This is a genomic window from Bacillus sp. AK25, assembly GCF_048270685.1.
In the GTDB taxonomy this organism is placed as follows: domain Bacteria; phylum Bacillota; class Bacilli; order Bacillales; family Bacillaceae; genus Bacillus; species Bacillus altitudinis.
In genome coordinates, this window is the sequence record NZ_JBLUWC010000001.1 from 1,426,231 (window position 1) to 1,541,573 (window position 115,343).

Here is a 115,343-nt window from a genome sequence, read left to right on the forward strand (position 1 = left end):
TTAGAATAGCCCTCGGGGCCCCAGATTTATATGGAAGTTTCTTGGCAGTGGGTATCATCTCAATGGTTGCCATTCAAGTAATGATTAATATCGCAGTTGTCACTGGTCTCATCCCTGTGACGGGCATCACACTCCCATTCTTAAGTTATGGCGGTTCATCACTGACATTAATGCTGATGGCAATTGGCGTACTTTTGAATGTAAGCAGGTATGCTAGATATTAATGTGCTGATAGTTCATGAAACCATATAGACTTTTATTTTGCAAAAGTATGAAAAAATGATTTGAAGAGTGAAAATGGCAGTTTCTGTTTCGAAAACATGATGATCGACTCTTCTTTACAGGTTTTGACGGAGCCCTGTTGTTTAAAACAGGGTTTATACTTTGTTCAGAGCAGAAAAAAATTGAGGGGAAATGGTATAATGCGTATAGTTATTAGTGGAGGCGGAACAGGCGGGCATATTTATCCTGCTCTAGCTTTTATTAAAGAAGTGAAAAGACTGCATCCTGATGTGGAATTTTTATATATTGGCACTGAGAATGGGCTTGAAAAGAAAATTGTAGAAAGAGAAAATATCCCTTTTAAATCAATTGAAATTTCAGGTTTTAAAAGAAAGCTATCCTTTGATAATGTAAAAACAGTGATGAGGTTTCTAAAGGGCGTCCAAAAAAGTAAATCTTATTTAAAAGAATTTAAGCCGGATGCTGTTATTGGAACAGGTGGTTATGTGTGTGGTCCTGTTGTTTATGCTGCGTCTAAGCTAAAAATCCCGACGATCATTCACGAACAAAATAGCCTGCCAGGTATCACAAATAAGTTTCTGGCACGATATGTGAATAAAGTAGCCATCTGTTTTGAAGAAGCAAAGGAACACTTTCCTTCAGAAAAGGTTGTTTTTACGGGAAACCCAAGAGCCTCTGAAGTCGTCTCTATTAAAGAGGGAAAATCTCTTAAAGAGTTTGGGCTGGATGAGAAGAAAAAAACGGTTCTCATTTTTGGCGGGAGCAGAGGTGCAGCTCCAATCAATCGAGCAGTGATTGACATGCAAGATGAATTAAAGGCAAAGAACTATCAGCTTTTATATATTACAGGTGAGGTTCATTATGAAAAAGTGCTGAACGAATTAAAAGAAAAAGGTGAAGCACCGAATATGATCACAAAGCCTTTCTTGCATCAAATGCCGGAGTATTTAAAATCAATTGATGTCATTGTTGCAAGAGCGGGAGCCACAACGATTGCTGAAGTGACGGCACTTGGAATTCCGACAATCTTCATTCCAAGTCCATACGTGACCGCAAATCATCAAGAAATTAACGCTAGATCACTTGAAAAACATGATGCTGCGATCGTTTTAAGAGAATCAGAGCTTTCTGGAGATCGCTTGCTTCATGCAATTGATGAAATTGCTGGTAATGACGAGAAACTACATCAAATGAGCCGTTTAACAAAAGAACTCGGAGTACCAGATGCGGCCACACGTTTATATAATGTGTTAAAAGAAATTACGACTTCATGATGAATGATATGAGGTAAGGCGGAGGGTAATATGGAGAACTTGAAGAATGAATTATTAGAAGCGCAAGTTGGTAAAGTACTTGAAAATGAACCGCTTGCAAATCATACGACAATGAAAATAGGCGGACCGGCCGATCTATTAGTCATCCCTAAAGATGTCGATGCTGTCAAAACAATTATGGATCAGGTGAAAAAACATGATACTCAATGGACGGTCATTGGGAGAGGATCCAATTTACTTGTCCTTGATAAAGGAATTCGCGGGGTCGTTTTAAAGCTGGGCGCTGGGCTTGATCACTTAACTGTCAATGATGAAGAGATTACAGTTGGCGGAGGCTATTCAGTTGTAAGACTCGCTACGTCTCTTAGTAAGCAGGGGCTGTCAGGATTGGAATTCGCAGCTGGTATTCCAGGTTCTATTGGTGGCGCTGTTTATATGAACGCAGGGGCACATGGATCTGACATCAGCAAGATTCTTGTGAAAGCGAGAGTCTTATTTGAAGATGGAACGATCGAGTGGTTAACTAATGAGCAAATGAACTTTAGCTATCGAACTTCTGTGCTTCAAAAGGAACGCCCTGGAATTGTTCTCGAAGCAGTGTTCAAGCTTAAACAGGACGAACGTGAGAAAATCACAAAGAAAATGCAGCAAAATAAAGATTACCGCAAGGAAACACAACCGTATAATAAACCATGCGCCGGCAGTATTTTCCGAAATCCATTACCTGAATATGCAGGACAGCTTGTAGAAAAGGCGAATTTAAAAGGATATCAGATTGGCGGGGCTAGAATTTCTGATATGCACGGAAACTTTATTGTCAATGCTGGTGGGGCGAAGGCTCAAGATGTGCTCGACTTAATTCAGTACATTCAAAAGAAAATCAAAGATGACTACAATGTAGAGATGCATACAGAAGTAGAAATTATTGGTGAAGCAAATTAAAGGCTACTACTTATGAATGATGGTATCACAGGAAAACAAACGGCATTTTTTCATGCCGTTTGTTTTCTAATCAATATGAGATAAAGAATGATCCAAAGGTGCGGACAAGCAGCTTTGAATGAGGTGAAGAGTATATATGCGGCCTGATCATGAAAATGAAAAGATCGTCAATATAGAAGAGCGAATCCCTAAAATTAAAGAACAAAGGAAGCAGAAAGCGAATCGGAGATTAATCTCTTTTATTTTGCTGTTTTTTATCATGGTTTTAATTATTGTCTATTTGCAAACACCAATCAGTAAAATTTCTTCTTTAACCATTACCGGTAATGAACATGTACCAACAAAACAGCTCGTTAAACTTTCGCAAATTAAAGAAGGCGAGACAGAGTTTTGGAATTTAAATAAAGATATGACAGCAGACCATATAAAGCAAAATAAATTGATTAAAAGTGTCAGTATCAAAAAACATTTCCCTAATAAGGTCAGTATTGCTGTCAAAGAATATGCAAATATTGCGTATCTGCAAAAGGGACATTTTTATTATGAGCTTCTTGAAAACGGGACGGCTTTGCCAGATGAAGTAACGCCAAGTCACGCAGGACCTATTTTTGTCGATTGGGACAATAAAGAGAAATTGAAGCAAACAGTGAGAGCTCTGAATCAACTGCCGGCTTCTATTCAGGAACTAATCTCAGAAGTATATTACGTACCGACTAGCTCCAACCAGTGGCTCGTTAAATTTTATATGAATGATGGAAACACCGTTATTGCATCAATTAAAACATTCGCAGATAAAATGACGACGTACCCTGCCATTGTCAAAGAGCTTTCGTCCTCTGAGAAAGGTACGATTCATATGGAAGTAGCTACGTATTTTGAAGCTTTTAAATCTAAGAAAAAGGAAGATGAACGTTGAGAGGCAAAACCGTCATATTCTCAATTGTAATGCTTGTTCTTGGATTTCTGATTTCTTTTTCATACCAATATACGAAGCAGCATCGAGCAGATGTCAATCGAACAGAACAATGGAAAAAAGAATATTCTTTGAAAAGTCAGCTAACAAAGCAAGAAAAGGCGAATCAAAAACTTGAAAAAGAACTTTATCGTCTTCAATCAAAAGTCCAAGAAACAGAGTTTGGTTTGAAAAATGAAAAAGAGCAGTATTTTAATGTTTTGGAAGATGTTGAGAAATACAGAATGTTTACAGGAGAAATAGGTGTAAAAGGGAAAGGGGTAAAAGTATCTCTTGAAGATGCATCTTATATCCCGAGTGGACAAAATGTCAATAATTACATTGTGCATGAGAGCCACATTTTCCATGTGATAAACGAACTATTTATATCAGGGGCATCTGCTGTAGCTATAAACGGACAAAGAATCACACACCAATCATACATACATTGTAACGGTCCAGTCGTCACGGTTGATGGTGTTCAACATCCAGCACCATTTGTCATTTCTGCTATTGGAGATCCAGCTGTTTTAATTCCTGCATTAAACATTGCAGGCGGGGTGGTTGATCAGCTGACAAGTGATCATATTTCCATGACGATTGAAAAGAAGGAAATTCGTATGAATCCTCTTCTAAGAAACAAAGATTAAATGTGAAAAGGTGAGTGGTGTTGAGGAAAAAGAAGCCATTACTTAGTTTGACAGTCCTGATGGTCATATTTGGCATCATGGTCTCCATCCAGTTTAACTCTCTACAAAAGCCTAAAGTTCGCGATACTCGAGACGTTTGGGAATTAAGAGAGGATTTATCTGCATCTAAAAGTAAAGAACTGGATTTATTAAAAGAAATTGATAAATATGATGAAATGCTAAAAAAGTATGGCAACCAAGAAGATCAATCAAAAGAAGCACAATTAACAAAAACGTTGAAGGATTTGAAAGAAAAGGCTGGTTTTACAGAGGTAACGGGTGAAGGAGTTGAAATAGAAATTACTCAGCTTTTTTCTAAGGAACTTACCGGAGAAGAAGTCAAAAATATACCACCTGACCTACTGAAAAAATTAATCAACGAAGCCAATATGTTTGGGGCAAAACATATTTCCATTAATGAACACCGGGTGATTAACACCAGTGTTATCCGAGATATTAATGGTACGACGAAAATGGATGGTTACAGCATAGATGGTGATACAGTCACGATTAAGATGGTCAGTGAGCAGGCCGATAAATTATACAGCCGTTTAAATGTATCAGATATTGGCGATTTGTTTGCTCAGGAAAATTTCAGTTTGAGTATTAGACCGCCGAAGAAAAAAATTCATTTAAAAGCATTTGACGGTACAATTCAATTAAATGAATTGAAGCCTCTTGACGATGTAAAGGAGGGAAAATCTTAATGTGGCTTCCTGTACTTGGTTTAATCATAGGAGTTGCGATCGGTTTCTTAACGAATTTTACGATACCGAATGAGTATTCTAACTATCTTTCCCTCGCTGTACTTGCTGCGCTTGATACATTGATTGGTGGAATCAGAGCACATCTGCAAGGGGCATACGATGAACTAGTGTTTGTATCAGGTTTCTTCTTTAATATTATACTCGCAATAAGTTTAGCTTTTCTGGGCGTCCATCTTGGTGTAGACTTGTATTTAGTCGGAATGTTTGCATTCGGTGTTAGATTGTTTCAAAATATCGCCGTTATTCGAAGAATTCTACTAACAAAATGGACAATTTCTAGAGAAAAAAAGAAAAAAAGTGTGTCATAAAAAAGGATATACATATGATGTAACGAATATTTTCAGTAATCCTAATAAAAAATGTTGATTTTTTAAGTTTTGTTACACACTTGTAAAAACACATTCATTGTATTGTTGTTCAGCAAATAATAGAATAGAAAGTATTGATATGTGAGGAGGTGCCATAGAATGAACAACAATGAAATTTACGTCAGCCTTGACATCGGTACATCCAATATAAAAGTCATCGTCGGAGAAATGGCGGATGATTCGCTTAACATTATAGGTGTTGGAAATGTCCCTTCAGAGGGGTTAAAAAAAGGATCGATTGTTGATATAGATGAAACAGTTCATTCTATTAGACAAGCATTTGAACAGGCTGAGAGAATGGTAGGTTTTCCTTTACAAAAGGCGATAGTCGGAATTAACGGAAACCACATTCATATTCAGAATACGAGCGGCGTTGTCGCAGTGTCTAGTGAAAATAAAGAAATACATGCTGAAGATGTGAGACGTGTCTTGGATGCTGCACAGGTAGTATCTATTCCGCAAGAACATCTCGTAGTAGACGTCATTCCGAGACAATTTATCGTCGACGGAAGAGATGAGATCACAGATCCGAAAAAAATGCTAGGTGTACGGCTAGAAGTGGATGGATCGTTAATCACAGGTTCTAAAACGATTCTACATAACTGGCTCCGATGTGTAGAGCGGGCTGGTATTGAAATTATGGATATTTGCTTGCAGCCACTCGCATCGGGTTCAGCAGCGTTATCGAAAGATGAAAAAAATCTAGGGGTAGCTCTTGTCGATATTGGCGGCGGCTCTACTACGATATCCGTATTTGAAAACGGGCATCTCTATTCTACTCACAGTATCCCATTGGGCGGAGAGAACATTACAAAAGATTTGTCTATAGGACTTAGAACTTCCACTGAAGAAGCTGAACGAATCAAAAAGCAATTTGGGCATGCATTCTATGATGAGGCATCGTCTGAGGAGACATTTGAAGTTTCCGTCATCGGTACGGACCAAAAACAGACGTATACACAACTTGAAGCAGCCAATATCATCGAAGCGCGATTGGAAGAGATTCTGCTTTTTGTTGCAGAGGAATTACGCAATATGGGTGTCCATGATTTGCCTGGCGGATTCGTTCTAACAGGTGGACAGGCAGCTATACCAGGTATCCTTTCTCTGGCACAAACGGTCCTACAAAATAATGTAAGAATCGCAAGTCCTAATTATATTGGGGTCAGGGAACCTCAATATATGACAGGAGTGGGCTTGATCCATTTTGCTTATCGCAATGCAAAGATTCAGGGCAGACAGGTTGGATTCCAAATGCCAGATGAAGCATTTCATGAAGTAGGCGCGTCCATGGAGCCGGTTTCTTCTACACCACAAGTAAAAGAAGCTCAGCCAAGACCGAAAGTGAAACAAAAAGCGCAACAAGAGACAAATAAAAAACCGGGCAAAATGAAAAAACTATTTAATATGTTCTGGGAATAGAACTAGATTTTCGACGGATTAGGAGGATTCAGCATGTTGGAGTTTGAAACAAATATAGACGGCCTAGCATCAATTAAAGTAATCGGTGTAGGTGGCGGCGGAAATAATGCTGTCAACCGAATGATTGAAAATGACGTACAGGGTGTCGATTTTATTGCAGTGAATACAGATGCACAGGCGTTAAACTTATCAAAAGCAGAAACAAAAATGCAAATCGGTGCTAAGCTGACAAGAGGGCTTGGAGCAGGTGCGAATCCTGAAGTCGGTAAAAAAGCTGCTGAAGAAAGCAAAGAACAAATTGAAGAAGTCCTAAAAGGCGCTGACATGGTCTTTGTGACAGCCGGTATGGGCGGTGGAACTGGTACGGGTGCTGCACCTGTCATTGCGAAAATCGCAAAAGATTCTGGAGCCTTGACAGTTGGAGTTGTGACTCGTCCTTTCACATTTGAAGGAAGAAAGCGTCAGCTTCAAGCAGTTGAAGGGATTGCTTCTATGAAAGAAGCAGTTGATACGTTAATCGTGATTCCAAACGATCGCCTGCTTGAAATTGTCGATAAAAACACGCCAATGCTTGAAGCATTCCGTGCAGCAGATAACGTGTTAAGACAAGGTGTTCAAGGGATCTCAGATCTCATTGCAACACCAGGTTTAATTAACCTTGACTTTGCTGACGTGAAAACGATCATGTCTAACAAAGGTTCAGCTCTTATGGGAATTGGTGTCGCAACAGGCGAAAACCGTGCTGCTGAAGCAGCGAAAAAAGCCATTTCTTCACCACTTCTTGAAACAGCGATTGATGGAGCACAAGGTGTTATCATGAATATTACTGGTGGTACGAACCTTAGTCTTTATGAGGTACAAGAAGCAGCGGATATTGTTGCATCAGCCTCTGATGAAGATGTCAACATGATCTTTGGATCTGTCATTAATGATAACTTGAAGGATGAAATTGTGGTCACAGTCATCGCAACCGGTTTTATTGAGCAAGAGCCGGAAGTGACAAAACCTCAAAGAAATCCATTAGGACAAGGATTAAAGCAAAATCAATCCATTCCACAAAAGCGTGAAGTAAAACGTGAGGAACATCAGCAAACATCATCACAACCAAGACAAAATACACAGTCAAGTGATGATACATTGGATATCCCAACGTTCTTACGTAACCGCAACAAACGATAAGCAAACACGATTCAACCCCTTCCTTTGGAAGGGGTTTTTTTATGTCGTCATGGTGAGAAGATCCTGCGTCTGATTGATATAAAAGTCTTGTTTTCGCGTGTTATTTGGAACTATTGTATGTGTTTTGGCTTGAGTCTTTTAAGTCAAAAGAATCATTTTTAATTCCCTTTACAAAAAACGACAAAATGTTGAACTTTATTTGACTACATTAATGAGAACACCATGAATCTTGTCATGATCAAAAAGAAGGGGGAGGGGCAGGATACACACTGTTTGACCATTTGAGGAGGAGGGATTTTATTGAAAGTGAAGTTTCGTAAAACCGCCGTCTATCGTTTCATGAGTCTTTTGGTGATTGGTATTTTAACGATGACAAGCTTTGGGATGGTTCAAGCAAAATCGACTTCTACCTCATATCAGGAGGAAGCTGTTTCCTCTAAGACAACAAAAGCCAAGATTTCTTCGAGATTAAAGAAGCAGTTTCAAAAGGAAGATAAGGTGACCTTCTTAGTCAAAATGAAGGAACAAACGAATGTACAAAAAGTAGCAAAAGAAGCTGTATCAAAAGCAAAAAAACAAAAATTAACTGCGGCTAAAACGCAGTACACAAAAAGATCAGCCGTTGTATCTGAGCTGAGAGCAACATCTGATGAAACGCAGCAAGCGCTCCTAGCGTATTTACAAAAGGAAAAAAAGAATAAGCAAGTGAAAGATATTCATTCCTACTATATTGTGAATGGTCTAGCTGTGACGGCAACAAAAGAAGTGATGGAAAAGGTTGCTTCTTTTCCAGAAGTAGCTCAAGTGCTGCCGAATGAAACACGTCAACTTCATCGTCCTGTTGATTTGAAGCATGCTAAGCCAAACAAACAAATCAAAGCAGTAGATGGAGTCGAATGGAATATTGCTCAGGTGCATGCACCTGAAGCGTGGGATTTAGGCTATGACGGGACCGGAACCGTTGTGGCAAGTATTGATACAGGTGTCGAATGGGATCATCCTGCGCTAAAAGAAAAATACCGCGGGTTTGATCCTGCTCGTCCGAACGAACCATCTCATGAACTGAATTGGTATGATGCCACGACAGGCTCTGAAGTCCCTTATGATGACTTGGAGCACGGGACCCATGTGACAGGCACAATGGTTGGTTCGGAGCCAGATGGAAAGAATCAAATTGGGGTCGCACCGGGAGCAGAATGGATTGCAGTGAAAGCTTTTTCAGAAGATGGCGGTACAGATGCTGATCTGTTAGATGCCGGTGAGTGGGTTTTAGCACCGAAAGATCAAAACGGAAATCCTCACCCAGAAAAGGCACCCGATGTTGTGAATAATTCGTGGGGCGGTGGGCCAGGTCTTGATGATTGGTATAAAGATGTAGTGAATGCTTGGAGAGCAGCAGACATCTTTCCAGAATTTTCAGCTGGTAATACCGATTTATTCAATCCAGGCGGCGCGGGTTCGATTGCAAATCCCGCTAACTATCAAGAAGCCTTTGCTACAGGCGCAACAGACCAGGACAACAAGTTAGGGTCTTTCTCCCTTCAGGGTCCTTCTCCATATGGCGTCATGAAACCAGATATTGCTGCTCCGGGAGTAAACATTCGTTCTTCGATCCCGGGAAAAGGATATGAGGATGGATGGAATGGTACATCGATGGCAGGTCCGCATGTCTCAGCTGTTGTTCTTCTTCTTCGCCAAGTGCAATCAGACCTTTCTGTTGATGAAATTCAGCAAATTCTCATTGAGACAGCGAAACCACTGACAGATCAGCAATTTCCTGAATCCCCTAACAACGGCTATGGGGCAGGGTTAGTTGATGCAAGAGAGGCGATTACGGCTTTAACCAATGGCATCGGTACGATTGAAGGTCAGGTGACAAAAGAGGGAGAAGATACAGAACCACCTGTTTTTTCACATAAAGGTCCGAATGAAATTTTTGCTGCAACGCCGACCCCATTGACCATCACTGCAGAAGATGGGATAGCAGTGACAAATGTTTCTTTGACTTACCGAGTAGATCAAGGTGAATGGGAGACGCTGAAAGCCAACCGCACGGATGGGAATCATTTAAAAGGAACCTATACGGTGCAGCTCCCTGAACTTGAGGGGGAAAACGTGACGTACCGATGGATTGTGAAAGATTTTGGAGAAAATGAAGCGGCATCAGATTCTTATACACTTCCAATTAAAACATCCATCACCATTGGCTACTCACAAGATTTTGAAGCATGGCCAAGTGGATGGTTCAGTGGTGGAACAAAAGATCCGTGGCAGTGGGGAAAACCGTCCACAGGTCCAAAACAAGCATTTAGCGGGGAACATGTCTATGCCACCAATTTAGACAGTCCTTATGAAAATAAAACGGACGCCAATTTGTCTATGCCGCTCATTGCTGTACCAGATTCAGGTTCTTCCTACCTGCAATATCAATACTGGCATGATCTCGAAGCCAATTATGATTATGTACATGTCTATGTACAGCCAGAGGGTGAAGACGCTGTTCAAGCGACAGCTTATACGGGGAAAACAAATGCGTGGACAGCAGGCGAAGTTGATTTATCTGCTTATAAAGGTCAAAAAGTGAGAGTCCTGTTTCAGATAAGAACAGATGGCAGTGTCACAAAAGATGGCTTTTATTTAGATCATGTGAAAATCACAGATGAGGCTTTGTCTCAACAAGCCAAGAACCAGCTAGGTGTAATCAAAAAAGAAAAATCCACAAGCCAGAATAAGAAATCAGTTGATCCAAAAAAGGCAAAGCCTGCTAAAGTAAAAAATAAACATGTACACATTCAAAAGCAAAACAGTCATGATGCTCCGTCTATTCAAGCTCTTCCAATGAGAGCGCAAATCAGTGTTCTAGAAAGCGGAAAATCAACTTCCACCGATGAAGCGACAGGGAAATATCAGCTGTCTCAAGGAGCAGGAGAATGGACAGTGAAAGCGGAAGCTTACGGCTTTGAATCACGGTCCCAAAAAGTCAAAGTGGCATCAAAAGAAACAGCAGAAGCGAATTTCTCCTTACAGCCGCTAGAGAAACGAACGATCTCCGGCACGGTCGTCAATGAAACAACTGGTGAAAAGGTGAAGAATGCAACTGTTTATCTTGTGGAGGACGCAAAAATTGAGCCGGTGAAAACAGATGAATCCGGTGAATTTTCTCTAGAGGCATTAAGTGGTGTCTATACAGTCAAAATTTTTGCAAAGGGGTTTAAAGGCTATACGTTTACAGCGGATGTGACGGAAAAGCCACTTGAAAAGTCAGTGAAACTTGAGCCTTTTATCGGTTTTCCGGGAGAGATTGGCTACGATGATGGAACGGCTGAAAATGCACGTGCTTTCTACGATCCTGGCAATGGCTGGGCTGTGAAGTTTTCATTAGAAAAAGGAAAGAAACAAGCACAAGTCACAGGTGGTCTTTTCCGGTTTTGGACATCAGAATGGCCAGCGCCTGGAGGCGATGAATTTGCTGTAGAAGTATATGATGCTTCTGGGAAGGGTGGCGCACCAGGTGAGAAAATCGCAGGACCTTTAAAAGCAAATGCGCTGCGTAATGGTGAATGGACAAAAGTAGATTTAGAAGATCAAGCCATTACAGTGGATGGCGATTTCTATCTTGTTTATATTCAAACAAAAAAGAATACCGAATCTCCGGGACTTGCCACAGATGAAGATGGCCCTAATGCTGAAAGAAGCTGGCAGCTGACGAGCGGTGCTTTTTCTCCTTCTCCGAAAGAAGAGGGGAATTATATGATTCGTGCGCTCGTAAACTATGAAGCAGATGTACCAGAAATCACTTCTCCAAAGGCTGGAACCATTACAAATCAAGGTGAATTGACGATTGAAGGCACGGCCTCTCCGGGTCTCGATGTGGCCATTTATCAGAATGATGAAGAGGTGGCCAACGTCAAATCAGATGAGTCGGGTACTTTCAAAGAAAATGTATCTGTTCCAAGTGGAGAGCATGTCTTCACGGCGGCGACTGTAACGGATAAAGGCACAACAAAACATTCCAAGCCAGTCAAGGTGATCATCGATCAAACAGCACCGACATTGACCATTGATACACCGAAAAAAGGCGACAAGTCTAATAGAGAATCACTCACGGTAGAAGGGAAAGTAGCGGATGATTATCTAGATCAAGTCACAGTTAATGGAAAAAAAGCGACCGTAAAGGATGGGGCATATTCTGCAAGGGTGCTGCTTGAGAACGGGAAAAATATAATCAAAGTGACAGCAAAAGATGCGGCTGGAAACAAAACGACTAAAAAGGTCGACATCGATGTACAATATGATGCACCTGTCATTTCTGAATTAACGCCAAAAGACAATATGAATCTATCATCAGGTGAATCGGTTAAGATTTCATTTAAAAGCAGGGAAAAGCTAGATGCCACCTTTGTTCTTCATATGCCGCTGACAAATGCTAGATCAAAACTTCAAAACACAACCGAACTGCCGATTCGTGAAGTAGCACCGGGAACGTATGAAGGCTACTGGACGGCGACATCTATTGCAAAAGCAAAAGGTGCAGTGATTGAAGTCATTGTCAAAGATGATTATGGAAATGTCACAAGACAGAAGGCAGAAGGAACACTCACCATCAATGAGAAAGAATGATAGCGAAAAAGACACGACTCTTCGGAGCGTGTCTTTTTTTGTGCAATTGATAGAGGAGACACTTGTCCAACAAATCATTCTGATGTTCTTTCTGTTTCATACGTCGACAAAAACGATAACAATCCACCAAAAGTTCTCTATCATCCCCTACAAGAATTGACAGACTTCCATCCGATGACTGTTTTATACTGGTACAAACAAGTGCAAGTACTGCTTTTGATTCTTTGTTTCAGATGAAAGGAGCAGAAGGTGGTCATTTATTTAGATGTCATTTGGCTGTTAAACTTTTGTTTTGATCTATTGCTGCTCTTACTCACGGCATTTATTCTCAAACGACAAGTGAAAAAAAGGCGATATATGTTAGGAGCTCTCATTGGATCGAGCATTGTTCTCTTGCTCTTTACGCCATTTGCAATGATTGTGTCGCACCCTTTAGGCAAACTGCTTTTTTCTGTCTTGATCGTGCTTGGAACCTTTGGCTTTCAAAGATTTCGTTCCTTTTTTCAAAACCTGTTTGCTTTTTACTTTGTCACATTTTTGATGGGAGGGGGCATGATCGGGGTTCATTCGTTTTTGCAGACAAATACAGTCATTCAAGATGGACTGCTTATTTCACAAAATGATGGATTTGGTGATCCCATTAGCTGGCTTTTTGTTCTCACTGGCTTTCCGGCCATTTGGCTGTTTTCAAAGAAACGATTAGGAGAGGTTGGTGCGAAAAAAAGACAATATGACGAACAAGTACTTGTGGAGATACACATTCAAGGAGAAACGATCCGCTTAAATGGTCTGGTCGATTCTGGAAATCAGCTGTATGATCCATTGACGAAAACACCTGTCATGATCGTCCAGCTCGATCAGCTCACATCTATTTTCGGAGAGCCATTTATAGAAAAAATGAAACAGTTTCATCCTGTTGAAGTGATGCAAAAGCTCGATGACCATTTTCCGCTGCTTGATCGTTTAAGACTCGTTCCGTATCGCGCAGTCGGTCATGATCACGGGTTTCTACTATGCTTTAAACCAGATACGGTCGTTCTTTATACAAAAACGCATATGATCCAGCCAGCGAAGTGTTTTGTTGGGATGAGTCTAAGTGGATTATCAGCAGATCAGGAATTTCAATCCATCATTCATCCAGAGATGTTAGACGGAAAAATGATACAAGGGGTGTCGTAGTTTTTTTGTGATGTCTTTTATCTTACGAAGTCAACTGGACATTTAGAAGGGAGAAGAAGATGAAAAAATTAAAATTTAAACTCACTTACTACTGGTATAAACTCCTCATGAAGCTAGGGCTAAAGAGTGATGAGATTTATTATATTGGTGGAAGTGAGGCACTGCCTCCGCCATTATCAAAGGATGAAGAACAAGAATTGCTCGTTAAATTACCAAAAGGGGATCAAACAGCAAGAGCCATTTTGATCGAAAGAAACTTGCGATTGGTCGTTTATATCGCAAGAAAATTTGAAAACACAGGCATTAACATTGAGGATTTGATTAGTATCGGAACGATAGGCCTCATCAAGGCAGTAAATACGTTTAATCCAGAAAAAAAGATCAAACTGGCCACATACGCGTCTAGGTGTATTGAAAATGAGATTTTGATGTATTTGCGCCGAAATAATAAAATCCGTTCAGAAGTATCGTTTGATGAGCCGCTTAACATCGACTGGGACGGCAATGAATTGCTTTTATCAGATGTACTTGGGACAGATGATGATATTATCACCCGCGATATTGAAGCAAATGTCGATAAAAAATTACTGAAAAAAGCGTTAGAACAATTAAACGATCGTGAAAAACAGATCATGGAACTGAGATTCGGTTTAGTTGGTGGTGAAGAAAAGACACAAAAAGATGTTGCCGACATGCTTGGTATTTCTCAGTCCTATATTTCAAGGCTCGAAAAAAGAATTATTAAACGATTGCAAAAAGAATTTAATAAGATGGTCTAAAAAAAATTTTTTGAAAGCTTTATCCCTGTACTGTCAAAGGGATCACCATTTTTTCACATCATTCTCGTCATAGACCGTGCATATTTTTCCATCCCACGGAGATACTGAACTTTGTACAACAGCTCCTGTAGGGAGGGAAAAAAGTGTCCAGAAATAAAGTGGAAATCTGCGGAGTCGACACCTCCAAACTGCCTGTTCTGAAAAACGACGAGATGAGAAAATTATTCAGACAGTTGCAAGATGAAGGTGACGATACAGCAAGAGAAAAGCTAGTCAATGGCAATTTGCGGTTGGTTTTAAGTGTGATTCAGCGTTTTAACAACAGAGGCGAGTATGTTGATGATCTCTTCCAAGTAGGCTGTATCGGATTAATGAAATCAATTGATAATTTTGATTTAAGCCACAATGTCAGATTTTCAACTTATGCGGTCCCTATGATCATAGGAGAAATCCGTCGATACTTGCGCGATAACAACCCCATACGGGTGTCTCGTTCACTAAGAGATATTGCCTATAAGGCGCTTCAAGTCCGTGAGAGACTGATTAGTGAGACAAGCAAGGAACCAACGGCAGAAGACATTGCCAAAGTGTTAGAAGTCCCTCATGAGGAAATTGTTTTTGCCCTAGATGCCATTCAAGATCCTGTTTCTTTGTTTGAACCGATTTATAATGACGGAGGAGATCCGATTTATGTGATGGATCAAATTAGTGATGAACGGAACAAAGATACACAATGGGTAGAAGAATTGGCCTTAAAAGAGGGAATGCGCAGATTGAATGATCGAGAAAAAATGATCCTTCGCAAACGCTTCTTCCAAGGCAAAACACAAATGGAAGTGGCAGAAGAAATCGGCATTTCTCAAGCACAAGTATCAAGGCTTGAAAAAGCAGCAATCAAACAAATGAATAAAAATATTTTTTAAAGCCGCCGCTGATGTGCGGCTTTTTTCATTCTTTTTAGAGAACCCATCTGTAGTATTGACTCTGTTATTTTTTTCATTTAATCTGTTTTTAACAAATGTTATTTGAAATATCATTTGTGAGGGAATAGAGAAGCGGAAAGAAGGGTTATTATGACATTCCATGATGAAAGAAGGCTGCTCATTAAGGTTGCGCATATGTACTATGAAGAAGGCGCCACTCAATCTAAAATTGCAGAAGCTGTTGGGGTTAGCCGTTCGCTCATATCGAAATATTTGGCAAAAGCACGTGAAGCAGGAATCGTGGAAATCATTATTCATGATGAAGTGAATCAACAATATGGTTCGTTAGAAAGAAAAATAGAGCGAAAATACGGGCTGCGAGAAGTCGTGTGTGTGGAATCTCTCAGTCAAGAAACAACAAAAAGTCGAATAGGAGCTGCGGCTGCGGGCTTTTTATTAAAAGTCATGAAGGATGGACAAGTCATCGGTTTTTCATCAGGGACAACCTTGCATGAAATGACGAAAGCGCTTACGTCTGTTCAGCATTTTCCGTCTGTGACATTTGTTCCGCTAGTCGGAGGCGTCGGAAATGAAGATGTTGATATTCATGCCAACTATATTATTGGAAGATGCTCAGAAGCACTCAAATCCAAATGTGAGTTTTTACATGTGCCTGTCATGCTTGATACGAAAGAAGCGAAAGATGTACTCATTAGACAGCCGTCGATCAAAAAAGTCATTGAATTAGGAGAATCATCAAATATCGCGGTCGTAGGAATAGGCGGTGTTCCGCAACATTCAACGATGGTGAAATCCTATATGACAAGTGGTGAGGAAGATATCCTGCAAGCGAAAGATGTCGCGGGTGACATTTGTTATAACTTTATTGATCATACAGGTGAAGTGTATCCGCATCCGTGGAACGACCGGGTGATGGGGATCAGTCCTCAAAAACTGAAAGAGATCCCGCTTGTAATTGGTGTCGCTGGAGGAGAAGAAAAAATTGAAGCGATCAGGGCGGCGTTAGAAGGTGGATTAATTCATGTGTTAATTACTGATGAACAAACCGGAGATGCCCTATTAAAGTAACTACCTAAGCCGATTAGGTAGTTTTTTTGAGTCTTTAGACTCAAAAAGATTGAAAATTTTATCGATTTTATCTTGACACAAAGTTGACACATCATATAAACTAAGTTCATAACAAATGATAAATAAAATAACAAATGTTACAAGAAACAGATTTTTGTTAATTTTTATAACATTTGTTAAAAGTTTCAGATTATTTTTCTAGCAATCTATTGTGAAGCAAGAAAACCTGAAAGGATGATTTAGATGTCAATTTATCAACAATTGTTAGCACGAGAACGCAGCGGAGATCCAATCAAAGTTGGGATTATCGGGGCAGGCCAAATGGGCTTTGGACTCATTTCACAAATTTCTAAAATTCCAGGTATGATTGTCGCAGGTGTTTGTGATATTCATCTTAGTGCAGCTGAGAAAGCAGCGAATTTTTACAAGCAACATGCGAAACCACATCAAATGGTCGTCACAAATGATTACAGAGAAGTGATTCAATCAGATTCTGTGGAAGTCGTTGTGGATGCAACAGGTGTTCCAGAGGTCGGAGCAAACATTTCTTTGGAAGCGCTTAATTCAAAAAAACATCTCGTTCTTTTAAATGTAGAAGTCGATATTACGATCGGCTTGGTCATGCATAAATTATTCACGAATGCAGGACTTGTTTACTCTGGATCAGCTGGAGATGAACCAGCAGCAACGCTAGAACTATATGAATTTGCAAAAACAATGGGGCTTGAAGTATTGGTTGCTGGGAAAGGTAAGAACAACCCATTCTTCCCAGAAGCAAACCCAGATACGTGTAAAGCTGAAGCAGATAGTAAACATATGAGTGCCCACATGCTGGCAGCATTCCAAGACGGAACAAAAACGATGGCAGAAATGAACCTATTAAGTAACGCAACAGGACTTTTGCCTGATAAAGTCGGCATGCATGGAGTAGAAGCGAATTTAGAAAATGTAGCAGATAAATTAAATCAAAAACAGCAAGGCGGCGTACTGGATAACTTCGGAGTCGTTGAATATGTAAACGGACTGGCACCAGGTGTCTTTGTCATCGTCAAGAGTGATCTTGAGCCAGTAGATGAAGAACTTCGCTACTTAAAAGTTGGAAAAGGTCCTCACTACACACTGTATCGTCCTTTCCACTTAGCAAGTCTTGAAACACCAGTGACGATCGCAAAAGCAGTCTTACAACATGATTCTTCAATCCATCCAATTGGTGTACCAGTATCAGAAACTGTCGCTGTGGCGAAAAGAGATATTAAAGCAGGAGAAACACTTGATGGTATTGGCGGATACTCCGTAAGAGGTGTACTTGAAACACATCAAGACATGAAATCGAACGGCCACATCCCAATTGGCTTAATCAGCGGAAAAGTGGTAGCGAAAAAAGATATCAAATTGGGGCAATTCCTATCTCATGATGATGTAGAACTTGATGCAAGCACAACGGTCTGGAAGCTACGTTCATTACAAGATCACTTATTTCAATCATAAGGACGTGAGGCTATGGAAAAATTAGCAATCGTACTTTGTATCATTCTGATTGTGCAGTATGGTTTATCGTTTATTCAAATCAAGTACTACCGCAAGAGCATGGATTCACTGATTGACGACTATAAAGGGAAACAAGGCTATCACTTGTTTTCAGGAATGGAGCGGCGCAAATTTGGTCCTGGAGCCATTGCGCTCATCATTGTCGATGAATCATACATCATTCAAAAGTGTCATGTGCTGGGCGGCGTCTCGATTTTGTCTAAATTTAAGGAACTGCCTTCCTATGAAGGGAAACATGTGGGGGCTGTGCTTGATGAGCATCACATGATGAAACAAACATTGAAAAAGCGCAAAAGGGGACCAGCTGTCATGCAAGCACTCTCCATGGCAGCGGAGCAGGCGCTTGTCTCAATTTCTAAAAAAAATATAACAAATGTGAACTAAGAAAGGGGAGATGAAACATGGAATGGATTCAATGGTTTGGAGAGCACTTTATCGGGATGTTTGAAGCCGGCGGAAAGCAGTTCATGGGTCTTGTTACAGGTATCGTTCCAACGCTTGTTGTGTTACTTACTTTCACTTATGCTGTCATGAAGTTTATTGGAGAAGAGCGAGTGAATAGAGCGATTCAGTTTGCAGCGAAATATACCATTTTGCGTTATACGTTAATGCCGATCTTATCCGTTCTTATTTTGACAAACCCAATGGCTTATACGTTTGGCCGCTTCTTACCTGAAAAACAAAAACCAGCATTCTATGATTCAGCTGTTTCATTTGTTCATCCGGTAACATCACTGTTCCCGTATGCCAACGCAGGAGAACTGTTTGTCTACTTAGGAATTGCGAACGGGATTAAAGAAGCTGGATACTCTATGTCAGAGCTGGCTGTTCGTTACTTCTTAGTCGGGATCGTTGTCATTTTACTTCGCGGAATCATTACGGAATGGATCACAAAGTACTTAGCAGGAAAAATGAAAGCGAATTCACAATAGGGGAGGGTTAGACATGACAAACCACAAAGTATTTGTTGCAAAAGGTGCTGGCGGATGGGGAAAAGGATTAGAGCTTGAACCAACCGGTAAAAGAAGAAAGGTCGTTTCCATTACAGGAGGAGGCATTCACCCAGTTGCACGTAAAATTGCAGAAATGACAGGGACAGAAGCATGTGATGGCTTTAAAAATTCTATACCAGAAGATGAAATGATGTGTGTTGTCATTGACTGCGGAGGAACAGCGCGAATTGGGCTTTATCCAATGAAACGCATTCCAACTGTCGATGTGCTGGCATCCTCTCCTTCTGGACCGCTTGCAAAACACATTACAGAGGATATCTTCGTATCAGGTGTCACAGAAAAAGATATTTCCTTTGCGGAAGCATCTGATAGTGAAGGAAATGTAGAAGGTCAAGAAAGCAGCGGCCCAATTGACAAAGAGAATTTCAAAGAAACCTATTCAAAATTGAAAGAGGAAAATATCGAACGTCAAGAAAAAGGGAATTTCCTCATGAGATTCTCAAGAGGAATCGGAAAAGTAACCGGCACATTCTATCAAGCTGGTCGTGATTCTGTTGATATGCTCCTTAAAAACATTATTCCATTCATGGCCTTTGTCAGTATGTTAATTGGAATTATCAATTATACAAAAATCGGTGATCTGATTGCCCATTTCCTTTCACCTTTGGCAGGATCTTTATGGGGGCTCTTACTGCTCGTTGTTGTCTGTACCTTACCGTTCCTATCGCCTGTCTTAGGACCTGGGGCAGTCATCGCACAAGTCATCGGTGTACTGATTGGTAGTCAAATTGCACTAGGAAACATTCCGCCTCAATTTGCTCTTCCAGCACTGTTTGCGATCAACGGTCAAGTAGGGTGTGACTTTATCCCGGTTGGGCTATCACTTGGTGAAGCGAAGCCGGAAACGGTACAATATGGGGTACCAGCTGTTTTGTATAGCCGTCTCATTACAGGCGTTCTATCTGTTGTGATCGCATACGTTGCCAGCTTCGGTATGTATTAAACGTATTAAAGGAGGAATCGAGATACATGGTAACACAATCTGTCGTAAAAGAAATTGGGATCTTAGTCCCGCAGTTTAAAGAAGATAAGCTGATTGTTTTATTTGGACCAGCAGCGCCGCAGGAATTAAGAGATATGTCTGTCATTCATGAGTTTGAACACTTAGAAGAAGAGCCGCTGAAATTAGGCGGAACGATTCAAGTGGGCGACCAAACGTATACCATTACTGCTTTAGGCAATAAAGCAAATGACAACTTTAAGGAACTCGGCCATATTTCGATCTACTTCCAAGAGCCGTTTGATGATGTATTACCGGGAGCTGTCTTTGCATCCCCGCATACGTTTCCTGATATTAAAGAAGGCGTGCGAATTGAAATTTCGTAACCATGCAAAAAAGCTGTTCCTTTTAGGGAGCAGCTTTTTTGCGTTAGGTTTACTGATTGAAACATTTGCGATATGCTGTAGACGTTATTATTTGTATATTCAGAATTTTTATTCAGGGGGAAAAGATCGTGTCGCTTGACTTGAAGGATGTTTCTTTAAAACGAAATGGAAAATGGCTGCTTCGTTCTATTGACTGGCAGGTGAAAGACCAGGAACACTGGGTGCTTTATGGTTTAAATGGTGCTGGGAAAACGGCTTTATTAAATATGCTTTGCTCATATTATTTTCCAACGTCAGGTGAGATGACGGTGTTAGGCCATGTGTTTGGCAAGGAAGCGCTTGGTGAAAAACTAAGGAAGAAAATTGGTCTCATCTCTGCTGGTCTTGAAAAGAAGCTGCACAGAGATGACAATGCATTTGAAATTGTTTTGAGCGGGGCATTTGCTTCCATCGGACTTTATGAAACACCCACAGATGAGATAAGAGAGAAGGCAATTGATTTATTAAAAACATTTGGCTCATTTCAATATGCCAATCGCACGTATGAAACCCTCTCGCAAGGGGAGAAACAAAAAGTGCTGATCGCAAGAGCTTTAATGAATGATCCGAAGCTTCTAATATTAGATGAACCTGTGACAGGTCTTGATTTTTTAGCAAGAGAACAAGTTCTGGAGACGATCTCATTGATTGCATCAAAACCAGATGCGCCCACATTGCTCTATACGACCCACCATGCAGAAGAGATTCTCCCGATTTTTCAGCACACCTTATTATTAAAAGAAGGTACTGTTTTTCATAAAGGGGAGACAAAGCAGATGATGACAAGTGACTTGCTTTCTTCCTTTTTTGAATGTCCAGTCGAAGTCATGTGGCAAAACGGCCGCCCTCACTTAAGTAAATTGTAGATAAGAGAAACTATTGGTCTGCTTCCCTGCTTTTCCATCATACATATTATAGTAGAAAATGAAAGGCGGGGAAGGACAGATGATCAGTATTTCTGAATTCCAAATCAAAGATGTTGTCGATGTGTCGAGCGGAAAAAAATTAGGTACCATTGGAGACATCGATATCAATGTCACGAGCGGTAAAATACAAGCGATTATCATTGGCGGTACAGGTAAAATGATGGGATTTTTCGGAAAAGAAGAGGAAATGATTGTCCCGTGGCGAAATATAGTAAAAATTGGCGAAGATGTGATACTTGTCCGATTGTCTTCTTAAAATTCGTATAACTCCTCAATGAATCATTCAATGATCCTTAACATAAGCTCTCCATTCTCAGCAATCAATGTCTTTTTCGGGTAAAAAGATTACGTTTTCATATCAATTTGAAAAAAAACCTGTAGAAAGGGCACATTTGAGTGTAATATTTAATGAATCCCACTAACTGTCTTAGCAGGTCTTGTGGTAAAATAGGAGCGATATAAAGAGAGATGAATGAAAGGTGGGAGGCAGCTTTGATAGACAAATATGACCCCTTTCAGCAGAAATCACCTTATGCAATGCTGATCCATGATTGGACGAACATGACATGTTCTGGAAAAGAGATATTGGCCGGTTTTACGACAAAAAATGGAGGCTTTAGTCTTTCTCCATATCAATCAATGAACACTGGACTCCATGTAGGAGATGATGCTTCTAGTGTCCAAATGAATCGTCAAGTCATTGCAGATGCTACTGCTGTGCCGCTCTCTAATTGGGTGTTTGCTGACCAAACACACGAGGATCGCATCATGAAAGTCACAAAGGAACAAAAGGGAAGAGGAAGTCTTCAGTATGATGAGGCGCTCTCTAGAACAGATGGTTTATACACCTCTGAACCAAACATCATGCTCGCTCTTTGTTTCGCTGACTGTGTTCCGCTTTATTTTCTAGCGCCGCAATCTGGGCTGATTGGAACGGCTCATGCCGGCTGGAAAGGAACCGTCAAACAAATTGGCGCCAACATGGTTAATGCATGGGTTCGCCAAGAAGGCGCTGATGCCGATCATATACAAGTCGTCATTGGACCATCCATTGGCAGCTGCTGCTACATAGTAGATGATGTTGTCATAGATCAAGTGAAACAGCTTCCTTTTTCAACAGAGGATGTGTATTCCGAGATGTCACAAGGACAATACAAAATTGACTTAAAAACACTAAACAAAAACGTATTACTTCATGCAGGATTAAAAGAAGAAAACATACATGTCAGTTCGATGTGCACAAGTTGCAATGAGCAGCATTTCTTCTCACATCGGCGTGATCAAGGGAAAACAGGACGTATGATGTCTTTTGTCGGGTTTAAGGAGGCATAACTGCAATTGAATGTACGAGAGAATCTCAGACAAATAAATGAACAAATCAACGAAGCATGTAAAAGAGCAGGTAGACATCCAGACGATGTATCGGTTGTCGCTGTCACAAAATATGTCTCGATTGAACGAGCATTAGAAGCAAAGGATGCCGGAATTTTGCACTTTGGTGAAAATCGTGACCAAGGGTTACTTGAAAAACAGGCAGCCATAACCGATGAAAACATTAGCTGGCACTTCATCGGCAGTTTACAGACGCGAAAAGTGAAATCTGTCATTCAGACCATTGATTACTTACATTCGCTCGACAGAATGTCCCTTGCGAATGAAATTGAAAAAAGAGCGGATCACACGGTTCGCTGTTTTGTACAGGTGAACACATCACTTGAGGAGTCAAAACACGGCTTACAAAGCGAAGACGTGATTCCATTTGTCAAACAGCTGGCTGATTTCAAACATATTGAAATTGCTGGACTCATGACGATGGCTCCATTTACAGATGATCATACTGTGATACGAAACTGTTTTAAAACATTAAAAAGCCTTCAACAAGAGGTAAAACAACTGAACCAAGTAAATGCACCTTGTCAGCATTTATCGATGGGTATGTCAAACGATTTTGAAATCGCAATTGAAGAAGGTGCGACATTTGTTCGGATTGGCTCTTCACTTGTTGGAAATGAAACAGGAGGTGCGTGACATGAGCATAAAAAATAAGTTTAAAAGCTTCTTCACACTCGATGATGAAGAGTATGAGTACGAATATATTGATGAAGAAAGAGAACCAGCACAAGAAGAAAAACACACAAAAGATAAAGCGGCATTTCAAGAGCGTCCTCAGGCAGGAAAACAAAATGTCGTCAGCTTGCAAAGCGTGCAAAAATCCTCTAAAGTGGTGTTAAGTGAGCCGCGTGTTTATGCAGAGGCTCAGGAGATTGCAGACCATATTAAAAATCGGCGTGCAGTCGTCGTCAATTTGCAGCGCATTCAGCACGATCAAGCAAAGCGAATCATCGACTTCTTAAGCGGAACGGTTTATGCAATCGGTGGAGACATTCAGCGTATTGGCTCGAATATATTCCTCTGCACTCCTGATAATGTGGATGTATCTGGCACAATATCAGAGCTATTGACAGAGGAAGAACCTCAGAGGTGGTAAATCATAGTTATTCTAAATTTCATTTTTAATATTTTGGGTACGGTCTTAACGATTTACTCATTCGCGATCATTATTTACATCTTTATGTCATGGGTGCCATCTGCAAGAGAAACATCGATTGGCCGCTTCTTGACAAACATTTGCGAACCGTATTTAGAACCATTCCGTAAAATTATTCCGCCAATTGGCATGATTGACATCTCGCCGATTGTGGCATTGCTTGTGATTCGTTTCGCATCATCGTATGGACTACATGGTCTTTATAATATGATTGTACGATTCATGTAAACAGGCTGCCGGGCTTGGCATCTGCCAGGCTCTTTTACATAAAAGGGGAACAAAATGAGCGATATTTATCAACATTTTAGAAAAGACGAACAGCCATTTGTCGACCGAGTATTAGGCTGGAAAAACATCGCGCTCGATCAATATCGAATGAAATTAACAGACTTTCTTGATCCGCGTGAGCAGTTTATTACCCAGTCCGTGATTCAGCATTCTGATGAACTGGGTCTCATGTTTTTTGGCGGGTATGAGGAAGCAGAGCGGAAAAGAGCTTTGATCTATCCTGACTATTTAGCACCGACCATACAGGATTTTGAACTGACTTATTTTCAGGTGAACTATGCGAAAAAGTTTATTTCTATAGAACACCCCAACCTTCTCGGTTCGCTCATTGGGACAGGCCTGAAGCGTCAAAAATTCGGTGATTTGTTGTTTTCAGAGGACAACGTGCAATTTATTTGTACAAGCGATGTTGCCGATTTTGTTCGGGCTCAGCTGACGCATGTCGGCAGAGCATCTGTTTCATTAGAGGAAATTAGCAAGGCAGATCTTCAGCCAGTCATCAGCAAAACCGATATCAAAGAAGATACGATTTCTTCACTGCGGCTTGACGCTGTATGTGCTGCTGTCAGCCGTCAGTCTCGGCAAAAAGCACAGCTTTTGGTCAAAAATGGTCTTGTCAAAGTCAACTGGAAAGTCACTGAAGACCCTTCCTTTACAATTGGTGAAGGTGATCAGATCTCTGTCAGGGGATTTGGCCGCTTTAGCTTAAAAACAATTGATGGGAAGACGAAAAAAGATAAATTCAAAGTAACATTTGAGCTTCTGACATAACGAATTTGAATCTGGAGGTGGCAAGATTGCCATTAACACCTAATGATATTCATAATAAAACGTTCACAAAAAGTTTTCGCGGCTATGACGAAGATGAAGTAAATGAGTTTTTAAGCCAAGTGCGTAAAGATTACGAGATCGTACTTCGCAAAAAGAATGAGCTTGAAGACAAAGTCAACGAGCTTGATGAAAGACTAGGCCATTTTGCAACAATTGAAGAAACATTAAACAAATCCATTCTTGTGGCGCAAGAAGCAGCAGAAGACGTGAAGCGTCATTCTGATAAAGAAGCGAAATTGATCATTCGTGAAGCTGAGAAAAATGCAGACCGTATTATCAACGAAGCGTTATCAAAATCAAGAAAGATTGCAATGGAAATCGAAGAGCTCAAGAAACAGTCGAAAGTCTTTAGAACTCGTTTCCAAATGCTCATCGAAGCTCAGCTTGATCTACTGAAAAATGATGATTGGGATCATTTGCTGGAATATGAAGTTGACGCTGTCTTTGACGAAAAAGAATAAGCGCATCACCTTGACATGACGTGCTCATGTTGCATATAATACCATCATAAATTAACAAGAGATAAACGTTTGAAAGGGACACTCGCAGCGGTTACATGCGTAATAAAGCGAATCAGGGATGGTGGAAGCCTGACATTACGAAACGCTGCAATGAGATCACCCCTTTAGTTCCTTTTCTGAAATGAATGAGTAAGAAAAGGCGTCAGATCACGTTACGATTTTAGAGTGGATAAGCGGCAATTTCAAAGCGCTTGTCTAAAAGGGTGGTACCGCGAGACAAGCCTTCTCGTCCCTTATGGGATGAGAGGGCTTTTTTTATTGTTTTTTAATACGAATTTGCATGTGGAGGAATAGGTATGAACTACAAAGACACCTTATTAATGCCAAAAACAGAATTCCCGATGAGAGGGAACTTGCCGAACAAAGAGCCTGAAATCCAAGAGGAGTGGGCAGAAAAAGACATCTATCAAATGGTTTTAGAGCGGACAAAAGGACGCCCGACCTTTATTTTGCATGATGGACCTCCATATGCGAATGGTGACATTCATATGGGGCACGCACTCAATAAAATCCTCAAAGATTTTATTGTCCGTTTTAAATCAATGAATGGATTCCATGCACCGTACGTACCGGGCTGGGATACACATGGCTTACCGATTGAAACAGCCCTTACGAAAAATAAAAAAGTCAAACGCAAAGAAATGTCGACAGCAGAATTCCGTAAACTATGTGAGGAGTATGCTTGGAAACAAATCGAAGGTCAGCGCAATCAGTTTAAACGTTTGGGCGTAAGAGCAGACTGGGACAATCCATATGTGACGTTGAAGCCCGAATATGAAGCGCAGCAAATTCTTGTCTTTGGTGAAATGGCGAAAAGAGGCTATATTTACAAAGGTCTTAAGCCTGTTAACTGGTCTCCATCAAGTGAATCAGCACTTGCTGAAGCAGAAATTGAATACAAGGACAAACGTTCACCATCGATTTACGTATCATTTAAAGTGAAAGATGGCAAAGGCGTACTTGAAAACGGCGAGCAGTTCATCATCTGGACAACAACACCTTGGACACTTCCTGCAAACCTTGGCATTTGTGTACATCCAAACCTAGAGTACAGTGTGCTTCAAGTGGGTGCTGAGCGATATGTCATCGCATCTGAGCTAGTTGAACAAGTGGCAAAAACACTTGGATTTGAAGAGTACGAAGTTGTGAAAACCTTAAAAGGTAAAGAATTAGATAAGGTCGTTGCAGCACATCCAATTTACGATAGAGATTCTCTTGTGATGCTTGGCGATCACGTCACAACAGATGCAGGAACAGGCTGTGTTCACACAGCGCCAGGTCACGGGGAAGATGACTTTATCGTAAGTATGAAGTACGGTCTTGATGTGTTATGTCCAGTAGATGAAAAAGGTGTGATGACAGAAGAAGCACCTGGTTTTGAAGGGCTATTCTACGAGGATGCCAATAAAGCCATCACAGAACAGCTTGAAGCAAAAGGCGCATTGAAAAAGCTCGACTTTATCACGCACTCCTATCCGCATGACTGGAGAACGAAAAAACCAACAATTTATCGTGCAACTGCTCAGTGGTTTGCTTCCATTAAAGATTTCAGAGAAGCACTATTAGATAATATTAAAGAAACGAAATGGGTTCCAGCTTGGGGCGAAACGCGCCTGTTCAATATGGTGCGTGACAGAGGTGACTGGTGCATTTCAAGACAGCGTGTATGGGGCGTTCCAATCCCAGTCTTCTATGCTGAAAATGGTGAGCCAATCATCACAGATGAAACGATTCAGCACGTCTCTCAATTATTTAGAGAACATGGCTCGAATATTTGGTTTGAAAAAGAAGCAAAAGAATTATTGCCTGAAGGCTTTACACATCCAGGCAGCCCGAACGGTGAATTTACAAAAGAGCAAGATATCATGGATGTATGGTTTGATTCTGGTTCTTCTCACCAAGCGGTATTAGAAGAACGAGATGACCTGGTTCGTCCGGCAGACCTTTACCTTGAAGGTTCTGATCAATATCGCGGCTGGTTTAACTCATCTTTATCTACAGCAGTTGCTGTCACTGGAAAAGCGCCATATAAAGGTGTTCTCAGCCATGGCTTTACGCTTGATAAAGAAGGACGCAAGATGAGTAAATCATTAGGCAATACGATCGATCCGACGAAAGTGGCGAAGCAGCTTGGTGCGGAGATTCTTAGACTTTGGGTATCTTCTGTCAACTATCAAGCCGATCATCCTGTGTCTGATGACATTTTAAAACAAGTCGCAGAAGTTTATCGTAAAATCCGTAACACGTTCCGCTTCTTGCATGGTAACCTGTTTGACTTTGATCCAGCAGTCAATGCAGTACCGGTCGAAGAGCTTCGCGAAGTGGATCAATATATCTTAATCAAATTAAACAAATTGATTGATAAAGTGAAAAAAGCTTATGATGATTACGAATTTGCGGTTGTCTATCATGCCATCCACAACTTCTGTACGATTGAGCTTAGCTCTTTCTATCTCGATTTTGCAAAAGATGTGGTATACATTGAGCATGCGGATCATCCAGACCGCCGCAGCATGCAAACGGTTTTCTATGAAACATTAATGGCGTTAGTGAAGCTGACAGCACCAATTCTTCCGCATACAGCAGATGAATTGTGGAGCCACTTAAGCTTTGTTGAAGAGCCAAGTGTTCAGTTAACAGATATGCCAGAAGGTGTAGCTGTTCCTCAAGCAGAAGCGACAGAAGTGAAGTTTGACCGCTTTATGGAAGTACGTGACGATGTGCTAAAAGCACTGGAAATTGCGCGTAATGAGAAAGTCATCGGCCGTTCACTTGAAGCAAGTGTGATCCTTTATGCAACAGAGGAAGTGAAAAATCTTCTTGCATCCATTAAAGAAGATGTGAAGCAGCTCTTTATCATTTCTGAATTAACAGTAGAAGATGAGAAGCATGCAGACGCATCAGCGCCTGAATACACATCAGGACGAATTGTTGTTCAAAAAGCAGAAGGAGAACTGTGCGAACGTTCCCGCATTATTTCAAAAGATGTTGGCGCAAATCCAAAATACCCAACATTGTCGCTTAAAAATGCTGAAATCGTGGAGAAATATTACCAGAATTAACAGCGCGATATCACCAACTAGCGCCCCGCATAAAGCGGGGCGTTTTTGATATAGAGAAAATGACAGCGTTTAGAACGAAAGGAAAAATCTTATGGCTTTAAAGTGAACAGGCGGGGCAACAATATGATTATCACGACAGGGCAGGAGTTGAAACAGCGACATGAATGGCGATCTAGAGACGATTTACATGGAACTCCTTCAAATGAGAGAAGAACTGCAATCGAAACTGTTTGAATATGCATCATTGTGTTCACCCGCTGAACATGTCACTTTCGATCAAGCAAAAACGACCACGCTTCTTTATCACATCAAAGAAGAACTGCAAGATGTTTCGCTCGCGATTGCAAAAATTGAACAAGGAACTTATGGCATATGTGAGGCGACAGGGCATACAATGCCCATTGAACAAATGAGTATTCTTCCGACAGCTCGTACGACTGACGACTTTTTATATCATAAGCAATACGAGAAAAAAGCATTCACCCCTTATCCTCACGAATCAAATGATTCTCATTTTGAAGCCTTCCACATGTAGGGAGGTTTTTGTCTGTCAACTAAAGTTTCTTTACTCCATCCTGTTTTCTTGATAAAATGCTTAAAGACCAAAGTATGAAGATGGAGGAACGTGTGTGTTCTATTACATAATCGCATTCGTGATAATTTGTTTAGATCAATTAACAAAATGGCTCATTGTCAAACATATGATGCTCGGTGATTCTATTCCTGTGATTGATGGCTTCTTTTACATCACATCCCACCGAAATTCAGGAGCCGCATGGGGGATTCTCCAAGGACAAATGTGGTTTTTCTATGTGATCACACTCGTTGTTATTGCAGGAATTGTTTATTATTTGCAAAAACATGGACAAAAGGACAAGCTACTTGGTGTAGCGCTTGCCTTAATGCTTGGCGGAGCGATTGGAAACTTTATTGACCGTATTTTCCGTCAAGAAGTGGTTGATTTTGCTCATTTCGTATTTGGGGATTATCATTATCCAATCTTTAATATCGCAGATTCCTCTCTATGTGTGGGGGTCATTCTGCTCTTTATTCAAATGCTGTTAGATGGAAAGAAAAATAAGGAGTCAACTACATGAATCAAGTAAACATTGCCGTTTCAGAAGAACAAACAAGTGAACGGCTTGATAAATTTTTAAGCACAACTGAACCAGAATGGTCAAGAACCCAAGTCCAGCAGTGGGTGAAAGATGGGCTCATCGAAGTAAATGGAAAACAAGTGAAGGCCAATTATAAAGTACAAGCTGGAGATCAAATCAAAGTAGAGATTCCAGATCCAGAAGCACTAGATGTAGAAGCGGAATCAATGGATCTTGATATTTATTATGAGGATGAAGATGTACTAGTGGTCAATAAGCCAAGAGGAATGGTCGTTCATCCAGCACCAGGACATGTGACAGGTACTCTTGTCAATGGCCTCATGGCTCATTGCAATGATTTGTCAGGCATTAATGGTGTCATGCGCCCTGGAATTGTCCACCGAATTGATAAAGATACGTCAGGGCTTTTAATGGTCGCAAAAAATGATATGGCGCATGAATCACTCGTCAATCAGCTGGTGGCGAAAACGGTCACTAGAAAATACACAGCCGTTGTTCATGGCATCATTCAGCATGATACTGGAACGATTGATGCACCAATTGGTCGAGACAAAAAAGATCGCCAAAGTATGACGGTCACAAAAGAAAATGCAAAGCAGGCAGTCACTCATTTTGATGTGATGGAGCGCTTTAAAGACTTTACCGTTGTAGAATGCCGCCTTGAAACAGGAAGAACCCACCAAATTCGTGTTCATATGAAATACATTGGCTATCCGCTTGCCGGAGATCCAAAATATGGCCCGAGAAAAACTGTTGATTTCAATGGACAACTGCTGCATGCAGGCGTGTTAGGATTTGATCACCCTAGAACAGGAGAATATATGGAGTTTACAGCTCCAATTCCAGCTGATATGCGAGGCTTTATCGATTCATTAAGAAATAACGATTGACAGGCCGTTCTTTTTTTGAAATAATAAACGAAGAAATTGAGATTCTTTAAAACAGTCCAGAGAGGCTGAGAAGGATAACGGATCAATTTGTGCACGAGTATGCACAAATGAGCGCCCCTCTCTGCCCTTTGCAGAAGGGGCTTTTTATTTGTCAAAAAGAGGTGTAAAAGATGGAACAAAAAGCAGTCATTCTTGATGAACAAGCGATAAGACGAGCGCTTACCCGTATTGCACATGAAATGATTGAGCGCAACAAAGGGATGAAGGATGTCATCCTGGCCGGGATCAAGACAAGAGGCATTCATCTTGCAAAGCGCCTTGCAGAGCGCATCGAACAAATTGAAGGAAACCCAGTGACGGTGGGTGAACTGGATATTACGCTATACCGTGATGACCTGACAAAAAAGACAGAGAACCAAGACCCGCTTGTCAAGGGTGCAGACATCCCAGCTGACATTAATGACAAAACACTGATTGTCGTAGATGATGTTTTGTTCACAGGTAGAACCGTGAGAGCGGCTATGGATGCGCTTGTGGATGTAGGAAGACCATCTTCCATTCAGCTAGCTGTTCTAGTCGACCGGGGACACCGGGAGCTGCCGATTCGAGCGGATTATATCGGGAAAAACATCCCGACATCAAAAGCAGAGACAGTCATGGTTCAGCTCAATGAAGTAGATCAAAACGACCTTGTCGCTATATATGAAAAATAACCTTTTTAAATGCATTCCAGAGAGTTTGCAAAGAGGGCATTAACAAGAGACACCGAGCACACGGCTAAAGTGACGTGTACGGTTTTTCTAGGCCTCTTTGCGCATACTCGCAAAGAGGCTTTTTTAATGAAAAAGGACACATCTAGGAGGAAAATCATGAGTCAGCAAAAAGCCAATTTAGGCATTCGAGATATCCCAAAACCGTTCACATGGCTGTCACTCAGCCTGCAGCACTTGTTTGCCATGTTTGGTGCAACCATTCTTGTACCAAAGATCATTGAGATGAGCCCAGCCGTCGCGCTCATCTCAAGCGGGGTTGGAACCATTGTGTACTTAATCATCACAAGAGGGCAGATTCCGGCGTATCTTGGATCGTCCTTTGCCTTTATCGCCCCTATCTTGAATGTAAAAGCCACTGGCGGTCCTGGAGCTGCAATGGTAGGTGCCTTTATGGCGGGTGTGGCTTATGCACTCATCGCATTATTTATCAAATGGCTCGGCACAGGCTGGCTAATGAAGCTTCTGCCTTCTGTCGTTGTAGGACCCGTCATTATGGTTATCGGACTCGGACTCGCTGGAACAGCTGTTAACATGGCGATGTACGTGGATCCGAATGCAAAGGAGCTTGTCTACAGCCTTAAGCACTTAATGGTTGCAGGCTTCACGCTCGCAGTCACCATTATCAGTATGATCTTCCTAAGAGGATTCCTTAGCTTGATTCCAGTCTTAATCGGCATTATCAGCGGCTACCTCTTTGCCTTAACACAAGGCATTGTGAACTTCCAGCCGGTCATTGATGCAAAATGGTTTGCTGTTCCAGACTTTGTTGTACCATTTGTCGACTATACACCTGCTGTGACTTTAAGCATTCTCACAGTGATGGTGCCGGTTGCCTTTGTGACCATGTCTGAGCACATCGGCCATCAAGTCGTGTTAAGTAAGGTGGTCGGGCAGGATTTTATTAAAAAACCAGGTCTTCACCGCTCCATTTTAGGAGACAGTGCGGCGACAATCTTCGCTTCACTCATCGGCGGACCTCCAACAACGACTTATGGAGAGAACATTGGTGTCCTTGCCATCACAAGAGTGTTCAGTATCTTCGTCATCGGCGGAGCAGCGGTGTTTGCGATCTGCTTCGGCTTTGTTGGGAAAATTTCAGCATTAATCAGTACAGTACCATCCGCGGTTATGGGGGGCGTTTCGTTCCTGCTCTTTGGAATCATAGCCTCAAGCGGACTGCGAATCCTGATTGATCATAAAGTGAATTTTGAAGAAAAGCGCAATCTCATTATCGCATCAGTCATCTTAGTCATTGGTATTGGCGGGGCATTCATTGAGGTGAAACAAATCAATCTGACGCTGTCAGGAATGGCACTCGCTGCTATTACTGGCGTCCTGCTAAACCTGATTCTGCCGCATCAAAAGGCAGAAGATGATGAGTCAAATGAATCGAATACCGAAAACCTTTTAAAAGAAGTCCAGTGAGGCTGACAAGGGTTCTAAACGGAGCAGAACGTGCGAAAGCACCCCTGCTTCTTTTGGAGAACCCTAAGCTGCCGAGGCTTAGGGTTTTTTTGAACCTGAAAGTGATGAAAAACTAGAGGGGGCAGAAAAAATGAATGATTTATCGACAATGAGCAGCTTGTCAAAGGAAGAAATTTTACAGCTGATTGAAGAAGCATGTGCATTGAAAAAAGGGAAACAGGAACATGGTTTAGCAGGTGAATTTGTAGCGAACCTCTTCTTTGAACCAAGTACAAGAACGCGTTTTAGCTTTGAGGTGGCAGAGAAAAAACTTGGAATGAATGTGCTGAACCTAGACGCAGCAAGTACCTCTGTTCAAAAGGGAGAGACCCTTTACGATACAGTGAAAACACTTGAATCCATCGGAGTAAAGGCATGTGTCATCAGAGACAGTACAGACGAATATTACAAAGAGCTGATTGGGAAGGTCGGGATTCCAATCATTAATGCGGGAGATGGCTGCGGACAGCACCCTACACAATCATTGCTGGATTTGATGACGATCTTTGAAGAGTTTGGCGGTTTTGAAGGCTTAACGATCTCGATTCATGGTGATATCAAACATAGCAGGGTGGCAAGGTCCAATGCTGAAGTCCTCGCAAGACTAGGAGCGACAGTGCTCTTTTCAGGACCAGCTTCCTTCCAAGATGAACAAAATCCTCATGGAACGTATGTCGAGGTGGACGAAGCCATGAAGCGGTCTGACGTGGTGATGCTGCTGAGAATTCAGCATGAAAGACACTCAGAAAAGATGGGCAACGAGGGTTACTTATCGACTTATGGATTAACAGTAGACAGGGCAAGCAAAATGAAAGAAAGAGCGATTATTATGCATCCAGCACCAGTAAATAGAGGTGTTGAAATAGATGATTCATTAGTAGAGTCAAAGCAGTCAAGGATTTTTAAACAAATGGAAAATGGTGTGTATATCCGAATGGCTGTGTTAAAAAGAGCTTTTCAAAATAGCAGACTACATCAAAAAGGGAGAGATTCTGTCTATGTCATATCTCATTAAAAACGGTTTTATCTTAACAAGCACAGGGGAAAGAGTGCAGCAGGATATTAGGGTAGAAGGAAAAGTGATTCAAGCAATGGGTCATTTAGAAAGAGAAGACGGAGAAGAAGTCATTGATGCAGCAGGGCTATTTGTATCACCAGGTTTGATTGATCTGCATGTGCATTTAAGAGAGCCAGGCGGCGAGAAAAAAGAAACCATTGAAACAGGTTCTAAGGCAGCAGCAAGAGGCGGGTATACGACCATTGCAGCGATGCCGAATACACGGCCAGTTCCAGATACAAAAGAACAAATGGAATGGCTGATGAATCGAATCAAAGAGACCTCATCTGTAAGAGTACTGCCATACGCTTCGATCACGACGAGACAAATTGGCGAAGAGATGACAGACTTTGCAGCGTTAAAAGAAGCGGGCGCATTTGCCTTTACGGATGACGGTGTTGGTATTCAAACCGCAGGCATGATGTACGAAGCAATGAAAAAGGCAGCAAGCCTTGATCAAGCCATAGTGGCGCACTGTGAAGATAACTCACTCATTTATGGAGGATGCGTTCATGAAGGAGACTTTTCAAAAGCAAATGGGTTAAACGGGATACCGTCAATTTGTGAATCGGTGCATATTGCAAGAGATGTCCTCTTAGCAGAAGCAGCGAATTGTCATTATCATGTATGTCATATCAGTACAAAGGAATCCGTCCGAGTGGTACGCGATGCAAAAAAAGCAGGCATTCGTGTGACAGCTGAGGTCTCGCCACATCACCTTCTCTTGTGTGATGCAGACATTCCAGGTCTTGACACAAACTATAAAATGAATCCGCCGCTCAGAGGAGCAGAAGATCGCGAGGCGCTGATCGAGGGGCTTTTAGATGGCACGATTGATTTTATCGCCACAGACCATGCACCGCATACAGAAGAAGAAAAGAACGAAACGATGCAGAGGGCACCTTTTGGGATTGTCGGACTTGAAACAGCGTTCCCGCTTCTGTACACACGTTTTGTGAAAACAGGGGAATGGACATTAAAAGAACTTGTTGATTATATGACCATCAAACCAGCAGAAGCCTTTGCTCTTCCATACGGAAAGCTGGAAGAAGGTCAAATTGCTGATATCACACTGATTGATTTAAACAAAGAAATGGCAATTGACAAAAAAAGCTTCTTATCTAAAGGACAAAATACACCGTTTGACAAATTGACTGTATCAGGATGGCCGGTCATGACACTTGCATCTGGGAAAGTCGTTTATGAAGAGGGGAGACTAGTAAAATGAAGAGACGCTTAGTGCTAGAAAACGGAACAGTATTCGAAGGAACAGGCTTTGGCAGCTTAGAACCGTCAGTCGGAGAAGTCGTCTTTAACACAGGGATGACAGGCTATCAAGAAATTTTGTCTGACCCGTCGTACTGCGGACAAATTGTCACACTCACTTACCCGCTGATCGGCAACTACGGCATTAACCGTGATGATTTTGAATCGATCACACCGTTTGTGAAAGGGCTGATCGTGAAAGAGCTTTGTGAAAAGCCTTCAAACTGGCGCTCTTCATACTCACTTGATGAGTATTTAAAAATGAAAAATATCCCGGGTCTTAGCGGCATTGATACACGCAAGCTCACGCGCATGATTCGAAGTGCAGGTACATTAAGAGGAGCTTTTGCAGGACCGGATGAACAAGTAGAAGACGTTGTAAGCCGTCTTCAAACAATGCAGCTACCAACAGATCAAGTAAGCCAAGTATCTGTGAAAAATGCGTATCCAAGTCCAGGAAGAGGCAAAAGAATTGTGCTTGTCGATTTCGGCATGAAGCATGGCATTTTGCGCGAACTCAATAAGCGAGATTGTGATGTCATTGTGGTGCCATACAATATCACGGCAGATGAAGTATTACAGTTAAAACCAGACGGCATCATGCTTTCAAACGGGCCTGGGGATCCAGTCGATGTGCCAGAAGCGGTTGAAATGATTCAGCAGTTGATTGGAAAGGTACCACTCTTTGGTATCTGCCTAGGACACCAATTATTCGCGCTTGCGTGCGGCGCAAGTACAGAAAAAATGAAATTTGGGCATAGAGGGTCCAATCATCCAGTCAAAGAACTAGCAACTGGCAAGGTAACTCTGACGTCTCAAAACCACGGTTACACGGTTAGCGCCATTAATGAAGACGTGCTTGAAGTCACACATATTGCGCTAAATGACAACACCATTGAAGGATTAAAACATAAAGAAGCACCAGCATTCACTGTCCAGTATCACCCAGAAGCATCACCGGGTCCAGAAGATGCGAACTACTTATTTGACGAGTTCATGGACATGATTCATACAACTGAGAAAGAAGGGGAAGAAGTATGCCAAAACGCGTAGATATCAAAAAGATTTTAGTGATCGGTTCAGGTCCAATCATCATCGGTCAGGCAGCGGAGTTTGACTATGCAGGCACACAGGCTTGCTTAGCGCTAAAAGAAGAGGGCTATGAAGTCGTTCTTGTGAACTCTAACCCTGCGACGATCATGACGGATACAGAAATGGCCGATAAGGTATACATCGAACCACTGACACCAGAATTTTTAACACGAATCATTCGAAAAGAACGTCCTGATGCGATTCTGCCAACACTTGGCGGACAAACTGGATTGAATCTTGCTGTTGAATTATCAGATCTTGGTGTACTCGCTGAATGCGGTGTTGAAGTACTAGGCACAAAGCTGTCAGCTATTCAAAAAGCAGAGGACAGAGATTTATTCCGTAATCTAATGAATGAATTAAATGAACCTGTACCAGAAAGTGAAATTATCCATAACCTTGAAGAAGCGATGGCATTCACAGATCAAATCGGTTTCCCGGTCATTGTTAGACCAGCCTATACACTAGGCGGCACAGGCGGCGGAATTTGTACAAATGAGCAAGAATTAAAAGAAATCGTCGAGAATGGACTGAAATTAAGTCCGGTGACACAATGTTTGCTTGAAAAAAGTATCGCAGGTTTTAAAGAAATTGAATATGAGGTCATGCGTGACAGCGGAGATCATGCCATTGTGGTTTGTAACATGGAAAACTTTGATCCTGTTGGCATCCACACAGGTGACAGTATCGTTGTGGCACCAAGTCAAACGCTAAGTGATCGTGAATATCAGCTGCTTCGTAATGTGTCACTCAAGTTGATTCGTGCACTTGGCATTGAAGGCGGATGTAACGTACAGCTGGCGATTGATCCAGACAGCTTCCAATACTATATTATCGAAGTAAACCCGCGCGTGAGCCGTTCTTCTGCTCTTGCGTCTAAAGCAACTGGATATCCAATTGCAAAACTTGCAGCGAAAATCGCAGTTGGCCTAACACTTGATGAAATGATGAACCCAGTCACAGGTAAAACATATGCAGCGTTCGAGCCAGCACTCGACTATATCGTTTCAAAAATCCCGCGCTGGCCGTTTGATAAGTTTGAATCTGCCAACAGACGACTTGGAACACAAATGAAAGCAACGGGTGAAGTCATGGCGATTGGCCGCACATTAGAAGAGTCTCTTTTAAAGGCTGTTCGTTCACTTGAAGCGGATGTGCATCACATTGAATTAAAAGACGAAGCGGACATTACAAACGAAGTGCTTGAAAAGCGGATTATCAAAGCAGGAGATGAGCGTCTGTTTTATATCGCTGAGGCGCTAAGAAGAGGCTATACCGTCGAACAGATTCATGAATTCTCGAAAATTGATTACTTCTTCCTTCATAAGCTGGAAGGCATCATCGCATTTGAAAAGACACTAAAAGAAAACAAAGGCAATGTAGACGTTTTAAAAGAAGCAAAAGAAAAAGGTTTCTCAGATATTTATATTAGCCGCGAATGGAATATGAATGAGGCAGATGTCTATAACCTAAGAACAGAAGCAGGCATCGTTCCTGTGTATAAGATGGTGGACACATGTGCGGCAGAATTTGAATCAGAAACACCATATTTCTACAGCACATATGAAGATGAAAATGAATCCGAACGAACAGATAAGAAAAGTGTCATCGTGCTAGGCTCAGGTCCAATCAGAATCGGACAAGGAGTAGAATTCGATTATGCGACCGTTCATTCAGTGTGGGCAATCAAACAAGCAGGCTATGAAGCCATTATTATTAACAACAACCCTGAAACCGTCTCAACAGACTTTAGTATTTCAGATAAGCTCTACTTTGAACCACTCACTGTAGAAGATGTGATGCACATCATCGACCTTGAACAACCAGAAGGTGTCGTCGTTCAGTTTGGCGGACAAACAGCGATTAACTTAGCAGATGAATTATCAAATAGAGGGGTTCAGATACTTGGAACATCGCTTGAAGACCTTGACCGTGCGGAAAACCGTGACAAGTTTGAACAAACATTAGAAACTCTCGGCGTGCCGCAGCCAAAAGGTAAGACAGCAACGTCTGTGCCAGAGGCGGTAGCGATTGCGAATCAAATCGGTTACCCCGTGCTTGTCCGTCCTTCCTATGTATTAGGCGGCCGTGCAATGGAAATTGTGTATCAAGAAGCTGAGCTCCTTCACTACATGGAGAATGCGGTGAAAGTCAATCCGCAGCACCCAGTGCTCATTGACAAGTATTTGACAGGAAAAGAAATTGAAGTAGATGCTGTGTCTGACGGAGAAACGGTTGTCATACCAGGCATTATGGAACACATTGAAAGAGCCGGCGTTCACTCTGGAGACTCGATTGCGGTCTACCCGCCGCAAACTTTGTCTGAGGACATCAAAGCGAAAATCGCAGAATACACGATTAAACTCGCAAAAGGCCTTAACATCATTGGGCTTTTGAACATTCAATTTGTGCTATCAAAAGGTGAAGTGTATGTACTTGAAGTGAATCCGCGCTCAAGCCGGACTGTCCCATTCTTAAGTAAAATTACAGGCATTCCAATGGCGAACTTAGCTACAAAGGTTATTTTAGGAGAAAAACTGAAAAACTATGGCTACCAAGAAGGGCTTCATGTTGAGCAAGAAGGCGTATATGTGAAAGTTCCAGTCTTCTCTTTTGCAAAACTAAGAAGAGTAGATATTACACTAGGGCCTGAAATGAAATCAACAGGTGAAGTCATGGGGAAAGATGTCACAATCGAAAAAGCCCTCTACAAAGGATTGATTGCATCAGGCATTCAAATTCCAAAAGACGGAACGGTTCTCCTGACAGTGGCTGATAAAGATAAAGAAGAAGGACTTGAAATTGCAAGAAGATTCCATTCCATCGGCTATCATATTTTAGCAACAGAAGGAACAGCGAATTACTTAAAACAAGCCTCCATTCCATCAAGTGTTGTCGGCAAAATAGGAGAAGAAGGAAAGAATTTGCTGGATGTCATTCGAAATGGTGAAGCCCAATTTGTCATCAACACCTTAACAAAAGGAAAACAGCCGGCAAGAGACGGCTTTAGAATTAGACGTGAATCTGTTGAAAATGGTGTCGCTTGCTTAACGTCACTAGATACAGCAGAAGCGATTTTAAGAGTGCTAGAGAGCATGACATTTAGAGCAGATGAAATGCCAGAAGTGAAAACGAATGCTGAGGTGACAGTAACGATATGAAAAAAGCATACTTGACGGTCGTCTCAAACCGAGAGATCGCTGATCATATTTACGAAATGACATTAAAGGGTGATCTTGTTAAATCCTTTCAAACAGCTGGACAGTTTCTTCATATAAAGGTCAGTGAATCCATGACACCGCTGCTGAGAAGACCGATCAGTATTGCCAACATTCATGCCGAAAAGCAAGAGGCAACCATCATTTACCGCGCAGAGGGAGAGGGCACAAAGCTCCTTTCCCAAAAGCGTGCGGGAGAGGCAGTCGATGTGTTAGGACCGCTTGGAAACGGCTATGACCCTTCAGTCGTTCAGGCCGGACAGACCGCATTATTAGTCGGTGGAGGAATCGGTGTGCCTCCGCTATATGAACTGTCTAAGCGGTTAACGAAAAAAGGCGTCATCGTAAAACATGTTCTCGGTTTTCAATCGAAAAAGGATGTATTTTATGAGGAGAAGTTTCAAGCACTCGGAGATACGTTTATCGCAACCGTTGATGGGACATATGGTTCGAAAGGTTTCGTGACAAATGTCATTGAAGAGAATGAGCTGGACTTTGATGTCTTGCTTTCCTGTGGACCGACACCTATGTTAAAAGCACTAAAAGACTCTTATCCCGATAAGCCTGTCTATATTTCAATGGAAGAACGAATGGGCTGCGGAATCGGTGCATGCTTTGCTTGTGTCTGTCATACCGATCAGCACGAGAAACCGTACGTTAAAGTTTGTCTGGATGGACCTGTTTTTAAAGCGGAGGAGGTGGCGCTATCATGCTAAACATCGAATTACCCGGCTTATCTTTAAAAAATCCAATCATTCCTGCATCAGGCTGTTTTGGATTTGGAAAAGAATTCGCGTCATTATATGACCTTTCCTTGCTGGGCGGCATCATGATTAAAGCCACGACCCTTGAACCGAGATTTGGCAACCCGACACCGAGGGTAGCTGAGACAGGAGCCGGTATGCTGAATGCGATTGGTCTCCAAAATCCAGGTCTAAAAGGCGTGCTTGAACATGAATTACCTTGGCTTGAGCAGTTCGATACCCCTATTATTGCCAATGTTGCTGGATCACAAGTTGATGATTATGTTGAAGTAGCAAAGCAAATTAGTCAAGCAAGTAATGTTCACGCCCTTGAACTGAATATCTCGTGTCCGAATGTGAAAACAGGCGGAATTGCCTTTGGGACCGATCCAGAAATGGCGGCCACATTGACAAAAGCCGTTAAGGAAGTTTCCTCCGTTCCTGTTTATGTGAAACTGTCACCTAATGTAGCCAATATCGTTGAGATTGCTAAAGCGATTGAATCGGCTGGAGCGGATGGACTCACCATGATCAATACCTTGATTGGGATGCGTTTAGATTTAAAAACAGGCAAACCCATTCTTGCCAATAAAACAGGCGGATTATCAGGTCCTGCTGTAAAACCTGTTGCCATCCGAATGGTGCATGAGGTCAGTCAGGCCGTTTCTATTCCGATTATTGGGATGGGCGGGGTGCAAAGCGCTGAAGATGTACTTGAATTTTTACTAGCTGGCGCAAGTGCGGTAGCTGTTGGGACAGCCAATTTTGTGAACCCATTTATTTGCCCGGAAATCATTGATGAACTGCCGAATGTGTTAGCGGCTTATGGGTATTCATCTGTAGAGGAATGCATCGGAAGGAGCTGGAAACATGAAGCACTTGCCCATCATCGCGCTTGATTTTCCATCAGGACAGGAGGCGCACGCCTTTATAGATCGTTTTGAAGGCACTCCATTATTCGTAAAGGTCGGCATGGAGCTGTTTTACCAAGAAGGTCCTGCCATTATTGATGAACTGAAAGAAAAAAATTGCCGTATTTTCCTTGATCTGAAGCTTCATGACATTCCAACAACTGTGCAAAAAGCGATGAACAGGCTTGCTGCACTTGGTGTTGATTTGGTGAATGTGCATGCAGCCGGCGGGAAGAGAATGATGCAGGCGGCCGTAGAGGGGCTTGAAAGCGGAACCCCTGCCGGGCAAAATCGCCCAGGCATTATTGCAGTGACCCAGCTGACAAGCACGTCAGAAGATATGATGAAAAAAGAATTACTAATTGACCGCCCATTGCAAGAGGCTGTGCTTCATTATGGACAATTGGCATATGAAAGTGGACTTGATGGTGTGGTGTGCTCTGTTCATGAATCAAAACAGCTTCATGAACAAATCTCTCCTTCCTTTCTCACTGTGACACCAGGAATTCGCTTACCAAATGATCAAACGGATGACCAAAAGCGTGTGGCGACACCTGCCTTTGCCAAAGAGCAGGGTGTTTCACAGATTGTTGTGGGAAGATCGATCACAAAAGCCACAAACCCAGTGGAAGCTTATCAACAAATTTTGAAAGAGTGGGAGTGACTGCCGGATGAAAACGAAAATCGCGAAGCATTTATTACAAATCAAAGCTGTCTCTTTAAAACCAGACGAACCATTTACATGGGCGAGCGGTATCAAATCACCGATTTACTGTGACAATCGCCTCACCTTGTCTTATCCTGAGGTCAGAGTGGACATTGCGGAAGGTTTAAAAGACTTGATTCTCACTCATTTTGAAGGAGCGGAAGTTGTCGCAGGTACAGCTACAGCTGGCATTCCTCATGCGGCATTAGCAGCTGATCGTCTGAACGTACCGATGTGTTATGTAAGAAGTAAACCAAAAGCACACGGAAAAGGAAATCAAATTGAAGGAGCCGTATCACCTGGACAAAAGGTGGTTGTCGTAGAAGACCTCATCTCAACTGGAGGCAGCGTTCTTGAAGTTGTAGCTGCGCTAGAAGAAGAAGGCTGTGACGTACTCGGAGTTGTTGCGATCTTCACTTATGGACTGCCAAAAGCAGCTGCGGCTTTTCAAGAGAAAAACATTCCCTATGTCACGCTGACAGACTATGACACACTGACAGAAGTGGCACTTGAGCTAAAAGCAATTGAGCCTTCTGCTATGAATAAACTAAAACGCTGGAGACAGGATCCTTCGTCTGAATCTTGGATGGAAGAAACGGTCTAAAAAGCTTGTCTTGTTTAAAAAAGCTGTGCTGCGTGCGTTGCACAGTTTTTTTATTTGGTTAAAAATAGTAAAATAGACTCAAATTTAAATAAAAACTAATCCTATCAATAAAGTCGGGTTGACTTTTGTTTGAATTGTGTTAATATTTAATACAAATTAAAACTCTTATCCAGAGAGGTGGAGGGACTGGCCCGATGAAGCCCGGCAACCTGCGATTTGCAAGGTGCTACTTCCTGCAAAATGATTCTATTTTGAAAGATAAGGAAATCGTGAGCTTCCTCATCTTTCTTTCGGACTGAAAGAAAGTTTTTTTATTTTAACGGTGAGGAGGAAGAGGAGATGGAACTGAAACAAAACCAGGATGAGGACTTAGTGATGCATATGCAAGAGCTGATTGGGGATATGAAATTCGGTTCAATTACGTTGATCGTTCAGGACGGTCAAGTGATTCAAGTGGAAAAAAATGAAAAAATCAGATTAAAGTAGTGCGGAGAATAGCAATAGAAGCAGTACTCCGGAAGGGGAGAAACAATGTTAACTTATGAAAATTGGCAAGAGCCGTCCATTACATTTCAAGAGGACGATTTGTATAAAGGGGCCCTATCTGTGCTGAAATGGGCGTACGGACACTATGGTGATCAGCTCGTTTATGCATGCAGTTTTGGCATTGAGGGCATTGTCCTGATCGATCTTATTGCGAAAGTAAAAAAAGATGCAAGAATTGTCTTTTTAGATACAGGGCTGCATTTCAAGGAAACATACGACACCATTGATGCAGTGAAGGAAAGATATCCCGGGTTAGACATCGTGCTGAAAACACCTGAGCTGACGGTGGAAGAGCAGAATGAGCAGCATGGTGATAAATTATGGGAAACGAATCCTCAAAGCTGCTGCCATATGAGAAAGGTCATTCCATTGCAAGAGGCACTATCTGGCTATCCGGCATGGCTGTCTGGTTTAAGAAGAGAGCAGTCGCCTAAACGAGCAGGTACGAACTTTTTAAATAAGGATGAAAAATTCCAATCAGTCAAAGTATGTCCGCTCATCCACTGGACGTGGAAGGACATATGGAGATATGCGTCTAGAGAGGATCTTACTTATAATCCGCTGCATGACCAAGGATATCCAAGCATCGGGTGTGCACCTTGTACACAGCCGGCATTTACTGCTGATGATTTGCGTTCTGGAAGATGGTCAGGGACAGCAAAGACTGAGTGCGGATTACATGAGTAAGGGAGCATAATGTATGGAAATCGCCGCAATTTTATTTAGCTTATTCTTTGCTTTAAATATTGGCGCAAGCGGAGCAGCCGCTTCGATGGGCATCGCATATGGTTCAGGTGCGATCAAAAAGCCAATATACGCACTCAGCGTTTGTGCGGTTGGAATATTAGCAGGTTCAGTGATTGGCGGCGGTGAGGTCGTCAAAACGATCAGCTCCGGGATTATGCCGGAATCTGTCATCACACTTGAAATTGTGTGTATCATCATTGGCTCGGCCGCATTATCACTTTTCATAGCGAATCTCTTGGCCATTCCTTTATCCACAAGTGAGGTCACAGTAGGAGCTGTAGTCGGTGTGGCAGCCGCATATAAAGTGCTGTATGTGAAATCGATCTTAGTCATTGTCTCTTTTTGGGTGATTATTCCGATTGTTGCCTTTGTTTTTACCTTTGCTGTTGTCAAAATCATCAGATTGTTCCCTAAATGGACATTATCCAAAAAAGGTACATTGATCTTATCTGTTGTTTTGATTATCAGTGGGTTTTTAGAAGCGTTTTCAGCCGGCATGAACAATGTTGCCAATGCGGTCGGCCCGCTTGTCGCGTCAGGTGTTTTATCAGTCGGGCAAGGAACCCTTTACGGCGGAATCTTTGTGGCCATTGGGGCGCTGCTTCTAGGAAGAAGGGTACTAGAAACAAACGGAAAGAAAATTACACGCTATCAAACGGGTGAAGGCATTCTATTATCGAGCACCGGTGCAGGACTTGTCATCGTCAGCTCTATATTCGGACTCCCTGTTCCCCTTACTCAAATTACCTCATCGTCCATTATTGGGCTAGGTATGGCAAAGGGTGGACCGAACATTTTTCATAAACATGTTGTGAAAAAAATGCTGAAGGTATGGGTTGTGTCACCTTTCTTATCACTAAGTCTATCTTATTTGTTGGTAAGCCTTTTCTTAAAAGGAGACTATTACTCTATCTTTATCATGATGAGTGTACTGCTTGCTTCACTAGGTGCACTGAGTCTTATGAAGGCAGTTAAAAATGAGAGCAGCTCGATTCATGAACAGGGCGGCGGGATTTAAATATAAATCCGACTATTAACATCTAATAAATATGAACATTGAGAGGAAGATGAACAAATGAGTTTAACACCACATGGTGGCGTATTAATTAATCGAGTAAATGAAGAATTTGATCTAAGCACAGCTGCGAAAGAAATTGAGCTGGATGCCATCTCTTTTGCAGACCTTGAACTCATCGCAATTGGCGGGTATAGTCCAATTGAAGGGTTTTTAACGAAAGCTGATTATGAAGCAGTTGTCAGCAGTATGCGACTAGCAAGTGGTGTCGTTTGGTCTCTTCCGATTACTTTGCCTGTCACAAAGGAAAAAGCAGCGGAGATCAATCAAGGTGACATTGTTCGTCTATCGTATAATGGAACAGTATACGGGGTCATTGAGGTGGAAGATCAATACACACCTGATAAGGAAAAAGAAGCAGTGAATGTGTATAAAACAGATGACCGCAATCACCCAGGCGTGAAAAAATTATTTGAACGCGGTGATACGTATATTGGTGGTAAAATTACACTGACGAAACGCAGTGAAAAACCTTTCCCGCAATTTACGTATGAGCCAGAAGAAACAAGAAAACATTTTAAAGAAAACGGCTGGAAAACCATTGTCGGTTTCCAAACGAGAAACCCAGTCCATCGTGCGCATGAATATATTCAAAAGACAGCACTGGAAACAGTGGATGGTCTATTTCTAAATCCACTTGTTGGTGAAACAAAATCTGATGATATTCCAGCAGATGTAAGAATGAAAAGCTATCAAGTGTTACTGAACGGTTATTACCCGAAAGACCGCGTCTTTTTAGGTGTTTTTCCTGCTGCCATGCGTTATGCTGGACCAAAGGAAGCGATTTTTCATGCGCTTGTGCGTAAAAATTATGGCTGTACACATTTTATTGTCGGCAGAGATCATGCGGGTGTTGGTGATTATTACGGCACATACGAAGCGCAGGAGCTATTTGAACAATTTACAAGCGAAGAAATTGGGATCACACCATTAAAATTTGAGCACAGCTTTTACTGCAATACATGTGAAGCCATGGCAACACCAAAAACATGCCCACATGATAAAAGCGAACATGTCATTCTTTCAGGTACAAAGGTGAGAACGATGCTGAGAAATGGTGAATTACCACCGAGCACGTTCAGCCGAAAAGAAGTCATTGAAACATTAATCGAAGGATTAAAAACGACGGTATCTTAAAGGAGGATATGACATGAGCAACGAACATATCGTGTGGCATGATTCATCTATTACTAAAAAAGAATATCAACAGAAAAACAACCATACAAGCGGGATCATTTGGCTGACAGGTCTAAGCGGTTCAGGTAAATCGACGATCGCCAACGCAGCGGCTCGAGAGCTGTTTGAACAGGGGTACCAAGTGACAGTTCTTGACGGCGATAACGTACGCCATGGACTCAATAAAGACTTAGGCTTTTCAGATGACGACAGAAAAGAGAACATTCGGCGCATCGGTGAAGTGGCGAAATTATTTGTTGAGCAAGGAACGATTGTTATTACTGCTTTTATTTCACCATTTCAAGAAGACCGCCAAATCGTAAGACAGTTAGTCGAAGACGGAGAATTTCACGAAGTGTTTGTGAAATGTGATCTGAACGTGTGTGAAGAGCGTGATCCAAAGGGATTATATAAAAAAGCAAGAAACGGCGAAATTCCATTTTTCACGGGAATCGATTCACCATACGAAGAGCCAGCTGCGCCTGAGCTCGTTCTAGATACAGGTGAATTATCACGCGAGGAGTCAAAACAGCGCCTTGTTGATTATGTAAAGAATAAAACGAAATAATCGACTGATGGCAGGGGGAGAAAGCAAGATGGGGAAAGTATACATTGTTGGTGCCGGACCGGGTGACCCAGACTTAATTACGCTAAAGGCCCATAAGGCAATACAGCAGGCAGATGTCATTTTATATGATCGTCTTGTCAATCAAGAGATTCTTGCCCATGCCAAACCGGAGGCGGAGTTGATCTATTGCGGCAAACTGCCGAATCATCATACGATGAGACAGGAAGCGATTAATGAAGCACTTGTTGCTCATGCGAAGGAAGGGAACATAGTCGTTCGTCTAAAAGGCGGTGATCCCTTTGTATTTGGCCGTGGCGGTGAAGAAATCGAATGCTTAGCTGAGCATGGTATTCCATATGAAGTTGTCCCAGGGATTACTTCTGGCATTGCAGCCGCTGCTTATGCAGGCATTCCAGTCACGCACCGAGAATTCAGCTCAAATGTTGCGTTTGTAACAGGGCATTATCAAAAGGATGAACATTTTGAAGAAAAGTGGGAAGCGCTGGCGACGGGGATTGATACCCTTGTCATTTACATGGGCGTCAAAAACGTGGAAAGAGTCCAGCGGCTGCTTTTGAAGAATGGGCGGAATCCTGAAACCCCAGCTGCGTTTATTCACTGGGGAACGACCACAAGGCAAAAGACGACTTGCTGCACGGTGGCGACACTATCTGAAACGGTTGAAAAAGAAGGGATCGAGCATCCGAGTTTAATCGTAGTAGGAGATGTCGTTCACTTTCATCAAAAGTTGAACTGGTTTGAACCAGCACTGATTGAGAAATGAGAACAAAGGTGAAAAGACACGTGTGGACATCGTGTCTTTTCGTCTGAATAAAACTAAGGTTTCAAGGAGGAGTCAAATGAAACAAGCTGTCCTTTATGTTGGGCATGGAAGCAGGGTAAAAGAAGCACAGGATAAAGCCATTTCTTTTATGAAAAGCTGTATGCCGTTAGTGGAAGCAGATATACAAGAAATTTGTTTTTTAGAGTTGACGGACCCTTCAATCGAAGAAGGATTTGAGACTTGCGTACAAAAAGGAGCAACCCACATTGCGATCGTCCCGCTCCTCCTTTTAACTGCCATGCATGCCAAATCAGATATTCCAGATGAGATTGTGAAAGTAAAAAAACGTTTCCCACAAGTGAAGGTGACATATGGAAGACCTATAGGCGTGAACCAAGAAGTCACGAAAGCGGTTATCGCAAGGATTGAAGAAGCAGGATACAAGGGAGAGCACGCAAAAATTCTCTTAATTGGCCGCGGAAGCTCTGATCCAGATGTAAAGCGGGATGTGTTTGGCATTGCAGATGATGTCCGAAGCATGTTGCCTTGTGCAGAGGTTTTTCCGTGTTTTATTACAGCGTGTGAACCGAATTATCGTGACGTCTTAGCACAGTTAACAGTAGATGACGATACGCCTGTCTATCTCGTGCCTTATCTTTTATTTACCGGCATTTTAATGAAAGAGATTGAGAGTGAAGCGAATCAAGCGAGAGAGCGGCTACGAGATGTCCGTGTCTGCCGATACATTGGGTTTCATCCCCATGTAAAAGCAGCTTATATTGAACGTGTGCAGGAAACCATCTTAAACAAAGAGGATGCGTTTTGTTTTCAAGGAGAAAGCCATGCTTCCAGTTCATCTTGATCTAACCAATAAACACGTGCTAATTGCCGGCGGAGGAAGGATTGCGGCTAGAAGGACGAGTGCGCTATGCATGGAGCCATGCAGCATAACCATTGTGAGCCCTGACATTTGTGATGAAATGGCGAATCTCATTGAGACATATGAGCTGACTTGGAAGAAAAAGAAAGTTGATGCGGAAGATGTAAAGGCTGCATTTTTAATTGTCGCTGCTACAGACGATCCTTCAGTAAACGAGTGGATGACGCAATCAGCGCTTCCTCATCAGCTCGTCAACTGTGTGAGCCAGTCAGAGCTTGGCAATGTGATTGTGCCAAAGGTTGTGAGGGCAGGAAAAGTGACAATCTCTGTATCTACGAGTGGTGCAAGCCCAGCCCGCACTAAACAGCTGGCTGAGGCCATTGAGACCTTGCTTGAACAAGAGGATGTAGATGCACTCGATGAGCTCTATATAGAAAGAAAAAAACGACAAAGAAAGAGCCGATAAAATCTCATCCAAAGATTTAATCGGCTCTTTTTTATTTTCTCAGCTTTAGGACAACATCCTCATCAGGCGTCACAAATAATGTTTGCTGCTGATCATACGTGACAAAGCCCGGTTTTGCTCCGTTTGGTTTTTTCACATGCCGGATTTTCGTATAATCAACAGGGACGGAGCTTGATTCTTTTGCCTTCGAGAAGTAGGCAGCAATTTGTGCCGCTTCAAGCAAGGTTTGTTCATCAGGCGCTTTGTGACGAATGACGACATGTGATCCAGGAATATCCTTTGTGTGCAGCCAAATGTCATCACGAGCTGCCGCCTTTGTGGTCAAATATTCGTTTTGCTTGTTGTTTTTTCCAACGAGAATCGGAACACCTTGAGAAGATTCATATGCTTCAAGCTGAATGGCCGATGGTTTTTTCTTTTTGGCGTTGCGTTTTTGTTTGGGACGCAAATATTTTCCTTCCACCAGTTCTTCTCTTATTTCCTCTAAATCTTTTGGTGAGGCAGAGGACAGCTGCTGGATCAGCTCGTCAAAATATACAATTTCTTCATGTGTTCGCTTGATTTGTTCATTTACGGCCTCTACTGCATTTTTTGCCTTTTGGTATTTTGTAAAATACGCTTGTGCATTTTCAGAAGGGGTTTTGTTTGTTTTGAGCGGGATCGTGATCTCTCCGCCTTCTTCATCATAATAATTGATGACAGTTGCTTCTTTATCCCCTTTTTTAATCGCATATATATTGGCAGTAAGCAATTCACCATAAAGCTGATACTTATGCGCATTTTGAGATTCTTCAAGTGTTCTTGTTAGTTTTTTCAGCTTGTTTTCATTTTTCTTTTTTTCATTGGCAACAAAACGTTCAAGATCAGCCGCCTGCTGTTTGACTCTGTCTCTTTCAGCTTTTCCGAAATAAAAACGGTCAAGTAGCTCGCTAAGAGAATCAAATGTCTTCATGTCACCATCGACGTGCTGAAGTTCTAATAAATAAAAATACTCTTTCCCATCTTTTCTCGTGAGCTGAGGGGTAAAAGAATGCGCCTGAATGAGCTGAAACATCTCGAGCAATGTACTTGGAATCGTTTCCTGATTGGCAAGACCGGCCCTGTGGACAGCTTCCTTAGCAAACAGCGGAGAAACCCCAGAGAATGTATCGACAATTTGATTGGCGATTTTCCCTTCTTGAAAACGTAAATGCTTTAAAATATCTTCCTTCGTCACGTCAAAAGGATTCAGCTTTTGCTGTGCCGGCGGCAGAAGATATTCATGTCCGGGCAGCACCGTTCGATAGCTGTTCACAGATGGAGAAAGATGTTTCAGTCCGTCAATGATCTGCTCCGTTTCGTCCTCCACGAGAATTAAGTTGCTGTGCCGGCCCATAATTTCAATATATAGCTTACGGGTTTGTTCATCGCCAATTTCATTTCGGCTTCGCACGTGCAGCACGATCACCCGATCTAACCCAATTTGTTCAAAACGTTCAATGAACCCACCCTCAAGATGTTTTCTGAGAAGCATACAAAACATTGGCGGTTCGCTCGGATTATCATCATGGTGCTCAGTGAGCTGTACCCTTGCATAACTCGGGTGAGCGGATAAAAGCAGCTTATGATTCTTCCCCTTTGACCGGATATGAAAAATCAGCTCATGCTTGTATGGCTGATGTATTTTCGAAATTCTTCCGCCGGTTAATGTTTCTTGCAATTCATTAGTCATACCGTATGTAAAAATGCCGTCAAATGACATGTTGGATACACCCTCTTCTTTCACACAAATCTACTGAAAGAACCTTACGTTTTCTCGTTCTTTAGGCAGTCTTATTATTATAGCATGATTTAGGACGAGTCTGAATAAACTGGCTTATAGAACACTGCATAAGAGAGAGAACAAAAGAGGAGTGGACGAGGTCAAATGAATTGGCATGAACTGAACCAAACCGATTTATTAAAAACAATGAATACATCGATAGGTGACGGACTGTCAGAAAAAGATGTGCAAAAGCGGCTTGAAAAGCATGGGCCAAATGAATTGCAGGAAGGGAAAAAGGCGTCGGCGTTCGTTATTTTTTTAGCGCAATTTAAAGACTTTATGGTGTTAATCCTGCTTGCGGCAACGATTATTTCTGCCTTTTTAGGTGAATACATTGATGCTGTGGCGATTGTGGCGATTGTGCTGATAAATGGTGTGCTTGGCTTTTATCAGGAACGCCGTGCGGAAAAGTCCCTCCAAGCACTAAAGGAATTATCAACGCCTCATGTCTATGCAAGGAGAAACAATGAATGGGTCAAGATCCCGTCGAAGCACCTCGTGCCGGGAGATATTGTGAAGTTTTCAAGTGGGGATCGAATTGGGGCAGATATCAGATTACTAGAAACAAAGAGTTTGGAAATCGAAGAATCTGCCCTCACTGGAGAGTCCATCCCAGCGGTCAAACATGCGAGTCCGCTCTCGCGAGATCATGTCTCACTTGGAGATTTGACGAACATGGCCTTTATGGGGACGCTTGTCACAAGAGGAAGCGGTGTAGGGGTTGTCATTGGTACAGGGATGAATACGGCGATGGGACAAATTGCCGGTATGCTGGATTCAGCAGGTAATATGGAAACACCGCTGCAAAGACGCCTTGAGCAGCTGGGGAAAATTTTAATTGTGGCTGCATTATTTTTAACTGTGCTTGTGGTTGTTCTTGGTGTGGTGCAAGGACATGATTTGTATCATATGTTCTTAGCGGGTGTATCTCTCGCTGTTGCTGCGATTCCAGAAGGACTGCCGGCGATCGTCACTGTCGCACTTTCCCTAGGTGTGCAGCGGATGATTAAACAAAAATCCATTGTCAGAAAGCTGCCGGCTGTGGAAACACTCGGCTGCGCCTCGATTATTTGCTCAGATAAAACAGGCACAATGACACAAAATAAAATGACAGTGACACATGTATGGGCAGAGGGGAAAACGTGGAATATTTCTGGCACTGGGTACGAGCCGTCAGGTGATTTTACCTTAAACGGAGAACTTGTCCATGTAGACAAACATCCAAGCCTGCAAAAGGTGCTATTATACGGAGCACTTTGTAATACATCGACCATTGTTGAAAAAGACGGTGAGATGAGACTTGATGGCGATCCGACAGAAGGAGCACTTCTAACCGCTGCGCGTAAAGCGGGTTTTACAGAGCAATTCATCGAAGCGGGATTTCGAGTGGTGGAGGAATTCCCTTTTGACTCTGAAAGAAAAATGATGTCAGTCGTCGTGGAAACGAATCAGAAGGAGCGGTATGTCATTGCCAAAGGGGCGCCAGATGTGCTGATGAACCGTTCAAGTCATATGATGCACGGCGGACGCACCGCCTCATTTTCAAAGGCCCACCGGCAAGAAACAGAAGCTGCCATTCAAGGTTTAGCAAGACAAGCGCTTAGAACCATTGCGATTGCATATAAAAAAGTAAGCCTGACAGAAAAAATCACCTCTGTTCAGCAGGCAGAAACTGGCCTCACATTTATCGGTCTAGAGGGCATGATTGATCCACCTCGTCCTGAAGTGAGACGAGCGATTAAAGAATGCCGGGATGCTGGCATTAAAACAGTAATGATTACAGGCGATCACGTAGAAACGGCTAAAGCGATCGCTAAAGATTTAAGTCTCTTACCGAAGCAAGGAAAGGTGCTTGATGGAAAAGCTCTGGATCAGCTAAGCGACAAAGAGCTCGAGCAAACAGCAGAAGATGTGTACGTCTTTGCCCGTGTATCACCTGAGCATAAACTGAGAATTGTGAAGGCCTATCAAAAAAATGGCCATATTGTCGCGATGACAGGTGATGGGGTAAATGATGCGCCAGCGATTAAACAGGCGGATATTGGCATATCCATGGGGATTACCGGAACAGACGTTGCCAAAGAAGCTTCTTCTCTTATTTTGCTTGATGACAACTTTGCGACTATTAAATCCGCTATTAAAGAGGGACGGAATATTTATGAAAACATTCGCAAATTTGTCCGCTATTTGCTGGCATCGAATGTGGGAGAGATTTTGGTCATGCTGTTTGCGATGCTTCTTGCGCTTCCATTGCCTCTCGTCCCAATTCAAATTTTGTGGGTAAACCTTGTCACAGACGGCTTGCCGGCTATGGCACTTGGAATGGATAAACCAGAAGGCGATGTCATGAAGAGAAAGCCGCGCAACATGAAAGAGGGGATTTTTGCAAGAGGGCTTGGTTGGAAGGTCATATCAAGAGGGTTTCTGATCGGGATTGCCACTTTGTTAGCCTTTATGTTTGTGTATCACCGTGATCCGAACAATCTTCAATATGCGCAGACGGTTGCATTCAGCACACTCGTTTTGGCGCAGCTCATTCATGTGTTTGACTGCCGCAGTGAACGGTCTATTTTTGAACGCAATCCATTCGGGAATATGTACTTGATCGGCGCCGTTGTGTCTTCCCTTCTGCTGATGCTTGTGGTCATTTATTATCCGCCGCTTCAGCCGATTTTCAAAACGGTGGCAGTCGCACCAGTCGATTGGCTTCTGATCATCGGTATGTCTGCATTGCCAACTTTTTTACTGGCAGGATCACTTTTGACAAGAAAAAAATAATTGGTTATGGTATAATTTTGAGGTAATAGTGTCTGCTATTACCTTTTTCATTTTATTAATATGAAAGAATTGGGTGTTTTCACATGATACGCAGTATGACGGGATTCGGCCAAGCGAGTAAAACGGATGGTGAACTGACAGTGTCAGTTGAGCTAAAATCGGTCAATCACCGTTTTAAAGAGGTTCATGCCCGTTTGCCGAGGCCGCTTTTATATTTCGAAGATACATTAAAAAAAATCATTCTTCGTCACGTGCAGCGCGGTCGAATTGAGCTGTTTGTTACGATTGAAGGCGGTAAACTTGCAAGCCGGTCTTTACAGATTGACTGGCCGCTGCTTGATGAATATATGAAAGCCGCAAAAGACCTTGAGGACCGCTATCATATTTCAGGTATTCAGCATGCACATGACTTACTGAAGCTGGAACAGGCTGTTCAGGTGGAAGAGTCAGTCAGCCGTAATGAGCAGCTGGAGCATTTGCTGATAGACACTTGTGAAGAAGCTGTCAAGGAGCTTTGCTTTATGAGAGAGCAGGAGGGAACATCACTTCAAAAAGACTGTGAACTCAGGCTGTCTGAACTCGAGGCATTTACAGAAGAAATCAAAGTGTTTGCACCAGAGGTTGTGAGTCAGTACAAAGAACGATTGAATCAAAGATTGCAAGAATGGATCGGAGAGGCGCTTGAAGAGAGCAGGCTGATCACAGAGGCGGCCATCTTTGCGGATCGCTGTGACATTACAGAAGAGATTACCAGGCTGAAAAGTCATTTTCAGCAGTTCCAGCAAATTTTGACGCAAGGCGGCGCTGCCGGACGAAAGCTTGACTTTCTTGTACAGGAGCTCAACCGTGAAGTGAACACGATTGGATCAAAAGCAAACCATCACCATTTAACAAAGCTCGTGGTTGAAATGAAAAGCGCTATTGAAAAAATAAAAGAACAAGTGCAAAATATAGAATAGTCATTGTGTATGCTGTTTACAGTGCGTCTCTTTCGGCGAGACTAGAGACGTTTATATTACAGGGGGACGAAAGAAGATGACCATAAAGTTGATCAATATCGGATTTGGAAACATCATTTCAGCGAATCGGATGATTTCGATCGTCAGTCCGGAATCAGCACCGATTAAACGAATGATACAAGACGCAAGAGATCGAGGCATGCTCATTGATGCGACATACGGAAGAAGAACCCGTGCTGTTGTCATTATGGACAGTGACCATGTCATCTTATCTGCCGTTCAGCCTGAGACTGTCGCGCAAAGACTTTCTGTAAAAGAAGAAATCATAGATGAAGGGCAGGGGTAATACGCCATTATGAAAGAAAGAGGACTTTTAATCGTTCTCTCTGGACCTTCGGGAGTTGGAAAAGGAACGGTCAGACAAGCCATTTTCTCCCAGGAAGATACGAAATTTGAATACTCTATTTCTGTGACAACCCGCAAACCGCGTGAAGGTGAAAGAAATGGTGTTGATTATTTCTTTAAAACCAGGGAAGAATTTGAACATATGATTGAAAACAAAAAGCTGTTAGAATGGGCAGAGTATGTCGGGAATTACTACGGCACGCCTGTTGACTATGTAGAACAAACATTGAGCGAAGGAAAAGATGTTTTCCTTGAAATCGAAGTGCAAGGTGCACTTCAAGTAAGAGAAGCATTCCCAGAAGGTCTCTTTATTTTCCTTGCACCGCCAAGTCTTTCAGAACTTCAAAACCGCATTATTACACGCGGGACAGAATCTGAGGATCTCATCCGTAACCGAATGGCTGCTGCAAAAGAAGAAATTGAAATGATGGATGCTTATGACTATGTCGTTGAAAACGACGATGTCGAGCTTGCATGTGAAAGAATTAAAGCGATCGTCCTTGCAGAGCACCTGCGAAGAGACAGAGTCGCACCAAGATATAAAAAAATGCTGGGGGTAGAATAAACCATGTTAGATCCTTCAATTGACTCATTGATGAACAAACTTGACTCAAAATATACACTTGTCACAGTGTCTGCACGCCGTGCACGTGAAATGCAAATCCATCAAGATCAACAAATCGAAAACACAAAATCCTATAAATTTGTAGGGAAAGCTCTTGAAGAAATCGATGCTGGTCTTTTGACATTTGAAAAAGAAGAGCAAGAATAACATCGCTTCTGCTATGCAGATACGATACGTTCAAAAAAGTCAAAACTATGATTGGTTTTGACTTTTTTGAATTGTAGACGAATTTGTGAAAAAGGCCGTTAAGGGGGACAAACAAATGTTACAGTCAAAGAATATTTTACTCGGCGTCAGCGGAGGAATCGCCGTATATAAAGCAGCTGCACTCACTAGTAAACTCGTACAGGCAGGCGCAAACGTAAGAGTGATTATGACAGAATCTGCCCGTGAGTTTGTGTCTCCGCTCACCTTCCAAGCCCTATCTCGGCATGAGGTGTATGTGGATACATTTAAAGAAAATAATCCAAAAGTCATTGCGCATATTGATGTAGCTGACTGGGCCGATCTCATTCTTGTTGCCCCTGCAACAGCACATACCATTGGTAAAATGGCCGCAGGACTTGCTGATGATATGCTCACAACCACCTTGCTTGCTTCAACAGCTCCTGTATGGGTTGCACCGGCTATGAATGTGCACATGTATGACCATCCAGCTGTCAAACGGAACATCCGCACTTTATATGAAGACGGCTACCGGTTTATAGAGCCAAGTGAAGGCTATTTAGCATGTGGCTACATTGGAAAAGGACGCTTAGAGGAGCCTGAAAAAATTGTTGAACACATCCGTGCGTTTTTTGATGAGCCAGCCAGTTTGCCGCTTTCAGGTAAAAAAGTCGTGGTCACAGCTGGCCCTACACGAGAAGTGATCGACCCTGTTCGTTTTCTTTCAAATCGATCTTCTGGGAAAATGGGCTATGCCATTGCAGAAGCTGCCGAGCAAATGGGGGCTGATGTCACGCTCATTTCAGGACCTGTTTCGTTAACTGCGCCTGAGCATGTGGATGTGGTGCAAGTGGAATCGGCTGAGGAGATGTATCAAGCAGCGTTAGATGTATACGAGAAAGCAGATATAGTGATTAAATCAGCAGCCGTTGCCGATTATACGCCTGTCACGACGTATTCTCATAAAATGAAAAAACAAGACGGTGAACTAGCGGTTGAATTTAAGCGGACGAAAGATATTTTAAAAGAGCTTGGGAAAAGAAAAGAACATCAGGTGCTAGTCGGCTTTGCAGCTGAGACGCAGGATGTAGAATATTATGCGAAAAAGAAAATCGAATCCAAGCATTTAGATATGATTGTCGCGAACAATGTTGCAGCAGAGGGCGCAGGCTTTGGCACAGATACGAATGTCGCAGCATTGATCAAAGCAGACGGAACAAAAAAAGAGCTGCCAATGATGAGTAAAAAAGACCTTGCCTTTGAAATCTTACAGGAGGCAAAACAGCTGCTGCCAAAAGAGCGTGATCGAGCATGATTGCTGAAGTGATCGTCGATGTCACAACGAAAGCCATTGACAGGCCATTTGACTATCGTGTGCCAGACCGCTTTAAAGGCCTTGTCAAGGCTGGTATGAGGGTAGTGGTTCCTTTTGGCCCAAGGAAGATTCAAGGGTTTGTGACAAAAATTAAAGAAGAAACAGACGTACAGTCAGGAAACATCAAGGACATTGTCGATTTATTTGATTTATCTCCTGTTCTGACAGATGAGCTATTGGAGCTTTCCCACTGGCTGACGGAAAAAACATTGTCCTATCATATTACGGCGCTTCAATCGATGCTTCCAGCAGCGATGAAAGCAAAATATGAAAAAGAAATTCAGGTGTTATCAGCTGAGGAACTTCCGCAGTCATTGAAAGAGCTTTTCGGTCAGCAAGAGAGCATCCTTTACGCTGACATTCCGCCTGAACAGCTGAAGCCTATTCAAAAGCATGTCCAAAAAGGCCATCTAGAAGTCAGATATCACGTCTCACAAAAATCCGGAAAGAAAAAGGTGCGGACACTTCAGATAGCAGTTACGAAAGAAAAACTTGAAGAAAAGCAGGAACAGTTAAAGAAAAATGCGGTGAAACAGAAGGCGCTGCTTGCCTTTTTACTTCAAACGAATGAAACGACGTTTTTAGCAAAAGATTTGCAGCAGCAAACAGGTGCTAGTTCTCAAACGATAAAAGCCTTGATTCAAGAAGGTCTGTTAACAGAAAGCTATGAAGAGATTTATCGAGATCCTTATCGGGATAGGGAGTTTACACCGTCTACTCCTCTTGATCTCACAGCAGAGCAAGCAGAAGCGGCAAAACCCATTCATCAAGCAGTGAGCGATGACAAACATGAAACGTTTTTACTGCACGGAGTCACAGGAAGCGGTAAAACCGAAATTTATTTACAGACGATTGATCATGTCCTCCAAAAGGGAAAAGAAGCGATCGTCCTAGTTCCTGAAATTTCATTAACGCCTCAAATGGTCCAGCGTTTTAAAGAGCGCTTCGGGTCCAATGTGGCTGTTCTTCATAGCGGCTTATCGACTGGGGAAAAATACGATGAATGGCGGAAAATCCACCGCAAGGAAGTCAAGCTTGTCGTTGGCGCAAGATCAGCGGTTTTTGCCCCGTTTGAGAATCTAGGAATGATCATTATAGATGAAGAACATGAATCTTCTTATAAACAAGAGGAAATGCCTCGTTATCATGCAAAAGATGTGGCCATTGAACGAGCAGGGCGGCACCAATGTCCGGTTGTATTGGGCAGTGCAACGCCTTCACTTGAGTCATATGCGCGTGCGAAAAAGGGTGTGTATACACTGCTGACGCTCAAACGGCGCGTCAATCAGCAGCAGCTGCCGCACGTTTCGTTAATTGATATGAGAGAAGAATTAAGAAACGGCAACCGCTCCATGTTCTCAGAAGAATTAATGCTCAGGTTAAAAGAAGTACTTGAAAGGAAAGAGCAGGCAGTTTTATTTCTCAATAAAAGAGGTTATTCATCCTTTGTGATGTGCCGTGATTGCGGATATGTGGAACAATGTCCACATTGTGAGATTTCTCTTACTTATCACCGCTTTCAAAAACGGCTGAAGTGCCATTACTGCGGTCACGAAGCTCCTGTACCTGCAGAATGTCCAGAATGCCATAGTGAGCATATTCGCTATTTTGGTACAGGCACGCAGCGTGTGGAAGAAGAGCTGACGAAGGTATTGCCAGAAGCAAGGGTCATCCGAATGGATGTAGATACAACCTCTCGGAAAGGTGCGCACGAAAAGCTTCTCACGTCCTTTGGCAACAAAGAAGCGGATATACTGCTTGGGACGCAAATGATTGCAAAAGGATTAGACTTCCCAGATGTTACACTTGTCGGTGTCCTTAGTGCGGATACGTCTCTTCACATCCCTGATTTTCGTTCAAGTGAAAAAACGTTTCAGCTTCTCACGCAAGTAAGCGGACGGGCGGGACGTCATGAAAAAGCGGGGTCAGTCATTATTCAATCATATACACCTTCGCATTATAGTATTGAATTAACCAAACAGCATGATTATGAAGCCTTTTATGAGCAGGAGATGCTGCACCGTCGTCATCAGTCCTATCCGCCATTTTATTTTTTGGCGATGGTGACTGTATCACATGAAGAAGTGACAAAGGCAGCGCATGTCACAGACAAAATTGTTCAGTTCCTGAAAATGAATTGTGCACCGAATACAAGAATTCTCGGTCCTGCTGCTTCTCCGATCGCTAAGATCAAAGATAGATATCGATATCAATGCGTGATAAAATACAAAAGGGAAAATGAACTGGCAAGTTTATTACGAAAAATACAAGATCATTATCAAAAAGAAATGGAACAAAAACAGTTGATGATATCAATCGATATGAATCCATATATGATGATGTAAAACGGAGGTCTTTTCGTGGCAATCAAACCGATAGTCTTACATCCTGCAGACGTGCTTGAACAACAAACAGAGCTTGTTGATACATTCGATAAAAAACTGAAAAAACTGCTGGATGATATGTATGATACAATGCTTGAACTAGATGGAGTCGGCCTAGCCGCACCACAAATCGGCATCTCAAAAAGAATCGCCGTGGTCGATATCGGAGAAGATTCTGGGAGGATTGACTTAGTAAATCCTGAGATTCTTGATGTGGAAGGGAGCCAGACAGACATTGAAGGCTGCCTGAGCTTTCCATCTTTATACGGAACGGTTGAAAGACCAAATTATGTGAAGGTGAAAGCCTTTGATAAGAAAGGCAAACCATTTACAATAGAAGCAGAAGGATTTTTAGCAAGAGCTTTATTGCATGAAATTGATCACTTAGACGGTGTATTATTCACGTCGAAAATCATTCAAACCTATACAGAAAAAGAACTTGCGGAAATGGAAGGGTGAAGAAAATGGCACGTATCGTATTTATGGGAACCCCTGATTTCTCAGTACCTGTGCTGCAAACACTTATCACAGAAGGATATGAAGTTGTCGGGGTCGTCACACAGCCAGATCGCCCGAAAGGCAGAAAACGAGTACTGACGCCGCCTCCTGTAAAAGTAGAAGCCTTAAAACACGGCATTCCAGTTTTACAGCCTGAAAAGGTACGTCTTGATGAAGAAATTGATAAAGTGCTTGCCTTAAAGCCAGATTTGATCGTAACAGCAGCATTCGGACAAATTTTGCCAAAAAGATTACTTGATGAACCTGAATTTGGCTGTATCAACGTTCATGCCTCACTGCTGCCAGAACTAAGAGGCGGTGCACCGATCCATTATGCGATCCTGCAAGGCAAAAAGAAAACAGGCGTGACGATCATGTATATGGTAGAAAAGCTTGATGCAGGTGACATGATTAGCAAAGTAGAAGTAGAAATTGATGAATTAGACAACGTCGGAACACTGCATGATAAATTAAGTGTGGCTGGTGCTGCCTTATTAAAAGACACAGTTCCAAATGTGTTAAGCAGGTCTATCTCGCCAATTCCGCAAAATGAAGAGGCAGCAACGTATGCACCAAATATTAAGCGGGAGCAGGAAAGGTTAGACTGGACCAAGCCAGGAGAAGAGCTTTACAACCAAGTTCGCGGCTTAAATCCATGGCCAGTTGCCTATACTGAATGGAACGGCGCTAACTTAAAAGTATGGGAAGCGAAAAAAGTGCCGCTTCAAGCACCAGAAGAACCTGGGAAAGTGATTGAGCTTCAAAAAGAAGGACCAGTCGTTGGAACAGGAAATCAGCAAGGCCTTTTATTAACGAGTGTACAGCCCGCTGGAAAGAAAAAAATGAGCGGTGAAGACTTCTTAAGAGGCGCAAATATTGAAATTGGACAGAAATTAGGGCTAATCAATGAAGAAAAGTAATGTGAGAGAAGTAGCGCTAGACGCTTTAATCAAACTCGAACAAAATCAAGCCTACAGTAACTTGCTTTTGCAGTCAGTGATGAAAGAGAAAGAACTTTCCGATCAAGACAAACCGCTATTAACAGAACTTGTATACGGTACACTGCAAAACAAGCTGGCACTTGATTATATGCTCACACCCTTTGTGAAAAAACCGCAAAAAGTAGCTCCATGGGTGATGCAGCTTTTGCGGATGTCTCTTTATCAGATGGTTTATCTTGAAAAAATTCCAGATCGTGCAGCCATCCATGAAGCAGTGGAACTAACGAAAAAGCGCGGACATAAAGGCATTTCTTCACTAGTCAACGGCGTTCTTCGTTCTGTGCAAAGAGAAGGCGTGCCATCATTTGATGCGATCAAAGATCCGGTAAAAAGGCTTTCGATAGAGACAAGCCATCCATTGTGGCTCGTACAAGAATGGGTGGAGGCGTACGGTTTTGAAGCAGCAGAAAGCATGTGCCGTATTCATTTAGTCCCGCCAAAGCAGACATTGCGTGTCAATCAAATGAAAAAAAACCGCACTGCACTGCAGCAAGAACTCATGGATGCAGGAATTGAGACAGAGCTTGGCGACCTATCTGAGGATGCACTCAAACTCATGAAAGGATCTATCGTATCCACTCCTTTCTTTCAAGAGGGCTTTGTCACGATCCAAGATGAAAGCTCCATGCTTGTCGCAAGAGCGCTGGACCCTCAGCCGGGAGAAATGGTGCTTGATGCCTGTGCCGCTCCTGGTGGTAAATCAACACATATCGCAGAGCGAATGAACGATGAGGGGAACATTGTGTCTCTTGATTTACATGAGCACAAAGTAAAACTGATCAAACAGGCGGCAAAGCGTCTGAACTTAACGCATATTGAGGCAAAAGCGCTTGATGCAAGAAAAGCATCCGACCATTATGATGATGCTTCGTTTGACCGTATTCTCATTGATGCACCATGTTCAGGTTTTGGCGTCATCAGACGAAAACCAGATATGAAATATACAAAGTCCTCGGAAGACTCAGCAAGACTTGCGACAATTCAGCAATCGATCTTGCATGAAACAGCCCAGCTGCTAAAGCCAGGCGGAACCCTTGTATACAGTACATGTACAATGGATCCAACAGAAAATCAACAAGTGATTCATGCGTTTTTACAAGAACACCAAGACTTCGAACCCGATCTATCTCTTAATGAACGGCTGCCTGAGCAGGTTGCTCCGTTTGTTCAAAACGGAAGTGTACAAATTCTTCCTCATTATTTCGGAACAGATGGTTTCTTTATTTGCAGCATGAGAAAGAAGGGATAAAAAATGACAGAACAAAAACAAAAAGTAAGAAAAGAACTGAAAACAGACATGCCGTCGATCTACTCGTTTGAGCTAAATGAAATCAAAGACTGGTTAAAGGAACAAGGCGAAAAGCCTTTCCGTGCAACACAAATTTTTGAGTGGCTTTATGAAAAACGCGTCACGTCCTTTGATGAAATGTCTAACCTTTCAAAGGAATTAAGAGAAAAATTAAAAGATCAATTCGCCATCACGACTTTAAAAACAGTGATCAAACAAACATCTCAAGATGGAACGATCAAGTTCTTATTTGAATTACACGATGGCTATACCATTGAAACCGTGCTAATGCGCCACGAATATGGCAACTCTGTCTGCGTCACAACACAGGTTGGCTGCCGGATTGGTTGTACATTCTGTGCATCTACACTTGGCGGTTTGAAACGTAACCTTGAGGCGGGAGAAATTGTGGCCCAAGTATTGAAAGTACAACAGGCGCTTGATGAAACAGATGAACGCGTCAGCTCAGTTGTTATCATGGGAATTGGCGAACCGTTTGATAACTTTGATGAAATGCTCGCATTCCTTAAAATCATTAACCATGACAACGGCTTAAATATTGGTGCACGTCATATTACCGTTTCGACGAGCGGGATCATTCCAAAGATTTATCAATTTGCTGATGAGCAAATGCAAATCAACTTTGCTGTCTCCCTGCACGCACCAAATACTGACATTCGAAGCCGCCTCATGCCAATCAATAAGGCATACAAGCTGCCAAAATTAATGGAAGCTATTGAATACTACATTCAAAAAACAGGCAGACGCGTGAGCTTTGAATACGGTCTGTTTGGCGGAGTCAATGATCAAGTCCATCACGCAGAAGAACTTGCTGATTTATTAAAAGGAATCAAATGCCATGTAAACCTCATTCCGGTGAACTATGTACCAGAAAGAGATTACGTGAGAACACCAAGAGAACAAATCTTCCTATTTGAAAAAACGCTGAAAGAACGAGGCGTAAACGTAACGATTAGACGAGAGCAAGGCCATGATATTGATGCTGCTTGCGGTCAGCTAAGAGCGAAGGAGCGTCAGGAAGAGACGAGGTGACGAATGTTGATAAGGGCAGCCTTTCAAACCGATACAGGAAAAGTCCGTCAGCATAATGAAGATGATGCAGGTATTTTTGAAGCAAAAGAAGACACACTTCTAGCTGTTGTAGCAGATGGAATGGGAGGTCATCTTGCTGGTGATGTAGCCAGCAAGATGGCAGTTTCTTCTTTAAAAGAATACTGGCAGGAAACATCTTCAATTCCAAATAAACCAGCCGATCAAGAAAATTGGTTAATCTCAAAAATTAGCGATATTAATGACCAAGTATACGAACATGCGAAAAACAATGAGGAATGCCAAGGAATGGGGACGACCATCGTTTGTGCGCTCGTTCATTTGCAAACGATCACAATTGCCCATATTGGTGACAGCCGCTGCTATTTGCTAAGAGAAGGCGCGCTGACCCAATTAACAGATGATCACTCACTAGTGAATGAGTTAGTGAAAACAGGAGAGATTTCAAAAGCGGATGCAGAATATCATCCAAGAAAAAATGTGCTGACCAAAGCGTTAGGAACGGATAAACACGTTCAAATTGATGCACGAACTTTTGAAGTGGACCCAGGAGATCAAATTTTGCTTTGCTCAGACGGATTATCGAATAAAGTAGAAGAAGAACATTTGATTCAGATTTTATCGCAAACAACCGCACCAGATGAAAAAGTAACAGAGTTAGTTCAAACAGCGAATGACAACGGCGGTGAAGATAACATTACAGCAGTACTGTTAGAAATCTCCTCCCAAACAGAGGAGGGTGACAGCAAGTGTTGATCGGAAAAAGGATCAGCGGCCGTTATCAAATTCTTCGCGCCATAGGCGGAGGCGGAATGGCCAACGTTTATTTGGCGGAGGATATGATTTTAGATCGCGAAGTGGCGATTAAAATTTTACGGTTTGACTTTGCAAGCGATGATGATTTTATTAGACGGTTCCGGAGAGAAGCGCAATCAGCAGCCAGCTTAGATCATCCGAATATTGTCAGTATCTACGATGTAGGAGAAGAAGATGACATTTATTATATTGTCATGGAATATGTCGAAGGGATGACGCTGAAAGAATACATACACGCCAATGGACCGCTTCATCCAAAAGAAGCCGTTCGCATTATGGAGCAAGTCGTTGCGGCGATGGAAGAAGCCCATGCGAAACAGCTCGTCCATCGAGACATTAAGCCTCACAATATATTAATAGACAACTTGGGGAATATCAAAGTCACTGATTTTGGCATTGCCATGGCACTTAGCTCAGCGACGATTACCCATACGAATTCTGTTCTTGGCTCCGTGCATTATTTGTCCCCAGAGCAAGCGCGCGGCGGTCTTGCAACGAAAAAGTCAGATATTTATTCACTTGGTATTGTTCTTTATGAGCTGATTTCAGGACGCATGCCATTTGAAGGAGAATCCGCTGTCAGTGTCGCACTGAAGCATTTGCAATCAGAGCCGCCATCTGTGAGAAGGTGGAATCCTTCTGTACCACAAAGCGTGGAGAACATCATCTTAAAGGCGATGGCCAAAGATCCATTCTATCGATACGAAGATGCATCTGAAATGCAAAAAGACTTAAAAACGGCTTTTGACCCTGCAAGACTAAAAGAAAAGCGCTTTGTCATTGAAGAAGATCATGAAGCAACAAAAGCCATTCCTATTATAAAAGATCATCAAGTCGATCAAGACAATGAAAAAACAGCCGTCCACCCGGTTCAAAAACCAAAGAAAAAAGAGAAACAAAAGCCGAAGAAAAAACGGAAAAAATGGCCGTGGATTGTAGCATCGATCTTATTTGTTTTGACGGCTGCGACCATTTTAGCGATCACGGTCTTCCCAGGATTACTCTTTCCAAAGGATGTAGAGGTGACCGATGTTTCTGGCATGACGGTTGAAAAAGCGGAAGACACCTTGAAGAAAGCCGGATTTACAGTCGCTTCTGAACCCATTGATATTGCCGACGAGAAGATTGAAAAAGGGCTGGTTGTCAAAACAGACCCGAAAATTGGAACAAAGGTAAAAGAAGGGACAGAAATTCAGCTTTATCAAAGTACAGGTAAAGAAAAAACCGAATTACCTGATGTAACAGGTGAAAAGGTCGAGAAAGCAAAAGAACTATTAGAGAAAAAAGGGTTTAAACAGGTTGTTGTGGAGGAAGTGAATGATAATGACACAGAATCAGGCATTGTCATGGAACAGAAACCTTCCGCAAATACAGAACTTGTCGCAGCAGATGAAGAAGTCACATTGACCGTCAGTATAGGCCCTGCCGATATTACCTTACGGGATTTAACGACCTATAGTAAACAGGCCGCATCAAATTATCTAGAGGATAATGGACTAAAGCTAGATGAAAAAGAAGCATATTCTGACGATGTGCCGAAAGGTGAGGTCATGAAGCAGGAACCGGGAGCGGGGACAGCTGTTAAACCTGGTGATACGGTCAAAATTACGTTCTCTCTTGGTCCAAAAGAGAAACCGGCTAAAACGGTGACTGAAAAGATTGCGATCCCGTATGAACCAGAAATAGAAGGACAAGAAATGAATGTTCAAATATCCATTGACGATGCAGAACATAGCATTTCTGATTTATATGAAACCTTTAAAATCACTGCGCCTACTGAGCGAACGATTAAATTTAAGATAGAACCTGGTCAAAAAGGATACTATCAGGTGACTGTGGATGATAAAGTAGTAAGCTCCAAAACGATTGAATACCCCGATGATGAATAAAGGAGGGACTTTATGCCTGAGGGCAAAATTATTAAAGCATTAAGCGGATTTTATTATGTGCTGGATGAGTCTCTAGAAAGTGGCAAAGTAATTCAGTGTAGAGCAAGAGGGATTTTTCGTAAAAACAAAATAACCCCTCTTGTTGGAGATTATGTCGTCTATCAAGCAGATAACGATAAGGAAGGCTATTTGCTTGAAGTAAAAGAGCGGACAAACGAGCTGATTCGGCCGCCTATTAGCAACGTTGATCAAGCGGTGCTCGTTTTCTCAGCAGCAGAGCCGACCTTTAGTACATCGCTGTTAGACAGATTCCTGGTGCTTGTTGAAGAGAGCCAGATTGAACCGATTATCTGCATCACAAAAATGGACTTGCTGAAAACAGAGCAAGAGCGAGAAACGATTCAAGCCTATGCAGAAGACTATCGCCAAATTGGATACGACGTTCATTTAACATCGACGATCGAAGGGGATGGAATTGAAAAGCTGACCCCGCATTTCCATCACAAGATTACTGTATTTGCAGGTCAATCAGGTGTAGGGAAGTCTTCTCTCTTAAATGCGATGAGTCCTGATTTAGCACTGAAAACAAATGATATTTCCTCCCATCTTGGCAGGGGGAAACATACAACAAGGCATGTGGAACTCATTCGAACGGCTGAAGGGCTCATTGCTGATACACCAGGATTCAGCTCACTTGAATTTACAGGTATCGAAGCGGAAGATTTAGGGCTCTATTTCTTAGAAATCAGAGAGAAGAGTGCAGAATGTAAATTTAGAGGCTGTTTGCACGTAAAAGAGCCTGGATGTGCGGTAAAAGAGGCAGTAGAACACGATCGCATCAGAGAGTATCGCTATCAGCATTATTTAGAGTTTTTAACTGAAATTAAAGACAGAAAGCCGAGGTACTAAATCATGGTTTATATTGCCCCATCCATTTTATCAGCCGATTTCGCCAATCTTGCGAAAGATATCCGTGATGTGGAACAAGGTGGAGCGGATTATATTCATATTGATGTGATGGACGGTCATTTTGTACCGAATATGACATTTGGACCAAATGTAGTGGAGGCGATCAGGCCGCATACAAAGCTGCCGCTCGATGTTCACTTAATGATTGAGCAGCCAGACCAGTATATCCCTGCATTTGCAAAAGCGGGCGCTGATATTATTTCTGTTCATGTCGAGGCGTGTCCACACTTACATCGCACGATTCAGCATATAAAAGAACAAGGTGTCAAAGCAGGGGTTGTTTTAAACCCGCACACACCCGTTTCTCAAATCGCGCATGTATTAGAGGATGTTGACCTCGTCTTATTCATGACGGTGAACCCTGGTTTTGGCGGACAGGCGTTTATTCCTGCTGTTCTCTCAAAGGTAAAAGAAGTAAAGACACTTAGTGAACAAAAAGGCTTAACTGATTTACTCATTGAAATAGATGGCGGTGTCAATGTAGAGACAGCAAAGAGCTGCAAAGAAGCAGGCGCTAATCTACTTGTTGCCGGCTCAGCGGTATATGGGAAAGAAGACCGCGCGGCGGCCATTCAGGCCATTCGAGAAGCATAACAAAAAGAACCAAAGTCATTGTGATCTTTGGTTCTTTTTCAATGGAGAGGAGCGTAATCATGCACATACATATCGTAGCCGGCGGTCCTTTTGTGTACATCCCGCCGCTTGATCATGAAGCATCTGAGGAGGACATTCTCTGGATCGGCGTAGACCGGGGAACCCTTTTCTTACTAGAGCATGGCATTGTACCTGACAGAGCGTTTGGTGACTTTGATAGTGTGACAGAAGAAGAGCTTCATGAACTGAAAAAGAAATTGCCTGCACTCAATCTATTTCAGGCAGAGAAAGATGAAACGGATTTAGAACTTGCGCTGAACTGGTCTTTGCGTCAGAATCCAGCACATATTCAAATTTACGGCATCACAGGCGGAAGAGCAGATCATTTTCTTGGGAATATCCATCTCCTTTATAAAGGCATTCAGCACAAACAGAGCATGAACCTTGTAGATAAACAAAATATTATTCAAATGTTTGGACCTGGTACATACGACATCAAACAAGACCCGGATAAAAAATATGTGTCGTTTTTGCCCTTCGGTACATCGGTTGAAAAGCTGACATTAAAAGGTTTCAAATATCCTCTGAAAAATTGTCATATTGAGCCTGGTTCCACACTATGTATTAGTAACGAACTCATCCACTCAAATGGTACTTTTTCTTTTCATGAAGGCATATTAATAATGGTAAGAAGCAAAGATTGACCAACCTATCAATGTGGATGGCTGATTAAGCTCAATTGTGCTGCAAGCGGTACTTTTAGGAGGGGGACAAAATGAAATTTTATACAATCAAACTGCCTAGATTTCTTGGCGGCATTGTCCGTGCGATGCTTGGTTCATTTAAGAAAGATTAATGAGTAATCTCCTTTATTTCCACATAAAAACGCCTGCTACATTTAACTGTAGCAGGCGTTTACTCTTGCTTATACACGCTCAACTTTACCAGATTTCAAAGCTCGAGCTGATACATATACTCTTTTAGGCTTACCGTCCACTAGAATACGAACTTTTTGAAGGTTCGCGCCCCATGTACGTTTTGTAGAGTTCATTGCGTGAGAACGGTTGTTCCCAGCTTTTGTTTTTCTGCCTGTAATAACGCATTTACGTGCCATTTGTTTCCCTCCTAACTGCGAAAACATCATCATATTCTTCATATACGTACTTAGAGATGCCTCAAGATACTTTAATAATTTACCACAGCTTCAAGGGGTTTGCAAGGATTGTTTGCTCCTCTTTCAAGAAAAATACCTTGACATCTTGATAAAAAATCAAGGCTATAGTATAAGTAGGATTGGGTCGGATTGAATGATTTCTTTTAAAAAGAAGGGTCTTATAGTAAAATAGTGATAACTCAGGGCAATTTCTCAAAAAGGGGGAACCAATGTGTCCATTGAACTTAGAACGAAGTACGGACAAATTGATATATCAAATGAAGTCATTGCAATGGTGGCAGGAGGCGCTGCGATCGATTGCTATGGTATTGTTGGCATGGCGTCCAAAAATCAAATAAAGGACGGCTTGACGGATATTCTCCGCAAAGAGAACTTCAGCCGGGGTGTTCTTGTGCGTCAAAAAGAAGATCGCATTCATATTGATATGTACATCATCGTCAGCTACGGTACAAAAATATCAGAAGTCGCACATAATGTTCAAACGAAAGTCAAATATACGATTCATCACACGATTGGACTTTCAGTTGACTCAGTCAACATTTATGTACAAGGAGTAAAAGTTACGAACCCGTAGTAAGGAGGAAATATATTGTCTATTAGAAATCTGGGTGGCCGCTCATTTGCAAAAATGATTCTTGCAGGTGCTCACCATCTTTCTCAAAACGCACAAATTGTTGATGCGTTAAATGTTTTTCCAGTGCCAGACGGAGACACGGGGACAAATATGAATTTGTCAATGACTTCAGGGGCAAAAGCAGTTGAAGAAACAAATACCGATCACATTGGTAAGGTCGGGGTGGCTCTGTCGAAAGGGCTGTTAATGGGGGCAAGAGGAAACTCAGGTGTGATCCTGTCTCAGCTCTTCAGAGGTTTCAGCAAAAATATAGAACAAAAAGAAACAATTGACGCAAAAGAATTTGCGCTTGCCTTGCAGGCCGGTGTTGATACAGCATATAAAGCCGTCATGAAACCGATTGAAGGAACCATCTTAACGGTTGCAAAAGACGCAGCAAAGAAAGCGGTTGCTGTTTCAGCAACAGAAGACCAAATCGATCGTGTGCTAGAATTAACGATTGAGGAAGCAAGAGCATCACTGGACCGCACGCCAGATCTCCTTCCTGTTTTAAAAGAAGTCGGCGTTGTAGATAGCGGCGGTAAAGGGCTTCTTTGTGTATATGAAGGTTTTCTTGCTTCATTAAGAGGAGAAGAGCTTCCTCCTAAAACGGCCTCTTTGCCAACATTAAAAGAATTAGTGAGTGCAGAGCATCATAAAAGTGCACAAAGCCATATGAACACAGAAGATATTGAATTTGGCTATTGTACAGAATTTATGGTGAAATTCGAAGAAGACAAACAGTCCTTTGACGAAAATGCCTTCAGAGAAGAATTAAGCGAATTCGGAGATTCACTTCTTGTGGTATCTGATGATACGCTTGCAAAAGTTCATATTCATGCAGAGCAGCCAGGAGATGTCTTATCATATGCACAGCGCTACGGCAGCTTGATTAATATGAAAATTGAAAACATGAGAGAGCAGCATAGCTCGATCGTCAATGAAGAAAAAGATCACTCGCCTGCTGCACCAAAAGCAACAGCTGCTGAAAAACAGCGTTTTGGAGTAGTGAGTGTCGCAATGGGAGAAGGGATTGCTGACTTGTTTAAAAGTATCGGAGCATCCGTCGTCATTGAAGGCGGACAGACAATGAATCCGAGCACAGAAGACATTGTCAAAGCAATTGATAGCATTCATGCTGAAACCGTCTTTATCTTACCTAATAATTCTAATATTGTCATGGCAGCTAAACAGGCGGCAACTGTCTCAAGTCGTGAGGTCGTTGTTATTCCGACAAAGACCGTTCCTCAAGGAATGTCGGCACTTCTTTCTCTCAATGAAGCAGCTTCGAATGAAGACAATGAAGCAGCGATGTTAGAAGCGATTGATCATGTGAAAAGCGGCCAAATTACCTTTGCGGTAAGAGATACCCAAATTGATGGGATCGACATTGCCAAAGGCGACTATATGGGCCTATACAATGGAAAAATCACCTTAACAGCTAAAAATCAATTAGATGCAGCAAAAGAGCTTTTGACCCAAATGGTGACAGAAGATGATGAGATTGTCACAATCATCAAAGGGGAAGATGCATCATCTGATGAGATGGAAGCTTTAGAAGCATATATTGAAGACACATTTGAAGATGTAGAAGTTGAAGTCCACGATGGAAAACAGCCGCTTTATTCATATATTTTGGCTGTTGAATAAAGAAAGAAGGGCACATGAAGCCCTTCTTCTTCTTTTGCATTTTTTTACTATGTGTCCATTCGTGAAATGAGTTGCGGGAATCGAATGAATCCATTAGTCTAAAGGGAGTAACAAACCAATCTGTGATTGGTGATGAGAGGGGAAGACCTATGAAATTTAGAAGTGTGTTTGATATTATTGGACCCGTCATGATTGGTCCATCAAGTTCGCACACGGCGGGTGCGGCTCGTATTGGAAGAGTGGCTCGCAGCTTGTTCGGAAGGGAACCGAAACGAATTGTTGTATCGTTTTATGGCTCTTTTAAAGATACGTATAAAGGACACGGGACAGATGTAGCCATTATCGGCGGTGTTCTTGACTTTGATACATTTGATGAACGAATTAAAACAGCGATTGATATTGCAAAAAGCAAAGAAATCGATATTGAGTTTAAAGAAGAAGATGCGGTACCAGCGCATCCGAATACAGCAAAAGTAGAAATTTCAGATGCGAATGGAAGCCTTGAATTAATCGGGATTTCCATTGGCGGAGGTAAAATTGAAATCACAGAATTAAATGGCTTTGAACTGAGACTCTCAGGGAATCATCCGGCCATTCTTGTGGTTCATAACGACCGCTACGGGACGATTGCAGCAGTTGCCAATGTGTTAGCGAAATTCGCCATCAACATTGGTCATATGGAAGTGGCACGTAAAGAGGTCGGGCAAGAAGCACTCATGACGATTGAAGTGGATCAGAATATTGATCCAGCGGTTTTAACAGAGCTTGAGACGCTGCCAAACATTATTCAAGTCACACAAATTGCAGAGTAACAACAAGGAGGTTATGTATGATGTTTAAAAACGTCAAAGAACTCGTGCAGCTAACAGAAGAACGGAATACCTCCATTTCAGAAATTATGATTACTCAAGAAATGGAAGTGACAGGGAAGTCACGTGAAGACATTTTCTCGCAGATGTACCGCAACCTAGAAGTAATGGAACAGGCCGTTGAAAACGGACTGAAAGGTGTGAAATCATTATCTGGTTTAACAGGAGGGGATGCGGTGAAACTTCAAGCATATATCGCATCAGGCAAAACATTGTCTGGTCATACCATTTTAGATGCTGTCAGTAAGGCAGTGGCAACAAATGAAGTGAACGCAGCAATGGGAACGATCTGTGCAACGCCTACAGCTGGCTCAGCAGGTGTTGTGCCAGGAACGCTCTTTGCGGTGAAAGAAACATTAAAGCCAACAAAGGAACAAATGGTCAGATTCCTATTTACATCTGGTGCATTTGGTTTTGTTGTTGCCAATAACGCAAGCATCTCTGGTGCAGCAGGCGGCTGTCAGGCAGAAGTAGGATCTGCATCAGGTATGGCAGCAGCAGCCATTGTAGAAATGGCAGGCGGTACGCCGCAGCAATCCGCTGAAGCCATGGCCATCACCCTAAAAAATATGCTGGGTCTTGTTTGCGATCCAGTCGCAGGACTTGTGGAAGTGCCATGTGTGAAACGAAACGCAATGGGCGCTTCTAATGCGATGATTGCAGCAGATATGGCACTTGCCGGCATTACAAGCCGCATCCCTTGTGATGAAGTCATTGATGCGATGTACAAAATTGGTCAAACGATGCCAACAGCTCTTCGTGAGACTGCACAAGGCGGACTTGCTGCAACACCGACAGCAAGGGAGCTTGAAAAGAAGATTTTCGGAGGTGTGACCTCATCTCGTGATACAGAAATTGCAAGATAAGATCTCTGCCCTCAAAGGGATTGGAGAAGAAACAGAAAAAACACTAAATGAACTTGGAATCTACACAGTAGCCGATTTACTCGGCTACTTTCCTTATCGATATGACGACTATGAGCTTCGCAACTTAGAAGAAGTCAGGCATGACGAACGTGTCACAGTTGAAGGAAAAGTGCACAGTGAGCCCGTTCTCACCTATTATGGAAAAAAACGAAGCAGGCTGACATTCAGGCTGCTTGTCGGTCGTTTTTTGATTACAGCTATATGCTTCAATCGCCCTTATTTAAAACGAAGTCTTGTTTTAGGCGATACGGTATCCGTCACAGGGAAGTGGGATAAAAACCGGCAATCCATTATGGTGCAGGAATTTAAAAAAGGAACACACGAACAAGATGGCAGTATAGAACCTGTTTATTCAGTCAAAGAAAATGTAACCGTGAAGATGATGAGACGATTTGTAAAACAAGCGTTGTCACTCTATGTAGACCATGCAGAAGATCCACTGCCAAAGCAACTTGTAGCTGCTTATAAACTCATGTCTTATCAAGAAGCACTAAAAACCATTCATCTCCCTGAAACGAGAGACTCGCTCAAGCAAGCAAGACGACGCTTCGTGTACGAGGAATTCCTCATCTTTCAGCTGAAGATGCAGGCGATCAGAAAAAAAGAACGAGAAAAAACATCAGGCATCCAGCATCCGTTCTCAAAAGAGGCGGTCTTTGAGTTTGTTCATAGCCTGCCGTTCCCGCTGACAAAAGCACAATCAAGAGTGCTTGATGAAATTATGGCAGATATGGCATCCCCGTACCGGATGAACCGGCTTCTTCAAGGGGATGTTGGATCGGGGAAAACAGCTGTTGCAGCAATTGCCCTTTATGCCGCTCATTTATCCGGCTTTCAAGGTGCGCTGATGGTGCCAACTGAAATTTTGGCTGAACAGCATGCCGATTCACTGTATCAGCTATTTGAAAAATGGGGGCTAAATATTGCTCTTTTGACGAGTTCAGTGAAAGGAAAGCGCCGCAGAGAATTGCTTGAACGTCTGAAAGAGGGAGATATTGATATTTTAGTCGGCACGCATGCCCTTATCCAGGACGAAGTGGAATTTCAGCAGCTTGGTCTTGTTATTACAGATGAACAGCACAGGTTCGGCGTGGAACAGCGGAAAAAACTGCGAAGCAAAGGGCAGGACCCAGATGTTTTGTTTATGACCGCAACGCCGATTCCAAGAACGCTTGCCATCACAGTATTTGGAGAAATGGACGTCTCTGTCATTGATGAGCTGCCAGCCGGCCGAAAGCAGATTGAAACGTATTGGGTGAAGCATGACATGCTTGAGCGGATTCTTGCTTTTGTTGATAAAGAGCTGAGAAAAGGCAGACAAGCGTATATTATTTGTCCACTTATAGAAGAATCAGACAAACTGGATGTCCAAAATGCGATTGATGTTCACAGCATGCTGACAGAGGCGTATCGCGGAAAATGGTCGATCGGCTTAATGCACGGGAAACTCGCAAGTGATGAAAAAGATCAAGTGATGAGAGACTTCACTTCCAATGATGTGCAAATCCTTGTGTCAACGACAGTTGTTGAAGTTGGCGTCAACGTGCCAAATGCGACCATCATGGTCATTTATGATGCGGACCGCTTTGGACTGTCACAGCTTCATCAGTTAAGAGGCCGGGTAGGACGCGGAGAGCATCAATCTTTTTGTATTTTAATGGCGGACCCTAAATCAGAGACCGGTAAAGAGCGCATGCGGATCATGTCTGAAACAACGGATGGCTTTGAACTGTCTGAAAAGGACTTAGAACTAAGAGGCCCTGGCGACTTCTTTGGCAAGAAACAAAGCGGAATGCCTGAATTTAAAGTGGCAGACATGGTTCATGACTATAGAGCGCTTGAAACCGCTAGAAAAGATGCGGCAGAGCTCGTGCAGTCTGAAGCCTTTTGGACAGAGCCTGAATACAAAGAACTTAGGCAAACACTCGTAGACAGCGGTGTGCTTGGCGGAGATAAATTGAGCTGATCAAGTGCTGGAGGAATTTTCTTGTCTTTTTGAAACAAGGATTGATTTATCATCTATGAGATTATATACTACTATTAGTACCTAGTCATAAATGTACGGATGGTGTCTGCATATGAAACTAAATAAAAAAGAACGACAAAAGCTTCTCCAGCAAACGATCAGCTCGACTCCGTTCATTACTGATGAAGAATTGGCAAGTAAGTTCGGTGTAAGTATTCAAACAGTTCGACTTGACCGTTTGGAGCTGTCAATCCCTGAATTACGCGAACGAATTAAGCACGTGGCCGAAAAGACATTAGAGGATGAAGTGAAGTCTCTTCCGCTGGATGAAGTCATTGGAGAAATGATTGATGTAGAGCTTGACGATCAAGCGATTTCCATTTTTGAAGTAAGAAAAGAGCATGTATTCAGCCGTAACCAAATTGCCAGGGGACATCATCTTTTTGCCCAGGCAAATTCGCTGGCAGTAGCCGTCATCGACGATGAACTGGCTTTGACAGCAAAAGCAAATATAAAGTTTACAAGGCAGGTCAAACAAGGCGAAAGAGTCGTCTCAAAAGCCAAAGTTGCCTCACATGATAAAGAAAAAGGCAGAACCGTAGTTGAAGTAAACAGCTATGTAGGTGAGGAAGTTGTCTTCTCAGGCGATTTCGTCATGTATCGCTCAAAACAAAAGTAAAAGGTGGCACATAACATGAGAATTGCAGTCGATGCAATGGGGGGAGATCATGCCCCTAAAGCCATTATTGACGGTGTGCAAAAAAGCTTAGAAGCATTTTCAGATATCGAGATTACACTAGTCGGCGATGAAAGCAAGATCAAATCATACATAACAAATCATGAACGCATCACGATCTTAGATGCAAAAGAAGTCATTGAACCAACGGATGAACCAGTGCGTGCAGTGAGACGTAAAAAGGATTCTTCTATGGTGAAAATGGCGCAGGAAGTTTCAGAAGGAAGAGCAGATGCCTGTATTTCAGCTGGAAATACTGGGGCACTCATGACAGCAGGCCTGTTTATCGTAGGCAGAATTGATGGCATTGACAGACCAGCACTTGCTCCGACGTTGCCAACACTTGATGGCAGCGGGTTCTTATTATTGGATGTCGGCGCAAACGTTGATGCAAAGCCAGAGCATCTTGTGCAATATGCCATGATGGGATCTATTTACGCAGAGCATGTCTTTCCGAAGAGCAATCCACGCGTTGGACTTTTAAATGTCGGGACAGAAGATAAAAAAGGCAACGATTTAACGAAAAAAACCTTTGAATTATTAAAAGCATCAAATTTGAATTTCGTAGGAAATGTAGAATCGCGTGACTTATTAGAGGGTGTAGCAGATGTCGTTGTCACAGATGGTTTCACTGGGAATATCGCCCTTAAAACGATCGAAGGCACAGCCCTTTCTGTTTTTAAAATGCTGAAAGAAACCTTAACATCCAGCTTCACAGCTAAAATAGCAGCAGGTATGATGAAGCCAAAATTAATGCAGATGAAATCTAAAATGGATTACTCCGAATATGGTGGTGCCGCATTATTTGGTTTAAAAGCACCCGTTATTAAAGCGCATGGTTCCTCTGATGAAAATGCGATTTTTCATGCCATTCGTCAGGCGCGCGATATCGTTATAAAAGACGTTTCAGCTATCATTCATCAAGAAGTTCAAAAAGAAGACACGAATGAGTCGTAATGGAGGTAGAGCAGCATGAGTAAAATTGCTTTTTTATTCCCAGGCCAAGGCTCTCAAAAAATTGGCATGGGAAAAGATTTATTTGACCAAGAAGCAGCATCTAAAGCTGTGTTTGAAGAAGCAGATCAGACCCTTGATTTTGATTTATCTTCAATGATTTTTGAAGGAGATGCAAAAGAACTGACGCTGACATATAATGCACAGCCAGCTCTTTTAACGACAAGCATCGCGATCTTAAAGAAATTTGAAGAGAGCGGAATCAAAGCAGATTATGCAGCAGGGCACAGTCTGGGTGAATATACAGCCCTTGTTGCAGCGGGAGCTCTTTCGTTTAAAGATGCCGTTTTCGCAGTGAGAAAGCGTGGCGAATTAATGAATGAAGCCGTTCCAGCAGGAGAAGGCGCAATGGCGGCGATTCTTGGCTTAGACCAAGCGGCGCTTGTAGAAGTGACAAGAGAAGTGACAGAAAGCAGTCATCTTGTAGAACTTGCGAACTTAAACTGTCCGGGCCAAATCGTCATCTCTGGTACAGCAAAAGGTGTGGAACTTGCATCAGAGAAAGCGAAAGAAAAGGGCGCAAAACGTGCAATTCCACTTGAAGTGAGTGGACCTTTCCATTCTGCATTAATGAAACCAGCAGCTGAAAAATTCACAGATGTATTATCTAAATTAGACATTTCTGATGCCGCGACGCCAGTGATTTCAAACGTAACAGCAGACATCGTGACATCACGTAATGAAATTGAAACGAAGCTGATTGAACAATTGTATTCTCCTGTTCGATTTGAAGAAAGTGTAGAACGCCTGATTGACTTAGGCGTGACAACATTTATTGAAATTGGTCCTGGTAAAGTGCTCTCAGGTCTTGTGAAAAAAGTCAATCGCCGCCTGACGACCATTTCCGTATCAGATCAAGAAACAATTGAAGCAGCCATTCAAACACTCAAGGGGGATTCTTGATGCTTACAAATAAAACAGCCGTTGTCACAGGTGCATCACGCGGTATTGGCCGTTCGATTGCGATCGATTTGGCGAAAAAAGGTGCCAATGTTGTGGTGAACTATTCAGGCAACGAAGCAAAAGCAAATGAAGTCGTCGATGAGATCAAAGCACTTGGCCAGCAGGCTTTTGCTGTCAAAGCGGATGTGTCAAATGCAGAAGATGTACAGGCATTAATGAAACAAACCGTTGATACATTTGGTTCAATCGACATTCTTGTGAATAATGCTGGAATTACAAAGGACAACCTGCTCATGAGAATGAAAGAAAATGAATGGGATGATGTCATTAACATAAACTTAAAAGGTGTCTTCAACTGTACAAAAGCTGTGACACGTCAAATGATGAAACAGCGCAGCGGAAGAATCATCAATGTAGCATCTGTTGTCGGCGTTTGTGGAAACCCTGGACAAGCAAACTATGTTGCAGCAAAAGCTGGTGTGATCGGTTTAACGAAAACAACAGCGAAAGAGCTGGCAAGCCGTCATATTACAGTCAATGCCGTAGCACCAGGCTTTATTTCTACTGATATGACTGACAAGCTTGATGAGAATGTTCAAACAGAAATGCTTAAGCAAATCCCGCTCGCACGCTTTGGTGCGCCTGAAGATATAAGCAACGTTGTTGTCTTTTTAGCTTCAGAAGGAGCAGGTTATATTACAGGCCAAACCATCCAAGTGGATGGCGGAATGGTTATGTCCTAAGAAATATCAAAATTTCGTTACGTTTTCTCTAGTTTTTTAAAAACGAATCAACTATAATACTTTGAGGGGAGGTGAAAGGCAATGGCAGACGTATTAGAGCGTGTATCAAAAATTATTGTAGACCGCCTTGGCGTTGATGAGGCTGACGTGAAAATGGAGGCTTCATTTAAAGAAGATTTAGGCGCTGATTCCCTTGATGTAGTTGAGCTAGTTATGGAACTTGAAGATGAGTTCGATATGGAAATTTCTGACGAAGATGCTGAAAAAATTGCAACAGTCGGTGACGCTGTGAACTACATAAATAGCCAGCAATAAGCGTAACAAAGTCCCGTCTATTTTCATGGCGGGACTTTGAAAATTTATGTTAGTTTCAACATATTCAGCTGATCAATTGTCAGCCTTTTTCAGATGCTAAGGAGCACGGTTTCCTTGCATGTAGAAAGAGAGACTCCATATAATCAGTATCCTTAAAGGCGATAACGCCTACCTGGAGGTTGCTATGCCAAAACACTATAAAGACAAACAGAAACAGAGCAAAAAACTAGAGCAATTCAGAGAATTTCAGCAGCGCATTTCTGTACACTTTAAAAATGAAAAACTACTCTATCAAGCCTTTACACATTCCTCTTATGTGAATGAGCATCGTAAAAAACCTTATGAGGATAATGAAAGACTTGAATTTTTAGGGGACGCTGTTTTAGAGTTGACGATCTCACAGTTCTTATTTGCAAAGTACCCAGCCATGAGCGAGGGAGATTTAACAAAACTGAGAGCGGCGATCGTATGTGAGCCATCACTTGTGTCATTAGCACATGAGCTGTCCTTTGGAGACCTTGTTCTTTTAGGAAAAGGGGAAGAAATGACAGGCGGCAGAAAACGCCCAGCACTCTTAGCAGACGTATTTGAGGCGTTTATCGGAGCGCTTTATTTAGATCAAGGACTTGAGCCTGTTGAACGATTCCTAGAAGCCTATGTATACCCGAAAATTAATGACGGGGCATTCTCACATGTCATGGACTTTAAAAGCCAGCTTCAAGAATTTGTTCAGCGAGATGGAAAAGGTGTACTTGAATACCGAATCCTGCATGAAAAAGGTCCAGCACATAACCGGGAATTTGAAGCCAATGTATCCCTTAGAGGAGAAGTGCTCGGAATTGGAAATGGTCGTTCAAAAAAAGAAGCGGAACAGCATGCTGCACAGGAAGCACTTGCTAAATTACAGAAACATCATATGAACCAATAAAATCCCCCTCGTGATTCAGGGGGATTTCACTCTGTTTTCCATCATCTTTTTTCAGTTCATATGGTAAGATAATAGTACTTTAAATACATAAGGAGGATCACTCTCATGTTCCTCAAACGTTTAGACGTGATAGGATTCAAATCTTTCGCACAGCGGGTGACCGTAGACTTTGTCAAAGGGGTTACAGCTGTTGTTGGACCAAACGGAAGCGGCAAAAGTAATATTACTGATGCGATCCGCTGGGTACTTGGAGAGCAATCAGCAAAAAGCCTCCGCGGAGGAAAAATGGAAGACATCATTTTTGCAGGAAGTGACTCAAGAAAACGAGTCAACTTAGCAGAAGTGACATTAACGCTCGATAACGAAGATCACTTTTTGCCGATCGATTTTCACGAAGTCAGTGTGACAAGAAGAGTCTATCGTTCTGGAGAAAGTGAATTTCTCATTAACAATCAATCTGTCCGCTTAAAGGATATTATTGATCTTTTCATGGATTCAGGTCTTGGAAAAGAAGCTTTTTCGATCATCAGCCAAGGTAAGGTAGAAGAGATTCTATCGAGTAAAGCTGAAGAAAGACGTAGCATCTTTGAAGAAGCAGCTGGTGTCCTGAAATATAAAACAAGAAAGAAAAAAGCCGAGAATAAACTGTTTGAAACGCAGGACAACTTAAACCGGGTGGAAGATATTCTGCATGAACTAGAAGATCAAGTAGAACCACTAAGAATGCAGGCATCTATCGCAAAAGACTATCTGCAAAAGAAAGAAGAACTTGAAAATGTAGAAATTGCTCTCACCGTCCATGATATTGAAGCACTGCACAAAAAATGGACAACACTTGGTGAAGCTGTCGAGCGGTTCAAACAAGATGAAATGAAGCAGTCCACAGACATTCAAGCGAAGGAAGCCAAAATCGAAGAATCGAGAGACCGTATTCAGGCGCTTGACGATTCGATTCATGACCTTCAAGAAGTCCTCCTTTTCACAAGTGAAGAACTAGAAAAACTTGAAGGGAAAAAAGAAGTTCTAAAAGAACGGAAAAAAAATGCGGCCGCTAACCAAGGGCAGCTAGAAGACACGCTCGTGCGTTTAACCGAAAAACAGGCGTCGTTAACGGAAAAGATTGAACAGCAGAAAGTCACACGTGACAGCCTGCAAACAGAAGTGCAGCAGCTAAAAGATGAAGTGAAAACAAAACAGCATCAGCTGTCTCTTCATAGTGAAGATGTGGAAGGGCAAATTGAACAGCTAAAAAGCGATTATTTTGACCTATTAAACGAGCAAGCTTCTATCCGAAACGAACGTACATTACTAGAAGAGCAGCAGCGCCAAGCAGCCTTGCAGCTAGAGCGGTTAACGCAAAATAATCAGAAACATATCGAAGAACGGGTATCTGTGAAGGAAAAGAAAACAGAAGCCGAGAAGCAACTTTCAGAACGAGAAGAAGACATTTTGGCTCAGGTGAAACGCTTTAGAGAAGCGGAACAAAAGCTAGAGCAGATGAAACGTCAATACGAGAAAAAAGAAACAGCTCTTTACCAAGCCTATCAATATGTACAGCAGGCAAAATCTAAAAAAGAAATGCTTGAATCCATGCAGGAAGACTTCTCAGGATTTTTCCAAGGAGTGAAAGAGGTTTTAAAGGCAAAGGATCGGTTAGGTGGTATTCACGGGGCGATTGCAGAGCTGATTCAAACAGAGCAGCAACATGAAACAGCGATTGAAATTGCACTTGGCGCAGCCACGCAGCATGTCGTTACTAAAAATGAAGTGGCTGCCAGACAGGCCATTGGATACTTAAAGCAGCATTCCTTTGGGCGTGCGACCTTCCTGCCGATGAACGTCATCAAAGAACGAACCATTCAGTTCAGAGATATTCAAACAGCTGAGCAGCATGACGCATTTATCGGCGTAGCGAGTCAGCTCGTTTCCTTTGATGAAAAGTATGAAAAAGTCATTCGGAATTTGCTTGGAACAGTCCTAATCGTGAAAGACTTAAAAGGTGCCAATGAGCTAGCGAAAATGCTTGGACATCGTTATCGTATCGTGACCCTTGATGGGGACGTCGTGAACCCGGGCGGTTCAATGACTGGGGGCGGTGTAAAGAAAAAGAACAATTCCCTCCTCTCCAGAAACCGAGAGATTGAAACATTAACAAAGCAACTCGTTGAAATGGAAGAAAAAACAACGATCCTTGAAAAAGAAACAAAAGAAACGAAGCAATCGATTGCCGAAAGCGAAGTCCAATTAAATGAACTGCGTCAGCGCGGCGAAATGCTTCGAGAAAAGCAGCAAGAGTTAAAAGGGACATTATATGAACTGCAAGTAGCTGAAAAAAATATTAACGCTCATCTAGAGCTCTATGATCAAGAAAAAGAAGAGTTGCAGCAGCGCTCTAGCGAACTTGCGAGCAAGGACAAAGAGCAGGCAGCCCTTGAAACATCTATAGGTGAGAAACTGACCTCTCTTGACGAAGAGATCAACACGTTAACTAAACGGAAGCAGACCCAAAGCTCAACGAAAGAAACCATTTCTTCCGAATTAACAGAGCTGAAAATCTCGCTTGCCAAAAAAGAGCAGTCTTTAGCAAATGAACAAGAAAAACTGTCGAGCTTAACGGCTGAATTAGAAGAGGCTGAAAAGACGCTGACGGAAACAAAAGAAGATTTGTCCCTCTTAACAAGTGAAATGTCATCCAGCTCAAGCGGCGCCGAACAACTGGAAGAAGCGGCAAAAGAGAAACTGGAACATAAAAACAAAACGACAGCGCTTATCTCAGAGCGACGCAAACAGCGCCTGGCTCTTTCTGAAACATTAGAATTCGCAGAACGTGAACTAAAAGAGCAAAAACGCCTGTATAAACAGCTCACGACAAGCTTAAAAGATGAAGAGATCAAGCTTGGCCGCATGGAAGTTGAACTTGATAACCTCATCGCCTATTTAAACGAAGAGTATGCCCTTTCGTTTGAAGGAGCAAAAGAAATGTATCATCTGACGCTATCGCCGGATGAAGCAAGAAAACGCGTGAAATTGATCAAACTAGCCATTGAAGAGCTTGGAACAGTGAACTTAGGAAGCATTGATGAGTATGAACGTGTGAATGAACGTTATCTCTTCTTAACAGAACAGCGCAATGATCTGACAGAAGCGAAAAATACGTTATTCCAAGTCATTGAAGAAATGGATCAGGAGATGACGAAACGTTTCTCTGAGACATTCTCTCAAATCCGCGGGCATTTTGAATCTGTTTTCCAAGCATTATTTGGCGGAGGAAGAGCAGACCTTAAGCTCACAGATCCAAACGATTTACTAAACTCAGGCGTCGATATTGTGGCGCAGCCGCCGGGGAAAAAGCTGCAAAATCTAAGCCTGCTTTCAGGCGGAGAAAGAGCATTAACAGCCATCGCTTTATTATTCTCGATCTTAAAAGTGAGACCTGTTCCATTCTGTGTGCTAGATGAGGTAGAAGCAGCGCTTGATGAAGCGAATGTGTTCCGCTTTGCCCAGTATTTAAAGAAATACAGCCAAGAAACACAGTTCATTGTCATTACACACCGAAAAGGAACCATGGAAGAAGCAGATGTTCTGTACGGTGTCACGATGCAGGAGTCAGGTGTCTCAAAACTGGTATCTGTCAAACTAGAGGAAACGAAAGAGCTTGTCCAGTAATTAAAGGAGGTTTTTGAACCAATGAGCTTTTTTAAGAAATTAAAAGAAAAATTTACGCAGCAAACCGATTCAGTATCAGAAAAGTTTAAAGATGGACTTGAAAAAACGAGAAATTCGTTTCAGGGAAAAGTAAATGAACTCATTTCTCGCTATCGTAAAGTGGATGAAGACTTTTTTGAAGAACTAGAAGAAGTGTTAATCGGTGCGGATGTTGGTTTCACGACTGTGATGGAACTGATTGATGAGCTGAAAAAAGAAGTGAAATTAAGAAACATTCAAGACCCAAGTGAAGTACAAGCAGTCATCTCTGAAAAACTCGTGGAGATTTACAATAGCGGTGAGGAACAAATTTCTGAACTGAACATTGAAGACGGCCGTTTAAATATTATTTTATTTGTAGGCGTGAACGGTGTCGGTAAAACCACAACCATTGGTAAGTTGGCAAACAAGCTAAAAAATGAAGGGAAATCCGTCATTTTAGCAGCAGGTGATACGTTCCGTGCGGGGGCGATTGAGCAGCTTGAAGTATGGGGCGAGCGCTCTGGTGTTCCTGTCGTTAAACAAACAGCAGGCTCTGACCCGGCAGCGGTCATCTATGATGCCGTTCAATCAGCTAAAGCCAAAAAAGCAGATGTCTTGATCTGTGATACAGCAGGCAGACTGCAAAACAAAGTCAACTTGATGAAAGAGCTAGAGAAAGTCAAGAGAGTCATTGAACGCGAAGTGCCCGATGCACCGCACGAAGTACTGCTTGCCCTTGATGCGACAACAGGTCAAAATGCGATGGCGCAAGCGAAGGAATTTTCTAAAGCAACAAATGTGACAGGTATCGCTTTAACAAAGCTTGACGGTACTGCAAAAGGCGGGATTGTTCTTGCCATTCGCAATGAGCTCAACATCCCTGTAAAACTTGTCGGATTAGGTGAAAAAGTAGACGATCTGCAAGAGTTCGATGCTGAATCGTATGTGTACGGATTATTCTCAGACATGATTGATCAAGAAGACTAATCAAGATGCCGGCAAAATTGCCGGCATTTTTATTTATATATCGCCGCAGGAAGTGACAAGATAAAAACTTGACACATAGATCAGAACCGTGTAAACTTAGTTGTTGTAAAGGGAATGAACTTAACAAAGGGGAGAGAGCCCATGACGCTTGAAAAGACAACGAGAATGAACTACTTGTTTGATTTCTATCAATCGTTGTTGACCGCAAAACAAAAGAGCTACATGTCGCTTTACTACCTAGACGATTTTTCCCTCGGTGAAATTGCGGATGAATATGAAGTATCAAGACAGGCTGTTTATGATAATATTAAACGGACTGAAGCGATGCTTGAACAATATGAAGAAAAGCTGCTCTTGTTTAAGAAATTTAAAGAGCGTAAAGAACTTCTCACAAAAATGAGAGAGCTTGTAGCAGATTCCGCGCAAAAGGAAGAAGCAGAAGCTTTAATTGAATCGCTTGAGAAATTAGATTAGGAGGCGGCACAGTATGGCATTTGAAGGATTAGCCGACCGACTGCAGCAGACGATTTCAAAAATCCGCGGCAAAGGAAAAGTGTCAGAGCAAGATGTAAAAGAAATGATGCGCGAGGTACGCCTTGCCCTTCTTGAAGCTGACGTCAATTTTAAAGTAGTCAAAGACTTTGTGAAAAAAGTAAGCGAGCGGGCAGTTGGACAAGAGGTCATGCAAAGTCTTACCCCAGGACAACAGGTCATTAAAGTTGTAAAAGAAGAACTCACTGATTTAATGGGCGGGGAAGAGAGTAAAATCGCTGTAGCGAAAAAATCTCCAACTGTTATTATGATGGTTGGTCTTCAAGGGGCAGGTAAAACGACCACAACTGGAAAGCTTGCCAACTTACTTCGCAAAAAACATAATCGCAAGCCGATGATGGTGGCCGCTGATATTTACAGACCAGCAGCGATCCAGCAGCTTCAAACGCTTGGGAAACAGCTTGATATGCCCGTATTCTCATTAGGTGATCAAGTTAGTCCTGTCGAAATTGCCAAACAGGCAATTGAAAAAGCGAAAGAAGAACATCATGATTATGTCATTTTAGATACAGCAGGACGTCTTCATATTGATGAAGACTTAATGGATGAACTTCAGAAAGTAAAAGAAGTCGCAAATCCAGAAGAGATTTTCCTCGTTGTTGACTCGATGACTGGTCAAGATGCTGTCAATGTCGCAAAAAGCTTTAATGAACAGCTTGGTTTAACAGGTGTCGTTCTGACAAAACTAGACGGTGATACGCGAGGCGGGGCAGCACTTTCAATTCGTGCAGTCACAAATACGCCGATTAAATTCGCCGCACTAGGTGAAAAGCTTGATGCAATTGAACCATTCCACCCGGAGCGGATGGCATCGAGAATTCTTGGCATGGGAGATGTGCTCACGCTTATTGAAAAAGCACAAGCAAACGTTGACCAAGATAAAGCGAAAGAGCTTGAACAAAAAATGCGGACAATGAGCTTCACGCTCGATGATTTCCTCGAGCAGCTTGGGCAGGTTCGCAACATGGGTCCACTTGATGAACTGATCCAAATGATGCCGGGAGCCGGTAAAATGAAAGGGCTCAAAAACGTCCAAGTAGACGAAAAGCAGCTCAATCACATCGAAGCGATCATTAAATCAATGACGACCGAAGAAAAAGAACAGCCAGAGGTCATCAATGCAAGCCGAAGAAAACGGATTGCAAAAGGAAGCGGAACATCTGTACAGGAAGTCAATCGCCTTTTAAAACAATTTGACGAAATGAAAAAGATGATGAAGCAAATGACCAACATGTCCAAAGGAAAGAAAAAAGGCGGCTTTAAATTACCATTTATGTAATTGGTTATACATGATAAAACCATTGTTAAGAAAAAACACTTTACAAACCCTTTTATCATTGTTAATATACTATCTTGTTGAAATATTTTCGGAGGTGCTAGTAAAATGGCAGTAAAAATTCGTTTAAAACGTATGGGAGCAAAAAAATCTCCTTTCTATCGTATTGTTGTAGCAGATTCTCGTTCACCACGTGACGGTCGTTTCATCGAAACAGTTGGAACTTACAACCCAGTGGTATCACCAGCTGAGGTGAAAATCAACGAAGAATTAGCGCTTAAATGGCTTCAAAATGGTGCGAAACCATCTGATACAGTTCGTAACCTTTTCTCAAGCCAAGGAATTCTTGAAAAATTTCATAATGCGAAAAACAGCAAATAATGAATGAGCTGTCCTTGGAAGAATTGATTGTGTCCATCGTCGAGCCACTTGTTGATTTCCCTGAAGATATTCACGTATCTTCATTAGAAAAAGATGAGCAGGTCATTTACACACTGTCTGTCAATGCTGAAGATACCGGAAAAGTGATCGGAAAGCAGGGACGTACAGCTAAAGCGATACGAACAGTCATGTTTGCAGCAAGTGCAGAGTCTTCTAAGAAAGTTCAACTTGAGATTGCTGACTAAAAAGGGAGAGGGCTTAGGACCTCCCCTTTTTTTACACGTTTAAATCTATTTTTCGTTATACTGTAGAGGACAAATGCCTTCGGATAGGGGGACAAAAAGGAAGATGCAGATCATTCAACATGTCACCGTCATGCAAGTATTAACTGAAAGCAGTAAGGACAAACTGTTAACGACTTTTTTGGAGAAAAAAGAAAGACTAGAACGTGAGTGCAATCAACTATATTTTCAACTAAAAAAGCATGAAAAAGAACCACATCAGCAAGAAGCCATCCCTCAATTTCAAAAAGCCATTGAAAAAAGACAAGAGAAAATGAGGCAAATTGATTTTCAAGTCGAGCAGCTGCATATCTTGCCTCTTGGCAGTGAAATGAAAGAAACAGAAGTGGATGCGCTGATTGAAGTAAAAATAGGTGATAAATGGGATGACAAAATGCAAGACAATGTCATCGTCGTGAAAGACGGCACCATTGTGGAAATACGTCAGGGGTGATTGAGAACATGGAGCTAGAATGGTTGAATGTCGGAAAGATCGTCAATACACATGGAGTGCGCGGAGAAGTACGTGTTGTGTCAAAGACTGATTTCCCAGAAGAACGCTACAAAAAAGGCAGCGTCCTTTATATTTTCAAACAAAATCAAAAAGAACCAATAAAAGTGACTGTCGCATCACATAGACAGCACAAACAATTTGATTTACTGACATTTGAAGAAGTCGGCTCGTTAAATGAAGCTGAGCAATTAAAAGAGTCGATTTTAAAAGTAGAAAAAGAACATCTTGGTTCATTAGATGAAGGGGAATTTTATTTCCACGAAATCATCGGCTGTGAAGTATATGATGAAGAGGACAAACTGATTGGTCAAATCAAAGAAGTTTTAACGCCAGGGGCAAATGATGTATGGGTGGTTGGAAGAAAAGGCAAAAAAGATGCCCTCATCCCTTATATTCCATCTGTCGTCAAAACAGTTGATATTTCATCCAAGAAAGTACACATTGAAGTGATGGAAGGACTCATTGACGAATGAAAATTGACTTTTTAACACTGTTTCCTGAAATGTTCGAAGGAGTGCTTCACTCATCGATCTTAAAAAAAGCTCAGGAAAAAGATGCGGTCTCATTTGATGTCGTGAATTTTAGGGAGTATTCCGATCATAAACATAAAACAGTGGATGACTATCCGTATGGTGGCGGTGCTGGCATGGTTCTGAAAGCACAGCCTGTATTTGATGCGGTAGAAGATTTAACGAAAAAAGCAAACAAGAAGCCCCGCATTATTCTTGTCTGTCCTCAAGGAGAAAGATATACACAAAAGAAAGCAGAAGAGCTTGCAAAAGAAGAGCATCTTATGTTCATTTGCGGCCACTATGAAGGCTACGATGAGCGCATCAGGGAGCATCTTGTCACAGATGAAATCTCAATCGGAGATTTCGTTCTCACAGGCGGAGAGCTGCCGGCGATGATGATTGCAGACAGTGTGGTCAGGCTTTTGCCTCATGTGCTTGGAAAAGAAGCGTCTCATATCGAAGATTCATTTAGTACAGGTCTGCTTGAGCATCCGCACTATACAAGACCAGCTGATTATAAAGGATTGAAAGTACCAGATGTGCTTCTCTCTGGAAATCATGCCAAAATTGAAGAGTGGCGGCGTAAAGAATCGTTGAAGCGAACCTATACAAGACGGCCAGATTTGATCGATTCTTGCAAAACATTAACGGATGAAGAAAAAAGATGGCTTTGGCAGCTTCATAATGACTAGATTGTATTGCACAAGGTATACAGGTGTGGTATGATACTACTTGTGACTTGGACGGCTTGCCGATTCAAGTTTGAAAACGATGTTCCGCTGCAATGAAGAAAGAGGACATGAGCATCTGTTGGAAGGAGTTGAAAACGATGCAACAATTGATTGAAGAAATCACAAAAGAACAATTACGCACTGATCTTCCTGCGTTCCGTCCTGGTGACACTTTACGTGTACACGTGAAAGTTGTCGAGGGTACTCGTGAGCGTATCCAGATCTTTGAAGGTGTTGTAATTAAGCGTCGTGGTGGTGGAATCAGCGAAACTTTCACAGTTCGTAAGATCTCTTACGGTGTAGGCGTTGAGCGTACATTCCCTGTACACACACCAAAAATCGCTAAGATCGAAGTTGTACGTCACGGTAAGGTACGTCGTGCGAAACTTTACTACCTACGTGAACTTCGCGGTAAAGCGGCTCGTATCAAAGAAATCAGACGATAATGATATCAAAGGAAAGAGCTTGTTACCTGTAACAGGCTCTTTTTTTGTACAATGTATAGAGACAACCGTTAGAAGAGAGAAGGTGCACATATGACAATTCAATGGTTTCCAGGCCATATGGCAAAAGCAAGACGGGAAGTCACAGAAAAATTAAAGCTCATCGACATCGTATTTGAATTAACCGATGCAAGGATTCCGATGTCCTCTAGAAACCCAATGATAGAAGAAATCCTCCAAAACAAACCGAAAATTATGCTTTTGAACAAAGCGGATAAAGCAGATCCTCGTATGACAAAAGAGTGGCAGGCACACTTTGAAGCGCAAGGTGTACGGTCGCTTGCCATTAATTCTGTCGATGGACAAGGGTTAAATCAAATCATTACGACATCAAAAGAAATCTTAAAAGAAAAGTTCGATCGAATGAAAGCGAAAGGTGTTAAGCCGCGTGCCATTCGAGCTTTGATTATCGGAATTCCCAATGTCGGCAAATCAACGCTGATCAATCGGTTGGCAAAGAAAAATATTGCGAAAACAGGAGATCGACCTGGTATTACGACGTCACAGCAATGGGTGAAGGTAGGAAAAGAACTTGAACTGCTCGATACCCCCGGAATTCTCTGGCCGAAATTTGAAGATGAACAAGTAGGTCTTAGGCTGGCCGTCACCGGAGCGATTAAAGACTCAATCATCAACTTGCAGGATGTCGCCGTTTATGCGCTGCGCTTTTTAGAAGAGCACTATCCAGAGCGATTAAAAAAACGCTATGATCTAGCAGAAATACCTGAAGATACAGTTGAGCTGTTTGATGCCATTGGCACAAAACGCGGCTGTCTGATGAGTGGAGGATTCATTAATTACGACAAAACGACCGAAATCATCATTCGGGATATTCGAACGGAAAAATTTGGTCCCCTCACTTTTGAGAAGCCTGAAAGCTAAAAGACACGCAGCTCATGCGGGTCTTTATTTTTTGCGAAAAACTGCCGATATAAAGAAGGAGGCTGCGGAAAAGCCAATGTACACGGTCAAACAAATAAAAGAATTAATAGAACAACATGCTGACGACGAGTCATACATTCGTGAACTATTGAAAGACGATACAAGAAAAAGTGTCCAGAAGCTGATGGACAAATGGAACAAAGAGAGAGAAAAACAGCAAGAACTACATGCAGCATGGAAGCAAATGCTGCAATTTGAAACCAAAGCAAAAGCGCAAGGATACACTTATATTGCAGGCATAGATGAAGCAGGAAGAGGACCACTCGCTGGTCCAGTGGTTGCGGCAGCTGTGATATTAAAAGAAGATACCATCCTACTCGGTTTAAATGATTCAAAACAGCTATCTGAGAAAAAAAGAATGACCTATTATAAGCTCATTCAAAAGGAAGCGCTCGACATCGGCATCGGCATTGTTGATGCGGCAACGATTGACGAAATCAATATATACGAAGCATCAAGACTGGCGATGGTGAGGGCTGTAAAGCAGCTCACTCACACACCTGATTATCTACTCATAGATGCGATGACGCTCCCGCTTCCTACTCAACAGGAGAATATCATCAAAGGAGATGCTAAAAGCGCATCCATCGCAGCTGGTGCATGTATTGCCAAAGTGACAAGGGACCAAATGATGGAAGAGTATGGACGCCAGTACCCTGAGTATCAATTTGAAAAACATAAAGGGTATGGAACGAAAGAGCACCTTGCTGCCATTCAAACACATGGCGCCACACCTATCCACCGGTTATCATTTGCACCAGTGAAATCTGTTATTTCATAAATATTTTGACACAAGGAGGCTGCCTGTGATGACAAGAGTTGAAGATATACATACTGCACTGAATAGTCGGCTGAATACGGCAGAATCTGTTCCGCTTAACACGGAAGGAAAGGAAATTATTCACCGGCTCATTCTCGGCAAAGTACTGAAAATGCTCGGGGATGATACAGCACTTGTTCAAATAGGTTCGACCAAAATCAAAGCGCAGCTAGCGGCTCAGCTCAAAGCCGATTCTTTCTACTGGTTCCAATTAGAACAAGAAGGTGGAGGCAGTCTGAGTAAATTAAGACCTGTTCAGCAATTTGACCAAGATCCTAAAACATTAAAGGATGCCGCAGCTAAACTACTAGAAGGTCTATCGCTTAAAAATGGACTTGAACAAATGTTAACAGCTACAGCCTTTTTAAAAGAAAAACCGGTCATCAACGAAGCAGAGTTAAAAACGGCAGTAAAATGGATTGAACAACTTCAAGGCGCGGATATCAAAAAAGGTCTGCAAGCACTTCTTTTTGCTTTAAAGAAAGATTTGCCGATTCAGCAAGGAGTGCTCCAATCAATATTAGCGATGAAATCCCCCTCTGCACTTCATCAGGATGTGACAGCACTGCTAGATCGATTAACACAGCTTCCGAAGCAATCAGAAGCCACACAGGCTCTTACACAGGCCGTTCGTACGGTTGTAAATGCTGAGACAACTGTTCATGCAGAAAAGCTCTTATCGGTGCTTCTAGGAGCAAAAGAAGGTCAAACGAAGCAAGGAGAAAGCTTGCAGCTGGTGCAGCCTCATGTCAATCCGGCTCAGCAAACAAAGCAGAGCCAGCCCGCCGCTATACAAGGGCGACAGGTGGATACAGTGAATCAGAACAGCGTGCAGCAATTATTAAGTCCAAAACAGCTCCCGCTTCAGCAAATAGAACGCATTCTGACAAGCATCACAAAGCAAGGCATAGACGGACAGCAGCAGCTTGATGTAAAACAGCTCACATCACTGGTTCAAGCAGTCCAGCAGGCAGGACCACAGGCTGACGCAAAGGCAGCCGTGCTTCAAAAGGAATTTCCGTTTCTTTCAAAAACAGAGGCGAACGCATTGGTAAAGGTCATTCAGCAGACTGAACCAGCATTAAGCAATAAAACCGATGTACTCGATTTACTGATGACGATGAAAAAAGCGATAGGTGTACGAGATGAAATTGGGATGCTGAAATTACTGGAAAAGGGCAGCCAAGATGTCAAAAGTCAAGAGCTTCACCAATTAAAGATGGTTTTAAATGATGCAAGGCAAGCTGATGTTCCCGAGCCCGTAAAAAAAGAAGTGGATCAATTATTCCATAGATTAAATGGGCAGTTACTAGTGCATCAGGAAAACCAAACAGTTAGTCAAATGATGGTTTCTTACCCGCTTTTCTCAAAACATAGTGTTCAAGATTTAACCTTTATTCTAAAAGGGCATAAGAAAAAAGATGGCTCTATCGATATTTCTCAGTGCCGTTTAATGTTTTATTTAAACATGGAAAACTTAGAAGAAACGTTAATAGACTGTACGATTCAGCAAAAAGTGATGTCAATTACAGTCGAGACGGCTCACGAACTGCAAGGGACCATTAATCCAATGATTCCAGCTGTTCGAGAGAATTTAAATGCCCTAGGGTATAGTTTGACGGGGATTACAGCGAAAAAGAGAGAAGAGCCAATTGATCCGTCTGACTTTCTGGATGAACACTTTCATAAAATCAGCGAGAAAGGGCTGGACTTACGAGTATGAAAGATTCAAAACCGCTTAGAAGAGCGGTCGCTCTACACTATGATGAAGAAAAACAAAAAGCGCCAAAAGTCGTTGCAACAGGCAGTGGCTATGTGGCTGATCATATTATTGAAGAAGCTCAAAAAGCTGGGGTCCCTATTCAAGAAGACCGTAATTTAGTAGAACTGATGCGCCACTTAACGCTCGATGAGGAAATCCCAGAAGCGTTATACGATACTGTAGCAGAAATATTTTCATTTATCTATCGATTGGATCAAAAAATGAAAAAATAAGGTAAAATAAGTGTTTTGACTGAAAAATTTATATTTTTAATAAAATAAAAGTTTGAATGTTTAGAAGGATTTTACGATTTTACATAGAACCCTAGACATTCTCTTTTTTATTCTTTAAAATGAAAGCGCAGTCTATTTTATAATTTTTGTTTCTACATATGTTGGGAGGATGGGAAATGAATATCCATGAGTACCAAGGAAAAGAAATCCTAAGAAAATATGGGGTTTCAGTTCCAAATGGTAAAGTAGCATTTACACCTGATGAAGCAGTGAAAGCATCAGAAGAGCTTGGAAGCTCTGTATATGTCGTAAAAGCACAGATTCATGCAGGCGGCCGTGGTAAAGCAGGTGGGGTAAAAATTGCAAAAACAAAAGATGAAGTGAAAGGGTTTGCAGAGGAATTGCTCGGCAAGACACTTGTCACACATCAAACAGGGCCTGAAGGGCGCGAAATAAAACGCTTACTTATTGAAGAAGGCTGCGATATTCAAAAAGAGTACTATGTAGGACTCGTTTTGGATAGAGCGACATCAAGAATTGTTTTGATGGCTTCTGAAGAAGGCGGTACTGAAATTGAAGAAGTAGCAGAAAAAACGCCAGAAAAAATCGTGAAAGTGGTCATCGACCCAGCGATTGGTCTCCAAGCCTATCAGGCGAGAGAAGTTGCGTTTAAAATTAATATTCCAACAAAATTAGTTGGTCAAGCTGTTAAGTTTATGACAAGCCTTTACAATGCGTTTATTGAAAAGGATTGTTCAATTGCCGAGATAAATCCTCTTGTTGTAACAGGTGATGGAAAAGTCATGGCACTTGATGCAAAATTAAACTTTGATAGCAATGCCTTATATAGACAAAAAGATATATTAGAATACCGTGACCTTGATGAAGAAGATCCAAAGGAGATTGAAGCATCTAAATATGACCTAAGCTACATTTCACTAGATGGGAATATTGGCTGTATGGTGAATGGAGCAGGCCTTGCGATGTCTACAATGGATATCATCAAGCATTACGGCGGGGACCCTGCAAACTTCCTTGATGTTGGCGGCGGTGCAACTGCTGAAAAAGTAACGGAAGCATTTAAAATCATCTTATCTGATCAAAATGTCAAAGGGATTTTCGTGAACATTTTTGGCGGCATCATGAAATGTGATGTCATTGCAGAAGGTGTTGTTGAAGCGACGAAACAAGTCGGCTTAACATTACCACTCGTTGTACGTCTTGAAGGAACAAACGTTGAATTAGGGAAGAAAATCCTGAGTGATTCAGGCTTAAATATCACTTCTGCTGAGTCTATGGCTGACGGGGCAGAAAAGATTGTATCTTTAGTCAAGTAGAGCAGAAAGGCAGGGAACCTAAATGAGTGTATTTATTAATAAAAATACGAGAGTAATTGTTCAGGGGATTACCGGTTCAACCGCATTATTCCATACAAAACAAATGATTGAGTATGGAACAAATATCGTTGGCGGTGTCACACCTGGAAAAGGTGGAACTGAAGTAGAGGGAGTTCCTGTATTTAATACTGTATCTGAAGCAGTACAGACAACTGGAGCAAATGCTTCTGTTATCTATGTACCAGCACCATTTGCAGCAGACGCCATTTTAGAGGCTGTTGATGCAGAAGTGGATCTAGTGATTTGTATCACAGAACACATTCCAGTTCTGGATATGGTTAAAGTGAAACGCTATATGGAAGGTAAGAAGACAAGACTTGTTGGACCGAACTGTCCTGGTGTGATTACACCTGAAGAATGTAAAATTGGCATCATGCCTGGCTACATTCATAAAAAAGGTCATGTTGGTGTTGTGTCTCGTTCTGGAACGCTTACATATGAAGCGGTACATCAGCTTTCAGAGGCTGGTGTTGGTCAATCAACAGCTGTAGGAATTGGCGGCGACCCTGTCAATGGTACGAACTTTATTGATGTATTAAAAGCCTTCAATGAAGATCCTGAAACGCATGCTGTGATCATGATTGGTGAAATCGGCGGTACTGCTGAAGAAGAAGCAGCTGAATGGGTAAAAGCAAATATGACCAAGCCGGTTGTTGGCTTTATTGGCGGTAAAACAGCGCCTCCAGGAAAACGTATGGGACATGCTGGTGCCATTATTTCTGGTGGTAAAGGAACTGCTGATGAAAAAGTAAAAACAATGCGTGAATGTGGAATTGAAGTGGCAGAGACACCATCTGTCATGGGAGAAACCTTAATTAAAGTGTTAAAAGAGAAGAATCTCTTTGAAGCTTGTAAAACGCATTAATGACACAAGAAGACTTGTTCTTTGACAAGTCTTCTTCTTTCTATCTTAAACTGGAGGAATGGTATGTACAACGTGTCCGAAAGAATGATTTTTCACCGCTTAAAAGGCCTCATCTCACCCTCTTTGTTAACAAAATGGTGGAAAGTCGATCCTGAGCTATATATAAATGAAGAAACACATCATTTCAAACAGGATCGATCATTACAAAAGATCGACTTTACCCGCTTACAACAAGCTGAAGAAAATGAATTCCCCATTTTTCAACACATCGTTCAAGCCTATTTAAAGCAAAATATTCACATGATTCCCATCACATCACCTATATATCCCAGCTCACTAAAACACATTTATGATCCTCCCCCAGTATTATTCCTAAAAGGAAACGTTACCTATTTAAATGAAGAAAAAAGTTTAGGTGTAGTAGGTACACGAGTGCCATCCTCTTATGGAGAAGCGTGCGTGAAGAAAATTGTTGGAGAACTTGTAGAGGAAGATTGGATGATTGTGAGTGGTTTAGCAAAAGGAATTGATGGACTTGCACACAAAGAGTGCATAAGAAAAAAAGGAAAAACGATTGGTGTTGTAGCTGGCGGCTTTCAACATGTATATCCAAAAGAACATGTGCAAATGGCTCAATATATGGGAGAACATCATTTACTGTTGTCAGAGCATCCGCCTTATATCAAACCAGAAAAATGGCATTTTCCAATGAGAAACCGATTAATTAGTGCCCTGACAAGAGGAACCATCGTGGTCCAGTGCAAAGAAAAGAGCGGTTCGCTTATTACAGCCTACCAGGCATTAGAGCAAGGAAAAGAAGTGTTTGCTGTTGCAGGATCGATCTTTGATTCTAATTCTATAGGTCCAGCTAGACTGATTCAGCAAGGTGCCAAGCTTGTTCATTCAACAAAGGATATTTTAGAGGAATTCTCCTTGAGCGGTGTTCAATATACTGAACTCCCATAAAAATATCGTTTGACAAAAGACATCGGAATATTTAATAATAGTGAGGATTTAAGTTTACACTTTGTTTTTCGTGTTTATAATGATGTTCATCATAAAGAATTTTTAACGATTGCCTGTTAGATAGGTGCAATTAACATAAATATAAATTTGTGAAATGGATAAAGAGAGAACACCTCTTAAGGGGGATTTTGAGTATGGCTGATTATTTAGTCATCGTTGAGTCGCCAGCAAAGGCGAAAACGATTGAGCGTTATTTAGGAAAAAAGTATAAAGTAAAGGCTTCAATGGGGCATGTAAGGGATTTACCGAAAAGTCAGCTTGGTGTTGACACTGAGCATGACTTCGAACCGAGATATATTACGATTCGAGGAAAAGGTCCAGTCTTAAAAGAATTAAAAACAGCAGCGAAGAAAGCAAAAAAAGTATATCTCGCAGCTGACCCCGACAGAGAGGGAGAAGCGATTGCTTGGCATTTAGCCCACAGCCTTGACCTTGACCTCTCTTCAGATTGCCGCGTTGTCTTTAACGAGATTACAAAAGATGCAATTAAAGATTCCTTTAAACATCCACGTATGATCGATATGGACTTGGTTGATGCACAGCAGGCAAGACGAATCTTAGATCGTCTGGTTGGATATAAAATCAGCCCAATTTTATGGAAGAAAGTCAAAAAGGGCTTAAGCGCCGGTCGTGTTCAATCAGTTGCACTCCGCCTGATTATTGACCGCGAGAATGAAATTAATGAATTCAAACCAGAAGAATACTGGACAATTGATGGCACCTTCCTAAAAGGGAAAGAAAGCTTTGAAGCGAGTTTCTTTGGCGTAAATGGCAAAAAACATCCGCTAAAAACAAAAGAAGATGTAAAAGAAATCCTTTCGAAATTAAAAGGAAGCAAGTTTTCTGTTGAAAAAGTGACGAAAAAAGAACGTAAACGCAACCCAGCTGTTCCGTTTACAACATCTACCTTACAACAAGAGGCAGCGAGAAAACTAAACTTCCGTGCGAAGAAAACGATGATGATTGCACAGCAATTATATGAAGGAATTGATCTTGGTAAAGAAGGTACAGTAGGTCTCATTACATATATGAGAACGGACTCAACACGTATTTCCAATACGGCAATTGAAGAAGTATCTGCTTTCATTGATCAAACGTACGGCAAGAATTTCTTGAATACAACAAAACGTACTGCCAAAAAGAACGAAAATACACAGGATGCTCATGAAGCCATCCGTCCGACTTCTACGCTAAGAAAACCAGCAGATGTCAAACACGTGCTAAGTAGAGATCAGCTTCGTCTTTATAAATTGATTTGGGAACGTTTTGTGGCAAGCCAAATGGCACCAGCTGTTCTTGATACAATGAGTGTGGATCTTGAAAATAACGGGCTTACTTTCCGTGCAAATGGAAGTAAGGTAAAATTCTCTGGATTTATGAAAGTATATGTTGAAGGGAAGGACGACCAGTTAGAAGAAAAGGACAAAATGCTTCCTGATCTGAAAGAGGGGGATACCGTTCTTTCAAAAGATATTGAACCAGAGCAGCACTTCACGCAGCCGCCTCCACGCTACACTGAGGCAAGACTTGTCAAAACCCTTGAAGAGCTAGGTATCGGCCGACCATCGACGTATGCACCAACATTAGATACCATTCAAAAGCGTGGCTACGTGGCACTTGATAACAAACGGTTTATTCCAACAGAGCTTGGAGAGATTGTGCTCAACTTAATTATTGAATTCTTCCCTGAAATCATTAACGTAGAATTTACTGCGAAAATGGAAAAAGAACTTGATAGCGTTGAAGAAGGTACGATTGAATGGGTACGCATTATCGACAGTTTCTATCAAGATTTTGCAAAACGGGTAGAAAAAGCAGAAGCAGAGATGCAGGAAGTTGAGATCGAGCCTGAATACGCCGGAGTTGATTGCGAAGAGTGTGGTCATCCAATGGTGTACAAAATGGGGAGATACGGTAAGTTCATGGCATGCTCTAATTTCCCTGACTGCCGTAACACAAAACCAATTGTCAAAGATATTGGTGTCAAATGTCCGACTTGTCACGAAGGAAATATCGTTGAACGGAAATCTAAGAAGCGCCGCATTTTTTACGGTTGCGATCGTTTTCCAGAGTGTGAATTCGTCTCTTGGGACAAACCAATTGAAAGAAAGTGTCCAAAATGCGAAAATATGCTTGTAGAGAAAAAGCTGAAAAAAGGCATTCAAGTTCAATGTGTGAACTGTGATTATAAAGAGGAACAACAAAAATAGCGGTGAGCAGCCTTGTTCACCTGCTTTTTTATGTCATCAAATAGAACTTACGAAATAGGAGAGTTGTACAATGAGTCAATTTGTAAATGTGATCGGAGCAGGTTTAGCAGGAAGTGAAGCGGCATGGCAAATTGCCAAGCGCGGAATTAAAGTCCATCTGTATGAAATGAGACCTGTCAAACAAACACCAGCTCACCACACTGATAAATTTGCGGAGCTCGTATGCAGTAACTCATTGCGTGCGAACGCTTTAACAAACGCAGTAGGTGTATTAAAGGAAGAAATGCGTCATTTAGATTCAGCAATCATCGCAGCGGCAGATGAAAGCTCGGTTCCTGCTGGTGGAGCGCTTGCAGTAGATCGTCATGAATTTGCAGCGAACGTCACAGACCGCGTGAAAAATCACCCGAATGTGACGGTCTTTCAAGAAGAAGTGCAAAGCATTCCAGAAGGTCCGACGATTATCGCAACGGGTCCTCTTACATCAGAAGCACTTTCAAAAGAATTAAAATCCTTAACAGGTGAAGAGTATTTATATTTCTACGATGCAGCAGCGCCGATCCTCGAGAAAGACAGCATCGATATGGATAAAGTGTATTTGAAATCACGTTATGATAAAGGGGAAGCGGCTTATTTAAACTGTCCGATGACAGAAGAAGAATTCGATCGTTTTTATGAGGCGCTCATTTCGGCTGAAACTGTGCCGTTAAAAGAGTTTGAAAAAGAAATCTTCTTCGAAGGCTGTATGCCCATTGAAGTCATGGCCAAAAGAGGGAAAAAAACTATGCTCTTTGGACCGATGAAACCAGTTGGACTTGAAGATCCGAAAACAGGAAAAAGACCTTATGCTGTTGTTCAATTAAGACAGGATGATGCAGCAGGTACTTTATATAATATTGTTGGTTTCCAAACACATCTAAAATGGGGCGATCAAAAGGAAGTATTCCGTTTGATCCCAGGTCTTGAAGAGGCAGAGATTGTTCGTTATGGTGTAATGCACCGTAATACATTTATTAACTCGCCAAGCCTTCTAAAACCGACGTATCAATTTAAAAATAGAGACGACTTATTCTTTGCCGGACAAATGACTGGTGTTGAAGGATATGTTGAGTCTGCGGCTTCAGGATTAGTGGCTGGAATCAATGCAGCTCGTTTTGTTAAAGGAGAAGAGCTTGTGACACTTCCAGAAGAAACAGCGATTGGCAGTATGGCTTACTACATCACATCAACAAACAAGAAAAGCTTCCAGCCGATGAATGCAAACTTTGGCTTGCTGAAAGATCTTGGCGTTCGAATTAAAAACAAACAAGAGCGCTATGCAGAGTACGCTAAACGCGCAATCGAAACTATTCAAACTATTTCGAAATCTCTGTAGTAAAACATTGCACGGGAAGCAAGATATGTGATACCATTTAAAAGCCTTAAAGAGGTGTAAAAATGACAGATAAACAGCGTCTTGTCCACTTATTCATTGAATATTTGCAGATTGAAAAGAACTATTCAGCTTTAACGATCTCAGGTTATACTGAGGCGATTGAAGAGTTTGTCAGATTTATGAACATTCAAGGAATAGACGGTTTTGAAGAGGTATCCTATCAAGATACGAGAATTTATTTAACAGAAGCTTATGAAAAAGGCCTTACAAGAAGAACGATTAGTAAGAAAGTCTCTGCACTTCGCAGCTTTTATAAATTTTTATTAAGAGAACAGCTTGTGAAAGAAAATCCTTTTTTACTCGTTAGCTTACCAAAGCAGGATAAGCGAATTCCTTCATTTTTGTATGAAGAGGAACTAAAAGAGCTATTTACAGTTTCTGATGTAAATACACCGCTTGGTCAAAGAAATCAAGCCATTTTAGAACTTCTTTATGCAACAGGTATGAGGGTCAGTGAGTTATGTTCATTAAAAGAATCTGATCTTGATTTATCGATGGATACAGTGCTTGTTCATGGGAAAGGCAGCAAACAGCGGTATGTACCTTTCGGCTCTTATGCACATGAAGCGCTCTCCACATATTTAGAGGATGGAAGGCAGAAGCTGAAAGTGAAGGGAAAGGATCGTGCTGATTCACATGTGTTTTTGAATCAGCGCGGAGCTCCTCTTACAGACAGAGGCGTTCGATTCATTCTCACTGAATTAATGAAAAAGGCATCTGGCACATTACATATCCATCCTCACATGTTAAGGCACACCTTTGCTACGCATCTTTTAAACGAGGGAGCGGATTTAAGAAGTGTTCAAGAACTTCTCGGTCACTCAAATTTATCATCAACACAGGTGTACACGCATGTATCAAAAGATTCTTTAAGAAAAACGTACATGTCTCATCACCCAAGGGCTTTTAAACGATCCTAAAAGGAGGTTTTTTCATGTCATCATTTCATGCAACCACAATCTTTGCCGTTCAACATAAAGGAAAAAGTGCGATGGCTGGAGACGGTCAAGTCACTTTTGGGCAGGCTGTCGTCATGAAACACACAGCAAAAAAAGTGCGCCGTCTTTTCGGAGGCAAAGTACTCGCAGGTTTTGCTGGTTCAGTTGCAGATGCATTTACACTCTTTGAGAAGTTTGAAACGAAGCTTGAAGAATACGGTGGTAACCTAAAACGAGCAGCTGTAGAACTGGCGAAAGAATGGCGAAGTGACAAGATGCTCAGACAGCTTGAGGCCATGCTGATCGTCATGAATAAAGAAAGCATCCTGCTCGTATCTGGAACAGGAGAGGTCATCGAGCCAGACGATGGCATTTTGGCTATCGGGTCAGGCGGTAACTACGCGCTTAGCGCCGGGAGAGCACTCAAAAAACATGCAGGTGACCATCTCTCAGCTCGAGAGATTGCAAAGGCAGCTCTTGAAACGGCCGGAGAAATCTGTGTCTACACGAACGATCAAATCACTTTAGAAGAGCTTGAATAGAAAGGACATGAGACGTATGGAGAAAAAGCCGTTCACCCCAAGAGAGATAGTTGAAAAGCTTGATCAGTACATTATTGGTCAGCTTGATGCGAAAAAAGCAGTGGCGGTGGCTTTAAGAAACCGTTACAGAAGAAGTCTTTTACATGATAAGCTAAAGGATGAAGTCGTTCCTAAAAACATCTTAATGATTGGTCCGACAGGTGTGGGGAAAACAGAAATTGCCCGCAGAATTGCAAGGATTTCTGGTGCACCTTTCATTAAAGTGGAAGCGACGAAGTTTACTGAAGTTGGATATGTCGGACGTGACGTAGAATCAATGGTCAGAGATTTAGTGGAAACAGCAATCAGACTAGTCAAAGAAGAAAAAATGAAGGATGTTCAAGAAGAAGCGGAAAAACAAGCAAACAAACGGCTTGTTCATCTACTTGTTCCTGGAAAGAAAAAAAGTCAGTCTGTGAAAAATCCTTTTGAGATGCTGTTTGGTGGTTCTGATGCTGATGAAAGTGATCGAGATCACTCAAGTGAAGAAGTAGAGCTTGAGTCGACGAGAAAACGCATTGCGCACCAGCTGGCGATGGGTGAACTTGAAGACCATTACGTCACGATTGAAGTCGAAGAGCAGCAGCCTTCCATGTTTGATATGCTTCAAGGCTCGGGTATGGAGCAAATGGGTATGAACATGCAGGATGCGCTTAGCAATCTCATGCCTAAAAAGAAAAAACGCAGAAAGCTGACCGTCAGAGAAGCGAGAAAAGCGTTAACTGCTGAGGAAGCTTCAAAACTGATTGATATGGATGAAGTCGGTCAGGAAGCCGTGCAAAAAGCAGAGCAGCAAGGAATCATCTTTATCGATGAAATCGATAAAATTGCCAAAAGCGGTGGTGCATCGTCTGCAGATGTTTCTCGTGAAGGGGTTCAACGTGATATTTTACCGATTGTAGAAGGTTCCACTGTGATGACGAAGTATGGGGCTGTGAAAACAGATCATGTTCTATTTGTAGCAGCAGGCGCTTTTCATATGGCGAAACCCTCGGATTTGATTCCAGAGCTTCAAGGGCGCTTCCCAATCCGTGTAGAATTAGATAAATTAAGTATAGAAGACTTTGTGAAAATCTTAACGGAACCAGATAACGCGTTATTAAAGCAATATAAGGCTTTACTTGAAACAGAAGGTATATCTCTTGAATTTTCTGACGATGCTATTCATAAGATTGCCGAAGTGGCTTATCACGTCAATCAGGAGACGGATAACATCGGTGCAAGAAGGCTTCACACCATACTTGAGAAGCTGTTAGAAGAGCTCTCATTTGAGGCGCCTGATATTACAATGGAAACAGTGACCATTACCCCTCAGTATGTAGAAGAGAAGCTAGGAAAGATTGCAAATAACAAAGACTTAAGTCAATTTATACTTTAACAAATGAATAAAGTAATCTAGGAGGATCATTATTATGGCGTTACTACAAAAAACAAGGATTATTAACTCGATGCTGCAAGATGCAGCGGGGAAACCGGTTAATTTTAAAGAAATGGCAGAAACATTGAGAGATGTCATTGATTCAAACATTTTCGTATTAAGCAGAAGAGGGAAGCTTCTTGGCTACTCCATTAACCAGCAGATTGAAAATGCACGTATGAAAAAAATGCTGGAAGATCGTCAGTTCCCTGAAGAATATACAAAAAGCTTATTCAATGTCCCTGAAACATCTTCAAACCTTGACATCAACAGTGAGTACACAGCTTTCCCGATTGAGAACCGTGATTTATTCCAATCAGGTTTGACAACGATTGTGCCAATCATCGGAGGCGGAGACCGCTTAGGGACGTTAATCCTTTCTCGTTTGCAAGATACATTCACAGATGATGATTTAATTCTTGCTGAATACGGCGCAACAGTTGTTGGAATGGAGATTCTTCGCGAGAAAGCGGAAGAAATTGAAGAAGAAGCAAGAAGTAAAGCGGTTGTTCAAATGGCGATCAGCTCTCTTTCATACAGTGAACTTGAAGCGATTGAACATATCTTTGAAGAACTTGATGGAAACGAAGGGCTGCTTGTGGCAAGTAAGATTGCTGACCGTGTAGGAATCACTCGTTCAGTGATCGTAAACGCACTTCGTAAATTAGAAAGTGCAGGCGTTATTGAATCTCGTTCTCTTGGAATGAAGGGAACATACATTAAAGTATTAAACAACAAATTTTTAATTGAACTTGAAAATTTAAAATCTCACTAATCAAAAAACCCTTTTCGGCCGAAATAAACGCTGAAAAGGGTTTTTTTGTATAAAAAAAGAGGATTTGTCCGAAAAATGACACTCTTTTTTCCAAGAAACCCCTTACAATTCTGTAGTGCTTTGAATCTAGGTCTTTATACCTATTCGTAAAATAGATATATATTACGAGTTTTTTTTACAATTACATCATAGACTTTAATCCTATTATTTCTTACAATGAACATATGGTTTTACAAATCTCGACATGATTAAATGGAATGAAATACATATGATTGGAGGTATATGGTTTTGGATATATTTTCTGGAACGATAAGCAACCTTGAGAATGCCTTGGGCAGAGCGAATGTTAAGCAAAAAGTCATAAGCAATAATATCGCGAATATAGACACACCGAACTACAAGTCTAAAAAAGTTGCATTCCACGACATGCTAAATGATGCGTCAATCAAATTAGATGCTAAAAAAACATACCAAGGTCACATTGATTTTTCTAAAACAGGGTCTAATTATTCAGTTGTTTCGAGTAACCGTACTTCTTATCAAGAAAACGGAAATAATGTCGATATTGATCAAGAGATGAGTGAACTCGCTAAAAACCAAATTCAGTATAATGCGTTGGTTGAAAGAATGAGCGGAAAGTTCAATTCTCTTAAAACAGTTTTGACAGGAGGTAAGTGATGTCGATTTTTTCAGGCGTTAACGCTTCGGCCTCAGCATTAACAGCACAGAGGCTCAGAATGGACGTTGTATCCTCAAACCTTGCAAATATGGATACAACAAGAGCTAAACAGGTTGATGGCAAGTGGGAGCCTTATAGACGCAAGCTCGTCACATTACAGCCGTCAGGTGAATCATTTTCATCTATATTGAACTCAAGCATGAATTCGAGCGGCAAATTAGGAAACGGCGTCAAAGTAACAAAAATTACTGAAGACGAAACTCCATTCAACCTTCAATATGATCCTACAAATCCCGATGCCAATGAAAATGGATATGTTCAAACACCAAACGTTGATCCATTAAAGGAAATGGTTGATCTCATCAGCAGCTCAAGGTCATATGAAGCAAACGTGACCGCGCTGAATGCGAATAAAAGCATGCTGATGAAAGCTTTAGAAATAGGAAAGTAAGGTGAAAAGAATTGGTTAACGCAATATCTCCTTTCCAGCTTCAAACCGCTCAGCAAGCAAGTGAATTGACGAATGCATCGTCTGTGCAGGCGGCTGCACCTAAAAGTCAAACGAATTTCTCTGATGTGCTGAAGAATTCCATTGAGGCATTAAATCAATCACAGCTGAAATCAGACCAGTATACGAATGCTCTCGCACAAGGGAAAGATGTCAATCTCGATGAAGTCATGATTGCTTCACAAAAAGCGAGTGTGACACTCACAGCTGCAACCGAGTTTCGGAATAAAGCAGTCGAAGCGTACCAAGAGATTATGAGAATGCAGATGTAGGAGGTGCTGGTGGACAAAAAATAGACTGAATGGAATGACCGGGGGTTAAGATGAATCGTACTTTAATGCAATTAAGAACAAAAACAGTTGAGTTTTGGCGAAATCGATCAAAATTACAAAAAATACTCATGATTGGCGGCGTAGCTGCCCTAGCAATCATTATTACGGTTGTTAGCATCTTTGCTTCTTCTGAAAAAATGGTTCCGTTGTTTAGAGATTTGTCTGAGGCAGAAGCAGGACAAATCAAACAGGAACTGGATGGCAAAAACGTTAAATCGGAACTTGCAAATAACGGAACGACGATTTTAGTTCCAGAAAAGCAAGCAGACACTTTAAAAGTAACACTTGCATCAGAAGGACTTCCTAAAACGGGGAATATTGATTACTCCTTCTTTGCGAACAATTCCGGCTTCGGTTTAACAGATAATGAATTTGATGTTCTGAAAGTAGACGCAACTCAGACAGAACTATCCAATCTGATCAACACGATTGATGGGATTAAAGATTCAAAGGTTATGATTAACCTGCCAAAAGATTCCGTTTTTGTTGGAGAAGAGCAAAGTAATGCATCAGCATCAATTGTGCTGCAAGTTCAACCAGGCTACACGCTTACTCAGCAACAAGTAAAAGGCCTTTATCATCTTATTTCAAAAAGTGTGCCGAATTTAAAAACAGAAAACATTGTCATTATGGACCAAGATTCCAACTACTATGACTTAAACAGCAGCTCAGATTCCTATGCAAGTGGAATGGATGCACAGCAGCAGAAAAAAGAGGAGATTGAAAAGAATCTTCAACGAAAAATTCAACAGCTGCTTGGAACGATGATGGGTCAAGAGAAAGTTGCCGTATCGGTCACTACAGACATTGATTTTACTGAAGAAAAAAGAAAAGAAGATCTTGTCGAACCAGTTGATCAAGAAAACATGCAAGGAATTGCTGTCAGCGCTGAAAAGATTGCTGAAACTTATTCAGGTAATGGCGCAGCAGCTGGAGGCACCGCTGGAACAGGTGACGATGATGTCACAAATTATCAAGGTGCCGATGGAACGAATGGAAGCGGAGATTACGAAAAGAGCGAAGATCGTATCAATTATGAAGTCAACCGCATTCATAAAGATATCAAAGAAAGTCCTTATAAAATCAGAGACGTTGGCATTCAGGCACTGGTTGAACCGCCTACTGCAAACGATCCGACCTCATTAACTGCTGAAAGGCAGGATGATATCAAAAAAATTCTTTCAACCATCATCAGTACATCGATTGATAAAGAATACACAAACGGTCAAGCGCTCACTCAAGCTGACTTAGATAACAAAATCGTTTTATCTGTATCAAAATTAGACGGTAAACAGCAAACGGCAGCAGAAAACCCTTCAAACAATATTCCGATTTGGGTTTATATTGTTGGCGGTGTGCTACTACTTGCCATTATCGCTCTCATTATTCTTCTCGTACGTAAGCGAAGAAAAGAAGAGGAAGAAGAGTTTGAGTTTGATGAACGTACACCAATTCATGTTCCTGATATCGATACTGAGCCAGAAACAGAAGAAATGGTGAGAAAAAATCAGCTCGAAAAAATGGCAAAAGATAAACCAGAAGACTTTGCTAAATTGCTACGCAGCTGGCTGTCCGAGGATTAGGAGGAATACACATGTCGAGAAAAGATCCAAATCGACTAACAGGCAGACAAAAAGCAGCAATCCTAATGATTTCCTTAGGGCTAGACGTGTCAGCATCTGTATACAAACATCTGTCTGAAGACGAAATAGAAAAATTAACATTAGAAATTTCAAATGTAAGAAGTGTAGATACTGCTAAAAAAGATGAGATCATCGAAGAATTTCACAGCATTGCCATCGCGCAGGACTACATATCACAAGGCGGCCTTATGTACGCAAGACAAGTGCTTGAAAAAGCGCTTGGTGAGGACAAAGCGGACAGCATCTTAAATCGCTTAACATCCTCACTTCAAGTGAAACCATTTGATTTTGCTAGAAAGGCTGACCCAGAGCAAATTTTAAACTTTATCCAGCATGAGCATCCACAAACCATTGCGCTCATTCTTTCCTACCTAGATCCAGTACAGGCTGGACAGATTTTATCTGAGTTAGGCGAGGAAGTACAAACCGAGGTTGCAAGAAGAATTGCTTTAATGGACCGCACATCTCCAGAGATCATCAATGAGGTGGAACGTATTCTTGAACAAAAGCTTTCTTCAACCTTTACGCAAGATTATACCCAAACGGGCGGAGTCGAAGCGGTAGTTGAAGTCCTGAATGGTGTAGACCGTGCAACGGAGAAAACCATTTTAGATACACTGGAAATTCAAGATCCTGAGCTTGCTGATGAAATTAAGAAACGTATGTTTGTCTTTGAAGACATTGTCACTCTTGATAGCAGAGCCATTCAGCGCGTGATTCGAGATGTTGAAAATGACGATTTACTACTTGCACTCAAAGTGGCAAGCGAAGAAGTCAAAGAAATTGTCTTCCGCAACATGTCGCAACGTATGGTCGAAACGTTCAAAGAAGAAATGGAGTTTATGGGACCTGTTCGGCTTAGAGATGTCGAGGAAGCACAGACTCGTATTGTCAGCATCGTAAGACGACTTGAAGAGGCTGGAGAAATCGTCATAGCTCGAGGTGGAGGAGACGATATCATTGTCTAGGATTATCAAACATGAAACATCTGTTATTCCTGAACAAGGCCGTCAAACCATTCCCTTGCAGCAAGTGGAATTCAAAAGAGAACATCACGAAGAAGAGCCTGTCAACGAAACAGAAGCATCTCAACTTGTATTAAGTGATGCACAAGATGAAGCAAGCCGTATTTTAGAACAAGCAAATCGTGAGCTGGAACAAACAATGGCTGAAATCAATCAGCGGCGAGCTGATTTTGAAGCAGAAAGAGTACAGCTCATTGAAGAAGCGAAACAAACAGGATATCAAGATGGTTTTCAAAAGGGCGAAGCAGATGCGACTTTACAGTATCAATCGATTCTTGATCAAGCGAATGACATTGTCAGCCTTGCAAAGCAGGACTATGAAGCAAAAATCGAAAGCTCTGCTGAAGAAATTGTCGAACTTGCCTTTGAGCTCGCTAAACGAGTATGGAATGCAGCTGAGGACACAAAAGAACAATTTTTAACGCTAGTGAAGCAGGTCATTTCAGAAGTGAAAGAATATGACGATATTTCCATCTATGTCGACCCTGCACATTACGAACATGTGATGGAATATAAAGATGAATTAAATAGAATCCTTCAAAAGAATACACATCTTGCCATTTACTCGGATGAAAAAGCACCAAAAGGTACTTGTTACGTCGAAACAAGCTTTGGAAAAGTGGAAGCGAGTGTTGATACCCAAATGAATCAGTTAAAAGAAAAGTTATTAGAAGTCATTGATTCAGGTGATCACAAATGAACATAGATGTGCTAAAAGAAACGATTGAAACCGCCGATCCTTATAAACGTTTTGGTAAAGTCAATCGAGTTGTTGGACTGATGATCGAGTCCAAGGGGCCAGAAAGCTCAATCGGTGATGTATGTCTGATTCACAAAAAAGGGAGTAAGAATCATCCGATCAAAGCAGAAGTCGTTGGCTTTAAAGATGAAAACATTCTACTCATGCCCTACGTAGAAGCCTCTAACATCTCACCAGGCAGTCTTGTTGAAGCAACAGGTGAGTCGTTAAAGGTCAAAGTAGGAACTGGTTTAATCGGGCAGGTTGTTGATGCCTTCGGTGATCCACTGGACGGCAGCATGCTTCCTAAAGGACTTGCACCTGTTTCAACAGATCAATCTCCTCCAAACCCGATGGACAGACCGCCTATTCGTGAAAAAATGGGCGTTGGTGTCAGAGTGATCGACAGCTTACTCACAGTCGGCACTGGTCAAAGAATTGGCATATTCGCAGGAAGCGGTGTTGGTAAAAGTACCCTGATGGGGATGATTGCCAAACAGACAGAAGCGGATCTCAATGTCATTGCACTTGTTGGAGAGCGTGGACGTGAAGTTCGCGAGTTTATCGAAAAAGATTTAGGAGCTGAAGGACTGAAGCGTTCGATTGTTGTTGTCGCAACTTCAGATCAGCCCGCACTGACAAGATTAAAAGCAGCCTATACTGCAACAGCTATTGCCGAATATTTCAGAGACAGAGGCAAAAATGTCATGTTCATGATGGATTCTGTCACAAGGGTCGCCATGGCACAGCGGGAAATAGGACTTGCAACCGGTGAACCGCCAACAACAAAAGGGTATACGCCTTCAGTGTTCGCTATACTGCCAAAATTGCTAGAACGAACTGGTACAAATCAACTTGGTTCCATCACAGCGTTTTACACAGTGCTTGTTGATGGTGACGATATGAATGAGCCGATCGCTGATACAGTGCGGGGGATTTTAGATGGCCACATAGTACTTGATCGTGCACTGGCCAACAAAGGACAGTTTCCAGCTGTCAATATTCTGAAAAGTATCAGTCGTGTCATGAGTAATATCGCAAGTCATGATCACAAGGAAGCGGCTAACCGGTTCCGCCAGCTTTTATCCACATATCAAAACGCTGAAGACCTCATTAACATTGGAGCATATAAAAAAGGCTCCTCTAAAGATATTGATGAGGCCATGCAAGCTTACCCACAACTGATTTCATTTTTGAAGCAGGATGTTGAAGAGGCTGTATCGATTGAAGACAGCGTGAGGATATTGCTCAGTTTGATGAATAGAGAGGATTGACAAAAACAGTGAGATATCAATACAAATTTCAAAAGCTCTTAGAATTGAAAGAAAGTGAAAAAGACAAATCACTCGCAGCGTATCAACAATCCGTTTCGGCATTTGAGCAAGCCGCTGAAAAACTCTATGAAAATATGAGTAAAAAAGAGCTAATGGAAAAGAGCAAAGAAGAAAAGCTGAGAAGTGGGATGAGTGTTCAAGAAATGCGTCATTATCAGCAATTTGTGACGAACTTAGATAACACCATTCATCATTATCAGCAGCTTGTGATCATGAAACGCCATCAAATGAATGAAAAACAATCTGATTTAACTGAAAAAAATATTGAGTTTAAAAAGTTTGAAAAAATGAAAGAAAAGCAATTTGAAAAGTTCTCCCTTGAACATAAGGCAATTGAAATGAAAGAAATGGATGATATCTCTATCAGCCAATTCATGTTTCAAGGACATTAGGAGTCGAGATGAATGCCTAAGAAGGAAAAAACAAAGGAATCAAGCGGCGGCGGTAAATTTCAATGGATCTTGTTTATTGTCATTATCCCATTGGTTGTGCTTGTGATTGTAACGGGCACAATCCTTTATATGGCAGGTTATGATCTAAAGAAACCGCTCCAAAACATTCCGGGGATTAGCAGCTTGATTGGATCAGATGACACATCAAAAACGTCATCTTCAAATAACAATCAACGTGATACAGAGTTGAAAGCGTTGAAAAAGACGATTAAAGAACAAGAGAATGAACTTGAAATTGCTCAAAAAGACTTGAAGACAAGTGATGAAGAGATTAAACGATTGAATCAAAAAATCAATTCACTTGAAAAAACATCTGATAAAGAGAACACGTCAGCAAGTGACAGTTCATCAAACAGTACATCATCAAGTAATAACGCATCAGGATCTTCAACTGATTCGTCAGCATCTTCTAATCAGCAATCAAAAGGAAAGGTCGCCAGCATTTATGAAAGCATGGATGCAGGGAAATCTGCCAAAATTCTATCAGAGCTAAGTGATAAAGAAGCTTTGAAGATCCTTGAAGAGCTGAGTAAAAATAAGCTGACGGACATATTAGCAAAACTGACACCTCAGAAGGCAGCAACGTTCACGAAGGAGCTTGCCAAAAAAGAAGAAAGTGAAAATGGAGGTGGACAATAAGTGAAGCTATTGGACATTGGAGCCTTACAGCAATCTTCCCAAGGTCTCTTGGGACTAAAGGGAGAGGGAGCAGTATCTGCTCGCGGCCTGTTTAAACAATTGTTAAATGGCGCAGGTATTCAAAGTGGTCCAGCTATTTCTCAGCCAGCGGAAACCAATCTATCCATGAATGATGCGATGCAAATCATTGAAAAATGGATGCAATCACCTGAAGAAGGAATAGATGGAGATCTTCTTGCGGCACTTCAGGCGCTGCAAGGTCAAAAGCTTGAGGGGGCTGACTTAAAGTCACTTGAAGAGCTATTTCAAAAGATGGAATCGGTTATCTATGGCGATCAGGATGAGAAGCCAGTTGCTGAACATAGTGAACAGCTCATACAAGTCCACTTTTTCTTATATCAAATACTGAATCAGCAGCCGGTGAGCTTTGATGCAAAACTTGTACAGGATATTCAAGCAAAAGGTGAAGATTTCATCAAGTTTCTAACGAAAAACGGAGCAGATGAAAAGCTCATTCAACAAGTAAAAGAGCAGTTCTTCTCGCAAGGATCGGCACCTAAGCTGAATAATATGTCGCAAAGCGAGCTGAAACACTTTAATCAGTTAATCGATCATATGATGGCGAATGCGAAAGGGTCAGATAAAGAGTGGAAAATTTCCTTAGGAGAGTTAAAAGAAATGGTTGCTCCAAGGCAAGAATCTTCCTTCTCATCTCCAGCAAAAGGTGCTGCCTCACTTGAATGGCTTATGAAAAAAGAAGTCACCAAAGGTCAAGGCACTACGGCACCTGCTTCTGAAAAAACAATCACCCATACGCTGCTTCCAGGGCATAAACAGTTCTTCCAACTGCAATCAGCTGCTCCTGTGCAGCAGACGCAAACAACTGACGAAAAGCCAGGCACGGTTGATCAGCAGATTTTAAATACGTGGAAACAAATGAAGTTCACACCATTTGGCAATTCAAGCGGACGGTTTACCGTACGATTAAATCCAGAAAATCTAGGGTTTATTACCATCCAGCTAACGAAACAAAACGGGATGTATGCGAGTAAAATTACAGCTTCAACGCAAGCAGCAAAAGAGCTGCTCGAGCATCATCTGCCGCAGCTCAAGCAGGCGCTACCGAATATGTCGGTTCAAGTTGACCGTTTCCATATACCGCTTCAGTCAAATGAGCAGCCGTCTTTTGGACAATTTAATGAGGAAGGCAAGCAGCAGCCATCAAAAGGACAAAGTTTCCAGCAGCCTGATGAACATGAAGCTGAATTCCAAGATGTACTAGATGCGCTTGTTGGATCAGAAGAAGAAGAGGAGGAGATCTAATGGCAACTGTTGATGCGACGAATAGAACAGCCGCACAAGCGGACACTTCTTCAAACGCAGCAAAGAAAACAGATACACTTGGCCGAGATCAGTTCTTGAAAATCTTGCTTACGCAGCTTCAAAACCAAGATCCGACAAACCCGATTGATGACCGTGAGTTTGTCACACAGCTTGCAACATTTTCTTCTTTAGAACAGCAAATGAATATGAACGAATCTATCACTCAAATGAATCAGATCATGTCTACATTCGTTGCACACCAAGATCCATTTACGACATATGTAGGCTGGATTGGTAAAGAAGTAGAGGGCAAACAAGATGATAAAGACATATCTGGCATTGTGAAGTCTGTAAAAAACATAAACAATGAATACTTCCTATATTTAGAAGATGGAACGAAAATCAGCCCTTGGGACGTTACAACTGTTGGAGAAAAATCGTAAGCAAATCGAGGAGGAAAATAAATGTTACGCTCACTTTACTCAGGAATTAGCGGAATGAAAAACTTCCAAACAAAATTAGATGTTGTAGCCAATAACGTAGCCAACGTCAATACACACGGATACAAAAAAAGCCGTATCACGTTTAAAGATATGGTCAGTCAAACCATTGCAAGTTCTGGTGGACCGACGAATAACTCTGGTTCAATCAACTCAAAACAAGTTGGATTAGGATCAGCTTTATCTTCTATTGATAAAATCATGACATCAGGTTCTTCTCAAAATACAGACGAACCATATGATTTCTATATTAATGGAGATGGATTTTTCCGTATTGAAAAGCAAGGTGAAATCCTATTTACAAGAACAGGGAACTTCAAACCTGATTCAAATGGGGATTTGATAACATCTGATGGAAACTATCTTCTTGGCATGGATGGGCAAAGAATCAACATTCCACGAGACAATGTGTCAAGTGTTAGTGTCGGGCCAGATGGGACCGTTTCTGTTGTTGAGAACAACGTTTCTCGTACTGTTGGACAAGTATCACTTGTGTCTTTCAGTAATGCAGGAGGATTAGATAAAGTTGGGGATAACTTATACCGCCAAACACTCAGTTCCGGTGCACCAAGTAATGCCATGGCTCCTGGAACTCAAGGAACAGGTGAACTTCAAACAGGTAAACTTGAAATGTCAAACGTTGATTTAACAGACGAGTTTACAGAAATGATTATCGCACAGCGTGGATTCCAATCGAATGCAAAGACGATCACAACATCTGATGAAATTCTGCAAGAACTTGTGAATCTGAAACGATAGGAGGTAGGGGGAGCGGTTTATCGCTTCTCTGCTTAATATGATTGAAGTGACAAGATTAAATGGCAAAGGATTTATGCTCAACGCTCTCCATATCGAGCAAATCGAAAGCTTTCCAGACACGACCATTACACTCGCCAATGGAAAGAAATTCGTTGTGAAAGAAGATGAAGAGCAGCTTCAGGAGAAAATCATTTCTTTCTATAGAAAAATCCAAGTCATTTCATTGAATCAAGGAATAGAGGAGTTTGAATGAAGAAGAAATTAGTCGTAGTAATGCTAATCATGATTATTGCTATCGTCGGAATTGGAGCAGGTATTGTCTTTCTGGTGAATGGGTCAGACGAAGCAAAAGCAGAAAAAGAGCCAACAGCAGATGAAGTCGTAAAAGCTTCTGTTGAAATTCCTGAGATTGTGACCAATTTAAAATCTGAAGGAAATGCGGTTAAACTTGTACTAAATATTGAAACAGATTCAGAAAAAGCCAAAGAAGAGCTTGAAAAAAGAAGCTTCCAAGTGAAAGATGCTGTGATCGACATTTTATCAGACACGAATGCAGATGAACTTGATGGCAAAAAAGGCAGAGAACATTTTAAAACACAGGTCAAAAACAAAGTGAATAACTATTTGCAAGATGGCAAGGTGAAAGAAGTTTATATAACCTCCTTTAATCTGCAATAGAGGCGATTAATTGACACGATGGAGGTGAAGAAATGTCAGGAGAAGTGCTTTCCCAGAATGAGATCGACGCATTATTATCCGCCATATCAACAGGCGAAATGGATGCAGAAGAGCTGAAAAAAGAAGAAACGACGAAAAAAGTGAAAGTGTATGACTTTAAACGTGCACTGCGCTTTTCAAAAGACCAGATTCGAAGTTTAACAAGAATTCATGATAACTTCGCTAGACTGCTTACCACACACTTTTCAGCGCAGCTAAGATCATATATTCAAATTTCTGTCAGCTCGGTTGACCAAGTGCCATATGAAGAATTTATTCGTTCGATTCCTAATATGACATTATTAAACTTATTTTACGTCAGCCCGCTTGAAGGAAGAATCATGCTTGAAGTGAACCCAACGATTGGCTATGCCATGATGGATAGGCTGATGGGTGGGATTGGCATTAGTCATAATAAGACAGAATCACTGACAGAAATCGAAACAAAGATTATCTCAAACATGTTTGAGGGAGCTTTGGAAAACTACAGAGAAGCGTGGCAGTCCATAACCGACATCGAGCCAGAAATGGCAGATTTCGAGGTAAATCCCCAGTTTGTTCAAATGGTGTCACCAAATGAAACAGTTGTCGTCATTTCTCTTAATACACAAATTGGTGAGGTAAGCGGGGTTATTAATCTCTGTATTCCTCACGTAGTATTAGAGCCTATTATTCCGAAGCTGTCTGTACACTACTGGATGCAATCTGAACGAAATGAACCGAAACAAGAAGAAACAAAGGCCATTGAAAAACGGATTATGACGGCGAAAATACCGGTAGTCGCAGAGCTTGGACAATCGGAAATGACGGTGGAAGAGTTTTTGAATTTGGAAATTGGTGATTGTATTGCCTTGGACAAACCAGTAAATGCGCCTCTTACTGTTATGGTCGGAAATAAACCGAAATTCTTGGGACAGGCCGGCCGCGTGAATCGGAAACAGGCGATTCAAATTCTAGATCACGACATAAGAGGTGAAGAAGATGGAGAATAACGGAAGTAAATTATCACAAGATGAAATCGATGCGCTCCTTAAAGGAGGCAGCAATGACGATATAGAGCCTGATACACTCCTTTCTGCAATGGAACAAGATGCCATTGGGGAAATCGGAAATATATCATTTGGAAGCTCTGCAACAGCACTTTCAACCCTATTAAGTCAAAAAGTGGAGATTACAACTCCAACTGTCACAGTGATTCAAAAAAGCAAGCTGAATGAGGAATTTCCTCATCCGTATGTCGCGATTGAAGTGAATTATACGGAAGGCTTCAGTGCTAGTAACCTGCTTGTCATCCAGCAAACCGATGCGGCAGTCATTGCGGATTTAATGATGGGCGGGGATGGAACAAATGCTGACCCGTCGTTAAGTGAAATTCACTTAAGTGCAGTACAAGAAGCGATGAACCAAATGATGGGTTCAGCAGCGACGTCCATGTCAACAGTCTTTAATAAAAAGATTGATATTTCTCCGCCTCGCGTTGAGTTGCTTGATGTGAAAGAAGGAGAAGGCACAGACCGCATTCCAGCTGAAGAGATGCTTGTCAAAGTGTCCTTTAGATTAACAATAGGTGAACTCATAGATTCAAATATTATGCAGCTTTACCCTATTACGTTTGCGAAAGATTTGATTGCAGAATTAACAGACCCAGCGGAAGAAGAGCCGGTTCAAGAAGCACCTCAGAGTGCACCTGAACCACAGCAGGCTGCTCCGCAAGCACAATCTGCTCCTATGCAGCAATCGGCACCGCCGAAAAGACAGGCGAAACCAAAGCAGGCAGAACCTGTCAATGTGGCGCCAG

118 protein-coding genes and 1 riboswitch (2 of these 119 only partly in view) are annotated in these 115,343 nt (G+C 41.9%); of the genes, 116 read left to right on the forward strand and 2 right to left on the reverse strand.

Features of this window, described 5'->3' with window-relative positions:
- The 49 genes from spoVE to ACNO7B_RS07625 form a co-directional block, all read left to right on the forward strand.
- On the forward strand, positions 1-224 hold the end of the coding sequence (gene spoVE, locus ACNO7B_RS07385) for a stage V sporulation protein E (RefSeq protein ID WP_007499768.1). It extends 877 nt beyond the left edge of the window; the window shows 224 of its 1,101 coding nt (coding positions 878-1,101); its start codon lies off the left edge, out of view; its stop codon occupies positions 222-224.
- 198 nt (positions 225-422) lie between these two features.
- On the forward strand, positions 423-1,517 hold the full coding sequence (gene murG / locus ACNO7B_RS07390; protein WP_024720309.1) for an undecaprenyldiphospho-muramoylpentapeptide beta-N-acetylglucosaminyltransferase: 1,095 nt from the start codon (positions 423-425) through the stop codon (positions 1,515-1,517).
- 30 nt (positions 1,518-1,547) lie between these two features.
- Positions 1,548-2,459: a UDP-N-acetylmuramate dehydrogenase gene (murB, locus tag ACNO7B_RS07395; RefSeq protein ID WP_007499764.1), complete on the forward strand. Its 912-nt coding sequence runs from the start codon at positions 1,548-1,550 to the stop codon at positions 2,457-2,459.
- A 136-nt stretch (positions 2,460-2,595) separates the two neighbouring features.
- The gene (locus tag ACNO7B_RS07400) at positions 2,596-3,375 is read left to right on the forward strand and encodes a cell division protein FtsQ/DivIB (RefSeq protein WP_017359362.1); all 780 of its coding nucleotides are present in this window, start codon (positions 2,596-2,598) and stop codon (positions 3,373-3,375) included.
- Entirely contained in the window at positions 3,372-4,061 is a 690-nt protein-coding gene (locus ACNO7B_RS07405) for a DUF881 domain-containing protein (RefSeq protein ID WP_410684657.1), read from the forward strand. Before ACNO7B_RS07400 ends, ACNO7B_RS07405 begins: the two co-directional genes overlap by 4 nt.
- A gap of 20 nt (positions 4,062-4,081) precedes the next feature.
- Entirely contained in the window at positions 4,082-4,807 is a 726-nt protein-coding gene (locus tag ACNO7B_RS07410; RefSeq protein WP_007499758.1) for a DUF881 domain-containing protein, read from the forward strand.
- The gene (locus ACNO7B_RS07415; RefSeq protein WP_410684656.1) at positions 4,807-5,175 is read left to right on the forward strand and encodes a small basic family protein; all 369 of its coding nucleotides are present in this window, start codon (positions 4,807-4,809) and stop codon (positions 5,173-5,175) included. Before ACNO7B_RS07410 ends, ACNO7B_RS07415 begins: the two co-directional genes overlap by 1 nt.
- A gap of 159 nt (positions 5,176-5,334) precedes the next feature.
- Positions 5,335-6,657, forward strand: coding sequence for a cell division protein FtsA (ftsA, locus tag ACNO7B_RS07420; RefSeq protein WP_007499754.1), 1,323 nt, complete (start codon positions 5,335-5,337; stop codon positions 6,655-6,657).
- 33 nt (positions 6,658-6,690) lie between these two features.
- Positions 6,691-7,836, forward strand: coding sequence for a cell division protein FtsZ (gene ftsZ, locus ACNO7B_RS07425; RefSeq protein ID WP_007499752.1), 1,146 nt, complete (start codon positions 6,691-6,693; stop codon positions 7,834-7,836).
- A gap of 300 nt (positions 7,837-8,136) precedes the next feature.
- Positions 8,137-12,456, forward strand: a complete 4,320-nt coding sequence (locus ACNO7B_RS07430) for a S8 family serine peptidase (RefSeq protein WP_417901361.1) — start codon at positions 8,137-8,139, stop codon at positions 12,454-12,456.
- Positions 12,457-12,705: 249 nt separating this feature from the next.
- Entirely contained in the window at positions 12,706-13,635 is a 930-nt protein-coding gene (spoIIGA, locus tag ACNO7B_RS07435) for a sigma-E processing peptidase SpoIIGA (RefSeq protein WP_017367198.1), read from the forward strand.
- Between the two features lie 59 nt (positions 13,636-13,694).
- Positions 13,695-14,414: an RNA polymerase sporulation sigma factor SigE gene (sigE, locus tag ACNO7B_RS07440; protein ID WP_007499746.1), complete on the forward strand. Its 720-nt coding sequence runs from the start codon at positions 13,695-13,697 to the stop codon at positions 14,412-14,414.
- 143 nt (positions 14,415-14,557) lie between these two features.
- Positions 14,558-15,337, forward strand: coding sequence for an RNA polymerase sporulation sigma factor SigG (sigG, locus tag ACNO7B_RS07445; RefSeq protein ID WP_003211879.1), 780 nt, complete (start codon positions 14,558-14,560; stop codon positions 15,335-15,337).
- A 150-nt stretch (positions 15,338-15,487) separates the two neighbouring features.
- Complete coding sequence (locus ACNO7B_RS07450; protein WP_335358289.1) at positions 15,488-16,426, forward strand: sugar-binding transcriptional regulator; 939 nt, start codon at positions 15,488-15,490, stop codon at positions 16,424-16,426.
- Positions 16,427-16,669: 243 nt separating this feature from the next.
- Positions 16,670-17,914, forward strand: coding sequence for an NAD(P)H-dependent oxidoreductase (locus tag ACNO7B_RS07455; protein WP_048002850.1), 1,245 nt, complete (start codon positions 16,670-16,672; stop codon positions 17,912-17,914).
- Between the two features lie 12 nt (positions 17,915-17,926).
- On the forward strand, positions 17,927-18,358 hold the full coding sequence (locus ACNO7B_RS07460; protein ID WP_008354650.1) for a transcriptional regulator GutM: 432 nt from the start codon (positions 17,927-17,929) through the stop codon (positions 18,356-18,358).
- Between the two features lie 17 nt (positions 18,359-18,375).
- A complete protein-coding gene (locus ACNO7B_RS07465; RefSeq protein WP_003210918.1) occupies positions 18,376-18,906 on the forward strand; it encodes a PTS glucitol/sorbitol transporter subunit IIC in 531 nt (176 codons plus the stop codon).
- Positions 18,907-18,919: 13 nt separating this feature from the next.
- Complete coding sequence (locus ACNO7B_RS07470; RefSeq protein ID WP_024720315.1) at positions 18,920-19,930, forward strand: PTS glucitol/sorbitol transporter subunit IIB; 1,011 nt, start codon at positions 18,920-18,922, stop codon at positions 19,928-19,930.
- A gap of 26 nt (positions 19,931-19,956) precedes the next feature.
- Positions 19,957-20,313, forward strand: a complete 357-nt coding sequence (locus ACNO7B_RS07475; protein ID WP_007499733.1) for a PTS glucitol/sorbitol transporter subunit IIA — start codon at positions 19,957-19,959, stop codon at positions 20,311-20,313.
- A 128-nt stretch (positions 20,314-20,441) separates the two neighbouring features.
- Entirely contained in the window at positions 20,442-21,218 is a 777-nt protein-coding gene (locus tag ACNO7B_RS07480) for an ABC transporter ATP-binding protein (protein WP_017367201.1), read from the forward strand.
- A gap of 79 nt (positions 21,219-21,297) precedes the next feature.
- Positions 21,298-21,534 carry a YlmC/YmxH family sporulation protein gene (locus tag ACNO7B_RS07485; RefSeq protein ID WP_008344958.1) on the forward strand — a complete coding sequence of 79 codons (237 nt, stop codon included), beginning with the start codon at positions 21,298-21,300 and terminating at the stop codon, positions 21,532-21,534.
- 212 nt (positions 21,535-21,746) lie between these two features.
- The gene (gene pgeF / locus ACNO7B_RS07490; protein WP_007499729.1) at positions 21,747-22,610 is read left to right on the forward strand and encodes a peptidoglycan editing factor PgeF; all 864 of its coding nucleotides are present in this window, start codon (positions 21,747-21,749) and stop codon (positions 22,608-22,610) included.
- A 6-nt stretch (positions 22,611-22,616) separates the two neighbouring features.
- Entirely contained in the window at positions 22,617-23,306 is a 690-nt protein-coding gene (locus ACNO7B_RS07495; protein WP_026050091.1) for a YggS family pyridoxal phosphate-dependent enzyme, read from the forward strand.
- A gap of 1 nt (position 23,307) precedes the next feature.
- Positions 23,308-23,766: a cell division protein SepF gene (gene sepF / locus ACNO7B_RS07500; protein WP_008344951.1), complete on the forward strand. Its 459-nt coding sequence runs from the start codon at positions 23,308-23,310 to the stop codon at positions 23,764-23,766.
- A gap of 9 nt (positions 23,767-23,775) precedes the next feature.
- Complete coding sequence (locus ACNO7B_RS07505; protein ID WP_374998360.1) at positions 23,776-24,054, forward strand: YggT family protein; 279 nt, start codon at positions 23,776-23,778, stop codon at positions 24,052-24,054.
- 54 nt (positions 24,055-24,108) lie between these two features.
- On the forward strand, positions 24,109-24,885 hold the full coding sequence (locus ACNO7B_RS07510) for an RNA-binding protein (protein ID WP_417901362.1): 777 nt from the start codon (positions 24,109-24,111) through the stop codon (positions 24,883-24,885).
- Between the two features lie 26 nt (positions 24,886-24,911).
- Positions 24,912-25,406 carry a DivIVA domain-containing protein gene (locus ACNO7B_RS07515; RefSeq protein ID WP_008344947.1) on the forward strand — a complete coding sequence of 165 codons (495 nt, stop codon included), beginning with the start codon at positions 24,912-24,914 and terminating at the stop codon, positions 25,404-25,406.
- 356 nt (positions 25,407-25,762) lie between these two features.
- Positions 25,763-28,528 carry an isoleucine--tRNA ligase gene (ileS, locus tag ACNO7B_RS07520; RefSeq protein WP_417901363.1) on the forward strand — a complete coding sequence of 922 codons (2,766 nt, stop codon included), beginning with the start codon at positions 25,763-25,765 and terminating at the stop codon, positions 28,526-28,528.
- A gap of 160 nt (positions 28,529-28,688) precedes the next feature.
- Entirely contained in the window at positions 28,689-29,063 is a 375-nt protein-coding gene (locus ACNO7B_RS07525) for a TraR/DksA family transcriptional regulator (RefSeq protein ID WP_417901364.1), read from the forward strand.
- Positions 29,064-29,157: 94 nt separating this feature from the next.
- Positions 29,158-29,625, forward strand: coding sequence for a signal peptidase II (gene lspA / locus ACNO7B_RS07530; protein WP_008344942.1), 468 nt, complete (start codon positions 29,158-29,160; stop codon positions 29,623-29,625).
- A complete protein-coding gene (locus tag ACNO7B_RS07535; protein ID WP_007499719.1) occupies positions 29,622-30,536 on the forward strand; it encodes an RluA family pseudouridine synthase in 915 nt (304 codons plus the stop codon). Before lspA ends, ACNO7B_RS07535 begins: the two co-directional genes overlap by 4 nt.
- 170 nt (positions 30,537-30,706) lie before the next feature.
- Complete coding sequence (pyrR, locus tag ACNO7B_RS07540) at positions 30,707-31,249, forward strand: bifunctional pyr operon transcriptional regulator/uracil phosphoribosyltransferase PyrR (RefSeq protein WP_007499718.1); 543 nt, start codon at positions 30,707-30,709, stop codon at positions 31,247-31,249.
- A gap of 156 nt (positions 31,250-31,405) precedes the next feature.
- Positions 31,406-32,734 (forward strand): uracil-xanthine permease family protein, encoded by a 1,329-nt coding sequence (locus tag ACNO7B_RS07545; RefSeq protein WP_417901365.1) that lies wholly within the window; start codon positions 31,406-31,408, stop codon positions 32,732-32,734.
- Between the two features lie 130 nt (positions 32,735-32,864).
- Positions 32,865-33,788 (forward strand): aspartate carbamoyltransferase catalytic subunit, encoded by a 924-nt coding sequence (locus tag ACNO7B_RS07550; protein ID WP_017367206.1) that lies wholly within the window; start codon positions 32,865-32,867, stop codon positions 33,786-33,788.
- Positions 33,772-35,058, forward strand: a complete 1,287-nt coding sequence (locus ACNO7B_RS07555) for a dihydroorotase (RefSeq protein ID WP_035392124.1) — start codon at positions 33,772-33,774, stop codon at positions 35,056-35,058. Before ACNO7B_RS07550 ends, ACNO7B_RS07555 begins: the two co-directional genes overlap by 17 nt.
- Positions 35,055-36,149, forward strand: a complete 1,095-nt coding sequence (locus ACNO7B_RS07560; protein ID WP_019743288.1) for a carbamoyl phosphate synthase small subunit — start codon at positions 35,055-35,057, stop codon at positions 36,147-36,149. Before ACNO7B_RS07555 ends, ACNO7B_RS07560 begins: the two co-directional genes overlap by 4 nt.
- Positions 36,134-39,349: a carbamoyl-phosphate synthase (glutamine-hydrolyzing) large subunit gene (gene carB, locus ACNO7B_RS07565; protein WP_035700695.1), complete on the forward strand. Its 3,216-nt coding sequence runs from the start codon at positions 36,134-36,136 to the stop codon at positions 39,347-39,349. Before ACNO7B_RS07560 ends, carB begins: the two co-directional genes overlap by 16 nt.
- Complete coding sequence (locus ACNO7B_RS07570; protein WP_417901366.1) at positions 39,346-40,122, forward strand: dihydroorotate dehydrogenase electron transfer subunit; 777 nt, start codon at positions 39,346-39,348, stop codon at positions 40,120-40,122. Before carB ends, ACNO7B_RS07570 begins: the two co-directional genes overlap by 4 nt.
- Entirely contained in the window at positions 40,116-41,048 is a 933-nt protein-coding gene (locus ACNO7B_RS07575) for a dihydroorotate dehydrogenase (RefSeq protein WP_017359348.1), read from the forward strand. Before ACNO7B_RS07570 ends, ACNO7B_RS07575 begins: the two co-directional genes overlap by 7 nt.
- Positions 41,020-41,724, forward strand: coding sequence for an orotidine-5'-phosphate decarboxylase (gene pyrF / locus ACNO7B_RS07580; protein ID WP_417901367.1), 705 nt, complete (start codon positions 41,020-41,022; stop codon positions 41,722-41,724). Before ACNO7B_RS07575 ends, pyrF begins: the two co-directional genes overlap by 29 nt.
- Positions 41,725-41,731: 7 nt before the next feature.
- On the forward strand, positions 41,732-42,370 hold the full coding sequence (gene pyrE, locus ACNO7B_RS07585; protein ID WP_410684650.1) for an orotate phosphoribosyltransferase: 639 nt from the start codon (positions 41,732-41,734) through the stop codon (positions 42,368-42,370).
- 162 nt (positions 42,371-42,532) lie between these two features.
- Positions 42,533-42,635, forward strand: a riboswitch (SAM riboswitch).
- Positions 42,636-42,745: 110 nt separating this feature from the next.
- A complete protein-coding gene (locus tag ACNO7B_RS07590; RefSeq protein WP_417901853.1) occupies positions 42,746-42,856 on the forward strand; it encodes a YezD family protein in 111 nt (36 codons plus the stop codon).
- 45 nt (positions 42,857-42,901) lie between these two features.
- Entirely contained in the window at positions 42,902-43,603 is a 702-nt protein-coding gene (locus tag ACNO7B_RS07595) for a phosphoadenylyl-sulfate reductase (protein WP_008344917.1), read from the forward strand.
- A gap of 13 nt (positions 43,604-43,616) precedes the next feature.
- Positions 43,617-44,681, forward strand: coding sequence for an inorganic phosphate transporter (locus ACNO7B_RS07600; protein ID WP_410685232.1), 1,065 nt, complete (start codon positions 43,617-43,619; stop codon positions 44,679-44,681).
- Between the two features lie 57 nt (positions 44,682-44,738).
- Positions 44,739-45,875: a sulfate adenylyltransferase gene (gene sat / locus ACNO7B_RS07605; RefSeq protein ID WP_008344912.1), complete on the forward strand. Its 1,137-nt coding sequence runs from the start codon at positions 44,739-44,741 to the stop codon at positions 45,873-45,875.
- A gap of 13 nt (positions 45,876-45,888) precedes the next feature.
- Positions 45,889-46,482, forward strand: a complete 594-nt coding sequence (gene cysC, locus ACNO7B_RS07610; protein ID WP_074042033.1) for an adenylyl-sulfate kinase — start codon at positions 45,889-45,891, stop codon at positions 46,480-46,482.
- A gap of 28 nt (positions 46,483-46,510) precedes the next feature.
- Positions 46,511-47,266: a uroporphyrinogen-III C-methyltransferase gene (cobA, locus tag ACNO7B_RS07615; RefSeq protein WP_035700704.1), complete on the forward strand. Its 756-nt coding sequence runs from the start codon at positions 46,511-46,513 to the stop codon at positions 47,264-47,266.
- A gap of 76 nt (positions 47,267-47,342) precedes the next feature.
- The gene (locus tag ACNO7B_RS07620; protein ID WP_417901368.1) at positions 47,343-48,128 is read left to right on the forward strand and encodes a sirohydrochlorin chelatase; all 786 of its coding nucleotides are present in this window, start codon (positions 47,343-47,345) and stop codon (positions 48,126-48,128) included.
- On the forward strand, positions 48,109-48,612 hold the full coding sequence (locus ACNO7B_RS07625; RefSeq protein WP_417901369.1) for a precorrin-2 dehydrogenase/sirohydrochlorin ferrochelatase family protein: 504 nt from the start codon (positions 48,109-48,111) through the stop codon (positions 48,610-48,612). Before ACNO7B_RS07620 ends, ACNO7B_RS07625 begins: the two co-directional genes overlap by 20 nt.
- A 31-nt stretch (positions 48,613-48,643) precedes the next feature.
- Here the strand turns inward: ACNO7B_RS07625 and ACNO7B_RS07630 are convergent, their stop codons facing one another.
- Positions 48,644-50,353 carry an Rqc2 family fibronectin-binding protein gene (locus ACNO7B_RS07630; RefSeq protein ID WP_417901370.1) on the reverse strand — a complete coding sequence of 570 codons (1,710 nt, stop codon included), beginning with the start codon at positions 50,351-50,353 and terminating at the stop codon, positions 48,644-48,646.
- Positions 50,354-50,518: 165 nt separating this feature from the next.
- Here ACNO7B_RS07630 and ACNO7B_RS07635 point away from each other — a divergent pair, with 165 nt between their 5' ends.
- From ACNO7B_RS07635 to spoVM, 17 genes are all read left to right on the forward strand, one after another.
- A complete protein-coding gene (locus ACNO7B_RS07635) occupies positions 50,519-53,194 on the forward strand; it encodes a calcium-translocating P-type ATPase, SERCA-type (protein ID WP_007499684.1) in 2,676 nt (891 codons plus the stop codon).
- An 83-nt stretch (positions 53,195-53,277) separates the two neighbouring features.
- On the forward strand, positions 53,278-54,153 hold the full coding sequence (locus ACNO7B_RS07640) for a YicC/YloC family endoribonuclease (RefSeq protein WP_017359340.1): 876 nt from the start codon (positions 53,278-53,280) through the stop codon (positions 54,151-54,153).
- 76 nt (positions 54,154-54,229) lie between these two features.
- The gene (gene remA / locus ACNO7B_RS07645; protein ID WP_008344898.1) at positions 54,230-54,499 is read left to right on the forward strand and encodes an extracellular matrix/biofilm regulator RemA; all 270 of its coding nucleotides are present in this window, start codon (positions 54,230-54,232) and stop codon (positions 54,497-54,499) included.
- Between the two features lie 9 nt (positions 54,500-54,508).
- Entirely contained in the window at positions 54,509-55,123 is a 615-nt protein-coding gene (gene gmk / locus ACNO7B_RS07650; protein ID WP_007499680.1) for a guanylate kinase, read from the forward strand.
- Positions 55,124-55,126: 3 nt separating this feature from the next.
- Positions 55,127-55,330 carry a DNA-directed RNA polymerase subunit omega gene (gene rpoZ, locus ACNO7B_RS07655; RefSeq protein WP_008344896.1) on the forward strand — a complete coding sequence of 68 codons (204 nt, stop codon included), beginning with the start codon at positions 55,127-55,129 and terminating at the stop codon, positions 55,328-55,330.
- Positions 55,331-55,445: 115 nt separating this feature from the next.
- Complete coding sequence (gene coaBC / locus ACNO7B_RS07660) at positions 55,446-56,663, forward strand: bifunctional phosphopantothenoylcysteine decarboxylase/phosphopantothenate--cysteine ligase CoaBC (protein ID WP_417901371.1); 1,218 nt, start codon at positions 55,446-55,448, stop codon at positions 56,661-56,663.
- A complete protein-coding gene (gene priA / locus ACNO7B_RS07665) occupies positions 56,660-59,068 on the forward strand; it encodes a primosomal protein N' (RefSeq protein WP_017359338.1) in 2,409 nt (802 codons plus the stop codon). Before coaBC ends, priA begins: the two co-directional genes overlap by 4 nt.
- Before the next feature lie 15 nt (positions 59,069-59,083).
- Positions 59,084-59,566 carry a peptide deformylase gene (gene def / locus ACNO7B_RS07670; protein WP_008344891.1) on the forward strand — a complete coding sequence of 161 codons (483 nt, stop codon included), beginning with the start codon at positions 59,084-59,086 and terminating at the stop codon, positions 59,564-59,566.
- A gap of 5 nt (positions 59,567-59,571) precedes the next feature.
- Complete coding sequence (fmt, locus tag ACNO7B_RS07675) at positions 59,572-60,525, forward strand: methionyl-tRNA formyltransferase (protein WP_017359336.1); 954 nt, start codon at positions 59,572-59,574, stop codon at positions 60,523-60,525.
- On the forward strand, positions 60,512-61,855 hold the full coding sequence (rsmB, locus tag ACNO7B_RS07680; protein ID WP_057079566.1) for a 16S rRNA (cytosine(967)-C(5))-methyltransferase RsmB: 1,344 nt from the start codon (positions 60,512-60,514) through the stop codon (positions 61,853-61,855). Before fmt ends, rsmB begins: the two co-directional genes overlap by 14 nt.
- A 3-nt stretch (positions 61,856-61,858) precedes the next feature.
- A complete protein-coding gene (gene rlmN, locus ACNO7B_RS07685) occupies positions 61,859-62,947 on the forward strand; it encodes a 23S rRNA (adenine(2503)-C(2))-methyltransferase RlmN (RefSeq protein WP_007499669.1) in 1,089 nt (362 codons plus the stop codon).
- A gap of 3 nt (positions 62,948-62,950) precedes the next feature.
- Positions 62,951-63,721, forward strand: coding sequence for a Stp1/IreP family PP2C-type Ser/Thr phosphatase (locus ACNO7B_RS07690; RefSeq protein ID WP_411229753.1), 771 nt, complete (start codon positions 62,951-62,953; stop codon positions 63,719-63,721).
- Positions 63,715-65,670, forward strand: coding sequence for a Stk1 family PASTA domain-containing Ser/Thr kinase (gene pknB / locus ACNO7B_RS07695; RefSeq protein ID WP_417901372.1), 1,956 nt, complete (start codon positions 63,715-63,717; stop codon positions 65,668-65,670). The genes ACNO7B_RS07690 and pknB overlap by 7 nt, the downstream gene beginning before the upstream one ends.
- A 12-nt stretch (positions 65,671-65,682) precedes the next feature.
- Positions 65,683-66,579 (forward strand): ribosome small subunit-dependent GTPase A, encoded by an 897-nt coding sequence (rsgA, locus tag ACNO7B_RS07700; protein ID WP_017367225.1) that lies wholly within the window; start codon positions 65,683-65,685, stop codon positions 66,577-66,579.
- A 3-nt stretch (positions 66,580-66,582) separates the two neighbouring features.
- On the forward strand, positions 66,583-67,233 hold the full coding sequence (rpe, locus tag ACNO7B_RS07705; RefSeq protein ID WP_268449517.1) for a ribulose-phosphate 3-epimerase: 651 nt from the start codon (positions 66,583-66,585) through the stop codon (positions 67,231-67,233).
- 59 nt (positions 67,234-67,292) lie between these two features.
- Positions 67,293-67,937: a thiamine diphosphokinase gene (locus ACNO7B_RS07710; protein WP_417901373.1), complete on the forward strand. Its 645-nt coding sequence runs from the start codon at positions 67,293-67,295 to the stop codon at positions 67,935-67,937.
- A gap of 71 nt (positions 67,938-68,008) precedes the next feature.
- On the forward strand, positions 68,009-68,089 hold the full coding sequence (gene spoVM / locus ACNO7B_RS07715) for a stage V sporulation protein SpoVM (RefSeq protein ID WP_008354550.1): 81 nt from the start codon (positions 68,009-68,011) through the stop codon (positions 68,087-68,089).
- Between the two features lie 69 nt (positions 68,090-68,158).
- Here spoVM and rpmB read toward each other — a convergent pair whose 3' ends face one another.
- On the reverse strand, positions 68,159-68,347 hold the full coding sequence (gene rpmB / locus ACNO7B_RS07720) for a 50S ribosomal protein L28 (protein WP_003212514.1): 189 nt from the start codon (positions 68,345-68,347) through the stop codon (positions 68,159-68,161).
- A 271-nt stretch (positions 68,348-68,618) separates the two neighbouring features.
- Between rpmB and ACNO7B_RS07725 the strand changes: the two genes are divergently transcribed.
- The 50 genes from ACNO7B_RS07725 to fliY all read left to right on the forward strand — a co-directional run.
- Positions 68,619-68,981, forward strand: a complete 363-nt coding sequence (locus ACNO7B_RS07725; RefSeq protein ID WP_008344871.1) for an Asp23/Gls24 family envelope stress response protein — start codon at positions 68,619-68,621, stop codon at positions 68,979-68,981.
- A 15-nt stretch (positions 68,982-68,996) separates the two neighbouring features.
- Positions 68,997-70,670: a DAK2 domain-containing protein gene (locus ACNO7B_RS07730; RefSeq protein ID WP_025207321.1), complete on the forward strand. Its 1,674-nt coding sequence runs from the start codon at positions 68,997-68,999 to the stop codon at positions 70,668-70,670.
- Between the two features lie 149 nt (positions 70,671-70,819).
- The gene (gene sdaAB / locus ACNO7B_RS07735) at positions 70,820-71,482 is read left to right on the forward strand and encodes an L-serine ammonia-lyase, iron-sulfur-dependent subunit beta (protein WP_008344864.1); all 663 of its coding nucleotides are present in this window, start codon (positions 70,820-70,822) and stop codon (positions 71,480-71,482) included.
- A gap of 20 nt (positions 71,483-71,502) precedes the next feature.
- A complete protein-coding gene (gene sdaAA / locus ACNO7B_RS07740; RefSeq protein WP_024720342.1) occupies positions 71,503-72,405 on the forward strand; it encodes an L-serine ammonia-lyase, iron-sulfur-dependent, subunit alpha in 903 nt (300 codons plus the stop codon).
- On the forward strand, positions 72,383-74,431 hold the full coding sequence (gene recG, locus ACNO7B_RS07745; protein ID WP_417901374.1) for an ATP-dependent DNA helicase RecG: 2,049 nt from the start codon (positions 72,383-72,385) through the stop codon (positions 74,429-74,431). The genes sdaAA and recG overlap by 23 nt, the downstream gene beginning before the upstream one ends.
- A gap of 112 nt (positions 74,432-74,543) precedes the next feature.
- The gene (fapR, locus tag ACNO7B_RS07750) at positions 74,544-75,110 is read left to right on the forward strand and encodes a transcription factor FapR (RefSeq protein ID WP_017359102.1); all 567 of its coding nucleotides are present in this window, start codon (positions 74,544-74,546) and stop codon (positions 75,108-75,110) included.
- 15 nt (positions 75,111-75,125) lie between these two features.
- Entirely contained in the window at positions 75,126-76,124 is a 999-nt protein-coding gene (gene plsX, locus ACNO7B_RS07755; protein ID WP_417901375.1) for a phosphate acyltransferase PlsX, read from the forward strand.
- 15 nt (positions 76,125-76,139) lie between these two features.
- Complete coding sequence (gene fabD, locus ACNO7B_RS07760; RefSeq protein ID WP_417901376.1) at positions 76,140-77,084, forward strand: ACP S-malonyltransferase; 945 nt, start codon at positions 76,140-76,142, stop codon at positions 77,082-77,084.
- Positions 77,084-77,827 carry a 3-oxoacyl-[acyl-carrier-protein] reductase gene (gene fabG, locus ACNO7B_RS07765; RefSeq protein WP_039166716.1) on the forward strand — a complete coding sequence of 248 codons (744 nt, stop codon included), beginning with the start codon at positions 77,084-77,086 and terminating at the stop codon, positions 77,825-77,827. The genes fabD and fabG overlap by 1 nt, the downstream gene beginning before the upstream one ends.
- An 81-nt stretch (positions 77,828-77,908) precedes the next feature.
- Positions 77,909-78,142 (forward strand): acyl carrier protein, encoded by a 234-nt coding sequence (gene acpP, locus ACNO7B_RS07770; RefSeq protein WP_003212028.1) that lies wholly within the window; start codon positions 77,909-77,911, stop codon positions 78,140-78,142.
- 184 nt (positions 78,143-78,326) lie between these two features.
- The gene (gene rnc / locus ACNO7B_RS07775; protein WP_017367233.1) at positions 78,327-79,070 is read left to right on the forward strand and encodes a ribonuclease III; all 744 of its coding nucleotides are present in this window, start codon (positions 78,327-78,329) and stop codon (positions 79,068-79,070) included.
- A 105-nt stretch (positions 79,071-79,175) separates the two neighbouring features.
- On the forward strand, positions 79,176-82,736 hold the full coding sequence (gene smc, locus ACNO7B_RS07780; RefSeq protein WP_417901377.1) for a chromosome segregation protein SMC: 3,561 nt from the start codon (positions 79,176-79,178) through the stop codon (positions 82,734-82,736).
- 21 nt (positions 82,737-82,757) lie between these two features.
- On the forward strand, positions 82,758-83,744 hold the full coding sequence (gene ftsY / locus ACNO7B_RS07785; RefSeq protein WP_017359097.1) for a signal recognition particle-docking protein FtsY: 987 nt from the start codon (positions 82,758-82,760) through the stop codon (positions 83,742-83,744).
- 141 nt (positions 83,745-83,885) lie between these two features.
- A complete protein-coding gene (locus ACNO7B_RS07790; protein WP_008344844.1) occupies positions 83,886-84,218 on the forward strand; it encodes a putative DNA-binding protein in 333 nt (110 codons plus the stop codon).
- 13 nt (positions 84,219-84,231) lie between these two features.
- Positions 84,232-85,575 carry a signal recognition particle protein gene (ffh, locus tag ACNO7B_RS07795; protein ID WP_410685242.1) on the forward strand — a complete coding sequence of 448 codons (1,344 nt, stop codon included), beginning with the start codon at positions 84,232-84,234 and terminating at the stop codon, positions 85,573-85,575.
- Between the two features lie 105 nt (positions 85,576-85,680).
- Positions 85,681-85,953, forward strand: coding sequence for a 30S ribosomal protein S16 (gene rpsP / locus ACNO7B_RS07800; protein WP_008344841.1), 273 nt, complete (start codon positions 85,681-85,683; stop codon positions 85,951-85,953).
- A complete protein-coding gene (locus ACNO7B_RS07805; RefSeq protein ID WP_012009937.1) occupies positions 85,953-86,198 on the forward strand; it encodes a KH domain-containing protein in 246 nt (81 codons plus the stop codon). Before rpsP ends, ACNO7B_RS07805 begins: the two co-directional genes overlap by 1 nt.
- Positions 86,199-86,301: 103 nt before the next feature.
- Positions 86,302-86,688 (forward strand): YlqD family protein, encoded by a 387-nt coding sequence (locus ACNO7B_RS07810; protein WP_008344839.1) that lies wholly within the window; start codon positions 86,302-86,304, stop codon positions 86,686-86,688.
- 8 nt (positions 86,689-86,696) lie between these two features.
- Positions 86,697-87,221 (forward strand): ribosome maturation factor RimM, encoded by a 525-nt coding sequence (gene rimM, locus ACNO7B_RS07815; protein WP_017367236.1) that lies wholly within the window; start codon positions 86,697-86,699, stop codon positions 87,219-87,221.
- A complete protein-coding gene (trmD, locus tag ACNO7B_RS07820) occupies positions 87,218-87,952 on the forward strand; it encodes a tRNA (guanosine(37)-N1)-methyltransferase TrmD (protein ID WP_007499635.1) in 735 nt (244 codons plus the stop codon). Before rimM ends, trmD begins: the two co-directional genes overlap by 4 nt.
- Before the next feature lie 137 nt (positions 87,953-88,089).
- A complete protein-coding gene (gene rplS / locus ACNO7B_RS07825; protein ID WP_008344834.1) occupies positions 88,090-88,437 on the forward strand; it encodes a 50S ribosomal protein L19 in 348 nt (115 codons plus the stop codon).
- Between the two features lie 90 nt (positions 88,438-88,527).
- Positions 88,528-89,376, forward strand: coding sequence for a ribosome biogenesis GTPase YlqF (gene ylqF / locus ACNO7B_RS07830; protein WP_007499632.1), 849 nt, complete (start codon positions 88,528-88,530; stop codon positions 89,374-89,376).
- Between the two features lie 76 nt (positions 89,377-89,452).
- Entirely contained in the window at positions 89,453-90,217 is a 765-nt protein-coding gene (locus ACNO7B_RS07835; RefSeq protein ID WP_417901378.1) for a ribonuclease HII, read from the forward strand.
- 28 nt (positions 90,218-90,245) lie between these two features.
- Positions 90,246-91,979 carry a glycosyltransferase gene (locus ACNO7B_RS07840; protein ID WP_417901379.1) on the forward strand — a complete coding sequence of 578 codons (1,734 nt, stop codon included), beginning with the start codon at positions 90,246-90,248 and terminating at the stop codon, positions 91,977-91,979.
- Positions 91,976-92,251, forward strand: coding sequence for a FlhB-like flagellar biosynthesis protein (locus tag ACNO7B_RS07845; protein WP_008344827.1), 276 nt, complete (start codon positions 91,976-91,978; stop codon positions 92,249-92,251). Before ACNO7B_RS07840 ends, ACNO7B_RS07845 begins: the two co-directional genes overlap by 4 nt.
- Positions 92,252-92,427: 176 nt before the next feature.
- Complete coding sequence (gene sucC / locus ACNO7B_RS07850) at positions 92,428-93,588, forward strand: ADP-forming succinate--CoA ligase subunit beta (protein WP_008344824.1); 1,161 nt, start codon at positions 92,428-92,430, stop codon at positions 93,586-93,588.
- 22 nt (positions 93,589-93,610) lie between these two features.
- Positions 93,611-94,513 (forward strand): succinate--CoA ligase subunit alpha, encoded by a 903-nt coding sequence (gene sucD / locus ACNO7B_RS07855; RefSeq protein ID WP_007499624.1) that lies wholly within the window; start codon positions 93,611-93,613, stop codon positions 94,511-94,513.
- A 63-nt stretch (positions 94,514-94,576) separates the two neighbouring features.
- Positions 94,577-95,479 carry a DNA-processing protein DprA gene (gene dprA / locus ACNO7B_RS07860; RefSeq protein WP_417901380.1) on the forward strand — a complete coding sequence of 301 codons (903 nt, stop codon included), beginning with the start codon at positions 94,577-94,579 and terminating at the stop codon, positions 95,477-95,479.
- Between the two features lie 194 nt (positions 95,480-95,673).
- Positions 95,674-97,749, forward strand: coding sequence for a type I DNA topoisomerase (topA, locus tag ACNO7B_RS07865; RefSeq protein ID WP_417901381.1), 2,076 nt, complete (start codon positions 95,674-95,676; stop codon positions 97,747-97,749).
- A 70-nt stretch (positions 97,750-97,819) separates the two neighbouring features.
- Positions 97,820-99,124, forward strand: a complete 1,305-nt coding sequence (gene trmFO, locus ACNO7B_RS07870; protein WP_007499618.1) for an FADH(2)-oxidizing methylenetetrahydrofolate--tRNA-(uracil(54)-C(5))-methyltransferase TrmFO — start codon at positions 97,820-97,822, stop codon at positions 99,122-99,124.
- Between the two features lie 62 nt (positions 99,125-99,186).
- Complete coding sequence (gene xerC / locus ACNO7B_RS07875; RefSeq protein ID WP_007499616.1) at positions 99,187-100,104, forward strand: tyrosine recombinase XerC; 918 nt, start codon at positions 99,187-99,189, stop codon at positions 100,102-100,104.
- 14 nt (positions 100,105-100,118) lie between these two features.
- A complete protein-coding gene (gene hslV / locus ACNO7B_RS07880) occupies positions 100,119-100,664 on the forward strand; it encodes an ATP-dependent protease subunit HslV (RefSeq protein ID WP_007499614.1) in 546 nt (181 codons plus the stop codon).
- Positions 100,665-100,680: 16 nt separating this feature from the next.
- Entirely contained in the window at positions 100,681-102,081 is a 1,401-nt protein-coding gene (gene hslU / locus ACNO7B_RS07885; protein WP_008344818.1) for an HslU--HslV peptidase ATPase subunit, read from the forward strand.
- 34 nt (positions 102,082-102,115) lie between these two features.
- Positions 102,116-102,895 carry a GTP-sensing pleiotropic transcriptional regulator CodY gene (gene codY / locus ACNO7B_RS07890; RefSeq protein ID WP_007499612.1) on the forward strand — a complete coding sequence of 260 codons (780 nt, stop codon included), beginning with the start codon at positions 102,116-102,118 and terminating at the stop codon, positions 102,893-102,895.
- A gap of 288 nt (positions 102,896-103,183) precedes the next feature.
- Positions 103,184-103,573, forward strand: a complete 390-nt coding sequence (gene flgB, locus ACNO7B_RS07895; protein WP_017359092.1) for a flagellar basal body rod protein FlgB — start codon at positions 103,184-103,186, stop codon at positions 103,571-103,573.
- On the forward strand, positions 103,573-104,025 hold the full coding sequence (flgC, locus tag ACNO7B_RS07900; RefSeq protein ID WP_007499610.1) for a flagellar basal body rod protein FlgC: 453 nt from the start codon (positions 103,573-103,575) through the stop codon (positions 104,023-104,025). The genes flgB and flgC overlap by 1 nt, the downstream gene beginning before the upstream one ends.
- An 11-nt stretch (positions 104,026-104,036) precedes the next feature.
- A complete protein-coding gene (gene fliE / locus ACNO7B_RS07905) occupies positions 104,037-104,354 on the forward strand; it encodes a flagellar hook-basal body complex protein FliE (protein WP_007499609.1) in 318 nt (105 codons plus the stop codon).
- Positions 104,355-104,404: 50 nt separating this feature from the next.
- Positions 104,405-105,997 carry a flagellar basal-body MS-ring/collar protein FliF gene (gene fliF / locus ACNO7B_RS07910; protein WP_058213781.1) on the forward strand — a complete coding sequence of 531 codons (1,593 nt, stop codon included), beginning with the start codon at positions 104,405-104,407 and terminating at the stop codon, positions 105,995-105,997.
- Positions 105,998-106,008: 11 nt separating this feature from the next.
- The gene (fliG, locus tag ACNO7B_RS07915) at positions 106,009-107,025 is read left to right on the forward strand and encodes a flagellar motor switch protein FliG (protein ID WP_008344808.1); all 1,017 of its coding nucleotides are present in this window, start codon (positions 106,009-106,011) and stop codon (positions 107,023-107,025) included.
- Positions 107,018-107,782, forward strand: coding sequence for a flagellar assembly protein FliH (gene fliH, locus ACNO7B_RS07920; RefSeq protein WP_058213780.1), 765 nt, complete (start codon positions 107,018-107,020; stop codon positions 107,780-107,782). The genes fliG and fliH overlap by 8 nt, the downstream gene beginning before the upstream one ends.
- On the forward strand, positions 107,779-109,095 hold the full coding sequence (gene fliI / locus ACNO7B_RS07925) for a flagellar protein export ATPase FliI (RefSeq protein WP_046526654.1): 1,317 nt from the start codon (positions 107,779-107,781) through the stop codon (positions 109,093-109,095). Before fliH ends, fliI begins: the two co-directional genes overlap by 4 nt.
- 8 nt (positions 109,096-109,103) lie before the next feature.
- On the forward strand, positions 109,104-109,547 hold the full coding sequence (gene fliJ / locus ACNO7B_RS07930; RefSeq protein ID WP_024720352.1) for a flagellar export protein FliJ: 444 nt from the start codon (positions 109,104-109,106) through the stop codon (positions 109,545-109,547).
- Between the two features lie 12 nt (positions 109,548-109,559).
- Entirely contained in the window at positions 109,560-110,246 is a 687-nt protein-coding gene (locus ACNO7B_RS07935; protein WP_138825744.1) for a MotE family protein, read from the forward strand.
- Positions 110,247-111,569, forward strand: coding sequence for a flagellar hook-length control protein FliK (locus ACNO7B_RS07940; RefSeq protein WP_138825746.1), 1,323 nt, complete (start codon positions 110,247-110,249; stop codon positions 111,567-111,569).
- Positions 111,569-112,012 carry a flagellar hook assembly protein FlgD gene (gene flgD, locus ACNO7B_RS07945; protein ID WP_035392066.1) on the forward strand — a complete coding sequence of 148 codons (444 nt, stop codon included), beginning with the start codon at positions 111,569-111,571 and terminating at the stop codon, positions 112,010-112,012. The genes ACNO7B_RS07940 and flgD overlap by 1 nt, the downstream gene beginning before the upstream one ends.
- Positions 112,013-112,033: 21 nt before the next feature.
- On the forward strand, positions 112,034-112,828 hold the full coding sequence (gene flgG, locus ACNO7B_RS07950; protein WP_007499593.1) for a flagellar basal body rod protein FlgG: 795 nt from the start codon (positions 112,034-112,036) through the stop codon (positions 112,826-112,828).
- Between the two features lie 37 nt (positions 112,829-112,865).
- A complete protein-coding gene (locus tag ACNO7B_RS07955) occupies positions 112,866-113,081 on the forward strand; it encodes a flagellar FlbD family protein (protein WP_008344794.1) in 216 nt (71 codons plus the stop codon).
- On the forward strand, positions 113,078-113,506 hold the full coding sequence (gene fliL / locus ACNO7B_RS07960) for a flagellar basal body-associated protein FliL (RefSeq protein ID WP_007499592.1): 429 nt from the start codon (positions 113,078-113,080) through the stop codon (positions 113,504-113,506). The genes ACNO7B_RS07955 and fliL overlap by 4 nt, the downstream gene beginning before the upstream one ends.
- Positions 113,507-113,538: 32 nt before the next feature.
- A complete protein-coding gene (gene fliM, locus ACNO7B_RS07965) occupies positions 113,539-114,537 on the forward strand; it encodes a flagellar motor switch protein FliM (protein WP_008354483.1) in 999 nt (332 codons plus the stop codon).
- On the forward strand, positions 114,527-115,343 hold the 5' portion of the coding sequence (fliY, locus tag ACNO7B_RS07970) for a flagellar motor switch phosphatase FliY (RefSeq protein ID WP_417901382.1). The gene runs 305 nt beyond the window's last position; the window shows 817 of its 1,122 coding nt (coding positions 1-817); the start codon lies at positions 114,527-114,529; the stop codon falls past the right edge of the window. Before fliM ends, fliY begins: the two co-directional genes overlap by 11 nt.

Bases quoted from the DNA above. Each gene is read 5' to 3' on its own strand.
- sat (WP_008344912.1), top strand. From the start codon at position 44,739: ATGAGTTTAACACCACATGGTGGCGTATTAATTAATCGAGTAAATGAA.
- rplS (WP_008344834.1), top strand. From the start codon at position 88,090: ATGCAACAATTGATTGAAGAAATCACAAAAGAACAATTACGCACTGAT.
- sigE (WP_007499746.1), top strand. From the start codon at position 13,695: ATGAAAAAATTAAAATTTAAACTCACTTACTACTGGTATAAACTCCTC.
- rpe (WP_268449517.1), top strand. From the start codon at position 66,583: ATGGTTTATATTGCCCCATCCATTTTATCAGCCGATTTCGCCAATCTT.
- ACNO7B_RS07805 (WP_012009937.1), top strand. From the start codon at position 85,953: ATGAATGAGCTGTCCTTGGAAGAATTGATTGTGTCCATCGTCGAGCCA.
- coaBC (WP_417901371.1), top strand. From the start codon at position 55,446: ATGTTACAGTCAAAGAATATTTTACTCGGCGTCAGCGGAGGAATCGCC.
- rsgA (WP_017367225.1), top strand. From the start codon at position 65,683: ATGCCTGAGGGCAAAATTATTAAAGCATTAAGCGGATTTTATTATGTG.
- ACNO7B_RS07460 (WP_008354650.1), top strand. From the start codon at position 17,927: ATGGAAAAATTAGCAATCGTACTTTGTATCATTCTGATTGTGCAGTAT.
- carB (WP_035700695.1), top strand. From the start codon at position 36,134: ATGCCAAAACGCGTAGATATCAAAAAGATTTTAGTGATCGGTTCAGGT.
- ACNO7B_RS07450 (WP_335358289.1), top strand. From the start codon at position 15,488: ATGACATTCCATGATGAAAGAAGGCTGCTCATTAAGGTTGCGCATATG.
- trmFO (WP_007499618.1), top strand. From the start codon at position 97,820: ATGAGTCAATTTGTAAATGTGATCGGAGCAGGTTTAGCAGGAAGTGAA.
- ACNO7B_RS07555 (WP_035392124.1), top strand. From the start codon at position 33,772: ATGTCATATCTCATTAAAAACGGTTTTATCTTAACAAGCACAGGGGAA.
- rpmB (WP_003212514.1), bottom strand. From the start codon at position 68,347: ATGGCACGTAAATGCGTTATTACAGGCAGAAAAACAAAAGCTGGGAAC.
- sucC (WP_008344824.1), top strand. From the start codon at position 92,428: ATGAATATCCATGAGTACCAAGGAAAAGAAATCCTAAGAAAATATGGG.
- ACNO7B_RS07400 (WP_017359362.1), top strand. From the start codon at position 2,596: ATGCGGCCTGATCATGAAAATGAAAAGATCGTCAATATAGAAGAGCGA.
- ACNO7B_RS07485 (WP_008344958.1), top strand. From the start codon at position 21,298: ATGATCAGTATTTCTGAATTCCAAATCAAAGATGTTGTCGATGTGTCG.
- pyrE (WP_410684650.1), top strand. From the start codon at position 41,732: ATGAAAACGAAAATCGCGAAGCATTTATTACAAATCAAAGCTGTCTCT.
- ACNO7B_RS07570 (WP_417901366.1), top strand. From the start codon at position 39,346: ATGAAAAAAGCATACTTGACGGTCGTCTCAAACCGAGAGATCGCTGAT.
- ACNO7B_RS07690 (WP_411229753.1), top strand. From the start codon at position 62,951: ATGTTGATAAGGGCAGCCTTTCAAACCGATACAGGAAAAGTCCGTCAG.
- rimM (WP_017367236.1), top strand. From the start codon at position 86,697: ATGGAGCTAGAATGGTTGAATGTCGGAAAGATCGTCAATACACATGGA.
- ACNO7B_RS07560 (WP_019743288.1), top strand. From the start codon at position 35,055: ATGAAGAGACGCTTAGTGCTAGAAAACGGAACAGTATTCGAAGGAACA.
- dprA (WP_417901380.1), top strand. From the start codon at position 94,577: ATGTACAACGTGTCCGAAAGAATGATTTTTCACCGCTTAAAAGGCCTC.
- pyrR (WP_007499718.1), top strand. From the start codon at position 30,707: ATGGAACAAAAAGCAGTCATTCTTGATGAACAAGCGATAAGACGAGCG.
- hslV (WP_007499614.1), top strand. From the start codon at position 100,119: ATGTCATCATTTCATGCAACCACAATCTTTGCCGTTCAACATAAAGGA.
- fliF (WP_058213781.1), top strand. From the start codon at position 104,405: ATGAATCGTACTTTAATGCAATTAAGAACAAAAACAGTTGAGTTTTGG.
- sdaAA (WP_024720342.1), top strand. From the start codon at position 71,503: ATGTTTAAAAACGTCAAAGAACTCGTGCAGCTAACAGAAGAACGGAAT.
- ACNO7B_RS07790 (WP_008344844.1), top strand. From the start codon at position 83,886: ATGACGCTTGAAAAGACAACGAGAATGAACTACTTGTTTGATTTCTAT.
- fabD (WP_417901376.1), top strand. From the start codon at position 76,140: ATGAGTAAAATTGCTTTTTTATTCCCAGGCCAAGGCTCTCAAAAAATT.
- flgC (WP_007499610.1), top strand. From the start codon at position 103,573: ATGTCGATTTTTTCAGGCGTTAACGCTTCGGCCTCAGCATTAACAGCA.
- ACNO7B_RS07630 (WP_417901370.1), bottom strand. From the start codon at position 50,353: ATGTCATTTGACGGCATTTTTACATACGGTATGACTAATGAATTGCAA.
- ACNO7B_RS07510 (WP_417901362.1), top strand. From the start codon at position 24,109: ATGAGCGATATTTATCAACATTTTAGAAAAGACGAACAGCCATTTGTC.
- ACNO7B_RS07710 (WP_417901373.1), top strand. From the start codon at position 67,293: ATGCACATACATATCGTAGCCGGCGGTCCTTTTGTGTACATCCCGCCG.
- fabG (WP_039166716.1), top strand. From the start codon at position 77,084: ATGCTTACAAATAAAACAGCCGTTGTCACAGGTGCATCACGCGGTATT.
- ACNO7B_RS07590 (WP_417901853.1), top strand. From the start codon at position 42,746: ATGCATATGCAAGAGCTGATTGGGGATATGAAATTCGGTTCAATTACG.
- ylqF (WP_007499632.1), top strand. From the start codon at position 88,528: ATGACAATTCAATGGTTTCCAGGCCATATGGCAAAAGCAAGACGGGAA.
- sdaAB (WP_008344864.1), top strand. From the start codon at position 70,820: ATGAAATTTAGAAGTGTGTTTGATATTATTGGACCCGTCATGATTGGT.
- murB (WP_007499764.1), top strand. From the start codon at position 1,548: ATGGAGAACTTGAAGAATGAATTATTAGAAGCGCAAGTTGGTAAAGTA.
- ftsY (WP_017359097.1), top strand. From the start codon at position 82,758: ATGAGCTTTTTTAAGAAATTAAAAGAAAAATTTACGCAGCAAACCGAT.
- ACNO7B_RS07575 (WP_017359348.1), top strand. From the start codon at position 40,116: ATGCTAAACATCGAATTACCCGGCTTATCTTTAAAAAATCCAATCATT.
- rsmB (WP_057079566.1), top strand. From the start codon at position 60,512: ATGAAGAAAAGTAATGTGAGAGAAGTAGCGCTAGACGCTTTAATCAAA.
- spoVM (WP_008354550.1), top strand. From the start codon at position 68,009: ATGAAATTTTATACAATCAAACTGCCTAGATTTCTTGGCGGCATTGTC.
- ACNO7B_RS07640 (WP_017359340.1), top strand. From the start codon at position 53,278: ATGATACGCAGTATGACGGGATTCGGCCAAGCGAGTAAAACGGATGGT.
- hslU (WP_008344818.1), top strand. From the start codon at position 100,681: ATGGAGAAAAAGCCGTTCACCCCAAGAGAGATAGTTGAAAAGCTTGAT.
- ftsZ (WP_007499752.1), top strand. From the start codon at position 6,691: ATGTTGGAGTTTGAAACAAATATAGACGGCCTAGCATCAATTAAAGTA.
- ACNO7B_RS07625 (WP_417901369.1), top strand. From the start codon at position 48,109: ATGCTTCCAGTTCATCTTGATCTAACCAATAAACACGTGCTAATTGCC.
- ACNO7B_RS07835 (WP_417901378.1), top strand. From the start codon at position 89,453: ATGTACACGGTCAAACAAATAAAAGAATTAATAGAACAACATGCTGAC.
- ACNO7B_RS07465 (WP_003210918.1), top strand. From the start codon at position 18,376: ATGGAATGGATTCAATGGTTTGGAGAGCACTTTATCGGGATGTTTGAA.
- sepF (WP_008344951.1), top strand. From the start codon at position 23,308: ATGAGCATAAAAAATAAGTTTAAAAGCTTCTTCACACTCGATGATGAA.
- remA (WP_008344898.1), top strand. From the start codon at position 54,230: ATGACCATAAAGTTGATCAATATCGGATTTGGAAACATCATTTCAGCG.
- priA (WP_017359338.1), top strand. From the start codon at position 56,660: ATGATTGCTGAAGTGATCGTCGATGTCACAACGAAAGCCATTGACAGG.
- ACNO7B_RS07955 (WP_008344794.1), top strand. From the start codon at position 112,866: ATGATTGAAGTGACAAGATTAAATGGCAAAGGATTTATGCTCAACGCT.
- flgD (WP_035392066.1), top strand. From the start codon at position 111,569: ATGGCAACTGTTGATGCGACGAATAGAACAGCCGCACAAGCGGACACT.
- trmD (WP_007499635.1), top strand. From the start codon at position 87,218: ATGAAAATTGACTTTTTAACACTGTTTCCTGAAATGTTCGAAGGAGTG.
- rlmN (WP_007499669.1), top strand. From the start codon at position 61,859: ATGACAGAACAAAAACAAAAAGTAAGAAAAGAACTGAAAACAGACATG.
- sucD (WP_007499624.1), top strand. From the start codon at position 93,611: ATGAGTGTATTTATTAATAAAAATACGAGAGTAATTGTTCAGGGGATT.
- ACNO7B_RS07470 (WP_024720315.1), top strand. From the start codon at position 18,920: ATGACAAACCACAAAGTATTTGTTGCAAAAGGTGCTGGCGGATGGGGA.
- fmt (WP_017359336.1), top strand. From the start codon at position 59,572: ATGGCACGTATCGTATTTATGGGAACCCCTGATTTCTCAGTACCTGTG.
- rpoZ (WP_008344896.1), top strand. From the start codon at position 55,127: ATGTTAGATCCTTCAATTGACTCATTGATGAACAAACTTGACTCAAAA.
- cysC (WP_074042033.1), top strand. From the start codon at position 45,889: ATGAGCAACGAACATATCGTGTGGCATGATTCATCTATTACTAAAAAA.
- ACNO7B_RS07455 (WP_048002850.1), top strand. From the start codon at position 16,670: ATGTCAATTTATCAACAATTGTTAGCACGAGAACGCAGCGGAGATCCA.
- ffh (WP_410685242.1), top strand. From the start codon at position 84,232: ATGGCATTTGAAGGATTAGCCGACCGACTGCAGCAGACGATTTCAAAA.
- acpP (WP_003212028.1), top strand. From the start codon at position 77,909: ATGGCAGACGTATTAGAGCGTGTATCAAAAATTATTGTAGACCGCCTT.
- xerC (WP_007499616.1), top strand. From the start codon at position 99,187: ATGACAGATAAACAGCGTCTTGTCCACTTATTCATTGAATATTTGCAG.
- pgeF (WP_007499729.1), top strand. From the start codon at position 21,747: ATGAATGAAAGGTGGGAGGCAGCTTTGATAGACAAATATGACCCCTTT.
- ACNO7B_RS07935 (WP_138825744.1), top strand. From the start codon at position 109,560: ATGCCTAAGAAGGAAAAAACAAAGGAATCAAGCGGCGGCGGTAAATTT.
- fliL (WP_007499592.1), top strand. From the start codon at position 113,078: ATGAAGAAGAAATTAGTCGTAGTAATGCTAATCATGATTATTGCTATC.
- ACNO7B_RS07535 (WP_007499719.1), top strand. From the start codon at position 29,622: ATGAATCAAGTAAACATTGCCGTTTCAGAAGAACAAACAAGTGAACGG.
- ACNO7B_RS07840 (WP_417901379.1), top strand. From the start codon at position 90,246: ATGACAAGAGTTGAAGATATACATACTGCACTGAATAGTCGGCTGAAT.
- fliG (WP_008344808.1), top strand. From the start codon at position 106,009: ATGTCGAGAAAAGATCCAAATCGACTAACAGGCAGACAAAAAGCAGCA.
- ACNO7B_RS07600 (WP_410685232.1), top strand. From the start codon at position 43,617: ATGGAAATCGCCGCAATTTTATTTAGCTTATTCTTTGCTTTAAATATT.
- ACNO7B_RS07595 (WP_008344917.1), top strand. From the start codon at position 42,902: ATGTTAACTTATGAAAATTGGCAAGAGCCGTCCATTACATTTCAAGAG.
- fliM (WP_008354483.1), top strand. From the start codon at position 113,539: ATGTCAGGAGAAGTGCTTTCCCAGAATGAGATCGACGCATTATTATCC.
- pyrF (WP_417901367.1), top strand. From the start codon at position 41,020: ATGAAGCACTTGCCCATCATCGCGCTTGATTTTCCATCAGGACAGGAG.
- ACNO7B_RS07475 (WP_007499733.1), top strand. From the start codon at position 19,957: ATGGTAACACAATCTGTCGTAAAAGAAATTGGGATCTTAGTCCCGCAG.
- ACNO7B_RS07620 (WP_417901368.1), top strand. From the start codon at position 47,343: ATGAAACAAGCTGTCCTTTATGTTGGGCATGGAAGCAGGGTAAAAGAA.
- codY (WP_007499612.1), top strand. From the start codon at position 102,116: ATGGCGTTACTACAAAAAACAAGGATTATTAACTCGATGCTGCAAGAT.
- rnc (WP_017367233.1), top strand. From the start codon at position 78,327: ATGCCAAAACACTATAAAGACAAACAGAAACAGAGCAAAAAACTAGAG.
- plsX (WP_417901375.1), top strand. From the start codon at position 75,126: ATGAGAATTGCAGTCGATGCAATGGGGGGAGATCATGCCCCTAAAGCC.
- murG (WP_024720309.1), top strand. From the start codon at position 423: ATGCGTATAGTTATTAGTGGAGGCGGAACAGGCGGGCATATTTATCCT.
- cobA (WP_035700704.1), top strand. From the start codon at position 46,511: ATGGGGAAAGTATACATTGTTGGTGCCGGACCGGGTGACCCAGACTTA.
- smc (WP_417901377.1), top strand. From the start codon at position 79,176: ATGTTCCTCAAACGTTTAGACGTGATAGGATTCAAATCTTTCGCACAG.
- fliI (WP_046526654.1), top strand. From the start codon at position 107,779: ATGAACATAGATGTGCTAAAAGAAACGATTGAAACCGCCGATCCTTAT.
- ftsA (WP_007499754.1), top strand. From the start codon at position 5,335: ATGAACAACAATGAAATTTACGTCAGCCTTGACATCGGTACATCCAAT.
- ACNO7B_RS07635 (WP_007499684.1), top strand. From the start codon at position 50,519: ATGAATTGGCATGAACTGAACCAAACCGATTTATTAAAAACAATGAAT.
- fapR (WP_017359102.1), top strand. From the start codon at position 74,544: ATGAAACTAAATAAAAAAGAACGACAAAAGCTTCTCCAGCAAACGATC.
- ACNO7B_RS07845 (WP_008344827.1), top strand. From the start codon at position 91,976: ATGAAAGATTCAAAACCGCTTAGAAGAGCGGTCGCTCTACACTATGAT.
- ACNO7B_RS07550 (WP_017367206.1), top strand. From the start codon at position 32,865: ATGAATGATTTATCGACAATGAGCAGCTTGTCAAAGGAAGAAATTTTA.
- ileS (WP_417901363.1), top strand. From the start codon at position 25,763: ATGAACTACAAAGACACCTTATTAATGCCAAAAACAGAATTCCCGATG.
- ACNO7B_RS07525 (WP_417901364.1), top strand. From the start codon at position 28,689: ATGAATGGCGATCTAGAGACGATTTACATGGAACTCCTTCAAATGAGA.
- ACNO7B_RS07415 (WP_410684656.1), top strand. From the start codon at position 4,807: ATGTGGCTTCCTGTACTTGGTTTAATCATAGGAGTTGCGATCGGTTTC.
- ACNO7B_RS07810 (WP_008344839.1), top strand. From the start codon at position 86,302: ATGCAGATCATTCAACATGTCACCGTCATGCAAGTATTAACTGAAAGC.
- topA (WP_417901381.1), top strand. From the start codon at position 95,674: ATGGCTGATTATTTAGTCATCGTTGAGTCGCCAGCAAAGGCGAAAACG.
- gmk (WP_007499680.1), top strand. From the start codon at position 54,509: ATGAAAGAAAGAGGACTTTTAATCGTTCTCTCTGGACCTTCGGGAGTT.
- flgG (WP_007499593.1), top strand. From the start codon at position 112,034: ATGTTACGCTCACTTTACTCAGGAATTAGCGGAATGAAAAACTTCCAA.
- ACNO7B_RS07545 (WP_417901365.1), top strand. From the start codon at position 31,406: ATGAGTCAGCAAAAAGCCAATTTAGGCATTCGAGATATCCCAAAACCG.
- rpsP (WP_008344841.1), top strand. From the start codon at position 85,681: ATGGCAGTAAAAATTCGTTTAAAACGTATGGGAGCAAAAAAATCTCCT.